Below are 115,343 nucleotides of genomic sequence, written 5' to 3' on the forward strand. Positions count from 1 at the left end.
CGATAAGCCTCCACCATCGAGAACATGAGCGGTCCAAAGCTATGATGCTCGTCCCGGTATGGCAGCATCAGCGTTACATAGGCCTTGATGGTGCCCCTCTCCTCCCCTTCGCCGGGACACAAGCATCCCGGGCAGCTGCGCTCCGTCGAGAAGTCAGGGTTGATGCTCAGCCGGTTCAAGCCTTCAATTCCGCGTTGAAAGGCGGGAGAGTACGTTTCCCGGTCAAGCAGACCCGTTCTCATGCCGATGCCAATGCCGTACAGGATCAAGCCGGTCCCCGACGTTTCCTCGTATGAATACTCGAAGGGGATTTCTTGTCTCCAGAAGCCGCGTTTCGATTGATAGGGAAGAAGCGCTTCCGACAATTGCCGGAAATATTTCTCCGCGGTCGGCCGATGCGCCGAGTTTGTCGGAAGATGCTGCACCAGCTCGGCTAGCGGCAGGTACCCCCAACCGTTTCCCCTGCTCCAATGATCCTCCGAGTATTTGCCGGGTCCCGCCCAGTTCTTGCTCTGATGCAGCAAGCCGTTGTCGGCATCCAAAAACTCCTCGTACATGAGGAAGGTTTGTTTGGCCGCTTCATCGATATATCGGGGCTCGTCGAGAGCGAGTCCGGCGAATAATAGATAAGGGGTTACCGCCATCGCGACGTCGATCCATATCATTTCCTTGTCCGGTTCATGCCGATATGACATAATTCCGTTACGGTCCCTTGGAGCCGTCATCATTTCTTCCGCGTACTGCCTGACCTGATTTTCCGCTTCCGGCATATAGCCTCTCATTAGCGCATAAGCCTTAGGAATGCCTCCAATCCGATAGCTCGGGAAGTTATACCTCGGGTGCTCGATCCGGTCGGGAAACCTGGAGAGAATGGATTTGCATTTTTCAAGTAAAACCGGATCCTGCTTTTCTTCGGCCGTAAGCAACAATGCGTAGATGGCCAATAAGCCGTAATAATGTTTCACCTCCTGAATATGCTCGTAATGCTCGAACAGCTTCTGCGATACATACAACGGATTCACGTCCTCGTTTCCCCCTTCGATCAAGAATCGGATATTTATAAATCCATTCTATGTTTCCGAGCGGGCGGATAACATGCAGGAAACAATTAATTTTTATCTCATTTGCTTGACAGCCGAAAACGAAAAGCGGGAGAAGAGGCCCCTTCAGCACCTCTTCTCCCGTGTTGATTTCAATTTCGCTGCAATTTCGGCTGCTCTACGGGCTGCTGTACAGGCTGTTCTACAGGCTGTTCTACAGGCTGCTCTACGGGCTGCTCTACAGGCTGTTCTACAGGCTGCTCTACGGGCTGTTCCACGGGCTGCTCTACAGGCTGCTCTATGGGCTGCTCTTGAAGTGGCTGCAGCTGCTTAGGTCTTGCAAACACTCTCAGTTCGGCGACGGCCGCAAAATTGACCGGTTTACTGAAACGGATATACCGGAAGGATGAAGACGACGACAAATCGATGGACCAGGTGGCCCGGTAAGGCAATATTTCTTCATTCTGGGCTCCCAGTTCCGTAAAATCGGTGAAGCTGCTTTGAGTAGATCCCTGAACCGAGAACAACTTGCGCGTTGCCGGCTGATCGGAATCCTGGCGGGTGACGACCTCTATCCGCGCAATATCGTAATAGCGGTACGATTCCCCCAAATCGACGGTCAACGATGCGGGTCCGCTTGTCACCCATAGCGTCCCTTCGCTGCCATCGACTGCCTTTTCCGCCGCGTAGGCTGCGCTATACGCCGAAGTTGCCGTCACCGGTTTCTTTCCGGCGAGGTTGACGGTCTCCGGCTTGGTCTGTCCCGCCGGAACGATAAACAGATCCAGCTTCGTCGTAAAGCTGCCGTCGGTGTGCTGGCCGGTAATCATAATCTGGGTATTGCCGCTGCTGATCACTTGAACCGTTCCCAACTGTGGATCCACTGACGCGATGGCCGGATTGAGCGAAACGTATTGCCATACGGTCGTTCCCCCGATCTCGATTCCGTCGTTGTGCATCAGAACGGGCTGGAGCTGCAGCGTCTCTCCGACATTCATGATCGGAGATCCGGTCATGTCAAGTCCGACGTAATACGGCAGCCACTCGCCCGTAAACGTGACGGATGGACCATTTCTGCTGAATCGTCCGCTCTTATCGGCCGCTTCAACCTTGGCCGTTACCGGTATATCGGCAGGCCAGCCGGTAATCGTTGCCGTATTAACGTTCCCAGCCACGACAACGGGCGGAAGTCCGTTCACATATACGGAATACGAAGCGATATTCAAGGATGAATCGAGTGGTGTCCATTCCAGGCGGACTGTACCGGGCTCAGCTTCTTGGGACGCTTGCAAGACGCTCCCTTCCGGCCAGTTCAAGGACAAATCCTCGCCTGTATTGAATTCAGCCCATATCCGCAATTCGGCTACCGCCGCAAATTCGGACGGTTTGACAAACCGAATATACTGGTAGGATTGAACTTGATCTAATGTTAACGTAAACGTAGACCGGTGAGGCAGCGATTCCGCACCTTGTCCGCCAAGTACCGTATGAGTGGCGAAATCTTTATCGTTGGATGCCTGGATTTCGAATCTTCTGCGCGTTGGCGGTTGATCGACATCCTGTCTCGTCACGAATTCGATTCGCTGAATTTTATAGAGATGATACAGATCGGAAAGATTTACGGTAAGCGATGCTGCGCCGGCTGTCGCCCATATCGTTTGATTGCTGCCGTCAAGCGCTTTTTCCGGACCGTAGCTCGAACCGGCGCTTACACCTGTGGCGGTCGACTCTTTCAGCTTTGCGATGTTGACAAATGCGGGTTTTGTCTGACCGGCGGCAAAAACGTAAAGGTTGAGCTTTGCGGTAACCGTGATTTCATTATGCACGGTTGTAATCGTAATGAACGTTTCTCCGGCCTTCACGGCCTGAATCGTTCCCGTTTCGGCATGGACCGAGGCAATGGACGGATCGGCCGATTCATACTGCCAAATTTCCGGTCCATTTGCTACCGGTACATTGTCGCGCGTTTTCAGAAAGGGGTGAAGTTCGGCGGTTTCACCGACACTGAGTATAGTCGAACCGGTAACACTCAAATCGACAAGGAACGGGTTCAGCACCCGGTTCGTGACCGGGAATTGCTCAAGCGGCGCATTCTCGTTTAACGCCGCGTCCTTGACGGCACCCTGCTGCAGTGAAAGCGTTACCGGATTCATATATTCCAGCTTCCCGTTTAGCAGCAGATTGATGATTCGGTTATTGGGTATGGCGTGGTTGAATTCAACCGATGCGATCGATGCGGCCGTTCCGCCCAATATGAACCGTTCCGGCTTCAACGAAGCGCTATTAAGCGCTTCGCTGAAAGTCAGATCAATCCTTGTGCCCGCTTCATCCGATATTGCCTGCAGCAATTCCGGGTTTACGGGATCGTGTTCTTTAACGGGGAACGCAATATCTTTGTATGCTGCGGTCAACCCCGCTTTGGCTTTGATGGCAGCGGAATCCCCGTAATTGTCCGTATACGTGTTGGCTCCATTTACGAATCCATTCACGAATAGCGGGGTAGGAACATTGACGATCACGTTTCGTTCCACCGCGTAGCCCGCAGTACCTTGATCGAGATAGATGCCGACTACAGGGAACCAGTTCTTCGTCGGATCGGTCGGCGGCGCAGCCCAAGGCGAGCGGCCAATATCATGGATGAAGTTTTCGTAAATTTTCGAATTCGGCTGATTGGACAACGTATAGATGGCGCCCCCATCCACGATCTGCTCCATGACATGATGGATTTTATTGTAGCGGATGACGTTGTCCTTAAGCGTCGTCACGAGACGCGTCCAACCCCAGCCGACGGATATCGCGCTGTAAGGGAGATCCATCAGCTCGTTATTCTCCACGATAAGCGCTTCTACATAGCCGCCGAAAATGCCGACGGCGCCGTAATAATCTTGCCCGACCTTTGTAAAAAAGTTATTGGATATGCGCGTCTGTTTGACGATGACCCTCGGATCGAGAGTCGGCATCTCCCTCAGAGCAGCCAACCGGGTTTCCGCGTTCACGCCGTTGGCGGAAATATCTTTGAATACATTGCCGATTATATCGACATTTCTTGTCGCGGAGTAGAGCTCGAGCCCGCTCCCCCCTAGATGCTGGAAGACGTTTCGTTTGAATACGATTTTTTCTGCGGCTTCCACGACAAGTGCCGACGGAATCTTGCCGTCGTCAATTCTCATAATGGGATAGAACGTCGCTTGCGTATTGAAATAACCCTGCTGCGAAGGCAAATTCCATCCGGTATGCTCGAACGACAGTCCGATAAACTGTATATTTTTTGCGGTCTGTTCAAGCGTGCCGGTTACTTTCACCAATGTTTCCAGTACAGGCGCTACTATATAGGCCCTCGTCATATCTTCGCCGTTTCGGGCTCTGTAATAGAGCGTCCCGTTCTCGCGGTCAAGATAATATTCACCGTTCATATCCAAAAATTCCATGGCATTCTCAAAATGATAGGATGCTTTGGGATCGAGCTGCGGCGCCCCCCGGTCAAATACGATATCCCTGCCGGGATTTTGAGGCCGGATGGTCGCTTCATCGCCGCTGACGTTCATGGATTCGATAAGCATATGCTGGTCGGACCAATGCGTCTGGATCACCATTTCGACTTGCTGCGGATTTTGGATATCGGTGACCTCGGGTGCATGGACAATGATATTCCGGTTAGGTTTATCCCATTTCTTCACTCTGAAAAATTCACCGCTGTTCGGCGTTCGTGCACGTACCGCTCTTTGATCGTTCACATACAGCTGACGGATGTCCATATTGCCAACTTGCGTTTTGAACATGCCGCCTCCCGCCGATTCCCAGCCCGTTATTTCCTTGCCTCCGCTGATAATCGGCCGTTCACCCGGATAAGCCTGATAGATAACCTTGTAGCCGTTCTTCCCCGAGTCCTGGTTGTTCAAGAGAAGAGGCTGATCCAAGTAGTACGTTCCGCCATGAACATACACGACGATATCCGCCGTCTGTTTGCCCGCAGCCAGCTTCACTCTTGCTTTATCCCGCGCTTTCTCCAGTGTCCGGAAAGGCGCTGCCTGGGAGCCGTCCCCCGTTTCGTCGGAGCCGTCCGGGGATACGTGAATCGCGCCAGACACGATCTTCTCGGCGCTGGATGCAGCCTGCAGGCTCGTTGGTTCATCGATTGTCTCGGGATCCACAGTGACAGCGTTTACATCGAGTTGAGCTTCGGCACGTAATATTTCCGGTGAAGTCGGTACGCCAAATAGAAAGGTCAGCCCGATCATCATCCACAACATGAATTTTTTCGCTTTTAGCTTTTCCCCACCACAGAACATTTGCAAATCACCCCTCATGATGTCGTTTTCATCGATGTGCTGCTAAGCTTAGTTCTACGATATTGGTTGTATACAAGCTTCTATATTTTATATATTCTCATAATATGGCTTTGATTGTACTGAATACGCTTACATTGGAAATTGGTAAAAAAGGGTTCCTGCGGACGATTCTCATGTTGGTGAACATTCCCTGTAGCGGCCCGGCGTGATCCCTTCGACTTTTTTAAAAATCCGTATAAAATACGTCGGCTGATACCCTACCTTCTCCGCAATCGCATTGATTTTCAGATCGGTAGTGCGCAAGAGTTCTTTCGCCTTCTCCAGCCGAATCGTTGTCAAATATTCGATGAAATTCGTTCCCGTGCATTGTTTGAACGCTTTGCTCAGATTATAGGAAGTCACGCCATACTCATCCGCGCAGGATTCCAGAGAGATCGGAGTATGATAACGCGCATGAATCGCTTCCGTCACCTTACTAACAATTTGCTCCAATAATTTTTCCCTTGTTTGGGAAAGATCCTCGACATACGGTTCAATAATCGTAATGCGCATCCACCTGAGCATCTCATCCGGGTCCTTAATCGCACTCAATTGCTCGTAGAGGTTGCTGCCACTCTGTATTGCCGGCGAGTACAAGCCCGATTTCAGCAATGCGTGCATAATACTGCCGAGCAGCTGCAGCATCCCCTGTTGAAATTGGATCTCCTTCGATTGGCCTTGTTTCAGTTCCTCGACAAAACGCTTAAGCTCCCTAACTGCCTCTTCCTTTAGGCCTATCTTCAGAGACTGAATGATCGCATTTTCAATAGTGAACGGGTAGCTCACTCGAGAGGTTTCTTGGGGAAGCAAATTATCCATATCCAGAATTTGTTCATTCTTGTCTAGATCTCTGAATTGGAGGGCAGTTCTCGCTTCTTCCAACGATTTATATATATTCTGGGCAGCGTACACAAGCTTCCCCACCCCGACTGTAATCCGCATTGTCGTATATCGGCTCAATACCTGAATCAACTCGCCGGAGAAGTGAAACAGATCACTTTTGACTTGTTCTTTCGGACGTTCTGCCGGGTAAGCAAAAAATACTGCCAGAGACAAATCATGAAAATTAATGACTTCCGCATCCTGTTTGCTGCTGTGCAGCATTTCCTGCGTGATATTGGCTGCGGCGAAGGTTGCGAGCTGTTCGTCTCCTTCATTGAAACTCCCTTTGGCGTTGGTTATACTGTCCATCCGAATCAGTATGATGGCGAAAGCTTTATCGCTCGCATTCCAGCCGTGGAACGTCATTTTCTCTCTTAGCTCTGTTTCGGAGAAAAAGTATAAATGACCTTGGATCAATTGAAGCAAGAAACCTGCCCTTAGCAATTGACGGTTTTGCTCCAGTTTTGCTTCCAACTGCTGACTTTCATCGATAAGTTTCCGCCATCTCCCTTCAATAAATTGAAATTCATCGCTTTTATCGTTTGGTGAAGGTATAACGACATTTTCTTTGAATAGGCCTACTAGATGTTTAACGGGTCTGTATATTCGTCTTGAAGCAAACCAGGAAAGGACTATGGCGGCCAACAGGCCGATGAAGCTAAAAGCAAGACCGAGTTTGGTAACGAGAATGACCGGGGATGTTAGTTTGGAGAGTGGTGTGGCGACGACATACTTCCATTCGTTTCGCGACAAAGAACCGACAGTGACGAAATAATTGATTCCTTTACGGTTATAGATAAAGTCGCCAGCCTCAAGACCATAATCGATCGCCTCGCGGCGAATCGCTTCGTCCAGCTCGTTCGTAGTCATGCTCTGGTTTCTGCCGTTTGTTACCCAGCTGCCGTTCTTCTTTACTATATATGCGATGCCTTCTCCGTCCGGATTAAGCGGATACAAGTAATCGTCGATTTTGCTTTTATCCAGATAGAGGATTATCGTGCCTAATGGTGCCCCTCCGGCTCCTTGAATTTTGTGAACAAGCGCCACGTTCACCTTGATTTTGTACTTAAGCGGACTTATTGGTCGATTCCACCACATGAGAGAGGATTTCGCGCCTAGGAGCTGCTGGAATGTTTGGGCGGTCGCCTCATCTTGGATCGTATAGATCCCTTCTTCTTCCGAAATCAATAAGCGGTCTTTCTCCAAATACAACACCGCATTGCCGATAAGCGGATTCGATTCCTTCAGTATCCGTAACGAAACGAGAAGCTCCCGGGTGGTATCGGGCTTTAAGCGTAAATCTCCTTCAAGCAATTCATGATTGAATACCGGATTGAACATCCATTGATTCCCTATCGTCTCAAGCTGGAACAACTGCTCCTCCATGCTTTGATAGATTTGTTGAAGCTGCAGCCGATGATTTCGTTTGACTTCCGCTTCAATCTGTTTGACGCCGATGAAATAATTGCTGACCGCAATGATCGCCATGGGAAGGCATGTAACCGCAAACACAATAATCAAATTTTTGTAAAAAAAACTTAGGTTTATCTTCCTCATGGCGATCAATCCATCCTCTAACCTCTACATATTAGTACCACCAGTATAGCAACAAGTCCGTTTACTTACCCATTTTTTTATTGTAAGCATCATTCAATTCTTCCAAAGATTTGTTCCAGTTCGCATCGGAGAGCAGCTCCGCAACGAAGGCATCCCACTTCTCAAGCGGTTCCGTGCCCAGCATAATTTTCACTTGCAGATCGGTCGTCTTCTTCAAGAAATCGTTTCGGTACTTGGCCCACGTATCGGAATAGAGTCCGTTCGACGGATTGGAGACGCTGACCTTCCCGATCTCGTCGATAATACCTTTGCTTCGGTTGTAATAGTCAGCCGGAACGTTCGGCGCCTTCGCATAGGCGTATTGATCGTAACGGGTGAAAATTTGACCTATTGCCGATGTGGAAACGATATCCTTCTTCGCCTGTTCCGTCTGAACGTAGAAGTCCCCGTCCTTCGTAAAATGGACGTCTTTAAAGCCATACGCTCCAAGTTCATATCCTTCGGCTGATGCGCCATAATCCAGGAACGAAAGAATCTTCTTCATCTTCTCTTCGGGAACGGTTTTCGGAATAACGAATACGCCACTATAGCCGCTTCCTTTTCCAATATACGGAGTGCCGCTCGGTCCGGTTAATGAATCTAACGGAAGCATGTCGCCGCTTGGATTCGTCGTTCTTATCCCTTCCGTCAGTACCCATGCCGCCGATACGGCTTCAAAAGCTATGCCCGCCTTGCCCGTCATGATGGCTTCTCTAGCTTGCGTATTCTTCAATGTGGCGAAATCCGCATGAATGAGCCCTTCCCTATAGGCCTTGCTCAGCCATGCCAGTGCGTCTTTGGTCGATTTATCCGTGACCATATTTATTAATTTGCCGTTCTCATCGATCTTCCAACCGTCACTGGCATTTTGGAATATGTTCACAATATGCGTGAAGCTTCCTAAATTCAAGCCGTCCGAGCCGATACTGCCGACGAGCCCCACCGTATCCTTATTGCCGTTTCCATCAGGATCGTCATTAGTAAAGGCTTTCATGACATTATATAAATCGTCCGTCGTTTTTGGAACCGGCAGTTTCAGCTTATCGAGCCAATCCTTGCGCACGGAGACCATTCCCGCGTCCAGTCCCCTGACCCGGGGTATGGCATAGATCTTCCCGTCCTGATACCGGGTATTATCCCATGCCTCCTTCGGGTAAGCACTAAGGTTCGGGTATTCTTTTATATATGATTCCAGTTCCCAAAAAGCACCTTGAGCGGCCATTGTTCTTACATTCGATGCAAAATTGTCGCTGATCAGGCTCAGGTCGGGCATATCCCCCGAAGCAAGCGTGACATTCACCTTTTCGTTATAGCTGTTAGGAGATACCCATGTGATGTTCAGCTTGGTTCCCGTCCGCTTCTCGATTTCCTTCACGATCACATTGTCCGGCCCCGGCGGTTCTGCTCCATAGAACGTAGTCATAATGCTGATGGGCGTTGGTTCCTCCTGATTGCCGTTCCCCGTATCGGGATCTTTGGTCATGTTGCCCGGCTTGTCGTTGCCCGGGTCGCCCTGCGTATTGCCAGGCGCATTGCCAGGCGCATTGCCCGTGCCGTTGCTGCACGCCCCCAGCAGGGTCGCGGCGGCAAGCGTAATGACAAACAGCACTGCAGATAGCCTTCGAATCGATAGCAAGTTCGATCTCTTCAATTTTCTTCCTCCCTGTATTTCCAGCATTATTGTATCGTCTCATTCCTTTACAGATCCTACCATGACTCCCTTGGCAAAATGTTTCTGCAGGAATGGATATACCATCATGATTGGGATGGTCGCAATGATGACAGCCGCCATTTTGATCGACTGCGGATTTACCATTTGTCCCTCTTCCAGAATATTGCCCCCGCCCGCCGAAGTATTCGAATCGATCAGCATTTGTCTCAATACCAGCTGCAGCGGCCACTTCTTGAAATCGTTGATATATAGCACTGCATTGAAAAACACGTTCCAGTATGCAACGGCAAAGAATAGACCGAACGTCGCCAAAGCCGGCAAAGACAAAGGCAGGATGATACGCCACCATACATGCATATCATTACAGCCATCAATGACAGCGGCTTCCTCTAGACTGGCGGGAATGCTGTCAAAGAAGCTTTTCATCAAAAACACGTTCCAGCCGCTGCTCAAAGCCGGGAGAATAAGCGACCATAAGGAGTTCATTAAACCCAGCTCCCGGATCAGCAAATAGTTGGGAATAATGCCGGGGTGAAACAGAATTGTAATGAGAATCAGCAGCAGAATGATCTTCCGTCCGAGTAAGCGCTTTCTAGACAGCGTATAAGCAAGGGATGAAGTGACGATAAGACCGAGCGTCGTTCCGACAATGGCCAGGAAAGCCGAAATGCCGATGGATCGGATAAATAGCGGCGTCGAGAACAAGTATTCGTAGTTATCCCATGTCAAGCCACGCGGATATAGAATGATCCCTCCCTTCAAGTACTCCCTCGGATCCGTCAACGAAATGCTGAAGACGTAATACAATGGAAACACCATAACCAGACTGAGCAGAATAAGCAGCAGCACATTTACCCGCCCGAATATTTTCTCGGGAATGGAATCTTTGATCATGATTTCTCTCCTTGTTTAGTAAAGACCGTCTTGACCGAACATTTTGGCTAATTTATTCGCACCCATTACCATAATCAAGCCCACGATCGATTTGAATAACCCGACCGAAGCGGTATAGCTGAACTCGCCGTTCAAGACCCCGTTCCGGTATACGTAAGTGTCGAATACGTCGGCTACATTCGAGACAGCGGCACTGCCCATCAGAAACACCTGTTCGAACCCGACATCCATGACATCCCCCAGCTTTAATATGAGCAGCACAAGAATGACATTCCCAATGCCGGGAAGCGTAACATGCCAGATTTGTTTCAATTTGCTGGCGCCGTCCATCTTAGCGGCTTCGTACAGGGTCGGATCGATGCCGGAAATCGCCGCCAGGAAGATAACCGTCCCCCAACCAGCATCTTTCCAAATGTTCTGCAGGGTCAGCATCGGCCAAAACAAGCTGGAGGAAGTCAGAAAAGGGATCTTCTCCATGCCGAAAAGCGACAAAATACTGTTTATCACCCCTTCTGACTGGCCCAACATAATAAAACTGATTCCGGCTATAATGACCCAGGATAGAAAATGGGGAAAATAGATCACGGTCTGAATCAGCCGTTTCAGAACGACTTGCCTGACCTCGTTCATCATAATGGAAAGAATGATCGGCGCAGGAAAGAAAAACAACAGGTTCATAAAGCTGATCGCGAGCGTGTTTCGAAGCAGGATATAAAAGTCCGAGTTGCTGAAGAACCGGGCAAAGTGTTCCAGCCCCACCCAATCGCTGTTCAGGATGCCGACGTATGGCGAATAGTTCTGAAACGCTATGACCAGCCCCCACATTGGAATATATTTAAACAGGAGAAAAAAAAACAATCCGGGCAATGCAAGCAGATATAAATAGCGGTCTCGGAATATAATCTTCATTCTTCTCCTCATGCGTGTCTGGCTCGGGTTTTCATTACCCGGATTCACGGCCGCCAGCACCTTTTTCATATTCGCTGCTCCTCCCGTTCTTTGTCGATTTGACCGTTATCGAATCTCCCTTTGAATAGGGTAAGCTCAATGTACTTGACGGCCGAGCCATAAGTCTAGACGACTTTTTTGCCGTTAAAAACCCTTGCACTCCCGCCGTTCGCATATGCCGTGACACGCATTGCGCAAAAATGTTCACTGCTCCAGTTATACTTTTCTGCGAATCGATTTCCGTGCATAAAAGTATGGTGGACAAGAAAAACTGGCTTTTCTTCCAAATTAGCTGCTTTAAGTCCGTCCGTGCTCACCAAAAAGGCAGCCTCGAAACGAAGCTGTAGGCTTCCCTATCGATCAGCGCCTCCCCTTTTCTTAATCACCTTGGCAGGAATCCCAACGGCAATGCTATAGGGCGGAATATCCTGCGTGACGACAGCCCCATTGCCGATGACCGCTCCTTTGCCAATAGTAACGCCGGCCGTAACGCTGACTCTTCCGGCAATCCACACGTCGTCCTCGATCGTGATCGGAGCGTAGTCGATCCCTTGTTCGATGATCGGCCGTGCCGCATCTTCGAACCGGTGGTTGCCGGCGATAATAATCGCATGGGATGCGATGCGGACATCATTGCCGATCGTGATTAGTCCGCTTGTATCCTGGTTCGTTCCGAATCCGACGATGTTGGAATACGCTTGTATGGAACAGCGCCTTCCGATCCTCACATTTCCTTGAAGCAGCACACCCACGGCAACCATCGAATGCTGCCCGATTTCGATCGATCCGTCCCGCGGGCAAATTTTGGCTTCCGGGCTGATCAGACACGTCGGATGAATCTTAGACCGCGGATGCCTGGTCGCGAGCCAATAGCCAAATTTGCAGCTCATCCGTCTTCCCCACGTATGGTTATCCGGCATACTGAATGCACCGTCCAAGAGGGTCCATAAGCTCATCCCAATGCTCCTTCCACGTCGATTTCGTATAGAACGGCATGCCGATCAGGGAGTGTATTGACAAGCAGCTTCTTGCCGTCACGTGAGAAAACCGGATGATGACAGATGCGGAAGGGGTTTCTGCCGCTTATTTCTTCAGCTCCGTATACGCGAGGCAGAAGAAACCGCCCGGCAATCCGGTCTGTTCGAAGATCGATAAGCAGCACCTCTCCGGGGTCCCCCCCCGTATCGGTTGCAAGCAAATGCTCATCCGTTGGCGAAATGCTCGGATGACCTCCGCTTTGATGGGCACTTATCTTCTTGTAACCGCTCCCATCAAAGCGTACTTGGGCCAGACATAAACGCGACGTATCATCCGGATCCGGACCGTAACCGATCAAATGTTCGCCGTCCGGATGCCAGGACCAATGCACGCCCGGTCGCCCATAGCTTAAATCAACGGCCAGATGAAGCTCCTTCAGCTCTTTATCGGCAGTGAAGATATAGGCTAATCGAGGTTCGCCTCTGGTCTTGTCTACGCAGTGATTGCCAAAATAGAACAGCAAGCGGCTGCCGTCCGCATTCCACCTTACGCAATAACTCATTAACGTCAAGCCTTCGTCTGCACCGAGCCTTTGTTTGACTTCCAAATCGCTTTGCAGCAGATGATCCCGCTCCGGATGACGCCGCAAAATGTCCGCGGTGCTTAAGACAAGCTCGCTGCAGCCGTCATGAAACGAATACATGAAGATCCCGTGGTTGTCTCGCTGTCGGAATTGGACCGGAGACAGCTCCGGCTGGTACTTATCATAACCGTAACCGGCCGCGTAAAGCATCCCCATCAGACCGGATAGAATAGGCTCGCCGAACGGGGGTGCCCCTTCCATATCGCCTGCCAGCGATTGCTCCTCTCCCGAATGCAAATCGCGTCTGACGATCAGCGGCTTGCGCAGAGTGCCGCCTTGGTAATAAACATATCTTGCATCGGGGCTCCAGGTCTGCCACAATCCCGTATGAAAGAAAGCAGAATGAAGCTTGGTTCGCCCAAAACGATCAAGCACTGCTCCATCCGGGGACAAAATAATAATCTCTCCAATATCTCTGTCCAAATCCCCTCCCGCGAGCAATATCCGTCCGGATCCGTCCGGTGCATAGGGACATAAGGTGTAGTAACTGTGAACACACCATCTGTCTTCCACCGGGATGGAGCGAATGGCAGGATGAATCGATGGTTCGAATGGGCTCATGACCGACGCCTCCCGTGAGTAACTTATTGTTTCATCATAATATTCCCATACACCGTAATGCCTTGCCATTCATGAAATGACCAACTTTTGCACAAAACGATTATTCAAGTCGAGCCCCGTCAACCAATTTGCATTCGGCTCCGGAAACAAAAAAAAGATGCCCTTTCCGCCGAAACGGAAAAGGCATTGAAACAAGGCATAACTACTCTTTCTTCGGTACGAACACGTTATCGATAAATTTGATTCCGTTCAAATCTATATTTCGGTTCAACTTTACACCTCCCTTGAGCAGCAATCCATCCTGGTCGATTGTATTCTCTTGGACAATATGACCTTTGCCCACCGTAATCAAAATGCCGGCAACACTGGATTGCATTTTTTTCTGATTGGTAGCCGTATTGCGATAGAGACGGATTTTTTCACTTGTCTCCTGCATATTACCTCCTCCGTCTCCTGGGCGTATCGCAATGTTGTATTGATTGTTGAAGGCAATGTTCCCTTCGATCAGACAGGAATTCGTACCATTTTTAATATCGATGCCGTAGTAAAACCCTTTTACCGTATTGTTCTTGATGACACTATCCCGCTCCTTCTCGAGCGTTATCCCTTGATGATGGGTAACGGCTGACCGATTTTCCACGATCGTGTTGTTTATCACCGTGTTGTTGCGTCCCCCGCCGTAAAGAGACAGATGACCGTCCCCCGAATTTCGGATCGTGTTGCCCTCGATGATGGAATACTTCGATATAAAGTTGATAATTCCGGATCCCCTGTTGCTCTCGGCCGTTACATTGCGAACGATAGACTTCTCCGAATGGGTTAGGTTGATCCCTTGAGACAAATTGGCTAGGTGCATGTCTTCGATTGTTACGTGCTTGCTCTCTTGCACCAGTATGCCGACCCTCGACGTTAATATTCCGTCGGTTGGCCTCACATCGCCTTTAATAGAGCCTCCCTGTAAGAGAACGTCCGATGTCCGGTAAATCCAGAACACGCCATGGTTGTTTTTCGTCTTCGTTTTGAATTCGGCGCCCTCCATGATGACGGTCATAGGCTTCGTGATCTTGAAAGCGAATTGGCTTGCGCCATAACCGGTCACCGCTTTGCTCGAAGAAGCGGCGCTTATATAATAGCTTCCTTTAGGGATGACAACCGTCCCGCCCGGCACCACTTTGTCGATCGCCCTCTGAATGGCAGCCGTATCGTCGGTGACGCCATCGCCTTTGGCCTTGCTGTCTTCCACAACATTGATCAGCTTATTGGCCTCAAAGTACTTGGACAGGACTCCCACTTGGGGCACTCCTACCATAATGCTGGCCACCGCAGCCCACGATAGAAGCATGACCCATATCTTTCTTCGCGATCCCTTCGGTATTGGACGTGATACCAACCTCATGCCCTGCTTCGTATGCATATTCGTCTCCTCCAATTTTCGGCAAAGATGAAAGAAAACTGTTTGATTGCATTTTGTATCCATGTAATAAATTTATTAAATCATCTCAATAAGTTCAAGAGCACGCTGTACTATATAAGACTAGTCATTTCGTCTAATTTATCGACGTCGTGACGAAAAAAAGGCAAAGGCATGTCTCTTTGGAAGAAACATGCCTCGGAACAAGGTTACTTCGTATTTACCAGATGGTCTGTATCATAGATGATAACCTCTGCTTCCGATCGTTCCAACGGTTACATACCGGTAAGGACTCGGATTTTCAAGTATCGTAATCGTCTTGGACGTCTCGCCCGGGTTAAAGGTCAAGATGCCTTCGGAGGCATTGGCATCGAGATCGATTCCCGGATCGGCGGTCCTATGACGGAGTATTCCGTTCCATAATCCACAGAGGCGGTTCCTGTATCGCTAGCGCGCTTTACCGTCAACGTGACGGATCACCCGCCTCGTTCACCCCGTAATAAGAGGGTCTCGAAGGTGAACCGTTCATGTTTCACCCTCTCCTTATTATGGTTTTATAGATGCGACAGCAGACTGTCAGCCTTGTACAGGTTCAAGCAGATGCGATCCGCTTTGCGGATTAACGACAGGTTGGGGTCTTTCTTTTCTTTCTTCGAGAAGCAGTTCGCTATTATTTTTCACGACCGTATTGCTTGGAATCGATTTATAGATGAGACAATTGGCTCCAATAACGACATTATCCCCTATTGTCACATTATTAAGAATGGTTACATTACTCCCCACCCAACAGTTGTTTCCGATTTTGATTGAACCGATTTTAAACCCTTGATCTTTGAATTTAACGAGCGGATCACTGAATCGATGATTGTGATCATATAACTTCACATTCTCTCCGAACATGCAGTCACTACCGATTTCGATCTTTCCTATACAAGAAAGGGAACAATTATAATTGAAGAAACAGCCGTCCCCGATGACGATTTTTCCTTCCCCCTCGAAAACAACCTTAAACCCTTTAAGAAATGAAAGGCCTTTTCCCATTGTAATCCGGTTACTGTATAGGATCTTCAACTGGACTTTTCTAACCGTGATGTAGAGCTTCTTATAGATTCTAAGAGCAAGCATTCTATTCCCAACTCCTCCTTCTCGAACTATGCGTCACCCCCGATTATACGTAAATAACTTCTTGCTCCATGTCGATTCCGAGCCGCTCCGCAACCGTATCTTTCATAAGGCTTATTATACTTTTCACATCCCGTGACGTAGCGTTGCCCAAATTTATGATCCAGTTCCCATGAACAGGGCTGATTTCAACGTTGCCGATCCGATATCCCTTTAGCCCGACTGCTTCGATGCATTTACCCGGATGCGGGCCGCTTGCAGGACTCTTGAACGTACTCCCCACGGTCTTTACGTTCATCGGGAACTTACTTTTCCTCACAGTTGCGATTTTTTTGGTGGCGAGCATCAGCTCGCTTCTGTCCTCAGCGTATTCAACATGGAATTGGGCGCTCAAGATAATGGCGTTCGTTCCCGTAAATCCGCTGGAACGGAACGATAGCCCGCATTCTTCCGCCGATTTCGTTAGGAGATTGCCTTCTTCATCCAGGTAGGTAACGGAATGCAGCACATCCGACATCTCTCGGCCGGCGCTTCCCGCATTCATGATTACGGCTCCGCCGACAGTGCCGGGGATGCTGACCATAAATTCAAACCCCTTTTTGCCCTCGCTCGCCATCTTTAAGGCGATTTTTGGCAGCGATACGCCCGCTTCCGCATAGAGGTAATTCTGCTCAAGCCGCATTTCGCCCAGACGTTTGCCGATATGAAGCACAATCCCGTCGAAACCGTCATCGTCGACGATTATGTTCGACCCGTTGCCGATTATTAATAATTTCATGCCGCGATCTCGGCTGATCCTCGTAACCGTCTGAAGATCTTCAATGCTTTGAGGAATGATGTAATATTTGCAAGCACCGCCTACGGCCATTGTTGTAATCGACTTTATAGAGAAATTCTCTTCCACTCTGCATGCCAATTGTTGAAACATACCTATCACCCGCTTATATGATTTTTTTATTATGGAAGCACCAATCGCGCCCCATCCGTCATTCTCTTCTTAAAGATCCGCTCAACCTTACACCTCTCCTTGCTTTCAGATGATGAATGAATTTTATCGGCACGAGCGCAAGCAGAGCGTATTTTGCTTTAAGCAGGCCGCTTGTCCGGCTGTTGGCGATTTTCCGCAAGGCGCCCATCTTGTCTCCCAGCAAAATGTAGGTTTGAATTTCGGATATATCTTGTGCTATTAACACCTCTCTTTGATCTGATAGATCTAGCGTTCTAATATGGCTGGATATGACCTCTCGGGTACTATAGAGCATCTTCATGCTTCGACCGCCGCTTGTATTATGTTCGCCGTAAAAACGTCTGATATAGGCAGGTGATTCGCAGTATGAGGCCTCGTAATGATCGGCTATTCGCAGCCAGTAGTCATAATCTTCCGCCAGCCTTATCTTGGTATTGAACAACCCGACGCGAGTGACGGCCTCCCTCTTGATCACGACCGTTGAAGTTCCGATAAAGTTCAAGAGAAGCAGTTCTTTCTTTATTCGACCTTTATAAAAACGTTTGATGACGGGGTATTCGTCATACTCGTTATTCTTCTGATAGACCCGGTTAATATACTGTCCGTAAACGAGACCCACTTGGCTGTTCCGTTGAAACTCGATCACCTGATGTTTAAGCTTGTCTTGGAGCCACAGGTCGTCGGAATCCAGAAAAGCGATAACATCGCCGGTTGCGCGAAGCATCCCCGTGTTTCTTGCAGCTGACGGACCGCCGTTCTGTTGTTTGATGTAGATGAGGGTGTCAAGCCGGTGCTCCGTCCGATAAGCCTCGATGACTTGTTCCGTCCGGTCCATGGAGCCGTCATCGACCACTATGACTTCATAGATCTGATAACAGGGATCGGGAGCTTGATTATAGACGCTTTGAATCGCCTCAATAACCAGGCTCTCGTTGTTATAGCTCGGTATTACGACTGAGACTTTCATGGGACACCTGCCTAACGTTTAATTTATCCGTAAAATCATCGATTTATAGTACGACGTATATGATACAATTAGTATCATATCATCTAAGATTATATGTTACATTTTGTATCTAGTCAATCCGGTCTCTATCGCGTTCGAGGTGATTCATTACTTTGACAAGTATATTTATCTGATATTTCGATTTTACAAAGATATACATCTATTGTATCTTTTATGTGTTGTTATATTATTCATAAAAGTAATGGATATTTTATGAATTGGGAGGTGAAATTGAATTGTTTATGGATTTTTTAACAAAATCTCTATAAAAGTTGGAGGATACTATCTTGAATACGAATTGTTTTAGTAATCAACGAGCGCTGTTGGACGTGAACAGCAAAATAAAAATACATACTTTTTTTACACGGGCGCTTGAGGTTGTCTGTTTTACCCTTCTCGCTTTCACCATCAGTTTCGAGGCAAGCAAGTTTCATTCTGATAACTATCCTGCCATCGCTTCTGCGAACGGCCAAGAATTATCCCCGGTTTTTTCCGTCGATGACGACACCTCGGCCATTCAAAGCATGATCGACCGAACGCCATACGGAGGCAAGCTCGTGATCCCGCCCGGCGTTTATAACCTGAATAAAAATCAGGAACTTGCCGTCAATATCGATTATGGAAGAAGTTATTCCGCCTTGAAGATCACCAAACCCATTACCATCATAATGGACGGCGTTACGTTCAAGACGAAGACGCAGAACAATCACGGCATTTTCTGGATTTATAAAGCGTCCAACGTCCATCTGAAAGGCGGGTCCTTGTTGGGCGACTCGATGCCGACGGAAGGGCTGCTATCGTCCAGGGTAGCCGTTCTCGTACAGGAGAGCACGGGCTGCACAATCGAGAATATGAAGATGAACAATTTCTCGCAAGGCATCAATCTTTTCAAAACCAAAAAATGCACCGTCAAAAAGGTCACGACCGAAAACAACAAAGGCTCAGGCATCATCAGCATCCGATCCAAATATTCAACCATCGATTCCTCCATCATCCGCAATTCCGGCGACGGCCATCTGTCCCTGTACGGTGGCGGGCGGCACAATATTGTTTCAAACAATATCGTTTCCGAAGATCGGCCGAATAAGAAATTTCAACAGGGCATCACGCTGGAGCTTGAGAGATACAGTACCGTGATCAATAATACCGTAAGCGGATTCTACTACGGCATCGATGTTAAAAACGGTTCTATGCTTTGCAATATTACGCGGAATACGGTGACGAACAATCTGTTCAATATTGCCGTCCGTGCCGGAGATACCAACAGCAAGCAGCTCCCCAGCAATAACATCATTATCTTGAACAACAACGTTCTTAACCCGCGCAAGGTGCATCCAAATGCAGGCATCTATGTTGCATCAGCCAGCGGCATAGGACATATTATACAAGGCAATCATGTCAATCAAGGCGATCTCATTTATGGCAGCCTGGTCATCGAAAAAAATTTAATCAGTAGATATGTCAGCTTCTCGGGAAATTTATATAAGTGAGGAGAATAAGAAAGAGATCGCGAGGTTTCGAACTGCACGCGATCTCTTTCTTATTGTTTACGCACGAAAAAATGCCCCTATACCAGAAGTATAGGGGCATTGTGACTTGCAGCTAGTTAAAGTATGGAATTACGAGATCGGCGGTTCATTGGTAACGTCAAGGTCGCTAGGACTAACAAAATCCACGTACTTAAAGCCTTTTCCCTCCATGGTCATGCTAACTTCGAGAGTTTCCAACGTCGGTTGTGACCAAATATTCTTCACTTGTTGTCTCATAATATCACCTCCTTTCAAGGTCATTGCGGCTTATCTCTTTGCTTCCGTCTGATAAGCCAGCAGCTGGCCGAACGTTCCTTTCGCTTCTCTCGCAAGCTGCTGATACTTCCCTTGCTGGATGACTTCGCCTTTCTCCATGACGATGACCTGATCCGCATTTCGAATAGTAGATAAACGATGCGCAATGACAATGATCGTCATACTCCCTTTCAGACGTTCCATAGCCTCCCGAATGATCGCCTCGTTCTCGTTATCCAACGCGCTCGTTGCTTCATCCAGTACAAGGATCGACGGTTTGCGAAGCATGGCCCGGGCCAGCACAAGGCGCTGCCGTTCACCTCCCGATAGTCTGACGCCGCGATCCCCGATGATCGTATCAAGACCCTGAGGAAGACTTCGGACGAACTCGCTTGATGCCGAGAACTCTAACGCAGCCCATATCTGCTCCTCGCCTGCGTTCGGTTCGACCAGCAGCAAATTCTCTCTTATGCTGGAATGAAATAGGAACGGGTCCTGCGATACGTAGCTGACCGAGCTCCGCAGAGCATGCAGGTCGCCTTCGTTCAAGGGCACGCCGTCGATGACGACCTCGCCCTTCTCGGGTTTGATCAGCCCGATTAATATATCGATGAGCGTACTCTTGCCCGCGCCCGACTTGCCGACAATAGCCGTCATCCTATTGGCCGGGATGTAAATATTAACGTTGCGCAGTGCATAAGCGGAATCATGTGGGCCATAACGGAATTGAATATTCCTGCACGCCATTCCTTCATGAATGACATATGGCTCCCGATGTCCGGCTACGTGCTCCTTGGCTGCCGAACATTCCTGCTGTAAGTCCAATAAACTTTTGAAGGCCGGAATCGTCGATGCGATCTGCTCCAGACTATTCTGAATATCGGTAAGCCTAGGCCATAGACGGGAGAAGATGACCACGATCAGCATGAGTTGTTCGGTCCGTACCTTGAATACTTCGATAGATAAATAAACAAAGAGCACGATAAGAATGACCAGAGCCGTTCGATAAATGAATTGCGTGGTCGATTGCAGTCTCGTAAGCTGAACCAGATTGTGCTCCATTCGGTAACATAGGGATCGGAACCACGACAGATGGACGTCCTCTAGCCGATTAGTCTTAATGTCCTTGATTCCGTTGAAATGCTCGGTGACCCCGGTAAAATAACTTTGCGACAACTCCGTCGTGATGTCTCCAATCGTCTTCGCATTCCGTATAAACCTGCGCGAGAAGATCAAAAGCAGAACGCCGCTAATCAGCACCAGAGCGGTAAGCTGCGACGATATCCAAAAGGCAAAAGCGATCTGGATGGCGGTAAATAGGACGGAGGTCACCAACCGCAATGCCAGATGCGTGCCTTGGCTGACCCTCGCTAACTCAGAAGTCAATATATGATTGAAATCAGACTTTCTCTTCCGAAGGAAGAAGGACCAATTGGCCTGAAGCAAAGCCTGATACGTTTCCATTCTCAAGAAGCGAATAAATCCTTGTTGAATTTTTATATTCAAAATGGCCTGGTTTCTCTGCAGCAGCGCTTGCCCGATTATCAGAACTCCGTAAATGATCAAAATGACTGCCAGATTCAATTTTCCTTGAAGTCCTTCGAACAGCCCGGAAATCATCGGAATGCTATCCACATTCATGTTGAACATTCCGATCAGACTCAACATCGGAATCAGCAAGTAGATGCTCATGCTTTCAAAGAAACTGATAATGACCATTCCGAAGAGGTTGATATACAACCATTTTCCCGCATTGTTATGGAGTCGTTTGATATAAAAGACGATATGCGCCACATAATCCTCTCCATCCCTATGATGGTGTTTGATGCCTCAATCGCCGCCAAACCCATAAGAATGGCCGCAATGGAAAGTAAAGAAGATGAAGCTGTTTCGGCAAAGGCAAGGTTTCAAGATCTCTATTATTCGGATACAGCAGACTTACGATCAGATACCACTTTTGCGGCGTTGATCGCAAAGAAAACAAATATTTTCTATAATAAATATCAAGCTCTTTCGGGACAGGGGATAGCGTAATCATATCTTTCATAAATACGATGGCCCCTTGCGCCAGCCGGTAAGGATGCAAGCCGGCAATCAACGGTTTCATTTCCGTCACGATCGGTGTGTGGAAAAACTGAGCAGCCAGTATGAGTGCCTGTCCTCCCATTTGAGAGGAATCATGTTTGTTCATAAGCTTGATGATGCTTGCCCAATTCAATGATTTCCGCGCCATGCGGTCGATATCGGCAAGCCATCTAAGACGAAACCAGGCATGTCTCGCTCCATGAGAAACAAGGAAAAAAAACAGATCTTCATTTCCAAGCGTATAGATAGGATATTTCGCCAATTTACTGACGCTTCTACGTTCCCACAGCTCATTAAAGGAAGGTTCTTTGCCCTTGTCAGGATTTAGTCTCCAATGAAGCTCGATTTGAACCCTGTTAATCGGGTGAGAGTAGGAGATATGATGGACTCTCCACTTCCAATCGCTCAGGACGCGGACTTCCTCGCTATCCGCGACAAATCCGGACTGAAGCAGCAGCTGTTCGGCCTTCTCGACATCATCATGCGAAACGAGAATGTCCAAATCTTTGCACGTACGGAGCGAAAGGTCGCCATAAAGTGTTTCCGATAATACCGGTCCTTTCAGCATGAGCGTGCGTATGCAATGCTCATCGAACAAGCTGCATATTTTTTTCATTTCAGCGGTAAGACGCAGCATTTGTAACGTGTTCCTGTTGTATTCGTGATGAAAAGCTTGCATGACTTCGGCAGGTATCCGCTCGTCATCCATCTTCTTTGCATGGAGGTAGACGGTAGGGTAGACACGATGATGTTTGGCCAATTGAACGAAATGATTCCAATCGATGGCTTCCGGCTGATTGGCGCTATGCTCCGGCATAACAGAATCGGAACAAATGCCAGCGAACGAAAGCAGAAGCAAAAACTCTTTTGATAACGGGTTCAAATCGAGCGTGTGCGTCTTATTCATTCCAAAATGCTCCTTTGACTCTCATTACTGTGCATGGACTTGCCGAAAGTAGCGACGACGGTATATTGATTCATTACATCCGCACCGGTCAAATACAATTTCCCGCTTCTTAACCAAGCATGCGCGGTCATTTTCCCCGATTCATTCTTGGATGTGCCTAGATACAACGTGCTTTCAATCTTACGCCTTTCAAGCATTTTCATCCCGGCAATAGCCATGACAAGACATTTGCTTTCCCACCAAGTATGACGGCTGACAATATGAATCGCGCGTGATATCTGGATCATCACCTCTTCGTTGCCCTTGTCGCGTTGATAAGTGGTTTCCTCCATCCGGTTGCCCAGAGAAGGCGCCACTCTGGAGAACGGCAGCGCTTTAAGTATGCGAGCCCAGCCCAAGTAGAGGAAGGCTTCCAGAATCAATCGTCGCATAATCGGACGCATGGAAAAAAACCGTTTCAATATTTTCCACAAAGTGAATACGTCCTTTCTTTTTACAGATTGACACTTGCTTCTTCCTTCACGACGATCAACTGTTCCTTTAACAGTTTGTTGAGGAAAATGATAACTTGCTCCTCGCAAACCGTTTGATTGACATCGAATTCCAAAGTAAGAACTTCAACAAGCCGCCCGACCGTTGTCGGCGTCTCGATAATATCCCAAATCCGTCCGCCGATCGCACCCAGGTTGTAATACTTACCAGTCTGGATGCTCATCATGACCTTATCTTGATCCATGTTGCTTACAAGGGTATCTTCCGTTTGGCCGATGATATGGCCAGTCGTGATTAGTTCATCTTTCATTGGTGCACTCCTCCTTATGGCTTACAAGCTGAAGTATTTGAGACGCTAAATAATGAGCGGTAAATCCGACGGTCGGCCTGCGTAGTTGGAACATATCTACATGCCGGGCGATGCTTGCCGATGTTGCGAAATGCCATTGCTCCAAATGGAGAAGCGAAATGAAATGATTGCGATAGGTATGATACAGCAGCATAGGGAAACGCTTAAGCTTCTCGACGGGCTCAATTTCCCAATGATCGTCTTCTGTTTTCACAAGCTCAAACACACCGCCAAGAGGTACAGGTTCCGTATAAAACTTAGCGACCACTGGTATGGCATACTTCTTGGAATCTCTCTCGTAAAGCGGTACATAACCGCTCGATTCCATCCCTAATTGATCGATGCTCTCTTGCCATAATTTTTGCTGCGGGTAAGCCGGCACAACGGAAGGTACTCCTTCGTCCGAAAGAGTGACGGCGATAACGTCATCACTTAGCAAAGAGTATCCTTTACTAAGAAAAGCAGCCGCAAGCGTCGATTTCCCTGCTCCTGAATCGCCTATGAACGCGTAAGCCTTGCCTTCGATTACGACAGCGCTCCCATGCAGAGGGAATGTCTTCCTCTGGAATAGCAGCACTCCCATACAGGTGCCAAGCAAATAGAGACGAATTTTTTTCTCATCCGCTCCCGCTATAGGAGAGACTATAACTTTCCGGCCATCCTGAATGCTGAATATCGCCGTGTCTGGAATGTAAAACAGCACTTGATCGTCTAGGACCGCATAGAAACTATGATAAATAGTCCGTTCTTCGTTCCACACCCTCGATAAATCTCCGATTGCCACTTCCACATCAATTTCTTCCGTTAGCTCTACGGAACGAGTCAGTTCGGGAAGCGCAATTTCACTGGTTAATCGCATACCGAAGGCTGAATAGACCGTCTTCTCGGATGTTAGGACCATGATCATCATCACCCTCATAGGTTGAATGTTGTCAATTGCTTGTAAGCGGTTAGTTTGATTGCAGGCCCTTAAACAACAGATGCATTGTATAAGGGCCGCAGATTACTTCAATACTTAGGAAGGATCATAAATATCGTGATCGGATGGGCTAATGATGTCAACTACTTTCGTGCCTTTTCCCTCCATCGTCATGCTAACCTCAAGTACCTCCAGTTCTGGCTGCTCCCATGTTCTTTTAACTCGATTTTCCATAGTATCACCTCCTTTCATACAGTCGGCTTCTAATGTCTGCTGAGAAACCTATATACGATTATGCTTCGCATAAGAAGTCTAATTTCCGGATCGAATGCTTCTTGCGGTCTGGGAGAATCCCCGACTTTCGCAAGAGCATCCCTGATAGCAGCCACATTCAAATATTCTGCTCCGAGCGAACTTCCGCAAAGCTGCAGAACCTCTTCTTTGAAAGGCTTCCATAGAGGGACCATTCGATGAACCCAGTCCGCCCCTTGAACACCGCGTATTCGTTGGTTTAAGCGAACCTTGTCCGGCAGATGATTCTTGGTCGCTCTCCTAATAAGCGCGCGATCCATACCATGTTTCACATACTGTTCGATAGGGACGGACAAACAAAATCGGACCACTCTCGGGTCACAGGTCGGATCTCTCTCCCATATCGAGTATTTCAACGATAGCTTGGTCCCTTTCGTCCCTCTCAAATTCGCGATCATCAAATTCTGAAGGTGGTTGTGCCTCGCTTCGATATAATCTCTCCTCAGAAAACCGCTTAACGCTTCATCATGCTCTTGCAATTTCTCGAATATTTTCGTTTTCCGGGCAAAGTCCGGCGAAATCATACGAGGGAGTTCGGACTCGCCTCTGACTAGCGACTGCTCGGAGGTAAAAGACATCGCTTGCTTACCAATAATACGCATTAAGTAAGATCGCCTAATACCTCTTCGTTCGCTGAACATTCGCAGTTCCCGGTAGAATTGAAGCCACTTCAAACGTTTGAGCAGCATGGCATAATATTGAATGGCTGGTCCCCATGATATCGTTTGGTTACCTCTCGCACCAGTTAACATGACGCCGACACCTTGCTGAGCAGCTGTCTCGTAAATGCCTCTGATCCAGAATGTATTCTCAAAATACTTATACGGCATTTCGAGGAGTTCTAGCCAGTCATCCACTTCCGATATCGGGCTTCTGCCCTGAAAGTCCAAATAGCTGCTCTCAATATTGCCCACATGTTGAACGGTCGCCTGGATATATTCCCTCTCGTCCGCGACTCTGCCCCGATCCGTCCAATCTTTGAAATCGGATACGGGCACATAGCTGAACGTATGTAACTTTTTTCCCTTGTCGCCAAGCGCTCCTGCGGCGAAGCTGGCTATCGTCCCTGAGTCCAGGCCTCCGCTTAATTTTGCCCCGACATTTCGGTAAGATCGGATACTCGAATGGATGGCTGTCTGGAATACATCTCGAAACGCCTCTTCATATTCGCTATCCGACTTCAAGTCAAGCTGCCCCGCGGGCACCACCCTTCCATAATGGGACAATGCAACCTTTCCATTCATGACCGTGATCGTATGAGCCGGAGGAACTTGATTGATTTCCTTATAGAGTGTCGATGAAGTATCAGTTGTTTCTACCATGACCGGAATGGACAGAAATTCAGCGAGCCACATCTGATTCAACTCTTTCTTTACTGCGGGCAGAGCAAGCAAAGGAGCAATTGTCGTGCAGAACGCGACCCGCTCGCGGTTGTAATGATAGTAAAGAGTTCGATTTCCGAACAAGTCTCTTGCGCCGAATAGAAGCCGCTTGACCTCATCCCAGATGATGAAGGTAAAATCACCGATCAAATATCTAGGAGCTTCCGTTCCCCATTTGCGGTATGCATGTAGAATAAGATCGCTGTCCGTTAATCGTTCCTCATGGATGCTCTCGATCCCAAGCATGCTGATAAGCTCATTGCGATTGTCCAGAATAGCGTCCGCTGTTATCGCGAGTTTCCTCTCGGCATCATAGTAAGGCAGTTTCTCTCGAACCGATTCCGGGGTTACCCACTGGGCATGGCATCCAAAGGAAACCGCTCCATCTTGCCATATGCGTTTATCATCCGCAGGATAATGCTGCAACGACTGCATGAGTGTATGGATCTCATCCGTGATCGCATTGTCATGGTTGAAAGAGACAATGCCTGCGATCGCGCTCATCTTTTCCTCCCGCCAGTCAGATAGGTAGAAGCCCACTCCGACAAACGATTTCCGAACGGAATCATGGCTTTAACGCGTTTGATTTTTTCCTTTGTCGCTTCCAGTTGAGACCGTAAGCGTCTTTGTTCGAGGTAGCTTTTTTCCAATCGTTTCTCTAATGAACGCAATGTAATTTGCGCTTGCAGCAACTGGGAATCAACCGCTTGGTGATCTTCAGGCAAATCCGGCTGAATCATACTTCCTCCAAAATCAATGTAATCGGATCTTAACTGATAGCGGTCGATCCATCTGCATCCGGATGCGTCCGCCAACTGCTTCGTACGCAGCGAAATGAGCTCCATATCCGGTTCCATTTCAAACTTGGCGCCGGTTAACTTTTCCGCTTCCTTCAATTGCTCGCCATAACCCAAGTCAACGAAAATCTTCGCTCCAAGAGCGCGGCAATACATTTCGATTTCTTGTTTGTCCAAGACTTCCTTCCAGCTGTCTATGGATTGCAGATGCGGCTCTTTGTGATGAACGATAAACGGGTCGCCTACACCCATACTGTAATATAAGCCCGATTTGGACGAATCTGCGAAATCTCCGTATTTCTCCAAACCTTCTTCATAAGTCAGACCCAGGAAACCACAAAGCTTTTCAAGCTCCTCCTGGGGTTTGCGAACCATTTGCTCATAATACAGCCGGTAAGCATACGTGCTTTCTCCCGAGAAATAATGGTAGTAGCGAAACAATCCAACGGTAATATCCGTCATCTTAATATTAAAATCCGGGTGCATCAGATCTTCTATTAGATTAAACCGATCTCTAACATGCTTGTTCACTTTCTTATACGATGAGATAACGGCTAACGGATTTCGTATTAGCCAAATTCTCTTCGAGTGCGGAAACAACGAGTCAATAAATTCCAGGTTATAATAATACCGGGGTGATTTATCAACCAGCATTTCCGCTCCGCTGCTTTGCATCAATCCATTGTATACTTGAAGCGAGAAGGCTTTGCTTGCTTGCTCGAACGTTTCTTTCGGGAGCATCCCGTTATAGAATTGTTTAATGATTCCATTGCCGCCGTATGGACGATGCACGGCTAATTGTAAATCATATAATCCCATCAAATACCACATCTCTTGGGTTGCGAATACTTTACTGTGGTTTTGCAGCATGACGGTTGCAAGCGAGCTTCCGCTCCGGGGAGTACAAAGTAAAAATATGAGATTATTACCGCGATTATCGATCAAGGTGATCCCCCCAAAGCTTGTTGCTACTTTACGTCTCATTATACAACATTAGATACATATTGTAACTTTTTTATGAGTAAATATCCTTTTTTTCTCAAAAAAGTAATTGAGGCGTTTTCTCTCTCACGCCTTTGTTCATATTTGGCCTGCCGACGGAGTAATAAATCAGCCCGGTATTGGCCACTTCCTCTTCCTTGTACATATTGCGGCCATCGATCAGATTCGGTGATTTCAGCCATGACTGAATGGTCGCCGGCGAGATTTTCTGGAACTCCTTCCATTCCGTCAGAACGCAGAGCGCGTCGGCGCGGAGCGCCGCTTCTTCCGCCGAATCGCAATATTCGATCCGAGGCGAATTCAGCTTCTGCATGAAATTGGACGTCGCGATCGGATCATACGCCTTTACACTTGCGCCCCGTTGCAGCAACGAAGTTATAATTTCGAATGCCGGCGCATCCCTTACGTCATCCGTCTCCGGCTTGAACGCCAAACCCCAAATAGCAATCGTCTTGCCATTTAGCGTATCCAGTATGGATTCCAGCTTGCGGATAACGTTGAATCGCTGGTCGCGGTTCACTTCGACGACGGACTTTAACAGTTTGAATTCATAATCGACGTGCCCCGCGATTTGAATCAGCGCTTCCGTATCCTTCGGAAAGCAGGACCCGCCATAGCCGATTCCAGCTTTCAGAAACGAGGAACCGATCCGATTGTCATGTCCCATGCCCACGGCCACCTGAGTGACATCGGCGCCGACCTTCTCGCAAATATTGGCGATTTCGTTAATAAACGATATTTTGGTCGCCAGAAAGGCATTGGATGCATATTTGATCATCTCCGCGCTGCGAACGTCGGTGAACAAGATGTTGTCGGTCAGCGTCTTATGCAGCTCCGCAAGCGCCTGGCGCGCATCCTCGCAGTCTGAGCCGATGACGATCCGATCGGGATTCATCGTGTCGCGCACGGCCGAGCCTTCTCTGAGGAACTCCGGGACCGATGCGACCGAAACCGGGTAGGCCGTATTACCGCGGATTAGACTGCCGATTTTTTCATTCGTGCCGACAGGAACGGTACTCTTCGTCATGATGATTTTGTGTCCGTTCATGGCAAGTGCGACTTCTTTGGCCGCTTCCATGATGTAGCTCAGGTTGGCTTCACCGCTGGGCATGGAAGGCGTTCCGACTGCCAAAATAACAATGTCGGCGTTACCTACCGCAGAAGTCAAATCAGTCGTGAAACGAAGCCGGCCCGCTTCCGCATTCTTCTTAATCAGCTCCTTAAGCTCCGGTTCATAAATCGGCACTTCCCCTTGCTGCAGCATCTCGATTTTTTGGCTCATTTTATCCACGCAGGTCACATCATTACCGATATCCGAGAAACAAACGCCGGATACAAGTCCTACATAGCCGGTACCGATTACAGCCAGTTTCATCCTTATCCCTCTCTCTCTCTTGTTCGCATCTTTCTTAATCACATCACCAATGCAGCTAAATAATCACTTATAACTTGCAGAGCATCCTGCTCTTGTTTACATTCAACGCTCACTTGAGCTTGAGCTTCATGATGCGTCCTAATGGATGTAAGAAAAGGCTCCGTAACCATAGCCCGCTTCAATTGCTCCCATTCGATAAGCCGGTAAGGATGCCGGCCCTTCAATGCTTCGACCGTATGCCGATCCTCCGCGAAGAAATTTCTGTCCAGCAGCACAAGTGGCTTATTCAGCTTTACCGCCTCGCTGACCGTTCCCCAGCCGGGTTTGGTAATGACCACGTCGGCGATAGCCACGTAATTTTGCGATTCCGTGTAATCTCCGGGTATTCGAAAGACGTTCTCACGTTCAATCGCCATATTGCTCGATACGATAAACCGACACCTGTCGTCTTCCCACATCGCAAGCTCGGATAAGTCATGTACATCGACGCTCATGCCTAAGGCAAAAAACACAATGCATTTGGAGCGGTCCGGATTGATTCGCGCCCTAAGCTTCGTAATCTCCCATTCATCCGGTACTCGGCAAAAGAACTCCGTTCGAATGGCGTCACGGCGTCCCCAGTGCGGCTCTTTCTCTGCACCCGGCAGAGCGATAAAATGATCCATTTGTGAATAGGCATCATAAAGTGGCGCAAGCCGCCCTTCTTCCAGCATCTGTTTGTAAGCTGTAAACCAAGTAAAGTTGGACAATCCAACGGATCGGATGTTTACTTGGTTTGCAGCCAACAAAGGGATTGGTGAAATGTCCGAAACGACCAGACTCGCCTTGTTCTGCAACAAAAAAGCTTTCTCCCTCTCCACTTCACCGGGAAATGATGCGATATAAGCCTCATACCTTTTGCTCATAAGATCCAAATCAAGTTCGATCGAACCTTCTTTCAACAAATAACCCAGGTCGCTCGACACTTGGTGATATTCAATTTCCGCTTCATTACAATCCTTCAAGGAGGCCCGGATAAAGGCAAGCGCGCGGGAAGAACAGACGATCAACCGAAGCCGGCAACGCGACTGCCGTATCAAGCTTCGAATAATGGCTATGCTTCGAGCCGCGTGTCCAAGCCCGTAATCCGAAATATAGTAGCAGATCGTTATCATACAGCTATGAACCTTCCTTACATTTTGATGCAGTGCTCGGCAACTTCGTCCCATGTTCGATAAAGCTCTACCACTTGGTTTGCGTCTTCCTGCATACCGCTTTGCACCACGATAATTTCGAGCTCTGTAATGGCACGGACGCCATGCAGTGTCTTCATCGGGATATGAAGCACATTACCCGCTTTCACATGCATGAAGTTTCCGTTCTGGAGAAATTCACCTTCGCCCTTGACGATCGTCCACACTTCTTCCCGTTTGGAATGAAGCTGGTAGCTCAGGTTCTTGCCAGCGTTAATGGCGATGCGCTTGGTCAATACGCAGCGTCCATCCTCATAATTCTGGTCGTCCAGGATGCGCTGCCATCCCCAATGTCTTTCCTCATACATCGGGCCTTGATCGTAGTTAATAAAATCTTTTATCCGCGGGCTGGCACTTTTGTCGGTGACGAGAATACCGTCCGGACTGACTGCAACCACGATATTCGACAAGCCGAGAATCGATACGGGGATATCAATTTCGTTGATAAGGTGGGTGTTGTGGCAATCGCTGCTGATTGTGCCCCAGCCAATCTGCTTGTTTTTCATCTCTTCCGTTAACGTATTCCAAGTGCCAAGATCCTTCCAATACCCGTCATAGGGCAAGACGACGATATCCGCCGCTTTTTCCACCACCTCATAATCGAAGCTGATCTTCGGAAGCGTATGATACTGCTTCGCCAACTCCTCGTATTGAATGGCATACCCGTTCTTCTCGAGCAGTCCGATAAGATAGCCCAGCTTGAATGCGAATACGCCGCAGTTCCACAAGGCATGCTGCTTGATCAACACTTCGGCTTGCTCTTCAGACGGTTTCTCCCGGAATCGGCTTACCGTTTGATACGCCGACACGCTCGATTCCTGTTCCTCCGGAATTATGTAGCCATATTTGGAGGATGGGTACGTCGGCCGGACGCCGATTAACGCCAGATCTGCGCCCGAAGATTGAAGTACATTCTCAAGTTGTTTGACCGATTCAAAGAAATGATTCTCCACATACGGGTCCACCGGCAAAATGGTGACCACTTCATCCAAACCCGTCCCTTTAAACGAATAGAGATACGTTGCGGCCAAAGCGATTGCAGCGAACGTATCTCTTCTTTCGGGTTCTATAATTAACGGCACATCGGAACCAATTTGATTATGCATCATTTCGATTTGCGATTTGCTCGTCGCGATAAAGCTGGAATCTCTTAAACCATTAGCTGCAATTTGACTCCAGACGCGCTGGACCATGGATACCATTTCCCGATCTTCATTTTCCAGCACCTTCAAAAATTGCTTGGACCTTGCATCGTTGGATAACGGCCACAAACGTTTGCCCGATCCACCGGATAGCAGTACGAGTTTCATCCCGCTCTCCCCTTTTCATTGGTTTACGCCGTCTGTTTCTGCTGTTCGCTTGCATATGGCGTCGTGCTCCGGCCTTTATTCAAACTTTTCGCCATTATGCGTTTCAGCAGTTTGCTGCGGTTCAAGGCAAGTAGACCGAGATGTGTACATACGTTATACAAGGTTATCTTCTGATCCATGCTCTTCCGATTAATGGACAGCGCATCTGAAATCCCCCTCCGGTAGAGCGCGGTCAATGAGAACCGCCATAAAATTCTGGCCAGCCGTCCCGTTCGATTCCAGAAGAAAGAAGCTTGCATACCATATCTATCGATCAAATCCGGCTGATTCCGCATTCTCAGCTCGATACACTGTATGCACATTTCACAGAAATAAAGCTGCATCATCGTCTTATCGATTGAGGCGCTGACACTATCCGGCAGCCTGTATCGTCTATACAGCGTCTCCGGAACGATGGCAATCTGCGAGAATAAGCTCATCCTTAACCATAGATCGTGGTCTTGCGCGAATTTGAAAAACTCACGGTACCCGCCCGCCTGCGTATAGACGCTTCTACGGAACATGACTTCTCCATGGTGTAGAAAATTGGCCTGTATCAATTGTTTCGTCACATCACCGGATGGATCTATTTCGGCTTTATCCACATAGGAATTACCGGTCATCATATTAACATTCTCCACGTAGCAGCTTACGAGGCCCACTTCCGGCCGTGACTGCAAGAGCTCCACTTGCCGCTCGATTCGGGTTTCGTACGAGAAATCCCCCGAACCATGGATCGCGATGAAATCGCCAGTTGCATACTTGACCGCTTTTATGATGGACTTGACGAACCCCATGTTGTCGTGGGTGATCACTTTCAAGCGCGAGTCATTGAAGGACATCAACTTGTCGAGCGTACCGTCAGTCGAGCCGTCGTCAATGGCGATGATTTCAATATCCGAATAGGATTGATTCAATAGACTTTGTATCGAGTCGATCACGAAATTCTCCCGATTGTAATACACCGTCACGATGGATACCATTCATCCTCACCTCAAGCTTACTGATTGGACGCCATCATTACGAATGGACGCATAATAGTGAACATACCAATCCAGAAATTTTTCCAAACCGTCTTCAATGGATGTCGAAGGCTTGAAATCGATATCCCGGATCAAATCGTCTACATCTGCGTAAGTAGCATGAACGTCACCCGGCTGCATCGGAACGTATTCCTTAATCGCCGTTTTGTTCAACTTCTTCTCGATGGTGGAGATAAAGTGGCCTAAATCCACCGGGTTGTTGTTCCCGATATTATAGATCCGATAGGGCGCGGTACTCGTGCTCGGATCCGGATTGTCGCTCTGCCATTGTGGATTCGGCTCGGCCTGCTTGCCGATCAGCTTCACGATCCCCTCAACAATATCGTCGATGTAGGTAAAATCGCGCTTCATGTTTCCATGGTTGAACACTTTAATCGGCTCGTTATTCAGTATCGCTTTCGTAAAGGAGAAGTACGCCATGTCCGGTCTGCCCCATGGCCCATAGACGGTGAAGAAGCGGAGCCCGGTAGTTGGCAGTTTATATAAATGGCTGTATGTGTGCGCCATCAACTCGTTGGCTTTCTTCGTTGCCGCGTACAAGCTGACAGGATGGTCGACATTATGCGTTACCGAGAACGGCATCAGCGTGTTTGCTCCGTAAACCGAGCTCGAAGATGCGTAAATCAAATGCTCGGCTTTATGATGCCTGCATGTTTCTAGAATGTTCATGAAGCCCGCTAAGTTGGAATCGACATACGCCCTGGGATTCGTGATGCTGTAGCGAACCCCAGCTTGCGCCGCAAGGTGTACGACGACGGAGATATCGTTTTGCTTGAAAATATCGTCCACCTGCTCATGATTTTCAAGATGGCACAAGTAGAATTTAAAGTTCCGATGCTCTTTCAACAGCTCCAGGCGCGACCGTTTCAGACCGGGATCATAATAATCGTTCATATTATCCAGCCCGATGACATCGCAACCTTCGTTCAGCAATTTATTCGCGAGATGAAATCCGATAAACCCGGCTGCTCCGGTCACCAATATTTTGGCCATGCCTCCACCCTGCTTTCTCCACTAATTATCTCTTTAAATCACTGCGCTTTATAATGAGTAAATCCTTCATTCCAACGCCTGTTCGGCGCGAATAAATGATCAAGAATAGGAAGCCGCCGATCACATAGCTAATCGAGGAAGCGATTGCCGTTCCGTTAATATTGTAGAGCGGAATAAGAACATAGTTTAACGCGACGTTCAGGAATAGCGGCAGAATATAGGCAGCCAGGGCAAACAGCGGCTTCCCTCTTCCCGCCAAGTCCGCATTCAGCACTTTAAAGAAAAACATGATGAATATGCCCGGAAGTAGGAACCGGATGACGCTGGCCGCATCGGCAAAATCTTTGCCATACAGCACGTTCACGATCATCGGTGCAAATACCCCGATAAACAGACAAACTGCAAGCGCGACCGGAAGCAGTATCCGCAGAAGTTTGGCCGCCCTGTTGATCGCCTCCTCCTCCGTCTTGCTGTTGGCGCTCTTGGCGAACAGCACCATTCCGGCTGCCGCCGGAAGCTGCCAGATCAGTTCGGCCAACACCGTCCCGACCGAAAATATGCCGATCGAGCGTACATCCGATAACTGCTCCAGCATCAGAATGTTGATCCTGTAGTTAAGCTGCAGAACGAACAGCGCCAGTGCGTAAGCGATCCCCTTCTTAAGAAACTGCCCGGGAAGACCCTTCACATAGCCTAACCGAAACGGGGCCAGCTTTCGTACCATTAAATACGATTGAACAGCAAACATCAGGGCCAGCAGAAGGTTCACGATTGACGCACCGAGCACCTCAAGCCGCAGGAGCCCGACTAGGATAACGACGCCGGCAAGATTGATCCCAATGTTCCAAAGCTCCAAATTGTTGATTTTGCCGATTTTATCTTTCCCCTGCAGAACGCCGTTCGTATATCTGGCGAACAGATTTAACGGAACGCTTAGGAGTGCGATTAGCAGCAGTGTTATATCGTACTTGCCGAAGTAGAATAAACCGTAGTAGCCGAAAATGCACAAGACGGAAATGACCGACGTAAGGGTCCAGAGCAGATACGTGGTCTTGATGATGTCGTCGATCGGATAAACTTTCTGACCCACATAGTAAGCTGTCGCCTGACGGACCCCCAAGTCGGCGATCGTAATCATCAGTGTCGGCACCATAAAAATGAGCGTCACGACGCCTCTTCCCTCCGCCCCCAGCATTCTGGCAAGCAGGATGGAGATAATGAAACCGCCAAATAGCGTGATGCCCCTCGTGATGATCGTGGCGACGATGTCTTTTGCCGTTTTGGACTGCGTCCGGCGGGCAGTAGCGATTTCAGCCAATTTTATCAACTCTTTTTTCGATAGTCTTAGCCGGTACGCCGACCGCCACCGCATTCGGAGGAACATCCTTGATAACGACGGCATTCGCTCCGATTACGGCATTTCTTCCGATCGTTATATTGCCGATAACTTTTGCGCCCGCATAAATGACCACATTGTCCTCGATGATCGGGTAAGCTCTTTCAAAGCCCGACTTCCCATGACTTCCCAGCGTAACTTGCTGATAGATCGTGACATTGTCGCCGATTAAGACATCATCACCGATGACTATCCCGGTCGGGTGAGGCATCTTGAGATTCGTGCCGATTCTCGCCCGCTCGGAAATATGGCATTGGAACACAATCTTGCTGATGTAAGAGAATACAAGTACCAGCAACTTATGGAGCTTCGATTTGTGTTGGAGATATCTGGTGTGCCGATATAAGAACAGTACTTGAAAGTTCAGGGATATGAAGAAGATCAACGTTTTTTTCTTCCAAGATTTTGAATTGGCGCAATCGATCAGGTCTTTTCTAACCTGTCTCAGCACATCCCGATACGTATGTTTATCGTCCACAAGGATTCCTCGTTCTATATTAGGAATGATGACTTTCAATGTCCGCACCCAGCTGCTGCAGCTTCTCAATGATGTTCTCGTAGCCGCGCTCAATTTGGCTTACATTGCCGACGACCGTCGTTCCTTGCGCAACCAATCCCGCTAGGACGCAAGCGGCGCCGCCTCGAAGATCCGTTGCGTTCACATCGGTGCCAAGCAGCGGTATGCCGCCTTCGACAATGGCCGTATTCCCGAACGAATAGATGTTTCCGCCGAACTTCTTCAGTTCGTCGACATATTTGAATCGTTCCGTGAATCGCAAGTCAGTTATTGTGCTTTTACCGTCTACGACAAAAGCCAGCGCTGCGAAGATCGGCTGCATGTCGGAGTTGATGCCGGGATACGGAGCCGTGAACAAATCGAACGATTTCTTCGTTTTTTTGCCCGATGCGTAAACCGCGCCTCCCCACTCGAACACTTCGACGCCGATTTCGCGCAAATGCCGGACATCTTCTTTAATGAAGTCCAGGGAAAAGTCAGGGATGCATACTTCCCCACCAGTCATCGCCGATGCGATGATGTAGGTGACGGCCTCGTCCCAGCCCGGCATAACCGAGTATCGCACGCCGCCCTTGATCTTGTTGGCGCCTTTTATGGTCACGACCCGGTTGGAGCACTCCACATTGGCCCCCATCAGGTTCATCAGCTTTGCCATCTCCATGATTTCCGGACGCGTGTTGGCGTTCAGAATCGTCGTTTCACCTTCGGCAATCGCGGCTGCGATCATAATATTTTCGGTACCCGAGGTTGTCGGCAAGTAAAATTCGATTTGGGCGCCTACGTTGCCTTTCGACGTAACGAGGATGCCTTCTTCGGTTTCTTCTACGGTCGAGCCTAATTTGCTTAAGCCCATCAGATGCAGATCATATTTGCGGTCGCCGATTTTGCATCCGCCCGGCATCGGAAGCAGCAGCTCCGACCCGAAAGCCGAGGCCAAGCCGAGCAGCAGCAGAGAGTAACGGATTTCGCTGGCAATCGGGTTAACCGCCGTGTTCGGGAAGCTCCCCCTGGCGCAGGAAACGGTATTCCCGTCCACCTGAATGTACGCGCCCGCTTCGCTTAAGATTTGAATCAATATTTTGACATCCCGCAAATTAACCGGAACATTATCGAGCACGGTCGGCTCCTCGCCCAGGCAAGCTGCCGCGATCATGGGAAGTGCGGCGTTCTTGGCACCCGATAAACGCACCGTTCCGGAGAGGGTATTCCCGCCTTTCACCACGAATGTTTTGCTTTGCGTCAATGTCGTAACCATCATATACACTCCTATCCGAATTTAAATCTATCTTTATGCTACTAGATGGACAACAACAGCTTTCTGTACTTCTCGAGCGACAATTCGCGCCGCAGATGCTCTTCCAGATAGGCACGCCCCCGAGCGCCGAATTCTGCCAGTTGATTCGGATTGAGGCTTTGCAAATAGCGAATTTGCCGGATCGCGCTCTCGTAATCCTGCGGTTCGGCCACGACCCCGCATTGGCTCTCCTGAATAAGGCGATGGGCTTCGCTTTCGCTTTCGAGTATGCCTAATACAGGCTTCCCGGCAGCCATGACGCCGTATATTTTGCTTGGCACCGAAACCCCTTTAATACCTTTCTGGTTCACGACCAGATGGACGTCGGCAGCGTTTAACGAGTACTTCAAGCTTTCTTTCGGTTGATAGGGCAGGAAATGCACCTGCGTTAATCCGTGCTGGCTCGCGTAATCCTGCATTTGCTTCTTCACGGCGCCTTCGCCGATAAAGACGAAGAGGAGATCTTTGATGTTATTGAACTCTCTGGTCATCTTGATCAAATTTTCCAGATCGTAGTAGAGTCCCAAATTTCCTGAATACATGATGATGAACTTGTCTTTCCAGCCGTTCTCTTCAATGAACGCCGCTACTTTCGGATGCTGCTTCGTAAGCGGAACGATTTCTTGTTCATTCGTCCAATTGTTGATCACGGAGTTCTCCGTAACCTTCTGGTTGTTAAACCGTTTGAACAGCGTCTGCTGCATATCCTGGCCGACGATAATGACGTGATCGGCCCATTTGCAATTGAGGGTATCCATCCATTTGGCCGCTTTGAAGACCAGTTTGTTCTTCGTAAAGCCGACCGCTTCCGCCTGCTCCGGATTAAAATCCTGGATGTTGTAAATATGCTTCGACCGTTTCAGAACTTTACCGATAGTGCCGATCAGCCCTCCTAATATCGGAGGTTGAGATATCGTGTAAATGTAGTCAACATTTTTTTGCCGAAGCACCAGCAGATTCGCATAAAAGAAGTAGGTTGCAATATACCGAAGCCTGCTCAACTTGTTTTGTTTATCCACTTCGGGAAGACGGATTCGGATAATATTGATATTTTCCAGCCGGTCATGCACGATCCGCTTCCCCTCTTCATTCTTCTCGCCCGCATAGCCGGGCTGTTGAGCAATGACGGTGATATTGAAGTCGTGCTGCAGGTGCAGGCATAATTCCGTCAACAATTGACCTGTAGAAGCGTAGTCCGGATAAAAATAATTAATAACAAAGACAATATTACGCTTCATGCCATGACCTCTTTCATCATTCACTCTTTCAGACCTCATCCATTATGACTTCCAGTCTCTTGATGTAGTCGATTTCCTTGAATTTGGCAAGCGCCGTCCTTCGGTTCTCGTTCGCGAAATCGATCAACTTCCGATTATCAGCAAGCAAATTCTTGACGACGGTCACGATTTCCTCTGGCGATCTCTGTTTGACCAAATATCCGTTATCCGAAGAGACAATGTCCGGTATTCCGGCATGATTCGTCGAAATAATGGTTAGCCCGTTACCCATCGCTTCGATGATGGATATCGGTTGTCCTTCGATTGGATAATACGTCGGTAGCGCGAACACATCACTTCGCGAAAGCAAGTCCTTCTTCGCGTCTCCCGAAACGATGCCATGATACTGGACATAGCCTTCCAGACCGTTATGCTTCACATAATTAAAAAATTCGGCCTTGTCGGTTTCGTTGAAAAATTTTCCAGCAAAATGAAATACGACTCTTTCACTCCGAAGCGCTTTGGCCGCGCGAAGCAGCTCGAAATAACCTTTACTTTTAATAAAATTACTCAAGTAGAGAATTTCCAACCGGTTTTTCCCTTCTGCAAGAAGGGAAAGTTTACGCTTGAACTCCAGTTCGCTTAGCAGCGATTCGTCTTCGATGCAATTCTCGCATATTCGAACCTTCTGGGGGATTAACACATCATCAAACAGGTCCTGCAGCCTCTTGCTCAATACGATCATGACATCGATTCGCGAAATCAGCTTTTTGTTCAGCAGACGCTGAAGGGGATTAAACCGTTTGTAGAGCTCCTTATAATAGCCGCCGTGATAATGAATGACGACCTTCTTCTTTTTCCGTAAGAGCCGCCAAAGTATAAACATGTCTCTAAGGTTGCCGAATTTCGAATGTGAAATGGTGAAGTAATACACGTCCGCATCGATTTGTTCCACCTTGCCCAGATGGCCCGCAATTTTCTTGTTGTTCGTGATGTCGACGAAGGATAAATCAAACTTCTCATTAAAATACTTGGAGTCGATGATCGTCTGCAGCGCCTTGGATAACCCGTGTATCGGCGGCGGAAATTGCCCTACTAAACAAATTCTCTTCATAAATGCCTCACCTTGGATCATGGATTACGGAATTCATAGCTGATTCAGAGCCATTCTCCCGGCTATCTTCCTGTTATACTTGTTTAACATCAGATCGAGCTGCATAAAGCCGAAGAAAATGATGACACCATATGAAGTCAGTTTAAACAACGTAATGGGGTCATACGCGAACCAACGCGGGAACGTGACGACGACCATAATGATATAGAATAAAAAATAGGGATTTTTCGTTATATAAAGCTTATTGATGATCCATGCCAGAAAAACGGCGATCAACACGACCCCGATATAGGAAAGCCATACATAAAAATAAGCACTGATCAGCCCGCCTCCTCCGGATGGCGTATAGGATTTCGAATATAAGGAGACGTTGGCTTCGCTTGCGGCAAATTTGGACGGCAGGAAGATCCGCTCGATATACCCGATGAACGAATGGAGCCGAAACGAATCGTTGAAGATATTCTCCTTAACAAGCCCTACATACACGGACGAACTGTAAAAGACGTCTCCTTGGTTGCTTTCGAGGTAGGGTGAGCCGTTCTCTCCGATTTTATAGAACGAAACCGTGCCGATTCGAACCTTCTCAAACACGCTCATTAACGAATATCCGACCAATGTCCCTATCCAGAACAACACATTGGAAATCCGTTTCTTATCAACGTACAGCACGAATAACAAGATGATCAGCTGCAGCGATTCGATCCTTCCTTCGGCTATCGTATTTTTTGCGATGTATAAAACCGAAAGAATTAGGATTATGGCATTTCTAAAACGTTGATTGCCCGAGAACACATAAGCCACAAAGGTGAAAACAAGAAAATATTCGTTGATTGCCAGCCCTTCGGTCAACTGGGGCCCTTTACCAATTGATTCGGTAAGATTATGTCCTGTCTTCCCGGCAGCCAGAATGAAGGACATAACCGCAATGCTGATCCCGTACAGCATCAGATTGTCTTTCATATTCACTTTCCCGATTAACGTTTCTTTGTTCTTGTTCACCTTGTTTCCGATGAAGAGATAGAGAACAAACAGAAACAGGACATGCAGGAAAAGTACCGATTCAAACAGTTCTTTGCGTGCATACGGCTCATAGTACGCAATATTAATACCGTATGAAAAATACGGGATCAGGTTTAACAAATACGTCAGCATAAACAAGAAGACGAGCTGAAGAATCTTGCTGTTTTTCAACTTGTGCACCAGAATAATGTTCAACAAGATGCCATAATAGAGCAGAGCATTATTCTCGTTGAAGTAGTACCAATAGCACATGACCAATGCGCCAACGAGAATCACAACGTATTTCGACAGAAAGTCTTTGCTAATCCTCGCAGACGCTACGTCCATTGTAATGATTTTCCATGTGTGACGGATTCATATTTTTGGAGGTCGGAAATGACCATCATTTTCACCAGCTCGTCGAAGCTGACATCCAGCTGCCATCCCAGATTCTCCTTCGCTTTGGTGCAATCCCCGAGCAGCAGATCCACTTCGGCCGGACGTACGAACTTCTCGTCAAGGACGACATGATTCTTCCAATTCAACCCGACGTATGAGAACGCGATTTCCACGAATTCTTCGACGGTATGCGTTTCGCCGGTCGAAATGATGTAATCGTCGGGCGCATCCTGTTGAAGCATCAGCCACATCGCTTTGATATAATCCCCCGCGAATCCCCAATCCCGCTTCGCATCCAGGTTCCCGAGCCGGAGTTCGGTATCGAGACCCAGCTTGATTCTCGCGACGGCGTCCGTTATTTTGCGGGTAACAAACTCTAGGCCCCGTCTGGGCGATTCGTGATTGAACAAAATGCCAGAGCATGCAAACATGTTAAAGCTTTCCCGATAGTTGACCGTAATCCAATGTCCGTATACTTTTGCGACGCCGTAAGGACTTCTAGGATAGAAGGGCGTCGACTCTTTCTGCGGCGTTTCGACGACTTTGCCGAACATTTCGCTGCTGGATGCCTGATAGAATCGCGCTTCCGGTTTCATGATCCGAACGGCTTCCAACATATTCGTAACCGCCAATGCCGTCATTTGCCCGGTCGCGACCGGCTGCGGCCAAGAAGCCGCGACGAAGGATTGTGCAGCCAAATTATATACTTCGTCAGGATTCGAGACGCGTACCGCTTCAATCAGCGATGCCATATCCGTGAGATCGCCCGAAATCCATTCGATCTGATCCTTGATGTGTTCGACGTTCTCGTAGTTCGGCGTACTCGTCCGCCTTCTCAGGCCGTATACTTTATAGCCCTTCTCCAGCAAAAATTCCGCCAGGTAAGAACCGTCTTGACCGGTTACACCCGTAATAAGCGCGCTTTTCATCCTTTATTCCTCCAATGACTAAGCTATGGTTTGATATTCTTTCCGGAACTCGGCATATACGGCTTTCAGCCCGTCTTCCAGCGATATTTTGGCTTGCCATCCCAACGCGTTGATTTTGGTCACGTCGACTAATTTTCTTGGCGTGCCGTCCGGAATCGATGGGTTGAATGCGATGCCGCCTTCATACCCGACGACCGATTTGATTAGTTCCGCCAATTCTTTTATTGAAATGTCATGACCTACGCCGATATTCACGATCTCGCCGTCTTCGTAATGCGCCATCAGGAACAAGCACGCATCCGCCAGATCATCGGAGTGAAGAAATTCCCGCTTCGGATTTCCCGAACCCCATACTTCAACGGTCTTAGAATTGCTTTCCTTTGCCTCGTGAAACTTTCGCAGCAAGGCAGGCAAGACATGCGACGATTTCAAATCGAAGTTGTCGTTCGGCCCATACATATTCGTAGGCATAACCGAAATGAACTTCGTCCCGTACTGACGGTTATAGGATTGACACATGTTTATGCCGGCAATTTTCGCAATGGCATACGGCTGGTTTGTCGGCTCCAATTCGCCTGTGAGCAAATACTCTTCTTTGAGCGGCTGAGGGGCGAATTTCGGATAAATACAAGTCGAACCCAGGAAAAGCAATTTGCTGACATCCGTTTGATAGGCCGCATCGATGACATTGGTTTGGATCAGTAAATTATCCCGGATAAAATCGGCCGGATAATCATTGTTTGCTGCAATCCCGCCGACTTTAGCCGCAGCCAAAAAAACATAGTCGATTCGCTCTTCTTCGAAAAAGGCGAGCACCTGCTGCCGATCTCTTAAATCGAGCTCAGAGCTTGAGTGATAAACGAGATTTTTGAAGCCCTTATTTACCAGCGCTCTCAAAATAGCCGAACCGACCAAACCTTTATGGCCTGCCACATAGATTTTGGAATTAATCTCCAATATAGACACCTCAATTTTGTTGTCCTAGAATGCGTCTTTCGAGCCGAATAAGACTTTGACCGTTTTGAATATGATCTTGAAATCATAGATTAAACTTCTTCTTTCGATATACCTCAAGTCCAGTTCAACCATATCTTTGAAACTCAACTCGTTTCGCCCGCTGACCTGCCACAGCCCGGTACAGCCTGGGGTTACTTTCAATCGGAGCTTGTCATAATTGGTGTACTCCGCCACTTCTCTGGGCAAAGGAGGTCTTGGACCGACAAGAGACATGTCGCCGCGGATGACATTCCAGAGCTGGGGCAATTCATCCAAGCTTGTCTTACGAATAAATTTACCGATCTTCGTAATGCGAGGATCTTCTTTCATCTTGAACATCGCGCCACTGACTTCGTTTTGTTCCAACAAATCGTTGAGGAGCTCTTCAGCATTGAACACCATGGACCGAAACTTATACATTTTAAACGGCTTTTCGTTCTTTCCGAGTCTTGTCTGATGGAAGAAAATCGTCCCTTTGGGATCTTCCAGTTTAATCAACAAAGCGATAACGACGAGTGCAGGAAGCAAGAATAGCAAGCCTATAAAGGCACATATAATATCGATGGCGCGCTTGGCCATCAAGTACAAACGTAAAGTTCGCCTTCTTTCTATTCCGTAAGTTGTATAACGGGGTCCGCCCTCCAAGAGAGCCTCTACTTCTTTTCTTTGGGGCGATGGAGCCATCGCAAATCACCTCATTATCGAATAATCTTGTTAGAATGTTCACGTTCAACGATTTCTTCCAAGGCCATCAGCAACGGTGCCCTCAATTCTTTATTTTTAAGCGCAAAATCCAACGTCGTCTTTATAAATCCCAATTTCTCTCCTACGTCGTAACGGGTTCCTTCAAAATCATAGGCGTACACGCCTTGGAACTCGTTTAACCGTTGAATGGCGTCGGTCAATTGAATTTCTCCGCCTGCGCCTTTCTCGTGTTTTCCCAGGAATTCAAAAATTTCCGGCGTCAAAACATAACGGCCCATAATCGCCAAATTCGATGGTGCCGTTCCCAGCTTCGGTTTTTCGACAAAGCGGTTTACTTGGCATAGATTCCCAACCGCATCGATCGGATCTACGATCCCGTAACGTTCGGTTTGTTCAAACGACACGGCTTGAACGCCGATGACGGATCGTTCCGTTCGTTCATATTGATTAATCAACTGCTTTATGCATGGCACTTCCGAGATGACGATGTCGTCACCAAGCAAGACCGCGAATGGTTCATCGCCGATGAAGTTGCGTGCGCACCATACGGCATGTCCTAATCCTTTAGCTTCTTTTTGTCTTATGTAATGAATATCGACGTTCGATGATTTTTGAACTTCTTCCAGTAATCCGTATTTCCCCTTTTCCATCAGATTTTGTTCCAATTCAAAGGCGATATCGAAATGGTCTTCAATCGCACGTTTTCCTTTACCGGTAACGATAATGATATCCTCGATCCCGGATGCGATGGCTTCCTCGACGATATACTGTATGGTTGGTTTATCAACAATTGGCAGCATTTCTTTCGGCATCGCTTTGGTAGCCGGGAGAAACCGAGTTCCTAAACCTGCAGCCGGTATAATCGCTTTGCGTACTTTTTTCATTCATCTCACCCTATCCTATTTTTTATTTATATATATATATTTGTTGAGTCTGGATGCTAAAAAATCGAGCTATCGATTTTGCAGAGTCGAAATCGATAGCTCGATTTTTTAGATAAGGGCATTCAACCCATCCTCACGTCATACCCTTGACAATAAATGTCTAAGGTCAATTAACCCACAGCATGACCGAGTGCCTACAGAGATAAAGGTGCAGTAGACATTACCTCTAAAGCTACTTACTTCCCATAAGTATAGTGAAGTTTCGCCTTAACATTTTTACGATTGATCTGGTTAAATACGACGCCGATCAAACGGGCATTAACATGCTCCAAGCTCACTTTCGCCTTTTTGACCAATTCTCGATCGACTTTGCCAGCAATAACGACCATGACGACTCCATCGCAAATCGTACTCACAACAAGACCATCAGTTGCGGCCAATACCGGAGGGGTGTCGAACAGAATGATGTCGTATTGTTCTCTCCATTCAATCAATAAATCGCGCATCATGTCCGAACCCAACATTTCCAGTGAGTCAGGTCCGCTGGTAATGAGTGATAAACGTTGCACGTTCGTTTCCTTCACAACTTCTCGCCAGTTATTCTGGCCGGCCAGAACACTCGATAATCCCACGCGATTCGCCATCGTGAAGACTTGGTGAAGAGTCGGATTTTTCGAATCCGCGTCAATCAGCAATACCTTCTTGCCTTCTTTGGCATAAGCGATGGCCAGGTTGCCGACTGTCGTCGTTCTGCCCTCGCCTCTCGTAGCCGAGGTAACCATGAGCACTTTCATTTGATGTTCGATGGATGAAAATTGAATGTTGGTTCGTAAAGTTCGATACGATTCGGAGATTGGAGAAGTGGGGTTAAATAAGGGAATCTTTTCATTGATTGATTGTCGCATAGTTTCCTTCACCTACTATCTGCTTTTTCGCATTTAACGGTTCACTGCGGTCCACTTTGCTGAACTTCGTCACGACCGCCAACATCGGAAGCCCTAGATCGTTCTCCAGCTCGGCTTCGGTTCTATAGGTATTGTCCAAATAATCCAGAAGAAATACGATTCCGAGCGCAATGATTAGGGAGACGATAAAACTGATCAACAAATTCGATACGGGATTCGTGCTTAACGGACCCACATTATCATCTACAATGGCTTCATTTAAAACCATCACGTTATCGACTTTCATGATGACCGGAACTTCTTTCTTAAAAACGCGAGAAATCGCATTAACACTTTTGGCTGCTTTCTCGTAAGAAGTATCCTTATAAAACAAGTTCATGATTTGAGAATTATTAGCCGATGTAATAGAAATTTTAGCCGCCAATTCTCTGGCCGTGACATTTAAATCAGGGTATTTCTCGACCACTTTGTTCATAATCGCTGCTGACCTGATAATTTCTTTATAGGAATTTATCATCATGATATTCGACTGTATGAGGCTCGCATTTGGCAATACTATGGCTTCCCCCGTTGCGGTTTGATTCACAACTAATTTTGCATTCGCAATGTAAGTGGGAGTCGTCATGTAATAGCTTCTGATAGCCGTAACGGCACATGCAGCTATGACGATTATTGCAACTAGCCAAAACTTTTTTTGGATGATTTTGAAGTAATGTTTTAATTCCACTTTTTGAGCCTCCATCGTTTCTTTATTAGTTCCCCTGCTGCAATACGCGGCTAAACAAAGGTCCTGAGGTTAACTCTTTCGTACCAACACCACCCAACCGGTCTAAAAATAATTTCATCAAAAGTACGCGAATCAACAGGGTATAATATATTGAGTAATATTTTGTTAAGACGTAGTGGGAGCGCGATTAAACAGATGCAATTGTGGAGAAAATATCGTGTATGATACGATATGTATCACTTGCAGTTTTTACTTTACGATACAGATCGTAACATGTCAACCCCTTTTTCATGCTTGTTACAATATTGCGACGTTTTGTTTCATTGAATGCAATTGGTTGCATTTCGTATTAATATGAGAATGGCAGTAGTTATTTAGGAGGCGTTGTATGAACATTGGTAGCCGGATTGCGAAATTGAGGGATGATCGGGGGTGGACTCAAGAACAGACAGCTGCATCTCTTGGGATCTCACGTGCTGCTTTATCACACTACGAGAAAAACCGCAGGGAACCAGATTCCGAGACATTATCCAAATTCGCCGACTTGTTTCACGTCTCTGTGGACTATTTGGTCGGACGAACAAAAGCGCCTCAAAGCATATTAGATGGACCGATACGTGAATTCGTCGACCAGTTGGAATTGTCGAACGAGGATCTGTTAAAACAATTTGATCTCACAATAGATGGACGAAAATTGACTCCCGAGGAAGCACGGCGCTTCATCGCGTTTGTACGTGCAGAACGCACCATGGAGTGATTCAATTTGTATCCGTCAGACATAAAACCATAGTCATGGCTGCCCGCCGACTATGGTTTTATTCGGGAATGTACTATTCATTGTGTAGAGGGGGTAAATCCTTAGGCCATCTTGCGCGATCAATTCCAAGCTGCTCTAGAATCGTGAGGACATCCAGCTCGACAACAGCTTGGGGAGTTTGTTCTTCTTTCAGCTGATCGTTTCTACTCATCTCTCCGACTCCTAGTCACACATACTCAATTTTATGTAATCAATTCCTCGCCATAACCTAAATTATAGCGATGTTATCACACAGAATCTGTCAGTTGGTCGGCACTATTCTTTACTATTATCATCCAATTTTGTCGAATCTGCCGCACATATGAATCGATCTCTTTTTGGATTGCTGCTGCTCCTGCCATTTATCTAAGCTTATGCCTAACTGCTCCAATAATACGGTAACTTCTATCGTTTTTTTGGATTTCGCACGCTCTGTAAGCGTTCTCTCTAATACCAGCATTCCAATGACCTCTCCAATCTCTATCTGTATTTCTTGCCACCACCTATTATAACCAAAAAAATCCAAAAATGTTGTCGAAGAGCGCGCGCATGAAGTAGCATTCTTTTTGTTTTTTTGTCGTATCATGTTTGTTTTATGGAAAAATATGTTGGAAGCACTCCCATAGTCTCATCATTAGACTGCTGCCGTATCCAGACCGGGTTAACTTCCTTCCAAACAAAATAAACCCGAGACTCATACCTGAGTCTCGGGTCTATGTCATGCTTATTCCATTAGTTTCCGCCTACGCGGGCCAATTCCTTCATGTTCGCTTCGAATGCCGCAAGAAGCGCAGCGTCACCGGTCAAGCCGGTCCGTTCTACCTTCTCGATTTGTTCCAGCATCCGCTTGTAATCCTTCGGAATGATCCGCACGAAATTCTGCAGAGAGGATTCCCAGCTCGAGAGTACGCGATCACCGATTGCGCTTCCTGTATAACGCACATGGCGCTCGATCAAGCCGCGCAGCTCATTTACGTCATTCTCCGCCTCTACGCGCTCCAGCAGCACCATCTCCAGGTTGCAGCGCTTGTAGAAGTCGCCTTGCTCGTCGAGCACGTACGCTACGCCGCCAGACATCCCAGCGGCAAAGTTACGGCCCGTTCCGCCCAGGACAACAACACTTCCGCCTGTCATGTATTCGCAGCCGTGATCGCCTACGCCTTCAACGACGACATTCGCACCGGAGTTCCGTACGGCAAAGCGTTCGCCCGCGATGCCGCGGATGTAAGCTTGCCCGTTCGTTGCGCCGTAAAGCGCCGTATTGCCAATAATGACATTCTCTTCCGCAGCGAAGGTTGCCTTCGCTGATGGAGCGACAATAATTTTGCCGCCGGACAAGCCTTTACCTACATAGTCGTTAGAATCGCCTTCCAATGAAAGGGTCATACCCTTCGGTACGAATGCACCGAAGCTTTGGCCGGCCGATCCGACGAAGTGGAAGGAAATCGTATCCTCCGGCAAGCCTTTGGCGCCGTAGCGACGGGTTACCTCGCTGCCGACTATCGTACCGACAACCCGGTTGGTGTTGCAGATCGGCAATGTTGCCCGTACTTGTTCGCCATTCTCGATTGCAGGCTTCGCCAGCTCGAGCAGATGCTGCATGTCCATGGACTCTTCAAGACCATGGTTCTGTTCTTGTACGCAATAACGTGCCGCGTCGCTAGGCAGCTCCGGTTGATGCAGCAGCGGTGTGAGATCGATCCCTTTTAACTTATAATGATCGATCAGCGATTTCGTTTGGAGACGATCTACGCGGCCGACCATATCGGTGATCTTCCTGAAGCCAAGCTCCGCCATAATTTCACGAAGCTCTTGAGCTACGAACAGCATATAGTTCACCATGTGGCTCGGATCGCCCATAAACTTCTTGCGCAGCTCCGGATTCTGGGTTGCCACGCCGACCGGACACGTATCCAGCTGGCATACGCGCATCATGATACAGCCAAGCACGACAAGCGGAGCAGTGGAGAATCCATACTCCTCAGCGCCAAGCAGCGTTGCAATGGCAAGGTCGCGTCCGTTCATGATCTTGCCGTCTGTCTCAACGACAACACGGTCACGCAGATTGTTCAGCATGAGCGTCTGATGCGTCTCGGCAAGCCCAAGCTCCCATGGCAAGCCTGCATGCCGCATCGAGGCAAGTGGCGATGCGCCTGTACCGCCGTCATATCCGCTGACGAGGATCACGTCTGCACGGCCTTTGGCTACACCTGCCGCAATGGTTCCTACCCCGACTTCGGATACGAGCTTCACATTAATGCGAGCGCGGGGATTCGCGTTCTTCAAATCGTGTATGAGCTCTGCCAAGTCTTCGATGGAATAGATGTCGTGATGCGGCGGCGGCGAGATTAGACCCACGCCTGGTGTGGAGCCGCGAACCTCGGCAACCCAAGGATAAACCTTGCGTCCAGGCAGCTGGCCGCCTTCGCCTGGCTTCGCCCCTTGTGCCATCTTAATTTGAATCTCGTCGGCGTTGACCAAGTAGTTGCTCGTAACGCCGAAGCGTCCCGATGCGACCTGCTTGATCGCGCTGCGGCGGGAATCACCGTTGGCATCCGGGGTAAACCGGGCCGGATCCTCCCCGCCTTCGCCTGTATTCGATTTGCCGCCGATGCGGTTCATCGCGATAGCAAGCGCTTCGTGAGCCTCTTTACTAATCGAGCCGTATGACATCGCACCGGTCTTGAACCGTTTGACGATCGATTCGACCGATTCGACTTCTTCAATTGGCACAGGCTGGGCATCATAGTTGAATTCCAATAGGGAACGCAGCGTCAGATGCTTCTTGTCCTCACCTTGAACAAGCGCAGAAAACTTCTTATACAGCGTGTAGTTATTCGTCCGTGAAGCCATCTGCAGCGTGTGAATCGTCTGCGGGCTGAACAGATGCTCCTCGCCGTCTTTACGCCATTGGTATTCGCCGCCGGAATCGAGCTCCTTCACTCGGCCTTCCTGCTCGGAGAATGCACGGTTGTGGTGCTTCAGCGTTTCTTCGGCAATGATATCAAGACCGATACCGCCAATCCGGGATTCCGTCCAGGTAAAGTACTCATTGATAAGATCCTTGTTCAAGCCGACCGCTTCAAAAATTTGCGCGCCGCGGTAGGACTGGATTGTCGAGATACCCATTTTGGACAAAATCTTGACTACGCCCTTCGTCGCTGCCTTGATGTAGTTCTTGATCGCCTTCTCATGCGTAATGCCCTTGAGCATTCCTTGGTGTATCATATCTTCCAGCGTCTCGAAGGCGAGGTACGGATTAACCGCACTTACCCCGTAACCGAGCAGCAGGGCATAATGATGCACTTCCCTTGGCTCGCCGGATTCCAGCAGCAGGCTGACCTTCGTGCGCGTACCCTCGCGGATAAGATGGTGATGCAGCGCGGATACGGCTAGCAGCGCAGGTATAGCAGCCGTCTGGCGGTCAATGCCGCGGTCCGACAGAATGAGAATGTTATGGCCCTTACCAATGACACGGTCAGCAGCCTCGCACATTTCTGTTAGAGCTGCCCGCAAGCCTGCTTCACCTTGATCCGCCTCGAAAACGATCGGCAGTGTGATCGATTTAAAGCCAGGACGGCGAACATGTCGCAATTTTGCAAATTCTTCATTGGAAAGTATCGGTGTCGCGAGACGAATATGGCGGCAGCTCTCCGGCTCCGGATTGAGCAGATTGCGTTCCGGTCCAATCGTTGTGCCCGTCGCAGTAATAATTTCCTCACGGATTGCATCAATCGGAGGATTCGTAACTTGGGCGAACAGCTGCTTGAAGTAGTTGTACAACCGCTGTGGACGTTCGGACAGCACGGCGAGCGGAGCGTCATAGCCCATAGACGAGATTGGCTCCATTCCGGTTCCTGCCATCGGCTCGAGTACTTTGCGCAAATCCTCGAACGTGTAGCCGAACGCCTGCTGACGCCGCTCCACGGATTCATGATCCGGTTCAGGCAGCTCACGCGCATCCGGCAGATCATCCAAGCCGACAAGATGCTCGTCGAGCCATTCACGGTAAGGATGCTCCGTTGTAATCTTCTGCTTTACCTCTTCGTCGGAGATGATGCGGCCTTCCTTCGTATCGATCAGCAGCATCCGACCAGGGCGAAGACGGTCTTTATATAGAATGTTCTCAGGATCGACAGGTACGGTGCCCGCTTCAGAGCCAAGAATGATAACATCGTCCTTGGTCACATAGTAGCGCGCCGGGCGCAGACCGTTCCGGTCAAGAATCGCGCCAATCTGCGTGCCGTCTGTAAACGCCATAGCAGCCGGACCGTCCCATGGTTCCATTAATGTACTGTGATATTCGTAGAAAGCTTTCTTGTCATCGTTCATGCTCTCATGGTTCGACCATGGCTCCGGAACCATCATCATGGCTGCGTGCGGAAGCGAACGACCGGATAGATATAGGAATTCCAGCGTGTTGTCGAACATCGCCGTATCAGAACCGTCGGGATTGATAATGGGTTTTATTTTGTCCATGTCCGCGCCGAATAATTCGCTCGCGAATAAGGTTTGGCGGGCATGCATCCAGTTCACATTGCCGCGAAGGGTATTGATTTCGCCGTTGTGAATCAGATAGCGATAGGGATGGGCACGTTCCCAGCTAGGAAATGTGTTGGTGGAGAAACGCGAATGGACCAAAGCAATTGCCGTTTCAACCGTCTCATCGTTCAATTCGACATAGAAAGAGCGTACCTGCTCCGTTGTCAGCATGCCTTTGTAGACGATCTTCTTGCTGGATAGGCTGGAGAAGTAGAAGCTGTCCCCGCCTTCGGCGCCGGAGTAACGAATCGCGTGCTCCGCCCGCTTGCGAATAACATACAGCTTGCGCTCGAACGCAAGCTCTTCCTGCTGCCCTGCCCCTTTACTTATAAATACTTGACGAACATACGGTTTCGCGGCTTTTGCCGACTTCCCCAGCTTCTCGTCATTCGTCGGAACAGTCCGAAAGCCAAGAAGCGTCTGGCCTTCCTCACGAATGATGGCCTCAAGCTCGGCCTCCTGCCTGCTGCGCACCGTCTCGTCCTGAGACATGAACAGCATGCCAACCGCATAATCGCCGTTATCCGGCAGATGGATTCCAAGACCTTTAAGCTCGCGAACAAAGAAGGTGTGCGGGATTTGCAGCATAATGCCTGCTCCGTCCCCCGTATTCGGCTCGCTGCCTTGGCCACCGCGGTGTTCCATGTTCTCCAGCACCGTTAGCGCCTGAAGAACGATCTCATGCGACTTTCTACCCTTAATATTGGCTACGAAGCCCATTCCGCAAGCATCTTTCTCAAATTGCGGATCGTACAAACCTTGTTTCTGCGGCAGTCCCACCCGATTCTCTTTCATTGCATGCAACCTTCCTATGAAAAAATTTTTGTATAGGCCTTATTCATAACGCTATCGCTTCATATTTGAAGCATAATCGCTTAGAATGTAAAGGAATGCATCCTCGACCGCTCGACCTTGATGACCATTGGGACGACTAAACAATGCTTCCATATTGCTGTATGCTGCTTTCACGGCATCGCCATCCTAGGATGGCACAGCTGATAGGACAAAATCTTTGTTCTGTTATTTTATCTCACATCACCCTGTGAGATCAATTTAATATTTTTTATGGTCATGATAAGAGATCTTTTGCAGTAACGCGTCGAATGTTGGCGAAAGCCTTCAAACCCAGTAATAAAGCCTCATCCGATACATCATAAAAGTGTGAAAAGGGAAGTGAACGTATTGTCTAGAAAGTTCAGGAAATCGCAATTGACCGCCGCTGCACTGTCTGCAGCCCTGCTTGCAGGCTCGCTGCCAGCAGCCGCTTCAGCCCAAAGCGTGAGAGCCGCTGTTCAGGAAAACATCCTCCTGGCACAGCCGCTCATTTCGCTTTTCGCTGCTGCAGCAAGCGAAAGCGTCAATCCGGCAGAAGTCTCTGCCTTATTCCGCATTGTGGCGGTTGGTGATTCCATCACGGTCGGCTACGAGCTTGGCATGAACGAGAAATCGACCGTCTACGGATACGTCGACCGGCTTTATGAGCAGGCCCTTTATCACGGGGCTGCCGAAACACAGAACTTCGGCATTCTCGGATTGAAGTCAGCCGGCTTGAATCGCTGGCTCGAAGCGACGGAGCAAGGACTGCCCATTAGCGCGGAGGAGGCCCAGGCGGGCATCACGAAGTATCCGAACGCGACGCAGACGATTGCCAAGTCAGCGGAATTGCGCAGCGCGCTCGCTCAAGCCGATCTCATCGTCATGACGATCGGAGGCAATGATTTCCTCCCGCTGTTCGATGAGATAAGAACACGCACCGTCACTCCGGAAGAGCTCGGAGGCTTGATGGATACGGTGCTGGAGAGCTATATCAGCGCCTTAGAAGGCTCGCTGCGCTCCATTGCGAAGGTTAACCCCAAAGCTCAAATCGTGCTGACCGATCAATATTTGCCGGTACCGAAGCCTTCCAAGCTGAATAAGGCGGTTACGGAGGAACAATATGCGGTGCTGCTGCATGGCGTATCCAAGCTCCATGAGCAGGTGGATGCTTTAGCCGTGAAGCTGGAAGGCGAAGGCGGCCATGTCATAATCGCGAACGTATCCGAGCCTTTCGCCGGCCACGAGCTCTCATACACTTCTATTATCCAAGGAGACAGCCATCCGAAGCAAGCGGGCTACGACGTTATTGCCGAGGCCTTCGCCAAGGGAATCTGGGGCTCGTACCGCAAACCGCTGCCGCTTCCGGCAGGCGCGCCACTGCATGTGATCGTGAACGGCAAGGAAGTAGCCGGGGGCAATAAGCCGATTGTCAAGAACGGGACTACCTTCCTTCCTATGCGAGATACCGCAAATGCGCTAGGCGCAACACTGGGCTGGGACGGGAAGACGCAGACCGCAACGATTAAAGCCGATGGTATCGAAGTAGCCTTCACAATCGGCGCCAAGACGATGAAGGTGAATGGGCAGTCCCTTGCCCTGGAAACACCCGCTTATCTGGAGAAGACCGGTAAAACCTCATCCACCTACTTGCCGCTTGCCGCGCTTACCAGAGGATTGGGTTATCAGGTTACATACCGCAAGCCTATTCAGACGGTGTTTATCAATTCCTAACGACCACCAAGTATAGATGATACACAAAGCGCCCCATTGGCCGCCTAACAGGAGATGCTTCCGTCTCCCTTGGGCGGTTCGTGGGGCGCTTCTTGATCGTCTACTTCGCGGCCAAACCGTTCTGAAGCAGTGCGGCAGCGTATTCCGCAATGGCTTCTTGGCTGAGCGCTTCATGACGCTTGCTCCAATCTACGGATAAGGCTACGTACATCTTCAGCATGACCAGAGCCGTTAAGGCCGGATCGACCGGACGCAGCTCTCCCTTGTCCACAGCCGATGCCACTTCATCGCGGATAAAACTGACGATTACCTGTTCCAAATGGTCAATACCGGCCTTCGCCATCGGCGTGCCAATATCTCGAACCTCCTGAGAGAGCTTGACAATGAGCTCATGCTTTTCACGGAATTGCAGCAGCTCCCGGAGGACTGACGTCAAATTATAAAAGAATGGCTTCTCTCGATCGATGGTTCGCAAAGCAAGAGAACGCAGCTCAGCGGTCAGACTTTCGATGATCTCATTAAAGAGCTCTTCCTTCGTGGCAAAGAACGTGTAGATGGTTCCTTTGCCAACTGCGGCGATTTTGGATACGAGCTCCATGGTCGTCGCTTTATAACCAAACATTGCGAATGACTGACCTGCAGCCTCTACGATTTGTTGTCTACGGTCGATCGGTTTTTTTGTTGCTTCCGTCATCGCCACAGCCTCCTTCTCGATCATTTCATAAAACTGCCCAATAATTGACCAAATCCTAAATTCAGTCATGTAGTCATTGGATGCATCTTATCATACAATTAACTGGATCGCAATGTGGCGGTGCCCGTTTGAAAATAAGTAAAATAAATGCGTAACAATATGCAAGCTTTGGAATCATTTATATAATGTAGATTATGATGTTTCATTATTTTAACCGGTGAATGCATCTTTTTGCTCATGATGTTCGTCTGATCATTGTACCCATGACCTGAGGGGTGCATCTCACCTCTTTATATAAATTTTAGAAAAGAAATCACGATATCTAAGGCCATGGTCTCATTTGCAATCTTGTTTTAGATGTCCTCGCATCGTAATATGGTATAAGAGACAGGCACGACTTACTATTGAAGGACTTCGATAGAAGTTTTTCTCATCTTTGAGGGAGAAGCAGGTGAGAAGATGCATAAGAAACGAGTGCTTTTGCTCTCGGAAGGATTCGGCTCCGGACATACCCAAGCTGCATATGCTCTCGCCGTCGGGCTTCGTGAGTTAGATCCGACCGTTCAGACACGTGTCATTGAGCTTGGCAAATTTCTTAATCCGGTACTCGGGCCCATGATCGTGAATGCATACCGCAAGACGGTGAGCAAACAACCGAAGCTGGTTGGCATCGTCTATCGCAGACAATATAAAAAATCACTCAACCGGCTTACACAGCTCGCGCTGCACCGGATTTTTTATACACATACGTCTCAAGTCATTTCCCAGCTTAAGCCCGATCTGATCGTCTGTACGCACCCTGTACCGAATGCAGTCGTTTCCAGGTTGAAGCGGCTTGGGCTGGATGTTCCGCTTTATACATTGATTACCGATTATGATGCCCATGGAACATGGACGAGTCCGGAGGTCACCAAATATTTGGTGTCGACGCCTCTCGTGAAGAAGAAATTGACCGATCGTGGAATACCCGATAGCCGAATCGAAGTAACAGGAATACCGGTTCACCCGAATTTCTGGCATACGCATGACAAGCCGGAGCTTCAATCGCAGTTTGATCTAAAACCGATGCCCACGGTCCTTATTATGGGCGGGGGCTGGGGAATTCTGTACAGCGATAACCTGCTGGAATATATGACGCGTTGGCGCGACAGCATTCAGCTCATCTATTGTGTAGGCAATAACGAGCGTGCCCGTGAGAAAATGCTCTCCGACCCGATCTTCCAGCATCCGAATATTCGCGTTCTTGGCTTCACCAGGGAAGTCAGCAAGCTGATGGACGTCTCGGATTTGCTCATAACCAAGCCAGGCGGGATGACATGTACCGAAGGACTCAGCAAGGGCATACCGATGCTGTTCTACGAGCCGATTCCCGGACAAGAAGAGCAGAACTGCGAATATTTTGTTCAGAATGGTTTTGGAGAAATGCTCGATTCAACCGAAACCATCGACAAGTGGTTTTCACTTATCCAGGAACCATATGCGTCTGTTCAGTTCAGGCGCAACCTCATGACGAAGCGCAATCAACAATATAACCCGACTCAATGCTCCCGTGCCGTCCTGCAGCTGCTGCAGTGACGGTTTTTTCCCCACAACCGCCGTACAGTCCTTAACTATCGTCTTATCTTACGTTCAATCACAGAGAAGGGACCTCCAGCAGCGGAAGGTCCCTTCTCTTGTGATTCTATCCATTGAACTTCTCTACAGGGCGCTTCCCCCGTACAAGAAGCGGTATTCCCAATGCTTGCCGGCAATGCTGTCCGTTCGCACTCCGCCAGATTCCTTGGAGTACGTATGTAGAATTTGTCCGTTGCCGAGGTAAATCCCGACATGCGTAATCGTGGCCTTCGACTTGTTAACGCCGGAGTACGAGGAAGCTTTCGTCCCTTTATAGGACATGAAGAACATCAAGTCGCCGCGCTTGAGCTGATGCCAGTCGGAAACTGCGTTTCCTTTATTCTTTACATAGCTGCCCTGCTGCCTAGAATCGGCAGGCAGTATGGCATTAATCGCATCGCGGAAAGCCGTTCGTACAAAATCCGAGCAGTCGAAGGTTGAATTGTTATTGCGGTTGGATCCATACTCGTATGGCGTCCCCAGATATTTCATGCCGGCTTTAATGATGGCCTCGACGGCTTGTCCGCCGTTCACAACGCCTGAATTACCGTTCGAGCCTCCGCCCGGTACCGTTTGTCCTGCATTGACCTTTATATATTTCGAACTCGTACTGACATAACCTTTGACACCCTTGGAATCCCGCACTTCATACCAATATTTGTTTGGCTGGCCGGTTACCGTTACATTCTCGCCCTTCTGTAGATAACGGATCCGTGATGCATCCGTAGCAGGTGATTGGCGGAATGACACGGAGGCTACAATGACCGCATTTCCGTTCGTGCTGCCGACTGTACCGCCGGACGCGGCACCTTCAAGCGCGATGTATTTAGCATTCGAGGAAACATAACCGATTTTCCCGCTGCGATCCTGAACCTGATACCAGTAATCATTCACTTCGTTTAAGACGGATACTTCCTCACCCTTCTTCAAATAACGCACCACGTTGGAAGATGTGGATGGACGGTCCCTGAAGCTGACGGATGATTGAACCTCCGCGGTCTGCTGGGCTGCCATTGCAGCCGGTAGAGAAATGGATGCGGCAAGGATTGTTGCCAAAGTTAGCGCTGTAATCTTCTTATTCATCTGAGTAACCTCCATAGCTGTTAGTAAGATTAGCGGTCCTGTTTCGACATGTTTGTCCTGTTATTCATTCTACGTTCGCCTTACGGGAACACATATCGTTCGCTCGTCTCATTTTCCGATGGCATATAGTTCCTCGATGATATCTGTAAGCGTTTACTTTTCCACGCAAAAAAGGCGCTCCCCAAGAAAGGCCAGCGTAATGGAACGCTTACCAGTTCTTGCATTGAGCGCCTTTTCATTCCCTCAAAACCCAGTCCCGGAAACAAGACCTTTGTACTATCCAATATATCCCGGATTATAGGACCTAGTAAATTATACCACTGGGTCTCAAACCGCATTATCGGGATGGATCATTCACTTTTTTGACAATTGCGCGATCTCCACGCTCGGTAAACTAGGCTAATTCTCCTATCTGCGGCAATGAATGATCCAGTGCGACAGGCAGCTGTCCCTTGTTCGTCACCTTTACGATAGCATCCAAACGGTTCGTTGAATCCAGTACGGACTGATACTCAGCCTTATCGATGGACGGATGGGCGACCACTTCTCCCGTATGATAATACAGATGAAGAATACCACTCTCCTCATTATAGGAGCAGAAAGCAATTTGTTTGGACTCGATCGGTACCAGCATGTGAACACCTCCACAAATTTTTTACGAGAAATAGGGTCTTTGACTAAATTGTATGTGATGGGGCTTGAATTTCTTCCCGTTATTTCAAGTAACCTGCCTCATTGCAGCTTTATCCTATACATACCCATATTTCAGCGGCTTAACGCGAAATAACCGACATCGCCCAGATGCCGGTTGTAACGAATTGCTCTAATTCACTTCCTCTGCTGATACCAGGGGTTCAACATGCACATGCACGCTCATAATGTTGTGTTTGCGTTCCATTCGTTTCTCGATCTCGTCGCTAATGCGGTGACTCTCAACGAGCGACAATTGGGGATCGACCAGAACGACAACGTCCAGTAAAACATTACTGCCGTGTACCCGCGCCTTGATATCTTTGATGGAACGCACTCCCTGTGTCCGCTCAATCGTGCCGCGCAGCGAGTTTAGTTCTTTTTCATTAAAGCCATCGGTCAACGCATACGTCGAGCTGTAAAATATCTCCCATGCCGTCTTGCAGATGATGCCCCCAACAGCAAGCGCCGCCACGGGATCCAGCCATGGCAATCCCAGCCGCGAGCCGATAATGCCTATGGCGGCACCGACGCTGACGAGCGCATCGGATAGATTATCTTTGGCAGCGGCCATGAGCGCTTGATTATTTATGCGTTTGGCCAGATTTCGGTTGTACACATAGACGCCGGTCATACATACAGCCGCTCCAAGCGCGACCCATGCAGTGAGGAGGCCAGGCGCCTCACGCTCGCTGGCGAATAACGAATTAACGGCACTTATAAGCACCTGTACACCGACAGTGGCCATAATGAAGGATGCAACGAGTGCGGCGATTGTCTCGGCGCGGAAATGGCCGTAGGGATGATCCTCATCCGGAGGCTTCTGTGAAATGCGGAGGCCGATGAGCACAGCCGCGGAAGCGATAATATCGGTGAGGTTATTATAACCGTCGGCAACAAGCGCGGCAGAAGCGAATATATAACCTGCGGCAAGCTTAATCACCGATAGAACAATATAAGCGCCGATACTAAGCCAGGCTCCCTTTTCCCCTTGCTTGATTTCCTGATACTGGTCCAAGTTCGGCACCCCCTTAACAAAATGTCATCATGTGGTAACTTTGGCTACAGGTTATCATACTTGATGGCAGCCGTGTGGGTCTAGAGAAACAGTGTTGGCGGCGGGGTCACTTTTGTGACGTGGAGCAACTTGTTTGACCCCCTCCAAAAGCTAAACCCTTGGCAGCATTTAGCATAACCGTTCGGCATGAAAATGAAACCTTCGCTCCATATAAAATAGACAGTCACTCCGGGCGCGAGAGGCGCTTGAAGCGACTGTCTATGGGGTGATAATTAATAATTAGCGTCCTTGCTCATCGTAGCCGTCCTCGTGACTGCTGGTGGACGACAGGCCGCTTCCGCAGGTCAGGCAGAATTTCGAATTCAGCTCGTTCTCCGTCAAGCAGTGGCTGCATATGACGCGAATCTCGCCGATCGTTGTCTCCGGCTTGGGTTCCTCCCCCAGCTGCGCTCCGCAATCTGGACAGAAGCGGGCATCGAGCGGTACCACTTTGCCGCAGCTGCAGCTTTTTTCGTACCGGATATTTTTAATCCGCTCCTCGAGCAGATCGATTTCTGTCTGCATCTCATCTAGCTGGCGCAAAAAGCCGGCAACTTCCTCTTCCGATTCATCGCTGCCTCCGGCTTGATGTGCACGGTATACCGAAGCGCCAATGTTATGAAACAGCTGCTCCATATCTTTTTCCTTGCCTGAAATCTGTGATTTCAGCTTCGTAATTTCGACAGTCTGCTGTGCTTTTTTGGCAGCATCCGACGCACCTTGTTTCACTTTATCAAAAAAGGACATATTACCGACTCCTCATTCCATTATTTCGTCAAGACTTCTCTTATTTTAACATGAATGACATAGTCGGTTCACGCGTCCTAAGACGGGTTTTTCATCTATCCTGTGTCCGGACTGTTTCCGTCCGCCGCCGCTGCAAAAAAAAGAAGAGAGCCCATGTGCGGCCTCTCTTCCTTCAAAGCTTCCGATATCGTTACTCAGCCGGGTACATACGCTCGCGAAGCGCTTTGATCTCCGCGCTCTCTAAGTACTCGTCGTAGGTCATGATCCGGTCAATAATACCGTTCGGTGTAATTTCCACGATACGGTTCGCGATCGTTTGGACGAACTGATGGTCATGTGTTGTGAAGATAAGCGTGCCGTCAAAATCGATAAGCCCGTTGTTAAGGGCTGTAATCGACTCCAAATCCAGATGGTTAGTTGGTTCATCCATCAGCAGCACGTTGGAACCGGAGAGCATCATCTTGGAAAGCATGCAGCGCACTTTCTCGCCTCCGGACAGAACGCTCGCCTTCTTGAGCGCTTCATCGCCGGAGAACAGCATACGCCCCAGGAAGCCGCGAATGAACGACTCGTCTTGATCCTTCGAATATTGACGAAGCCAGTCAACCAAATTCAACTCCACACCATCGAAGTACGGCGAGTTATCCTTTGGAAAATAAGCCTGCGTCGTCGTAATTCCCCACTGGTACGTACCGCTGTCCGCTTCCACTTCACCGGAGAGCACTTGGAACAACAGCGTCTTCGGCAGCGTATTCGGTCCGACCAGCGCGATTTTGTCGCCCTTGTTAACCGTCAGCGTCAAGTTATCAAGCAGGGTAGCTCCATCCAGCGATTTCGTCAGCCCTTCGACCAGCAGCAGCTGTTTGCCTGCCTCGCGTTCCGGCTTGAAATGAATGAACGGATATTTGCGATTCGACGGACGGATGTCATCGAGTGAAATTTTGTCCAAGAGCTTCTTACGGGAAGTTGCTTGCTTGGCTTTGGACTTATTCGCGCTAAAGCGTTGAATAAACGCCTGAAGCTCTTTGATCTTGTCTTCTTTCTTCTTGTTCTGGTCGCGCATCAGCGTAAGCGCCAATTGGCTCGATTCGTACCAGAAATCGTAGTTACCTACGTACATCTGGATTTTGCCAAAGTCGATATCCGCGATGTGCGTACATACCTGGTTCAGGAAGTGCCGGTCATGGGATACGACAATAACGGTACCCTCATACCCGGCGAGGAAGTTCTCCAGCCACTCAATCGACTGCATATCGAGATGGTTGGTAGGCTCATCGAGCAGTAGAATATGAGGACTGCCGAATAGCGCTTGCGCCAGAAGGACGCGTACCTTCTCATTACCCGAAAGCTCCGCCATCTTCTTATCGTGCAGCTCAGGAGGTATACCAAGGCCGTTCAACATACCAGCCGCTTCGGATTCGGCTTCCCAGCCGTTCATATCCGCGAATTCCGCCTCTAGCTCACCTGCGCGCATGCCGTCTTCGTCGGTGAATTCCGCTTTGGTATAGATCGCGTCCTTCTCCTTCATGACGTCATACAGCTTCTTGTGGCCCATGATGACGGTCTCAAGCACTTGAAAGTCATCGTACTCATAATGGTTCTGCTTCAATACTGCGAGCCGTTCGCCCGGCGTAATATGCACTTCGCCGTTCGTTTGTTCGACTTCACCGGACAAAATTTTCAGAAACGTCGACTTGCCTGCTCCGTTTGCGCCAATAAGGCCGTAGCAGTTGCCCGGCGTAAATTTAATATTCACATCTTCAAATAACGCGCGCTTCCCGTAACGAAGCGTCACGCCGCTAGTACTAATCATCGTGCGTGATCCCGTCCTTCTCAAAAAATCTTATTTTATCGCATCATTATAGCATACGTGCTATGAAATGTCTGTCTATCCATTAATCCCACTGTAATTTCACTTCATTTCCACTCCGGGAAGATTCATATATCGCATCCAGAATCCGGTTGTTCGTATAACCGGACCATGCAGTCGTAATAGGTTCCTTGCCTTCACGGATACAGCTTATAAAATGCTTACTAAGCAGCATTCGTGCATCTTCGCCTGGTAGAGGAGCTAGCGCTGATTCAATAATAATGTTATTTTCATGCGATACCATTTTTCCAGCGCTGCCGATTATGGATGCGCCGCCGTCGGTTCCCATCAAATGCAGGAACGGATCCTCCGTAATGCCGGCAGCATGCGCCGCCCAGCTCACCTCAAGCGAAAGCGTTGCCCCATTATCGAATTTAATGAGCGCGGCGGCCAGATCCTCGACATCATAGTAGCCCTCCCAGTTCGGAGTCCCCCAGTTGCCAATACCTTTTTTGTCGGGTCCAAATTCAGCATATGTCGAACCATACACGGAGATTGGGCGCGGATTGCCCATCATGTACAGCGTCAGATCCAGCATGTGGACCCCGATATCAATTAACGGGCCTCCGCCGGATTCATCCATGCGCGTAAACCAGGAGCCCCAGCCAGGAATCCCCTTCTTGCGGAGCCATCCGGCTTTCGCGTTGTAAATTCGGCCCAGTCGGCCATTGTCAATCTCCTGCTTTAAAGCTCGGGAAAGCCCTTCAAACCGCATTTGATGTGCCATCATCAACAGCTTGCCGGATTGTTCCTTCGCCTCCACAATTTCACGGGCACTAATCGAGTTGATGGACATCGGCTTCTCCAGCAGAACATGCTTGCCGCACCGCAGTGCTTCAATAGCAAGGGGAGCATGAAATTTGTTCGGTACAGCTACGACGACGGCATCAATGTTCGGATCGTGAAGAAGCGCATCCGGGCTCTCGTGAACCTTCGAAATGCTATGCTCTTCCGCACGCTGCTGCGCATGCGGGAGAAAGGCATCTGTAATGGCAACAACGTCGACATCCGTCAATTGGCGAAAGGCTCCCATGTGCGCATTGCCGATAGCGCCAGCGCCGATAATACCAAGTCTGATAGGCTGATCGTTCATAAGATACGTAAACCTCCTCTATAGTGGCAGCTTAAGCCTTCCAAGTTTTACCATGTGGTAGAACGACCATTCGTTCCTCGTCGATTCCGAGGCGAAGCCGTTCCGCTTCCAGCCGATCGAGAGCCTCGCGCGGGGTATCATCTGCGAGTCGGAACGAGCCGTAGTGCATCGGGACGAACCGCCTGGCTCCGATGTCGGTAAACGCACGCAGCGCCTCCTCCGGCGTTACATGCTGAGGGCCCATGAACCATTCGGGCTCGTACGCACCGATTGGCATCAGGGCGATATCGATATCAAACCGTTCTCCGATCGCTTTAAAGCCATCGAAATATCCGCTGTCTCCTGCAAAATAGACCGTTGGCATCGACTTAGCGCCGATTTCGTTCTGATCTCGAACACTGTTCGCTCCACTCCGCGGTAATCCATTTGAATTCTTATCTGAATCCTTATCCGACGATTGTCCATGTAGACCGTCCGGCACGCCGCACCGCTTTGCAGCGGTTTGGATGACATATCCGCCCCAATGAGAACGATTCATATCCAGCAGCGTGCGTCTCGTCCAATGCTGCGAAGGGACGAATGTGAATATGACTCCACCGATATTAGCAGACTCCCACCAGGAGAGCTCGACTACGGAAGAGAACCCTTTGCGCCTCATCTTATCAGCCAATCCGACAGGGACAATCAACGTTTTACTGCCCTTTAAAGCTTCGAGCGATCCCATATGAAGATGATCATAGTGAGAATGGGAGATGAGCACGATGTCAATCGGCGGCATATCTGCTATTGGAATCCCCGGCATCGTCAACCGTTTTTGGAAGCCCATTTGCTGCGCCCATACGGGATCGGTGACGATATTCAAACCAGAGTGCTGAATGAGAAATGTAGAGTGACCGATCCATGTAACGGAAGGCACGTTCGAATTGCTATGCAAAAAAGGGATATCCGGTGTCCCCGATGGCACACTCCAAGTGAAATCCTTGCTCTTCATCTTACTGGCCCGCTCTTGACGCCATTTCCGCATTTCCTTAAACGATTTCAGTTTGGCGGCTGGATCCAGATTCTCGTAACGTATCGTTGCCATTCTTCCTCCTTTATAAAGCTCCTACCGTCAATCGGACGGTAACGATTACACCTACCTTCTACGATACCAACCATGAACGCTCAACGCAAATGAAGCGGGCGAAATTCGCATCCGACGATCATTTTCGATAAAATGAAATAAGGTAACGGATAAGAACGCTTTTTGGGAGGGAATACACAATGCGATTAATATATATTGAACCGACACCAAGTCCGAATACGATGAAACTCAATGTTGACGAAAAGCATCCTCATGGACGTCGAGACACGTATACGACGGATGACGCGGCGTCAGCACCGGAGCCGCTTCGCGGCTTGCTCGCCATCGAAGGCGTTCGCCGCTTGTTCCGCACGGCTGATTTCATAGCACTAGACCGCAAGCCCGGCGCAGATTGGGAGCGGATTTTGGCTGAAGCGCGGACACTCCTTCAGGCAGACGAAAGTTCAGGAAGCGGTGCAGATTCCGGACAGGAAGCGGCAACCGATAGCTTCGGTGAAGCTCATGCGCTGGTTCAGATGTATCGGGATATCCCGATGCAGGTGCGGGTTCGAATGGGAGACCGCGAGGTTCGGGCTGCAATGCCCGCAGCTTATGCCGAGGCAGTCACAGCCGCTGCAGGGGCCTCGATGATTCGTGAACGTAAGCTCGAGGAACTCGGCGTACGGTACGGCGAGCCCGAAGACATCGCAGCAGAGCTTGTCAAGGAACTCGTAGCGGCTTACCCGCAGGAGCGTCTTGACGAACTCGTTGCAGCTGCAATCGCTCAAGGCGGCAGTGTCTCAGCAGAAGACGCTCCTTCATTACCTGTGCGGCCGGAGCCGCTTTCCGCTGAGCAGCTTGCGGAGCGGATGGCATCGCCGGACTGGAGCGTCCGTTACGAAGCCCTCTCGCGCACAGCTCCACAGCTAGCGATGCTGCCGCAGCTTGCACAGGCACTCTCCGACGACAATACCTCCATCCGCAGGCTGGCTGTCGTCTATTTAGGAGATCTGCGCGTACCTGAAGCACTGCCGCACTTGTTCACGGCGCTGCGCGACAATTCCGCCTCCGTTCGGCGCACCGCGGGAGACACACTTTCCGATTTAGGCGATCCCGCCGCAATCGGGCCTATGACAGAATCGCTTCGTGACCCGAATAAGCTGGTTCGTTGGCGAGCCGCACGATTCCTATACGAGATCGGTGACGAATCAGCTCTGGAATCGCTGCGCGCAGCAGCTGACGATCCAGAATTCGAGGTCCGCCTTCAAGCGCGCATGGCAATGGAGCGCATCGAGCGGGGCGAAGAAGCTGCCGGCTCGGTATGGCAGCAGATGACGGCCCGTACACGCAGCCAAGATCAAACCTAAACGCTAGGCATAATTATCAACGTCCCTCGCTCCTCTTGATTGAAGGTGCGAGGGACGTTTTATTTTTCATTTCGGACACGCTGTCATCAAGGTTATTCGAACCTTATCTCCACTATCCCCACACGTCAGTATAAGAATAATAAGGCCCCAAAGCCCCCTTTTTAATGACTTATATCTTCTTCTATTCCTTTGGTCCACTATCCCCACTACTCAGTCGGCCCCTTTTCATAACCTTCTGGAGCTGGCTGCAATGCATTAAGGCCTCATAGATGGCGCCGCCTTAGCTCTTGGCGTAGAATTACACAAATAAAGAACGAAGTGCTTGTAATGGGAACGTTTGTTTGGTATGATTTAAACAGAACAAGTGTTCCTATTTATGAATAAACTGTTTTTTATCTTATGTTTATGTCGTTTTCACGGAGGGAATTGAATGAGTGAAACCATGAGCTTTGAGGAATTCCGTCTAACTTATCATTGCGAGGAAGCTTGTCTCGAGACTTTGTGTGCAATAAAGTGGCCTGACGGCTATTGTTGCCCCCGCTGCGCGCACCAATCCGCCTACATCATCAGAACCCGAAGGCTTCCGCTCTTCGAATGCCGTGCATGCCATCATCAAGCATCTCTTATTTCGTCCACTGTTATGGAAGGCAGTAAGACCCCTTTGCATAAATGGTTTCAAGCGATTTATTTAGTTGCCAGCCCATCAATAAACATTAACGCTACGTATTTAGCCGAACTCATTCAAGTTACCTACAAAACCGCCTGGTTAATCCTTCACAAGCTTCGCAACGCCATAAGCCAAGCCGATTCGCTAGAGATTCTTAAGGGATCTGTAAGAGTCAACGCCGCTCTCTATGGAAAACCATACAATCCTTATCACCTCTCCCATCCCCAGGAGCATCCGCTTCTGAGCGGTGCTTCTATCGACGCGCAAGGTAATATTGCTTATGTTAAAATTAAACAAGTTCCTAAGTCACATATTTCACAAACTACCATTCTTCGATCTGGAATTGATGATTTTGTACAAACCAATGTGGATCCTAAGACAGAAGACGTTACCATTGTTAAGCTGCGTTACCCGAAATTTAGCTTTAAACCCCTTTATGATTTATGTAAGAATGCAAACTTGCGCATAAATGAAACCTTTCATGGAATCGGCGGCAAGCATTTACAGGCTTATTTAGATGAATATTGTTTTCTCATCAATTTTTCTAATAAGGATCGATCAACGCTGGATCAACTCATGCGTATTTGCACGATTCTGCCCCCGATCACCTACAAAAGTTTGATTCATCGCGGCTTCACAGAGCCACGCAGAACTACCACACTTTCTGCTGCGTGAACATATCCTATCAATCGGATCGTTTCAAACTTCAAGTCCGCTCAGCAAAATGAACAATGACTAACCGGTTGAAGTTTCAATCACCTAATAGCTGCATACGTACATAGCTTAATCCCTACAGCTAACGTACTCGTTTCAGCTGTTTGGTTTCCGGCTATTTGTGATACCAAAATTCAGTGGTTTCTCAGGCTTTTTGTGATACCTAAAATTCAGTAGTTCCTCAGGCATTTGATGATACCTACAATTCGGTGGTTCCTCAGGCTTTTTGTTATGGCTGCGGTCTGTTGGTTGTCAGGTTTATTTGAAATGCTTACATCCCTCATTTCGTTTTGTCATGCTTCTTGAAAGACTGACCCTTACTTTTCTATAATTTCTCATCATTTTGTCAAAAGCATCTTAGTTCACAACATGAAGCCATTCTTTTAAAACTGAGTCTTAGGGATAGTGGCCATAAGGAGTGCAATCGGATAAAGAAGCGAGATAAAGAAGTGAAAGTAATAGTAATGAATTTGAGTGAGGAGCGTTAGGAGTGCTAGGAGTGTTAGGAGTGCTAGGAGTGTTAGGAGTGCTAGGAGTTGTTCCCTGAGCTAAGGGGATAGCGGTCATAAGGAACTGGACCACCCAAGATTCATCCTTTCTGAAGTAAATTAATTCAGATTTAATAACAAGAAGACGCACACCGTAGGCATACGTCTTCTAAGGGTAATCATCTCATCGTTGTAAAACTCTCGCTCTAGGAACCTTCTCCGAACCACAGCTTTCTGAACGAATCATTGCTTTGGATAAGCTGCTGGGCTGTCCCTTCCGCTTCGACCCGCCCGTCCTTCATCACGACGATATGGTCTGCATGGGCCAATGCTGCTTTACGATGTGACACGACAAGACACGTGGCTTCGCCACGAGCAGCGAACAGCCGGTCCCATAGCTTTTGCTCCGTCTCGACATCGAGTGCACTTGATAAATCGTCGAATACATACAGCTCTGCATCGCGAACCAGCATTCTTGCTGCTGCCGTCCTCTGGGCCTGCCCCCCGGACAGCTTAACGCCGCGTGGTCCAATCATGGTGTCCAGCCCCAATTGCAAGTGCTCCACGTCGTACTCCATTACAGCTGCGTGAATCGCCCGCGGCAAATTATCATCATGCTCAGCCAGTCCAAGAAGTATGTTATTTCTCAACGTATCACTATACAATCTGGGCATCTGTGCCGTATACGCACTTCTCGGCGGGATAAAGAAAGAACCTAAGTCCTCCACCACCCGACCGTTCCAACGAACCGTCCCTTCTGCAGCCGGAAGCAATCCAAGTAATGCGCGTACGAATGTGGTCTTACCCGATCCAATCGTACCGGTAAGAACGGTAAATGATCCTCGCTCAAGCGTAAGATCAATATCTACAATACCTCTTCCCGTATCCGGATACAGATAGCTTAACCCGCTAATTTCTATACGGTTTAGTCGATCTCCCCCCGGATCCTGGCTCTTTCCTTCCGTTTTCTCACGCTTCGCATTCCGTTCTCCTTTTGAAAGATAGAGCGGGTTAAACGCCGTCAACACATTAGCGGAAGCCCCCTGCAGCAATGCAGTTAGGCGCTTGAGCGCCACGGTCATCTGTTTGAAAAAAGTCAAAAACTTGCCGAAGTTCGTAATGAACTGCGTTACGAAAGTCAGGTAGTACACGAATACCGCAAAATCGCCAACAGTGAACGTGCCCGCTCTCATCTTCTGGGCGGCCAGCAGCAGAATTAAACCTGTTCCCAGATTGACAGAATTAGAGAAAACAGAGTCCAATACTTCAGTCATTAAACGATCCTTGAGCATTGTCTTCCGGCGATCGTCACCCAGACGGCGAAAGCGCTGTGCAACCCGATGCTCCGCGCCTGCAACCTGGATCGCCTGGACGTTGCCAAACATCTCGCTGATTGCACCCGTTACTTTGGATGTCGCTTCCCGGCTCGCAGCCCGATATTTCTGCAGTCTTGTCGTAGCCAATTGCGCTGTCGTTACCACAAGAACAAGCGGAAGAAACACAAACAACGTCATCTGAGCATCGATTCGAATCAGTATAAAACAGGATACAGCTGCAAAGCAGGTCATCCCAAACGAGTCGACCGACCAGCTCACCGCTTCTTCGGACTGGTCAACATCGTCGCGGAAATGACTGATTGCCTCCCCAGGGGAGCATGGTATAGCGCGAGCACCCGGCTGCTTCAAGACATGCTCCAAAACATTGCGCCGCAGCAGCATGCCCATTCTGAACCGGAATTGAACATCGGTTATAAAGCCCACAATAATCAGCATTACGCGAGCGACAGCCGCTCCCATCAGCATTGCAATTATTCCCCACGTGCCATAAGCAGCGGCTGATTCATTCGTCAATGAGTCGAAGAACTGCTTGGTAATGAGTCCGGGTACGATCGGAGCCAAATAAATGAGTGTCCAGGCAAGCGCATTGAAGCTGTAACGGTAGGGCCGATACATGATCAGCCTCCACAGAAATGTAAATGTACTCATGCCAGCACCTCCTCAAGACCGGTTGCAAGCATCCGGCTGAACCGTGATTCCGGATTAGCCGCCAGCTCGGCACGTCGGCCTGATTCGATTACACTACCGTTCTCTAGAATAAGAATATGATCAGCCCGCTGCACGGTCGTTAGTCGATGAGCGATTATAATGCACGAACGCTTCGTCAGCAGTTTTCCGATCGCGATCTCGATCCGCTGTTCAGTAAGCGGGTCAAGCCGTGATGAAGCTTCATCCATGATGACAAGACCTGGGTTCGTTAGAAACACGCGGGCGAATGCAAGCAGCTGTGCTTCGCCTGCAGACAATCCACCGCCTCCCGACGCAAGCTTCGTATCCAACCCTTCGGGTAACGACCCATACCAATCAAGCAGCCCCAGATCCCCCAGCACATCAAGAATCTGATCATCTGTAATCGAATCGTTGTAGAAGGTCAAATTATCCCGTACCGTACCTTCCATTATTTCAATCGTCTGGGTCACTAACGCGACCCTCTTGCGGAGCGTATTTATTTTGCATTGCCGTATGTCGACGCCTCCCACCGCTACAACTCCTTCCTGCGGATCATAAAAACGCAGCAGCAGGCGGGCAAGCGTGGACTTACCACTTCCGGTTCGGCCCAATAAACCTAGCACTTCGCCCGGCTTCAGCATGACCTGCAGCTTATCAAGTGTCGGCGCGCCTGTATCCCCTTCGTAACTGAAGGTAACATCGCGGAATTCAACGCCCAGCGGACCGTCTGGGAGTGCTGTCCCCGGTCCATCCGTAACTAATGATTGGGTGGCGAACAACTCGCGAATACGCGTAATGCTCGCATCAGCTTTTTGCAGATCTTCCATCTGGGTACGGATTTTTTCGATAGGCTTAGCCAGCAGTTCCGTATAATAGAAGATTAAATAGACCGTTCCGATTGAAATCGCCTGGGTCTTCCATAGATAAGCGCTAACAGCAAAGGCCAGGGCATTGCCGATCGCAAATATGATGATGGACGTATTCCACATCATCGCAAAGCCCAGAAACGCTTTCAAGCGAATGGGCAGCATTCGGCTCAGCATCGCATAGAACCGGTTCATCACGAAGCCCTCCGCTCCGTTCGCGCGGATATCCTCCGTACCTTCAAGCTGTTCACCAATAAAGCCATAGAACTCGGCATTGACTTGCCTCCACTGCGTCCAGATCGGTACTGCGAATTTGCGGATCCACTGAATCATATAAACGGCAAAAACGACGAATAACGTCATCCCTGCACCGATTAGCCAATTTTCCCGGAAGAGCAAGACGATGATGCCTGCCATCAGCAGCATATTGCCAACGAGATGGATAATCATGCTGGAGAAGAAATTGCTAAGCGCGTTCACATCGCCATCCACCCGTTCTATAATCGCACCTGACGTCTGAGATTTATGAAACGACATGTCCAGCGACAAGCAATGCTCCGCCAAATCTCCGCGAAGCGTATTCGTCGTCTTCCAAGCAACGTTCTCGCTTATATACGTTGCAAGAACCGAGACCACCTGATGCACAATCGAGAAGCCGATAAAAATCCCCGCTGCATAGAACAGCGGTTTCAGCTCCCCTTGCGATTGAGCGGTATCAATAAAAAAACGAATAATTTGCGGATTGACCAGCTGCAGCCCGATTGAAGCAAACAGCAGCAATGCAAGCCCAATCAACGTCTTCCTTTGCGGCAGCAGATAACGGCGCAGCAAATCGTAGTACTGACCCATGGTAACTTTCTGTTTATTCTGCACGTTAATATAAGTCCTCCCGAACATGTGATCGCTCTATTCAGATTATCACAGGGACGTTGGCCTGTTAAGCCTTTTTCCAAAATAATGAAATCCCCCCGCTTCGGAGGAATGATAGGCTGGGGGTTTACCCTACCAGTCCACGGGTAAAGAATACTGTGGAATACGAAGGAGGGACTCATGATGAATGGTCTTACAGATAAGCAGGTAGAGAAATTAAAACAGAAGTTGTCTGCAGAAATAACCGCGATCGAAACCCATTTTGAAGAAGAGCAGCCCGAGGTTGATGGAGGGTCCGCAGAATCATTGCGTGCCTCGACGGGCGAGCTGTCCACATCCGACAATCACCCCGCGGATCTCGGTACGGAAACGTTCGAACGGACCAGGGATATGGCGGTTGACCGCGCATTCGAAGAACAGCTGACTAAAATGTCGGATGCTCTCGATCGGATTCAATCCGGCGATTATGGAAAATGCCTCATATGCAGTGGTGAAATCGGGCATGACCGGCTTGAAGCCATCCCTTATACCGCCTACTGTATCGATCATACACCGAGAAAGACCTCAAGTACGGGAGAAGGTCCGGATGCAGTTACAGACGCTCCGCAGATCCCATCGCCTGATACCGACTCACTTCCAGATGGCGCGTATGGGCTGGACGATGCTGACGCTTGGCGATCGGCAGAAGATCACGGAACTTCAGACACCCCCACAAGGGAGATTGATACGGGTGAGTTGGAGCAATTACCAAAAGGGTTGAAATAAAGGGAAGTGTTCCACGAAAGGAGGACGTCTGCGATGGCAAATACCATACATCCCCCTGGCAAAGATTCACGTATCGTTACTGTGCCGCCTAAGCCCTCTAGTTCCCGCGTATCACCTAACCCGGGCCAGCGTCCTACGCTAGGCAAAAGGGCTATGAATTTTGCCCAAAGCTTATACTGCCGGATTCAAGATGATGAGGTCCCCGCTATGGGCGCTCAGCTTACGTATTACTTAATTCTGGCTTTTTTCCCGTTCCTGATCTTCATCATTGCCGTTCTCAGCTTCGCCAACCTGACGGTTAGCGACGTTATCGACGGCATACAGTTCGTGCTTCCGGAGATGTCGACCAAAACCATTACCGATGCGTTCGTGGAAATTCAACAATCCCGCAGCGGCTCCCTGCTTTCCTTTGGTTTGCTCGTCACATTATGGTCTGCCTCGAATGGTGTCAGTGCGATCATTAAGGCGCTAAACAAAGCGTACGATGTTGAGGAGTCACGTCCATTCTGGAAGGTAAAAGCCATCTCGCTGCTATTTACCATTGTATTAGCGCTTGTCATCGTATTCAGCATGGTGATGCTCATCTTCGGCCGCGTCATTGGAGATATGCTATACCGCTGGACACAACTACCGGGCAATATCGACGTCATCTGGAGCATTGCGCAGTTTGCACTGCCCATTCTGATTATGGCTACGGTCTTCGCTTCGCTCTACATGTTCGTACCAAATCTGCGCCTAACCTTCCGAGAAGTTATACCCGGCGCGCTGTTCGCGACAATCGGGTGGATCGTCACCTCGCTGCTGTTTTCGTTCTATGTAAATAATTTCGGCAGCTATAGCAAGACCTATGGGAGTATCGGCGGGATCATCGTCCTGCTGACTTGGCTATATCTCTCCAGCATCATTATTGTGTTCGGCGGCGAAATCAACGCTGTGCTCCACTTCGATAAGAACGGCAAACGAAAGGAAAACTGCAAGCAATTCTCCCTCTCCCTGCCTTTCTTCAAAAAAGATAAGAAAGCGTAGAGCTCGCCACAAGCAGCTTGCACTTATGCTATTCATCACACATACGCATGAGAACGACAAAGAACGGCACCCGCGGGTGCCGTTCCTTATGGTTACTCGATCAGAATTATTTACCCAGCAATATCTTCGCATACGGCGAATCGATCGGCAGCATAATTACCGGCTCGTTCTTCATCGTGGTGACATAGCTCTCCAACGTACGATAGAGGCTGTAGAATTGCGGGTTTTTGCCATAGGCATCATTATAAATCTTAGCCGCTTCTCCCTCGCCTTGAGCCACGATTTTCTTCGCATCCGCTTCTGCTTGGGCAATCAACTCGACGGCCGCGCGGTCGGCTTTGGATGTAATTTTCCGGGATTCCTCATCGCCCTCAGAGAGATAACGGGCTGCGATGGATTGACGGTCCGATATCATACGGTTATATACGCTCTGCTTGTTGCCTTCTGGCAGGTCAGTCCGCTTGATCCGCACATCGATGATCTTAATGCCGTAATTATCGCGTTCCAGCGCGGAAGCAATGTCTTTCGTAATTTCATCATTGATGTTACCACGTTCGGTATTCTCGCTAATAATGTTGTCATAGTTAATCTCAGACAGCTTGCGGCGCACCGTGTTGTACACCGCTTCATCAATCCGCTGCACACCGGAGCTAACGGTCTGCACGGACTTCAAGAACCGCTCCACATCCGTAATCCGCCATACCGTATAGTTATCGACGATAATCGGCTTCTTGTCCTTGGTCAGAATGGATGTTGGTTTACTGTCATAGGACATTTGGTACTTCGGAAGTGTTGTGAGGGTTTCAATAAACGGGATTTTAAAGCTAATGCCCGGCTCTTCAATGACCCGAACAGCCTCACCGAATTTAAGCACGACCTTGTATTCGCCTTCCTTGACAACGAAGGCGGAGCCAAACACGATAATCACTGCGACGATTATGATGGCAATAGATCCGTATGTCCACTTCTTCATTTTGCAGTCCCTCCTTGCGCGCCTTGTCCGCCGGCATTCGGCTGTGCCGTCGCTGACGAACCACTTCCGCCGCGCAGAAGCTCGTTAATCGGCAAATACTTGACGGTATCTCCAGATGAATCCGAAATAAAGATACGCGCGTTCGGCAATATTTTCTCCATCGTCTCCAAGATCAAGCGGCTTTCGGTAACCGCTGGACTGGCGACATATTGTGCATAGATCGCATTAAATTTGGCCACGTCACCTTGAGCGTTCAATATCCGGGATTTCTTCTGCGCCTCTGCATTCTCAATTAATGCCTGCGCTTCGCCTCTTGCTTTCGGGATCCGGTCATTCTCGTATTTGGCTGCATTGTTAATCTTCGTGTTCTTCTCCTCGCGGGCGTTGGTGACCTCGCGGAAGGCTTCCTCGACCTGGCCGCTAGGCGGTTCGATGTCTTGGAACTTAATATCAATGATATGAATACCCGTCTCATATTTCTGATGAAGCTCCAACAGCTTCTCGTAGACCTTGGTTTGGATTTCGGTCTTCCCGTCCGTAATGGCATAATCCAGCTTGGAAGCTCCAATTACGGAGCGTATCGCCGAGCTTGCCGAGTTACGCAAAAACTGTTCGGCATTATCGATGTTGTACAAGTAATTGCGAATATCGCTTATTTTCCACTGTACGACAGCGTCAGCAGACACGATATTCTCATCCCCGGTAATCATCATCGCTTCTTCATCGACCGGTGTAATCGTATTGCCTTCCTGCCGGTAGCCGATATAAATCCGCTGAGTCAAATTGGCAGGCACCTTAATAATTTGTTGAATTGGATACGGCCATTTGAATCCAAGGCCGGCCTCGCTCTCCCCTGTGTATTTCCCGAAAGTAAGAATGGCAGCCTTCTCCTGCTCTTGGACGGTATAGAACATCGTACTGCCCCATCCCAGTAAAGCCGCGATCAGCACCCCGATTACAATTTTCTTGATCAGCCCTGGCGGCATCTGGTTCGGAGGCCCCTGCTCCGGCTTCGGTACACCATGCAACATAGCTTATCCCCTCTCAAAAACGTGCGTATGGGAGTAATTACGAGAAAAGGCCTCGTTCGTTTCATTTTTTAACCATATTTTCCTTGTGAACCCGCTTTTTCATGCTTGTGAACCCTCCTTATAACCGCTCGGAAACGACCTTCGCTTGGCTGAAGAGCAGCAGATAATCACGCCCGCCCGCCTTGGAATCGGTGCCGGACATGTTAAATCCGCCGAATGGATGAACGCCGACGAGCGCTCCCGTGCATTTGCGGTTGAAATATAAATTCCCCACATGGAACCGTTCGCGCGCAAGCTCCAGATGCATGCGGTTGCGGGAAAAGACCGCACCTGTCAGGCCATACTCCGTATTGTTCGCATACTCGATCGCTTCCTCGAACGAGCGTGCTTTCAGGAACGCGACAACCGGGCCGAATATTTCCTCCTGGGCGACCCTTGCCGTCGGTGTTACATCAGCAATAACCGTCGGTTCGATAAAATACCCCCTTGGATCGCCCTTCTCCCCGCCAGTCACAAGACGGCCTTCGCTGCGTCCGATCTCGATATAGGACAATATTTTAGCAAAAGCCTTATCGTCAATGACAGGCCCCATATAGGTAGACGCCTCAACCGGCTGTCCCAGAGTCAATTGACTCGCTCGTGCCGCCACTTTCTCCAGTACGACATCGTATACTTCTTCAAGCACGATCGCTCGGGAGCATGCCGAACACTTCTGACCGGAGAAGCCAAAAGCCGAGAGCGTAATCGCTTCGGCAGCTTGGTCGAGATCGCAGTCGCTGTCGACGACGATCGTATCTTTCCCCCCCATTTCGGCAATGACACGCTTGATCCATCGTTGGCCTGCGTTCGCCTTTGCCGCCCGTTCATTAATGCGGAGCCCCACTTCACGGGAACCGGTAAAGCTGATGAATCGGGTTAGCGGGTGGTCCACTAAATAATCACCCACCTCGCCTCCCGGACCCGGCAAATAATTGACAACCCCTGCTGGGAGGCCCGCTTCTGTGAGCAGCTCCATAAACTTTGACGCAATAACCGGTGCAGCGCTTGCCGGCTTCAGTACGACGGTATTCCCGCACACAATCGCGGAGGTCGTCATACCCGCAAGAATAGCCAGCGGAAAGTTCCAAGGCGGAATGACCACCCCAACGCCAAGGGGAATATAGACAAGCTCGTTGTCTTCTCCCGTGATACGTACCAGCGGCTGGCGCTCAGCAAGCCTTTCCGCTTCGCGTCCATAATATTCCATGAAGTCGATCGCTTCTGCCGTATCAACATCGGCTTCCACCCAGCTTTTGCCCGCTTCGACAACCATCCATGCGGAAAATTCATGCTTCCGCCGACGCAGGATGGCCGCTGCTTTATAGAGATAGCGCGCTCTAGCCGCAGGGGTAACCTGCTTCCACGTTTCGAAGGCGCCGGCTGCTGCCAGAATCGCTTGCTCCGCGAGCTCCTGATCCGCCTGCTCCACGACACCTACGATCTGCTCTGTATCGGCAGGATTGACCGAATTCGACTTGTGCCCGGTTGTCACCTTCCTGCCCCCAATAATCGGCCCATACTCCCGGCCTAACTCCGCCTGCACTCCCGACAACGCGGCTAAGAACGCTTGCTTATGGCTCACTACGGAAAAATCGGTAAACGGTTCGTTCCGGAACGCTTCCATCATGCGTGCTGGCCCTCCTTCAGTCCACAAATAATCGTTCTACAACAATTTAAGCAGCTGAAGGGTCAAACATGACCATATTCCAAAAACGCGCCTTAATTTCCATTCCCGCTTACCGCAATCGTTCATCTTTCGTAAACCATAAGCGATAGCTGATCGCGCCAAGAAGAATAGCTGTCATTGTCGCCGCGGAGGAGAGGACGAACATAATCAGTATTTGATAGCGTACCGCTTCGATCGGATCCGCTCCCGCTACAATCATACCCGTCATCATACCGGGAAGTTGAACGAGACCGGTCGTCTTCATCCCGTCGAAGGTTGGAATCATGCTTGCGCGCACCGCTCGCTTGATCGCGCCTTGGATCGCTTGCTTCAGTGTAGCCCCGAGCGACAGGAGCGTTTCGATCTCTCCCCGGGAAGCCTCCATCTCCCGGTTCATCTGATTCAAGAAGAGCCCCGCTACGATCATCGAGCTTCCAATCGTAATACCGCTGACCGGAATGATGAACTGAGGTGTCGGTTCAATAATACGAAGACCAAGGAGCAGCCCCATGGTGATTGCTTCTGTACAAAACAACGTGATAGCAATCCGGAGTCGGATACCCGGGATTTGTGCAGAGCGTTGTCCGGCATTCCACGAGGCAATGATGATCATGGCAGCAATAATAAGGATGATGAATAAGGGATGCTCCGTGTTAAATATAAAATGCAAAATATACCCAATAAACAACAGCTGGAGCGCCGACCTGATCGTCCCGACCGCAATTTCCTTCTCCAGGCCAAGCTTCCGCCGGATGGATAGAAACATCGTCACCGCGACAAAGACAAGCGTACACAATAAAGCAAGATTAGACATTAGACGCTCTCCTCTTCATTGCGTGACTGCTTGATGTAGCTGCGTGCCTGATCCGTAGCCGGTCTGTCGAAAAAAACAGCGGTATCGCAATGTTCAAGCAGCTTACCTTCTGCCATAAACCAGACCGTATCGCTGACTTGCCTTGCTTGCTCCAGATCATGCGTCACCCAGACCAGCGCCTTTTCTCTTCCTGCTTCGCCCATTCGGTTAACCAGCGTTCCACGAGACGCTTACTGCCTGGGTCGAGCGAGGCCGTAACCTCGTCGAGCAGCAGGATATCGGGACTGAGCAGCATGGCCCGCACGAGGGCCGCCCGCTGCTTCTCCCCTCCGGATAAATCGGCAGCCGGCTTCCGCCAATCCACCTCACCGAGCCCAACTGCTCCCATGCAGCGTCTGGCCAACGCTTCATCGAAGGTCAACCCATGCAGCTCGCTTGCGGTCCGTAAATTCTGCTCCACCGTTCCTGGGAGCATAACGGCTTGCTGCGCCACATAACAAACCTTCCTCCGCCACTCTCTTGGTTTCCATGCCGCGCTCGGTTTCGAATGCAGTGCGATGTCTCCCCCATCCCATCGCTCCAAACGGGCCAATATACGGAGCAGGGTGCTCTTCCCCTGCCCGGATACGCCGAGCAGCGCTACCTGCTGCCCCGCTGCGACCTGAGCCGTTACCTGCTCGAATAATATCTTGGATGTATCGTCCTGCCGATGCTTCGTTACCTGCTCCATATGTAGTAATACAGTCAATACAAATCCTCCCGGACGCTCATGTCTTGTCATCACTTAACTGTAACCATTATAACGGATTCTTCTCTTCCACGCCCCCCTGCCGGGAGCTGCCACCTGACCTGCATCTGCATCTATATCTACATCTGCAATCTCTACTTTCATACATGTGCAGTCTCAACTACAGCCCCTGGATTGCGTCGCTTGATTGGTTACGAGAACTAAGAAAGGCGGCCGCACTCCGGTGAATTACCGGAATGCAGCCGCCGCAGAATGCGCAGTATTGTCAACGCCGCTGGTTCAACCGCCGGATACAGCCTGCAGAACAAGCAGCCGATCCCCCGTCTGAAGCGGAATCTGGCGATTGTCCAGCCATTCGATGTTCTCATCGTTGTAATATAGGAGCACATGCTGGCGAATCTGGCCTTCTTCATTGTACACATGGTGACGGAGCAGGGGATATTCGGCAAACAATCCTTGAATAGCCTCCTCCAGCGTGTCCGCTTCCAATGAAAACCCGCTCTTCCCGCCTGTACAATCAGCCAAAAGAAACGGCACGACAATATCAATCCTCATGTCCGTCGTCCACGATCCATGTCTTGACGGACAAAATCCGGGAAAGCTGACCGGGCAGCCGCATCCAATTCACGCCCCGGTCAAGTGAGCAATACACCTCTCCCGAGGTCGTGCCGAAATAGAGTCCATAAGGGTCCAGTTGGTCAACTTCCATCGCATCTCTCAATACGCTGACATGCCGCTGCTCCTCGGGCACAACGTCTCCAACGGGCTGCCAGGAAGGCTCGTCGCGATTCCGGCGATAGACGAGCATCTTGCCGTCCTTCATCGTACGCTGCTCCGAGCTCTCCAGCGGAATCAGGAACAGATCGCCCGTCGGCGAGACACAGATCGGGAATCCAAAGGGACTGTCCCCTTCGCGCATCGTTAACCCTTCCTCGATTGGATACCACGAGCTGCCCGCATCCTCGGATTTGAATACACCGCAATGCTCCTGCATGTACAGCGTATTCGGATTGGATGGGTCGCACGCCATCTTATGAATGCAGTAGCCCACCTCTTGAAAAGGCTGGCCCGTAGGTACGCGCGCCAATCCTTGATTGCATGTCTCCCACGTTTCACCACCATCCTCGGATCGAAACACGCCAACGGCCGACATCGCTGTCCACAGCCTTCTCGGGTTGTGCGGGTCCACCAATATCGTGTGCAAGCACATTCCCCCTGCTCCCGGGTACCATCCCGGTCTGGACGGGTGCTTGGTCAGACCGTCAAGCTCCCGCCATGTTTGTCCGCTATCCCGACTGACGAACAGTCCCGCCTCCTCGACACCTGCATACAGCGTGTCCGGCTCCGATGGGGCCCCCGGAGCAATCTGCCAGATCCGGCTTAGCGAAAATCCGCTCTCTTGCGAATACTTCGGTCCTTCCACAATTTGGGTCCACGTTTCTCCCATGTCGTCGCTGACGCGAATGGTCGCCCCATATGCCGCATGAGATGTACCGGCATAGATGCGCTGCCTTCCATTACGGCTGTCACCAAACACGCTGTAAGCCTCCCAGCCATTCAAATAAGGGCCCTCAAGCTTCCACTGCCGCCTGTCCTTGTCGGACGAATAGATAAATACGCCTTTATTCGTTCCAACCAACAATTTGACCAGTTTTCCCAAAGAAATGCCTCCTCTACTGGAATGAGTGCTTTCTCAACAGCTTGCCGTTACAGCCGCTCCGCTTCGCTCTTCACTGTCCGTCAGACTGTCATGCGAATGTATATTCGCTTTTTTGTTGGAAATTCCTTCTATTTGCTCTAATGAAATTAAATTTCTCCATAAAAAGAGGAGTGTCCACGACAAAAACGCATCGTAGACACCCCTTACCCTTCCTTACATGTGCAGCTTTCACTTTTTCTTAACAGATGCAAGTCTTCTTATCTCGCACCCTGCTTGCCGACAGCTTCCACCTATGAATGTATTTGTTCCAGCCGCAAGCAGCAATCATCTCTTCAGGCGCCCACCGGATCACCTGCTTGTTTGGTTTTACAACATTGTAGCATACAAGGTCCGGTTCATACCCTTAAGCTGTCATAGGGAATTATTCATTGCCCTTCAGCCATTGATTAACCTTGTCGCCATGATCATTAACCCATTTGCTGGCGGCATCCTCAGGGGATGCTCCGTCTTGGATCTCAACCATGACGGCAGCCATATCCTCTGGCGTCCACTCGAATTGATCCAAGAAGAGATGCGCCGACGGCTGATCATCCTTCAGACCTTTGCGAGCAATTGTATGAATCTGCTCCGCGCCTCCGTAAGTGCCCTTCGGATCGTCCAAATATTTCAGGTCCATCTTGGCGAACATCCAATGCGGCGTCCAGCCGGTAATCACGATCGGACGCTTCTCGTCATAAGCCTTCTGCAGCTCCTGCGCCATCGCCGCGGAAGAGCTCTCTACAAGCGTATATGAATCCAAACCGTAATCCGACATCGCCTTCTCAGTCGCCATCATAATGCCCGCACCGGGTTCGATGCCGATAATCTGATTGTTAAGCGATTTGGCCATCTCATCCTTCTTCAAATCATCGATCGTTGCAATGTCCATATACGCGGGAACGGCAAGTCCGGTCTTGGTGCCATCCAGGTTCGGCCCCAAATCTTCGACATCTGCTTTATATTTCTCTACATATGAGGCATGCGTGCTCGGCAGCCAGGCAGCTACCATGGCATCCGCACTGCCATCGGCAATGCCTGCCCACATCGGACCTGCATCAACCTGCAGCAGCTCTACTTTATAGTCCAGCTTCTTCTCCAGCACTTCTTTCACGACATAGGTGCTGGCAATTTCCGAATCCCAGGCGACGTATGCCAGCTTAATCTTCTTAGAGGACGATGACGATCCATTCGAACAACCTGCGAGAACAGCAACGACAAGTACAGCACTAATCAATAGACTCCATTTCTTCAATACAATAACACTCCTTATGGTTTGTGATTATTTCTTTTTAAATACGTTCTGCGTTAAGCGATCCAGCAAAATGGCCATAATGACGATCGCAATACCAGCCTCGAAGCCGATACCGGTTTTTGCCTGCGTTACGGCCCGATATACGTAAGCCCCGACCCCCTGTGCACCGATCATGGACGAAATAACGACCATCGACAGCGAGAGCATAATCGTCTGGTTGATACCCGCCATAATAGACGGCATCGCGATCGGGAGCTGAAGCTTAAACAGCTTCTGGCCCGGTGTGGAACCGAACGCATCAGCCGCTTCCACAAGCTCTTCCGGCACTTGGCGAATGCCAAGATTCGTCAGGCGAATCGTCGGCGGTATGGCGAAAATAATCGAGGCGATGACGCCCGGCACAACCCCTAACGAGAAGAAGGAAACCGCTGGGAGCAGATAAACGAAAGCCGGCATCGTCTGCATGAAATCCAATATCGGCGTTACCGTATTGCGCACGGCATTATTTCGCGCACATGCGATCCCGATCGGCACGCCAATAACAATCGATAATATGGAGGCAGTCAGCACCAGGGCTAACGACTGCATGGACTGTGACCAGAATCCTAAGTTGTCGATCAATAACAGCCCTATGAAGGCGAACAAAGCGATTTTCCAGCGTCCAATCCAGTAAGCGAGTGCGGTGATCAGAACAATCAGCAATAGAGTGGGAACCGCGGTCAATACAAATTCCAGCGATCCTACCATTGCTCCAATAATGGCCTTGATCGTGTCAAACAACGGCCTGAGGTTGCCTGTCAACCAATCCTCCAGTGATTCAATCCATTCGCCCAGCGGCAGCTTCGGCAGACTCATACGACCTCACCTGCTTCCGGTATGGCATTCCCCGCGAGAGCGGATAGAACGGCTCCCTTAATGACGATGCCCTTCAAGATGCCCTGCTCGTCAACGACGGACACCGGCAATTTCGTTGTGCTCATCATGTCGAACAGCTCATTGAGCAGCGTGCCCGGGAGAATCGTCGGAACGTCAACCTGCATGACCGCTTCCAGCGGCTTCAGCTCCTTGATCGCCTGAGCTGCATCCTCGGCTGTGACGACGCCGAGCAGCTTCATCCCTTTATCCATCACATACAAGCTGGATACGCCGCTGTCCCGCATAAGCTGCAGGGCAACACGCGGTCCGCGCTCCAGCGTAATGGTCTCGGGCTTGCGCATCACATGAGCGGCAGTCAGCACCTTCGATAAATCAACATCTTCCACAAAACGCTCTACATATTTGTTGGCAGGTTGAATGAGGATTTCTTCGGGGGTACCGATCTGGACGATCGCGCCGTCCTTCATAAGTGCGATCCGGTCGCCGATTCGCAGCGCCTCATCCAAATCATGCGTGATGAACACAATCGTTTTCTTCATCTTGGCCTGCAGCTGAAGCAGCTCATGCTGCATATCTTTGCGGATTAGCGGATCCAATGCGCTGAAGGCTTCATCCATGAGCAAAATATCAGGGTCGTTCGCCAGCACACGGGCAAGACCCACACGCTGCTGCATCCCCCCGCTCAGTTGGTCCGGCCGGCTGCTTTCCCATCCGTTCAAGCCGACCAGCTTGAGCGCATTCATCGCAAGCTCGGTCCTCGTTTTCTTATCAACGCCTTGTATTTCAAGACCATATTCCGCATTCTGCAATACGGTACGGTGCGGGAATAAACCGAATTTTTGAAAGACCATACCGATATTTTTCCGGCGGAATTGGCGCAGCTGCTCCGGGTTCATGCGCAGCACGTCCATCCCGTTGAAGAGCACCGCTCCTGCGGTCGGTTCGATCAGACGGTTCAACAGCCGCACCAGCGTTGACTTCCCGCTTCCAGAAAGACCCATAATAACGAAAATTTCACCTTGTTCGATTGTGAAATTCGTCTGATTCACGCCGACAGTGAGCTTATGCTCCTTCAATATTTTCTCTTTGGACCAGCCTTGATTCAGCAGGGACAGCGCCCGTTTGGGATCAGGGCCGAACACTTTGGTCAACTGTTTGACCTCCAATATTGACATACGGACCTCCTCTAAATATGATTTTTCACTAGGTTCTTGCTCGGTCTAACCAGCTTAACGTTCCTTGCTCATAGGGGTCAAAGACTATAATCTGTTTATTTTGTACGTACAGTTTAAACTTTACGTACTATATGTACTGAATACTCTGTATTCCATACACTTCCTTACATATTGCGTTCTTTACTTCCCGGATCAGATATGCTTACAATACAGAATAGAGGTTTGCAGCTGACGAACCCCATTCCTCGGGAGGGAACTTCATGAACGATCTATCAGACATATCGGCCGAGCACGCCATTAAAATTCAAAAAAACCGTGAACGCGTAATCGACACCATCGGCAAAAACATGGATTTATACGGCATTACGTTGTCAATCGGGCACTTATACGGTCATATGTATTTCAATAACGGGCCTGTCACCTTGGACGAGCTGAGCGAGTCTATGGGAATGAGCAAGACGTCGATGAGCACGGGAGTCAGAACCTTGATGGATTTGAAGATGATCGAGAAGGTATGGGGCAAAGGGTCACGGAAGGACCTTTACGAAGCTGTTCCGGATTGGCACCAGAATTTCACCGACTACTTCTCTCTCAAGTGGCGTAAAGCCGTGGAGAGCAACATGACCGCCCTCTCAAGGTCGCTCAATGAAATTCGGGATCTGCAAGCAAGTGTAGAAGGAAACGGGAAACTCCGCAGTATTCTCGAATCGGACGAGTCCAAGATTACACAAGCCATCGAGTATTACAAGTGGCTTCTGAAGCTGATCGAATCGCTGGAAACAGGTAAAATATTCGAATTTATCCCTAAACAATAACGAGCCGTGCACGGTATACAAAAAAGACACAGATCCGATGATGGATCCGTGTCTTTTTTGTGCTTCTCGCCTTATATTCGTTCCACCTGTACCCGTCCGGAGAAGAAGACGGCGCCTCCGCCCATGTCTGCAATACGGTCCGGGGTAAGGGCGTTGACCGTGCGCTTGCCTCCGGCCGCGTCCGCCCATAAGCCTTGACTGACGACGACGCCCGGCAGGACGTCCTCTCCGACGGCAGCGGTAAGCTCGCATTCGCCCCGCAGGTTCGAGATTCGCACCATATCCCCGCTGGCAATTCCGCGCTCAGCTGCATCCGCTGCATTCATATGCAGCCGCGGCATTTTCTCCAGCCGAATATGCTTCTCGTTCAGAGCGAATGTGGAATTCAGGAAGTTATGGTTCGGTGCGGGAATGAATAAGAAAGGCAGATCCCCGTCCTCTACCAATGGTGTATACGTAGGCAGCGGCGGGTGCCCTCTGCGCTTCATTGTTGCGGAATAGAGCTCGATCTTCCCGCTCGGGGTTCTTAACCTGCCGGGAAAGAGTGGCTTCGTTCTCCCCTTCGCATACTGCTTCTCCGCCAGTAATTCATAGGTGATGCCCTCTAAGCTTGGGTTCGCGGGGTAATCGAGCGCCTGCCGAATCAGATCCTCATCCGTATCCTTGAGCGGCTGATCCTCAAAGCCCATCGCATCCGCCAATAAGCGAAAGACCTCCGTATTGGACCGGCTTTCTTCATAAGGCTCCACAACCGGCTGCTGAATTTGAATGTAATGATGCCAGTACGAATGGTACAAATCCGTATTTTCAAAAGAAGAAGTAGCCGGCAGCACAATATCCGCATACTTGGCCGTCTCGGTCAGGAACAGGTCATGGACGACTGTAAACAGATCCTCCCGTTCCAACCCCTGCCTCACCTTATTCGCATGCGGCGCAACGATGGCCGGATTCGAATTGTACACATAGAGCGAACGGATCGGAGGCTCCGTATCTAATAGCGTCTGGCCCAGCAGGTTCATATTGAACCTGCGCGTCTTCGTCTTAAGCAGGTCCGGCCGCTGCAGAGCAGCAGAATTATGGCTGAGGTAGGCACCGTTCCCTTTGATCGCTCCTCCGCCCCGCCGCAGCCACTGGCCCGTCAAAGCAGGCAGACAGCTGATCGTCCGCACGTTCATTCCGCCGTTGTCATGATGCTGCAGGCCGTTGCCGATGCGGATGAAGGAAGGAGACGTCTGTCCATATAACCGTGCCAGACGGTATAAGTCTTCCTGGGAGACGCCCGTAATCGCTGATACAACGGCCGGGTCATACTGGCGGACATGCTCACGCAGCTCCTCATGGCCAACCGTATATTCACGAAGGAACTCCTCGTCCACCATCTCCTCCGCAAACAAAATATGCATCATACCAAGAGCGAGCGCCGAATCGGTGCCCGGTTTGATCGGGATAAACCAGTCCGCCCAGCGGCCGGTCTGATTCTTATGCACATCGATCACGACAATCTGCGCGCCATTCTTCCGCGCTTTCTCCGCAAGTGTAACCTGGTGCATGTTCGTGCTGACCGCATTAATGCCCCACATGATGATGAACTTCGCATGTACGGTATCCTCCGGATCGGTCCCGAAGCTGCCGCCCATGGTATAGCCGTAGCCTTCCGATCCGGCCGCTTCGCATATCGTATATTGCAATCGGCTTGCACCAAGCCGGTTGAAGAAACGGCGGTCCATCCCTTCCGTGCCGATGCGGCCCATATTTCCGTAGAAGCTGTAGGGAAGAATAGCCTCAGCGGCTTCCGCAGCGATCAACGCTTTCCAATTCGACGTAATCGTCCCCACCGCTTCTTCCCATGAAATTCGTTCGAAGCGCCCTTCGCCTTTCCTGCCGATCCGCCTCAGCGGATAGCGCAGCCGCTTCGAATCATAGATCCGCTCCGTCATATTCCGGACCTTATTGCATATGGCGCCCTCTGTGACAGGGTGGCTCGGATCCCCCTCGATCTTCGTGATTCTCCCCGCTTCCTTATGAATCAGAAGACCGCACTGATCTGGGCAATCCAGGGAACAGACCGACGGAAATACGCCGTTTGGCTGATTAACATAGGATGTCATTCCGGGACTCCCCCTCATCAATCTTCTTCCTTATCATTACTTCCATACAACCTTCTCCCCATAATCTTTGCCCCAGCTGTACATCATCTGCAGAATCGGCATTAAGCTCTCCCCATACGGCGTCAGCGAATATTCGACGCGCGGCGGTACCTCCGCATACACTTTGCGGTCGACCAATTGATCGTCTTCCAGTTCGCGAAGCTGATTGGTCAGCATTTTTTGAGTGATGGACGGGATTCTCTTCTTCAGCTCGCTGAACCGCTTAGTCCCCTCAAGACCCAGATGCCACAGAATGATCAGCTTCCATTTGCCGCCGATAACTGCAAGTGTCAATTCCTTCTCGCAATTGATTTCCTTTAAATTTATCCGTTCTTTCAACACGTTTGCCATTGTCGATCACTCCCTTGAATTTGCATTCGCCAGCGTACATGACGAACCATCTCTTCCAGCCCCTGCAGACTCTTCTGCCCGAACATCAGCCGAGATGCCACGCCAGGCCCAATAGTATCTTCACGGTAACTACACCACTTTGAAGTGCGTACTTCCAATATCGAAACTTCAGTCTTAGAATAAATCTTGTTCCACTTAAACACAACACAAAACTTAAGCCCCTGCATTCGGGATGCGAAGTAAGTTTTGTTTCGAAGCTTATCCTGGGTGCATGACTACACAAAACTTAGGCCTATGCTTCCGAAGTAAGTTTTGTTTCGAAGCTGATCCTGGGTGCATGACTACACAAAACTAGGCCTATGCTTCCGAAGTAAGTTTTGTTTCGAAGCTTATTCTGGGTGCATGACTACACAAAACTAGGCCTATGCTTCCGAAGTAAGTTTTGTTTCGAAGCTTATTCTGGGTGCATGACTACACAAAACTAGGCCTATGCTTCCGAAGTAAGTTTTGTTTCGAAGCTTATTCTGGGTGCATGACTACACAAAACTAGGCCTATGCTTCCGAAGTAAGTTTTGTTTCGAAGCTTATCCTGGATGCATGAACACACAAAACTTTAGGAGTGATTATTATGAAACTTCAACTCGCGCTTGATCTTGTAACAATTCCAGAAGGCATCGAATTGGTGAAGGAAGTCGAAGCTTATATCGATATCGTGGAGATCGGAACCCCGGTCGTCATTAATGAAGGGCTTCGAGCTGTTAAAGAAATGAAAGAAGCTTTCCCGAATCTGAACGTGTTAGCAGACCTGAAAATTATGGATGCGGGCGGTTATGAGGTCATGAAAGCTTCAGAAGCCGGCGCTGATATTATTACCGTTCTAGGCGTTGCTGATGATTCTACCATTCGCGGGGCCGTCGAGGAAGCCAAGAAACATGGCAATAAAATCATGGTCGATATGATCAATGTCAAAGATATCGAAACACGGGCGAAAGAAATCGATGCTCTCGGCGTAGACTATATTTGCGTACACTCGGGGTACGATCATCAGGCGGAAGGGAAAAACTCCTTCGAGGAGCTGTCGGCGATCAAGCGCGTCGTTAAACAAGCGAAAACCGCTATTGCAGGCGGCATCAAATTAGATACCCTGCCTGAAGTAATCAAAGCCAGTCCGGACCTTGTCATTGTAGGCGGGGGCATTACCGGCGTGCAAGATAGGAAATCTACCGCTTCCACCATGCAGCAGCTGGTCAAGCAAGGCCGCTAGTTATGTCAATGACACCGTATACGGATGGCATCCTTGATGAAATAAACCGCACGGTGAAATCGGTCTCCGAAGCTGAAGTGGAGCTGTTCATTCATCGCTTACTGGCAGCCAGATCCATTTTCGTTGCGGGCGCGGGCCGATCTGGCCTGATGATGCGGGCCTTTGCCATGCGGTTGATGCATATGGGGTTGAACGCTTATGTTGTCGGTGAAGCCGTAACCCCCGGCATTAAGGAAGGCGATCTGCTCATTATCGGCTCTGGCTCGGGCGAAACGAAAAGCTTGGTCGGCATGGCTGAAAAAGCAAAGCAGCTTGGTGCGGGCGTGGCCATCATCACCGTCAAGCCGGAATCGACAATCGGCCTATTAGCGGAAACGATTATTCACATTCCCGCCTCCCCGAAGGAGACGGCGGATCGCAGTGGAGCATCCACCGTCCAACCCATGGGTTCATTGTTCGAGCAAAGTATTCTGCTGCTGTGCGATGCTGTCGTGCTGCGAGCGATGGAGATACAGGGCATCGACGCGGCCTCCATGTTCGGCAGGCATGCGAATTTAGAATAACGAAAGAACCATCAGGAGCAGTTCTCCTGATGGTTCTTCTTCATTCCCCAAACTGAATATGTTCAAATGGATCTTCCACTGCATAGTGCAAAGATGCCATCGATCTTTCTATGCCTGGGTATCAGCATGGTTAGGAAGTCATATCCGGGCTGGCAGACGGCAGCGTCGCTCCACTGTCGGCCCGGCCTCGTAAGCAGCATTGTTATGATAACCATGCTTTGCTGATTACATGCGATTAGGGTTTATTTCATGCTAACCTAAGACTTCACGGCACCGGAAACCATGCCTTCAATGTAGTATTTCATTCCGAACAAAATAACGATGATCGTTGGGATACTGCCGATGGCATAACCCGCCGTGGACAACCCAAGATCGGAGCTTCCAGCCCGGTTAAGACTAACCGCTGCCATCGTAAACGTCTGATTCTCTTGCTTCAGAACGATGAATGGCCATAAGTAATCACTATACACGGACAGGAACGTAACAATTCCAACTGTAATGAGGATCGGGATACATAGCGGCATCGCGATACGCAGATAGAGATACCATTCACTTGCGCCATCCATGCGCGCAGCTTCGAATAATTCCTCCGGAAGAGATTCAAAGAATGTCCGGGTCAGCATAATGCCCAGCAGCTGCGTGCCGGCGATATAAGGCAAGATCAAACCCCAGAAGCTGTTGGTCATGTTCAAATTCGAAATCGTGGCGTACAAAGGAACAATCGTCAGCAGCGAAGGAATCATCATCACGCCAATAAGCAGCAAGAACAGAAGTCCCTTAAGCGGAAATTGATGACGCGCAAACACATAGCCAGACAACGAGCCGATGAAGACCGCACCGATTACGGTAACAACGCAGACGAAGAGGGAATTGCCGATGCTGTCTTTCACGACCTTCCACGCTTCCGTGTAATTAGCCCATTTCGGCGTGTCCGGCAGCGACCAGAAATCGATCAGAATATCGAGATTATCACGCAACGAGAAGACAAGCAGCATGAGGACAGGAATAAGTGTCAGGACCAAAAGAAGCACTAAAACCGTGCCTCCGATCCATTTAGGCATACGAGCGGACATGGGTTCGCCTCCTTGTCAATGGTCCGTCTTAAGTACTTTAAGGTTAAAAATGGTGAGCGCAAGAATAACAAGGAATAACGCTACGCCGATAGCGGAGCCATAACCATATTCCGAGCTGCCGAATGCGGCTTTGTACATGAGAATAGCCGGATTAATGGTTGCGGTGCCGGGACCGCCGTCCGTCATGACCAGGATTTTGACAAAGTCCTGCAGACTTCCGATAATCGTCAGAATCGTAACCAGCTTGAACTGCGGGATCAGGAGCGGAAGGTGAATTCTTGTTAATACCTGCCAGCCATTGGCCCCGTCGATCTTGGCCGCTTCAATCTGATCCTGGCTAAGATTGCCGATGGATGCGTAGAAGATCAGGAAGTTGAGTCCGGAGATGAACGGAAATCCAAGGGCAATAAGCGCCCATAATGCCGTATTCTCGTCACCGAGCCACGGTCTCGTCCAGCTGTCCAGACCAAACGATAGAAGGACTTGGTTGATCAAACCGTTGGTCGGATCGTACATATTCTGCCAGAGCAGAATAGTAACGATGCCCGGGAAGAGCATTGGCAGAATGAAGCCGGTCCGGAAGATGTACTTCAGACGGCTTCCACCGATCAAATAGATGAGCTCAGCTGCGGCAAGCGGGAAAATAATCGATTTAACGACATCCGTTACCGTATAGATGAGCTGGTTCAGCATCCCTTTACGAAAGATGGCATCACTGAACATGTTGCGGTAATTATCGAAGCCAATCCATTCCGACGTGACCAGATTCCATTTGGTAAAGGAATGGAAGAAGGCCAGGATCATCGGGTAATACAGGAAGGCGAACACGAAAGCAAACGATGGAATGAGAAATAAATAAGAGGTGCCGTATTTTTTCCAACGTGCGGTATTCATGACGTTTTGACACTCCTTTCATCACGGGCGGGCCGTTCGGATGAAAAGACGGAAGGGGATGGTTGGAACCATCCCGCCTCCGCCGTTCACGGCAACGCCTTTATTACGGATTCGTTTTGACATCGAGATCAAATTTACTTGCCTCGATAAATTTCTTATTCGCCTTTTTAGCGAACTCCGCTTTCTGCTTCAGGAACTCTGCCAAATCAATTTTGTCCATGTAGTACTGCAATTGGAGCGCCTTGGCTTCCGTCAAGAGCGTCTGGTCATTGTTCGTGTTGCCGCCGCTTAACGTTCCGAGGGATCCGTTCATGTTACCCGAAACTTTAAAGCCTTCGAGATAAGCATTAATTTCATCCGATAGCGTAACGCCCTTCACGAGGCTAGGCCCTTGAACGAACTGGCCTGCCGCAAGCGTCGTTTCGTATACCTTCTGTGCAACCTCAGGCGAGAACAGGTATTGCAGGAAATCTTCCGTGCGCTTCTGCTGCTCGGCATCCTTCTTGTTTACAATGGAGAGCTGGTGGCCTGGAACCAGAATGCCGCGCGGCTCGTCTGGGAAATTCGGATCTTTCTCTTTGTAAGTAGGGAATTTAAACGTGCCCCACTCGAAGCCTTTATCTCCCAGCTTCTGTTGATCTTGAACCAGCTGTCCAACCTGCCAGCTGCCATTCCAGTAGACGGCAGCCTTGCCGCTGATGAACAGTTTATACAAATCGGCGTCCGAGGTTGTCGCGTAACCCGGTTGATAGAACTTGGAAAGCTCCTTCAGCGTTGTCCAGTACTTCTGCTCGGCAGCGCCTTGATTGTCGTAACGGCCTTCTTGGGCCAGAATCTGTACGCGTTCTTCGTCGATGATTCCGCCAACGTCGAACATCGGATTGCCTGGCTCATACTTAATCTTGCTGTTTACCGCTTCAACATCAGGCGTATTACGGGCATCTCCCGGCTGAACCAGAATTTCAGGAATCAAGCTTCTAGCCGTCCAGTCCATGAATGCGCTGCGCATCCAGCCTTCATAGTCGGCTGCAATGTTGAATGGCATTGCAAGCGGGATGTAGTTCTTTTCTTTGATTTTTTGCAGGGCTGCAAACAAGTCTTCCCAAGTCGTCGGCGCTTCCGTAATGCCAACTTCTTCGAATATTTTTTTGTTGTAGTAGAAGCCGGTACCTACAAGGTCGAAAGGAAGCATGAAGATCTTGCCGGATGCCGTCATCATGTTTGGATGATACTTCTCGTCGACGCCATCATAGATGGATACGTCGTTGTTATAAGGGTTCGGCTTCTTGGCGAACTCGTCAAGCGGGAGCAGCCAGCCTTTGTTCAGGTTGTTGTCCGGCGAGTCGCCTGTCAGGTTGGCGTGCACGATATCCGGAGCATCCTTGCCGCCTGCTGCCATCTTCGCTTGGAATGAAGTGATAAACGCGCTGTTGTCAGTCGCAATATCGATCGTGACCTTCGTTTCCGGATGCAGCTTCGTGTACTCTTCAGCTGCTTGCTTCAGGCCGTCCGTGTAATAGTTGGTGATCGTGGCAAATACGACGGTCCGGGTTTCTTTACTGGCTTCGTCACCCTCTGTACCAGCGTTCGTGCCGGCGTTTGTACCTGTATTGGAATTGCCGTTGCCGCCCGAGTTGGATGAGCAAGCAGCCAATACCGTCATGACAAGCACGAGTGCCGTTATGAGACTAATGATTTTTTTCATGGTAAATGTATCCCCCTGTCTAAGTAGTCTTTCGTGTCAATTCGGATATTTTATAAAATCGTTTTATAAAATGATGTCTACTCCCCCTTTCACCTCCACTAATCCTCCAGGATCACCGATTTACTGATAATATAAGGCATTCTTATTCCATCAGTGGCATTGAAAGCACTTACATTCATCAGTTTTTATCATCATAACATTTTGATGCTTTTGTACACAACATTAAAATAAATCCAACTTTTATCTTAGTAGAATGTGCTTATTTACTGGGTTTTCCACGATTTTACTATAAAAATAATGACAAAAAACGTTTTTATAAATGTAATTGACGACATTTCCTGCCTTGTGTTAGGTTACTAGTATACAGTTTGCTAATTTCATATGAAAGAGGGGTCCGGATGATTAAGAAGAAGAAACGCGCTGTAACGATCAAGGACATTGCCCGGGAAGCAGGCGTTTCGATTTCTACCGTTTCCTTCGCCTTCAACGGGACCGCGCCCGTAGCACAGGAAACGAAGGATCGAATCTTCGAGGTGATCAACCGGTTAAATTACCGGCCAAACTCCGCGGCTCGTGGACTTGTCACCCGAAAAACCAACAATATCTGTCTGTTCACGCCTCATCCCACCTCCGATTTCTTCTCGTTCTCGGGCAATGGCGTATTCTCGGATCTGATGCAAGGGATTGGGGAAGTGCTGGATCAGAAGGACTATAACCTGCTAATCTCCTGGGATACCGTCGGCCATAAGGCAAAGACGCCCAAGCTCATCCGTTTGATTCGGGAACAAGCGATGGACGGTGTTCTGATTTGCTTGCCCAGCCAGGATTCCTCCATCATTAACGAGCTCAACGAGCATAACTTTCCGCTCGTTATTATCGGGGGAGCGGACAAGAACACTGCGGTCAATACCGTTGACGTCGACAACCATGAGATCTCTTACCGGGTCACACGTCACCTGCTGGAGCTCGGACATAAGCGTATCGCTTTTATCAGCCCTGGACAGCTGGAGTTTCTCGTATGCGAGGATCGTCTGGAGGGGTATAAAGAAGCCATGTCCGACGCCGGTCTTAAGCTGCGCGATGACTACATCTACATCGGCGATGAAACCGAAAGCAGCGGGTACCGTGCTGTGGAAACGTTCTTATCCTTGAAGGAACCGCCAACCGCCATCGTTGCCGGACGTGATATCCAGGCCGTCGGCGTTCTGGAATATACGAAGGAGCACAATATAGCCGTTCCCGAGACGCTTGCGCTTGTCAGCTTTGAGAACTCCCAACACGCCGAGAAGCATGGCATAACCTCCATCACGACCAATCTCTATGAGATCGGCAAGGAAGGTGCGAAGCTGCTGATCAAATTGTTGAATCGCAAGAAGGAACGGGCTGCGCAGAACATGGTCATCCCATCAGGGCTTGTCGTGCGAACCAGCAGCAAACCTTCGGTATCCGAACCTCCTGCCCCGTCCGATTCTACGGAAGAAGAAGTCACCCGCGTCAGGACTCGAGGTCGAAAAACGTAAAGCAAGCGGTAAGCATAGATCCTTTATTTCCCGTATACCACCAATCCCTATCTTAGAAACATCAACCGCCTTCCATTTCAAAACGTAAGCGCATACATGAGGCCGGAAAAGCGTACTCGTACTATTTCCGTCGAGGCCGTCGTATCGGATGCGATTCAGCTCGCAATAATACCCGAGCTGTCTTTCATCCTTGAGGAGATGTCCTCCTGCTTAAGCAGATAAGAAGAGATCCTGCGGTTGCCGCAGGATCTCCTTGTTTCTAATTACGATCACCCGTTGGTCAAGCTGTGAATTTCAGGTCTTTCAGCGCCCGCAGCAGGATAACCGCCGCTTGAGCGCGCGTTGCCTGATCCGAAGACGCGAAGTCTCCTTTGCCGTTCCCTTGCATGATCCCCTTGCCGGCAAGCAGCGCAGCCGACGCCGACGCCCATTTCGGAATGGCTGTGCGGTCCGCGAACTTGCTCAGTGCATCGGTTCCGCTTCCTCCCATGCCCGCTTCAGGCTCGACGGCCTGTATGGAGCGGGCGATCATGACGGCCATCTCCGCCCTTGTAATGGCAGCGTCCGGCGCGAATTTCCCTGCTTCCTTGCCTGTTACGAGCCCGAATTTGACAGCCGCTCCAATCGATTCAGCATACCAAGCATTCTGCTGGACATCCACGAATGCCGCCGCATCGCCTTGCGCCGGATTCAAGCCGAGACCGCGAACGAGCAGCGCTGTAAATTCGGCTCTTGTAATCACCTGGTCTGGCGCGAAATTATTCGCGGATACACCTTTTACAATCAGCTTGGAAGCCATCTTCTCCGTATCGTTCTTCGCCCAATGGCCTTTCAGATCGGCGAACTCCTTGCTGTATTTCATTACGGCATAGATGCTGTTGCCCGGCCGTTTCATCTCGATCGCCGGCTTTCCGTTTACGGTCTTGCCAACACCTGGAACGAACATGAACTCGCCTGCAGCCGGATCGTACATAACTGCTGCAGCCGTCGTTATGTCCGCGGTAGATGGCAGGTAGATGACGCGAGCCACGTACGCAGCACCGAAATCATTCACCGCTTTCTCTTGATGGTCTGCAACAATCGCAACCTTGAATTCGATCGCCGTGCTGTCTACAAGGCTCGCTCCCATCGATTGCGCCTTCGCACGCAGTGTTTGCTGCAGCGAGTCATCGACTGGCGCGATCGATACCTGAACGCTGACACCGCTCAGGGAGGCTTCACCGCTGGCTGCCTGCGTCAGATGAAGCACGTGCAGCGGGAGGCTGTAGCTCGCCGCAGCGGTCTCGATCACGATCGTCATCCCTTTGCCGCTGGCCGAAGCCAATACACCCGCTGGCAGCGACACGACGGTCGGCCCGCTGAGCGTCTGAGCTTGGATGACAATTTGCTTCTGCCCGCCGGAGGCCGCGGTCTCCAGAGCGGCTTGCAGAGACTCCGCTTTAACCATCACATTATGGACGATTTGTCCGGATTCGCTCGTCTCCGTTACGACCTGCAGCGCGTCATCGCCCAGCTCGATCTTGCCTGCCCCCGGGGCGGGAGTTGGCTCCGGCTCCGGTTTCGGCTCCGGCTTCGGCGTCGGTACTGGTGTCGGCACCCATCCGCCGCCACCGCTTCCGCTTCCGCTGCCATTACCACTGGATTTCGCCCTTTCTATAATACGACCCTCGACCGCAGGAGCGATGGTATCTCCTAACGAGTTGACATGCGCGATAAAGATTTCATAATCCGGGTATCCGAGGTCCTCGTGATACGCTCCATCCGCAATTGCCTTCGCGAAAGATGCATAGCCGTCTCCACCATTCGCGACGAAGCTGTTGGTCGCCAGACGATAAGTGGCCGACAGATCAAGCGATGCGTAACCTGAATCCTTCTTTATTTCCACGTCGTAGACTTTGCTGCCGGCAGGCTGGCTCGGATCCCACTTGAAGCGCAAGCCCGCGACCTGCGGGAATTTGCCCGGTAGATCCGTCAGCTTGGCCCCGCTAATGCCGTTCTCCAAACCGTCCTTCAGCGCTTGCCCGGTTACGTCCAGCACGTACAAGGTGTTGCCGAAAGGCATGACCGTGCGCAGCTCGCCCATCGTAATGTCGCCTTGATCGATGGAAGCCCGGATGCCGCCGCCGTTCATGATGGCCACATCGGCATTCTTCCTCTCCTTCGCCCATGCAAGCATGCCGTCGGCGATGAAATTGCCCAAGTTCGTTTCCTTCGAGCGGACGTCGCTGCGTTCGCCGTTCAAGATCACGTCCGACTTGCCGACAACCTGCTTCTTCAGTTCCTCCAGCTCGGCGTTATACGGAGCCAGCTTGCTCTTGGCTGCCTCATCCTCCGGCACATTGGCATCGACTGAAAGGAGACGGCCTGTCAGTTGGTTCTCTCCCGTCTGAACAACGCCCTGTTCATCGAACGTCAAATCTACGCGGCCGAGGAACCTGCCCCACTCGTTCGCCTGGACGATAATGGTCGGCACGCCTTCGTTCATCACCGTTTCCGGTGCGTCCAGCTTCGTGTGGGTATGGCCGCCGACGATCAAGTCGATGTCCTTCACCGCCTGCGCGAGTTCTTTGTCCCGGCCGTAGCCAAGATGGGACAGCGCGATGACGATATCGACGCCTTCCGACTTGATCGCTTCCACCGTGCTCGCAGCCGCTTCGGCGGCTTCGGCAAAGATGATATCTTGGCCCGGGCTAGACGTTTCCTTCGTATCCTCGGTCGTCAAACCGAACACGCCGACCTTATGACCGTTCACGTCAAGCACAATATACGGGTATACGCCCGCGTTCGCAATCGTCTTATGAGCGTTGGCATCGAACGCTGCCGGTGCTTTGACCAGCGGACCTAGATGGCTGTCCCGGCTGAAATCAATGTTAGCGCTGACTAGCGGGAACCTGGCTTGGCTTACGAATTCCGCCAGCGGGCCCGTGCCCTGGTCGAATTCATGATTGCCGAACGTCATGGCATCATAGCCCATGTCGTTCATGAATTCCAGGTCTGCCAGTCCCATCCACTTCGTAAAATACAGATCGCCGGAAAACACGTCGCCCGCATCAAGCAGCAAGCTATCGCCGGTTTCATTCCGGACTTGCTTGACGAGCGTCGTCCGTCTGGCCACATCCGCCAAATGAGCATGCGTGTCGTTCGTGTGCATAACGGTCAGCTTCCATGGACCATCTACCGTTACGACCGCTTCCGCCACCCCGTAACCATCGGTGCTAAGAGCAGTTATCGTCGCCGTTCCCTTGGACACCGGCGTCACATTCCCATCTTGATCTACAGTCGCTGCTGCCGTATTGGAAGAGGACCATTCCACGGTCGGCGCTCCGTCGCCCGCCAGCTCAACGACGGCATGCAATTTCACTGCCTCATCTCCCGAGCGTAGGGAAATCGACTTCTTGTCCAGCGTGACCTTCGTCACGTTCAACTGCAGAACGGCTATCGTTCCGCCGACTTCATTCGCCACCAGCAACAGCGGCAGCCCCGTCGGACTGTCCGTTGCGGGAATGAATTCGAGCCCTTCCGGTCCGGTATCCGTATTCAGGCCTTTCGTGAAATCACGGGTATTCGTGTAATTGACGAACTCCGGTGCGGCCGGGTCTGTAACGTCGTAAGTCATGATGCCGCCGATGCGTTCAAGCCCCGTAAAGACTAACGTTCTGCTGCCGACCGCACCGACCGCGACATATTCCGGTTCCGGTCCTTTCTTGGTGCTGCGGCTGTCCAATGTCGCATTGCTGTTGCTCGCGTTAAAATAGTCCGGCAGGCGCTCTCCGGTAATGCGCTCAAAATCGCTTCCGCTGTCATATACGTGCTCCATCGTGTCGGCATTCCAGATGGAGAAGGAACGGCCGCCGTACAAATAAACGCCGTCATTCCCCATGTCGCTCGCGGCTTCCACGCCATCGTACATATTGTTCCCGCTTAGGAACGCGGCCGCCGGTGAGACGGGATCCAAGCTATCCTTCAGCTTTTTGATCGTCGTCGCATTCTTCCTGCCCGGCCAATCGGTCGCATCCCCTTCGTTGGCGGTGAACAAGTACTGGGTTCCGTTCAAGCTGTAAGACGCGATTCCATCGGGCATATACATGCCGAAGAACGGAACATTTTCCAGCTTAACGGCGTTGTCTTTCACTACATCCAGTGCGTTGTTCGGATCTTTCAAGTCTTTATAGCCCAGTCCCTTGACCGCGATCACCTTCTTCGCGGCAATATCCACGGTCGCGATGGCGTTATTCTCCTGAAGCGCGACATAAGCCTTCGTCTCATCTTCGGAGAGCGTAATATATTCCGGCTCCAAATCCGACAGCGCGTCCGCCTTCGGGCCGCTGCCGCCGATCAATCCCGTAAGCGGATCGGCTGCACCGCGAATATGAACGCCGTCGTCGATCACATCCGGATTATCGAATTCGACATGTACCGCCTCATCCGTCGTCGTATCGACGATCGTCACAGTGCCTTTCGGATCGACCGTGCCCGAGCGGAATTCGCCTTCGTCCGCCGACATGACGTGCTTGCCGTTCGAAGTGAATTTGACCATATCCGGCTGAACGCCGGCTTCATACGTTTTTAGCAGGTTCCCGTCGTAATCGAGCAGCAGAATGCGGCCCGCTTTGGTCGGATCGGCCTGCTGCACGGCAATCGCGACCCGCTTGGTTGCCGTGTTCACATCCACGCTCGTCAAATCGCCGAACATGAAGCCATCCGTTTCGGAAAGTTCCTTAACCGGAACCGACTTCACCTTCGTGAGCGTCTGGCTCGCGGTTAAGGCCACGATATCCAGGCTCGGCGGGTTGGCAGAGCCGTTCACCACATACATGTTTCCGTTATCCTTGTTGTACTTCACAATCTCCGCAACGCCGCCATCCTCGTTCGAAGATCCGACTGCATATTCGCTGATTTTCTCGACTGATAGCTTGTCGGCAGCCACGGGAGGCTTCGCCTGCCGAACGTTCAGCGTCAAATCTCGGTCGATCGCAGCGGCAGGTATCGCGCTGTCGGTTACGACGATCTTCACTGCAGGCGTCCCTTCCGTACCCGGCTCTGGCGTTCCCGCTATCGTGCCGCTGGATGGATCGATCGCCAAGCCCGAAGGAAGGCCTGCAGCCGAATACGTATAGGGTGGCTTACCGCCAAGCACAGCGATCGCCGCGCTATAAGCCGTTCCGACGCAAGCTTTCGGCAGGGCGTCCGTCACGATGCCAAGAGGCAGGGGCGTCAAGCCCCATGCGCCGTCGGCACTGCTGCGCGGGCCTTTGGCGCTGAGCGTCGCCGCATCCGCAGCGCTATAATCAAGCTGCTCGAAATCGGACCTGTTGTGATCCGCATCGGTCAAGGCTGCGCGGCGCAGCGCATTTTTCTTAGAGTTTCCTTCATTCTTGCCTGTCCGATATTCCGTCTCGTAACCGTCGATCAGGTTGCCGTTATCGTTGCCAGCCGTCCCGAGCATGTCCACATAACCCGCAGGCTTCGGCTCGGTAGCGAACGGATTCGCTTCCGCGAGCAGCGTCTGGTTGCTGACCAGCGCGACCTTCAAGCCTTTATTGTTGATGTAGCGGTCGAAAGAAAGATCTCCTTTTGCCGAAATATCAATCTTCGGTGAAGACGCTCCGGTTGCTTTCCCAATAATTAAATAGGAGGAATGCTTCTTGATCGTACCGGTCAGGTCGAGTTTCTCCCAAGGGCCTGTTACACCGCCATTATTCGTCAGTCCGGTATCGGTATACTGCAAGGACCAGCCGGTCAGCGACACATCGCTATCCGTCGGATTATACAGCTCGATGAAGCCGTTTGAGATATACGTATCAGGCGCGCTGTCCAGACCGCCTCCATAGACCTGGTTGATAAATACATGCGGTACGGTAACGTCGTAGCTGCCGTCTACCTGGTAAGGCGTTCCCGCGATCGGCGAATTGCCCGGCGTATCGGCCGCCAGAGCCGTCCCGCCGGCGACAATCGTTCCAGTCAGCATTTCCGCCGCGAGAAGCAGCGCCAGCAATCTCTTCCCTCTCCACTTCCGTTTCAAACCGCAACCACTCCCTGTTTTATGTGATTACGGCCATTGTAAAGATTAAATGTTTTCGGAAGCGCCCTATTGTTTGGAGGTTTTGTAAATAGCTTTCTCGGAGAGAGAACGAGCCACCTATAGCCCGATCAGGCTAACGAAAGTGGCCAAGCAAGCGGCTCGGAGAAGAGTCCGCACGCAGCATGATCAATGCACAGCAAAGACCGGCACGGGAATGGAACCCTGCCGGTCTTGCGGTTTCTGATGATCGCCCGTTATATTCAAGCACGGACAATAGGGAACTTGCTGGCTTCCGCCCGGGCATTCGCGGCCAGCGGATCGCGGATCAAGCCTGGTATTAAAGAGGCGTCATTCTTACTCGTTCCACATGCCCCAGCAGCGTCCTGGACGGTCGATGGCAAACGTCTGCACGCCGCCCCTGTCGGCGACGGTTACGTAGCATTGTTTGCCATCGGGACCGCCGAAGCAGAGATTCGTGCAATCGGTGCCCTCCAGCCTGATCTCCTGCAGCAGCTCTCCCTGCGGGGAAAGCTTCGCTACGACGCCCTTCCCATGGCGTGTAACATATAAGTTACCATCCATATCACAACGCATGCCGTCGAGCGAATAATCGTCAAAGGCGATGAGCAGCCGCTTGTTCGAAATCTCCTTATTCTCGCTTAAATCATAGACCCAGATGCGTCGCTGCGCCGACTCGTTGACGTATAAGACATCCTCCTGCGGCCCAATCTCCACGCCGTTCGTCGTTCCCATATCCTGTTCCATCAGCGTAACCTCTCCAGATGGATCGATACGCCACAGATTGCCTGTACCATTGCCCCAGTTGGGATCGCTTGCAAATATCGTCCCGTCACCGTGGATGCAGATATCGTTGGGCTGATTCATCCGCGGCTCATGGGCGAACACGGATACCGCTTTCGACTCCATATGGACGCGAAGGATATTGTGTCCCGTGTAATCGGCGATAAACATATCGCCTTCCCGGTTGAAGCGAATGCCGTTGCCGATACTTCCTTCAGGCAGCTCCAGCCACAGCTCCCCGCTCCCATCCGGCGTAATCTTGCCAATCGTGCCTTGCTTCGCATAATTAACCGCGTATAAATTGCCGTCCCGATCGCAAGCCGGCCCTTCGATGCCGCTGGTGAATACGTGCTCCTCGGTAAGCTTGCTGCTGACTAAGGTCATGCGTATCTCTCCTTCCTGGATTCGAATCAAGCCTTCGCCCTAGCGGACGAAACGTAACGTTCCGAAACGCGATGGAATATGATAGTTGACTGCACCGGTCGGCGACCAGGCTTGGTATTCCCGCTTGCCGTCCCGCTTCTCGTCAATCCGGTAGAAATTGACGCGCCAAGCCGTGCCGTTCTCAGGTTTAATCCGAAAATGGGAGAGCGGCAGCTTCATAAGGAATATCCAGGAAGTGCCAACCATGCGAACCTCGGTCTCGAGCCCATCCGCATCCCAGTCGGTATCGACGGTAATTGATTCGCCATGGTTATCAATCATCGCATCGAAGATGACGTTGCGGGGACTGAATTCAAACTCCATGTAGCGGGTCCCGTTACCCGCTTCATCGATGAACAGCTCAACGACATCCTCATCGTAGAGAGGATCGTCCCGTTTCGTAAAGTTTGCAACCATGTAGTCGTCCTCGCAGTCGAATCGGACGTATAGATACTCGTCGTCCCAGCAAGCTCTGAATCCGGTTGCATCCTGCACGGGCCCTCCGTCAACGACGTTGACAAGCGAAGTCTCCTCTATCGTGTCCCACACCGTGTCATCGTACTTCACATACCTGCAAGCCAATTGATAATTTTGTTCCGCCATTCCTTCAACAGCCCCATTCTGCGTCATTATGGTCGTTTCTATGCTTGTCTATGTGCTTGATGTAGTTCTATTATCCTCGAAAAAGGCAGCGGCGTCGATTACATGCGGCAAATTATTTTCTAAGCTGAAAATAGTTTGCCGCATCGTCCAAACAAAAACGGCTGCACTCCGATAATCGGATGCAGCCGCGGCATGATTCACTTTCACTTCTATAATGGTCCTACTTGCTATTAAAAAATTGAACGGCCTTCTCGATGTAAGACTCTTCTTCTTTCGGAACGTCGTCGATGTAGTAAATAGCCGAAACCGGACACATCGTTTCACACGCACCGCACGAAATGCAAACGTCTGGATCGATATAATACTGATCCGGACCTTCGGCAATACAGTCAACCGGACAAGCTTCTACACAGTCGGCCGCCTTCTCATCCACGCAAGCAGAAGTAATAATATAGCTCATTTGATATACCACCTTTTCTTAGTCTTTGTTTCATCAGATTGAACATCAGCCGATGAATCATATTGTTCTCAATTGGGCTGCTGCAGAAGCTGCCTTGCTGCGGCAATTACCTCAACTGATGCCAATCATCTTCAATTAAAGCTCCATACCGTTGACGCAGCAATTCCGATGTCATGATCGCAATAGCTGTTGCAAGCCTGTCAGCTTCCCGGCCCGAAGCTACCCGGACATTCTCCAAAGTCCGGTAAGGACCTTCAAAATGGATCAGCAGGTCGTTCGAGAAGGAAATGACGGAACGGTATCGGAAGTCTCGATAGCCCGAGTAATGGCTGCTTTTGAGCTCAGCTGTTCGCTTATCGATCTCCTCAATGGTTTCTTGACGCTTGATTCCGGTAATGACGGGTACGTACGAACGAACCGCGGTTTGGATCAAGTCGCTATTCCGTTCACCTGAATCCATTATAACAGAAAGAATGGGAATAATGATGTCCCCTAATTTCCATAATGAACCGTCCCCAGTCTCCCAGATGACAAAATACGGACAAGCCTTGCGCGCAAAGTAGACGATCGCGATCGCTGCTGTTATTTCTTCCTCCGTCAGACTGCCTAAACCTAGCTCGGCAATCGTGCCTGCCATAGATCGAACCTGCTGCTCGACTTCTTCTGCGACATCCGCAGGCATTTCATTCCCATTGTAGGTGATCGAGGAGAGTGAGCTTCCCGGGGCACAGGAATATACCCCTATACCATACTGACTATGCTGTAGAATCGTGCGTAATACCGTACTTACTGCTGCCACTCCTTCGGAGCCTGACACCTGAATGACCTTCAAGCGGCGGTTTGGCAAGTTCAGCATTTCCATAAGCTTCTCCATCTTGGTGTCTGATACCGTTGTAGAATGAGCTGCCAAACATAACACCTCCACCCAAGGGCAATTATCCCTGCCTGTTATATGTTCAAAAATAAGGCGTGTATTTCACGGTAACCGGTCCGGCTGATCGGATTCGAGTTTGACAAGCTAAGCGATAGCCTTCTTCAAGCTCTTCAGGCTCCAGCCGGTTCAATTCCGCTTCATTCGATTCCGATAAGTATTCACTTCCATCCACGACAAGACAACGGCAGCGCGCGCATGTACCCCGTTTGCAATTTGAGTTCCAATCCACCTCATGCTTCTGCGCCAGCTCCAGAATCGTCATCCCCTCAGGCGCTTCCACCTGCCGGCGAATGCTGCGGCCAATCAACACCACATCAGCCTTTGGAATGCGCGCCTCATGGGGGTCTGTCTCGGCTGAGACGGGACGATCATCGGATTCGACGGATGATCCGGTCTTATTGGGAATCAGCTTGCGCAAGAACGAGAATTTCATGAGGCAGACCCGCTTTCTGTACCACTTACGTGTGTTATTATTCGAAGAACGCCTTGATTTCCTCTTCAATAGCTTCTTTCACTTTGCCGAGGCATTGCTCTTCTGATTTATCGTATACTTTCTTTTGGTTAACCATTGCGTACGGCCTTGCCCGGCACAGATTGCACATGGACAAGCAGTCCGTACGTTGAATGGCAACCTCCGGATATTCGTCCTCAAGATCCTCCAGCGTGTGCTTGGCCATGGCGTTGCGCACACATACTTCAACGACAACCAGCCCTAATCCCATCCTAAATTATCCCTCCGTATTAATGAAGAAATAGGCGGTATGGGATAATCGTTCCAGCACGCTTTCGCGAAGCGACGCATCCGGAACTCTTTCTTCCAAGGCTCGCCTCATGCACGACAGCCACGCATCTGCCCGCCCCTTGGTAATTTCGAAAGGCAAGTGACGCGCTCTCATCCTCGGATGACCGTGCACGCTTGTATACAGAGGCGGCCCTCCAAAAAATTGCGTTAGAAACTGCCCCTGCTTCTCCATCACCGGCGTAATATCCTCTGGAAACAGTGGTGCAAGCAGCGGATCGGCCACTACGTTTTGATAAAAAAGAGTCACGATCTTATTGATTTCGGGCGTCCCGCCCAGCTGTTCGTATAACGTCATTCCAGTTCGCCCTCCAATCATGAAAATCCCTTAGAATTGCTGCGGTTAACTGCCGTTTCAGTACAATAATTATCTTGAATAAGCCATGTTATGTCAATCCTCAAACCTTGACCTAACAAGGCTTGAGGATGGCTGATTTCGCCGCCGGATTGTGTACGCGCATTTGGTTGAGCCATGTGATAAACATTCGGGCCGCGTGATATCCGCGCCTAACAAGGCTCCGAATAATTTCAGCTCGCACTGGCAGACATGCTTATATTGAACAGCTATTCGAGAAATCGGACAATTATGCTCGGTAAACAGAAATTCATCCTCGCGTATCTTCTGCCAATCCACCATATATCCATTATCGTTCTGGATCTGGGCAAGTGTTGCAATCTTACCCTCTAAGTCTTTGCCTTCCATCGATCCCGCGTATTTATTGTATAGGGTTTCCGCCCGGCGCTCGAACAGACGATCAACCATCCCAGGCTCCGTTTCTTGTACAAGCTCATCCAGCAGGTCAAGGGCAACCGCGTGATATTGATTGGGAAACAGGCTATCCGCATGTGCGGTCAAACGATACATCGCCGTTGGACGGCCCATGGGCTGCCTTACCGTTCTCGACTCCACGAACCCATCGCGTTCCAGTACGTCAATATGGCGGCGGACAGCCATGCAGGTAATGTTCAGTCGATCGGTCAGCTCCTTGGCGCTGAGCTCGTCGTTCGTCTTGAATAGATGCAGGATCATCTCTCGTGTCGATAAATCGTCTTTTGGTTTCACTTTTGTTCACCACCTGATCTTTGACCTGCAGAGCCACTCCTAGTTAATAAACATAATACTATACTATATCGATTATTGTACCTTTCTTTAAACAGTGATGCAACTTACGCAGGGCTGCAATTGGTTAGGTTTTTTATGGTTTTATATTGACTAACTATTAAGAGAGAACTACACTAAATTTGTATCATGGGATAAGCTATAACAAACCATCATAAAGGAAGGGATTCTATATGCCATTTGTAATCGTTGAGCCGTGTATCGACGAGAAAGCAGCCGATTGCGTCGATGTATGTCCAGTGGACTGCATTGCCGAAGGTCCGGATCAATACTTTATTGATGTCGACACCTGCATCGATTGCGGCGCATGTGAAGCTGCCTGTCCCGTTGAAGCCGTTAAATGGGATTCCGAATTGACAGAAGCGGAACAAATATTTGTAGAAAAAGCAGCTCAGTTCTATAGCACCCGCTAATAAAAAGCCATCCCTGCCTCTCGTGCCGGGATGGTTTTTTGGTAGTTTCCAATATATGTTACAATGGGTGAAAACTAGAGTCGAGGTGTCGCGTTGCACAGTGAACAGTTGAAGAGCATCCGTATTGAACCGTTCGTAGAGGCTTACGTTCCTCAGATGCATCAGCTGCAGCAAATATGGGCGTTTGAGAATATCACCTATGGCGTAGTGACAGACGATATAGCGGATCTAACCGCCGCTATAACCCCCTATTGTTATATCGCACTGAACGGGGATACCGTGATCGGTTACCTAACAGCTTCCGTAGTTGAAGCGAATGAAATGAATATTTTCCCAAGGGGCGGCAGCTTTATTCGGGTTGATGACGTGTATATCCTGCGCGAGTTCCGCTCACTCGGGATTGGCCGGCAATTGTTAGCTAGGTGTGAGCAGCAAGCCGTTCAGGATGGCATGAATCACTTTATGGTATCCTCCGCCACCAAGGATGCCGAAACCGTCCGCAAATTTTACATGAATAATGGTTACCATATATGGACCACGCATTTCTTCAAACGCATCGGGTCCGTTAACATCGAATATCCCGTCGGTGAATTGGACAACATTCGTTATGTAGCCGTATATACCAAACACAACGGGCAGTGGGTTCTCTGTTTCCACAAGAAGCGTCAAACCTGGGAATGTCCCGGCGGACATGTGGAAATGGGTGAAGATGCGCTCACGGCCGCCAAACGCGAATTAAGGGAAGAAACCGGCGCATCCCTATATACGCTCACCCCGCTCTGGGACTATTCACATTACGGTGAAACGCATAGCAACAACGGAAGAGTCTTTTTTGCCGATGTGGAGGCATTCGGGGATTTGCCTTCTCACGAAATGGATCGGATCGGCTTCTTCGATGACCTTCCGGGCAATGTAACCTACGACCGATCGGCCATGCTCAATAATCTGGCCCGCGTAGAGAAGTACATGCAGGCTCATGGGAACCTCAGCAGACCTCTTCAGGGATAGGTTGTTCCTAATTACTGGGAAATCTAACGCGGATAATTAACCTATATGACAATAGCTCCATTAATCACCTCGGGAATGGGGCGGTTAATGGAGCTATTGGCTGGTAACATTATGATTTTAATTGCCTTTGCATCCATACCAGCTCATGGGCCAGGTGATCGATGCGGCTTAAAGCGTCCAAATCTGTAATTTCTCTGTTTTCATTAAAATGATTGTCGTGCAGGTACACATAGCTTGGCGTAACAAATGCCCGGAAGAAGCCTGCGATCGGCTTCAATTGATTCTCGATGACGAGATAATGCTGGTACGTGCCGCCCGTGGCGAGAAACCCGATGACCTTGCCGCGGAAGGCGGACGGAGGAACGAGGTCGAACAGGTTCTTAAGCGCCCCCGTAAGCGATGCCTGATAGATCGGCGTGGATATCAAATAAAAGTCCGCCGACATCACCTGATCGATGACCGTCTTCGTATCGCCGGTATACGTCAGAGGATTCCGTCCGTCGCAGAATTGAACGTTATAATCCTTCAGATCGAGCAGTTCCGTTGTCACGTCATCATAGCTATTTTGAACGGTTGCAAGTACTTTTTCGGTTCCGATTCGGGTCTTCGAACCGGTAATTGTTCCCGAAATACCGAGTAGCTTCATCCACGAGCCCACCTTAAATATATATAGTATACTTGAATGTATGTTAATTATGATGACTGCGCTCCCTGTTGTCAATCAGCCGCAGCCGCATGCCCTTCATTATATAAAAAAAATTGACTTTGTCGACTGAATTCAATAAAATTATAAAGTTAAAGAAAGCTTTACAAAGCAAAAAATGAACAGGGTGAATAAAATGACGAACTCAGAATCAAAATATGCGGTACTTTTATTCTATAAATTTGTAAACATTCCCGATGCTCCTGAATTTGCACAAGAGCATTTAAACTATTGCAAAGAGCTTGGCATTAAAGGCCGGATCCTGATTGCCGACGAGGGCATTAACGGGACGCTGTCCGGAACAATCGAACAAACCGAACAGTATATGGCGGATATGCGCCAGAATCCGCTGTTTGCCGATATGGTATACAAGATCGATGAAGAAGAGGGACATACTTTCAAGAAGATGTTCGTGCGGTATAGAAAGGAACTTGTCACGTTCCGCTTAGACGATATGGAGCTTGATCCCAACGTCATCGGCGGTAAACGGCTGGATCCCGTTCAATTCCACGAGTATCTTCAGCGGGACGATGTTATCGTGCTGGATGGCCGGAATGGGTACGAATACGACCTTGGCCATTTCCGCAACGCGATTCGCCCTGACATTGAGGCGTTCCGTGAATTCCCGGAATGGATTCGGGAGAATATGAGCGAACATAAGGACAAACCCGTTCTAACCTATTGTACGGGCGGGATCCGCTGTGAGAAGCTGACCGGCTTCTTGATCAAGGAAGGCTTCAAGGACGTGTACCAGCTGGACGGCGGCATCGTTACCTACGGTAAGGATGAAGAAGTCAAAGGAAGACTGTTCGACGGTCAATGCTACGTCTTCGATGAGCGCATATCGGTACCGATTAACCGGACGGATGAAGATATTACGGTTGGACGCTGCATTCATTGCGACAGCCCTTCGAACCGTTTCATCAACTGCGCGAACGATATATGCCACCGGCAGCATATCTGCTGCGAAGAATGCGATGAGATTCATAACAGCCACTGCTCCGATGAATGCGTTCAGGTTACGAATGCCCTCCTCGCTCAGAAGCAGGAGAATGACAAAGCAATGAAGAACGCTGCCATCTAGACCCGCGCAGCTCATCACATAGAGAAGGACCGCATGGATGACGTATTCGTCCATTGCGGTCCTTCTTCTATGGGTAACAACCCGCGACCGGTCATTCCACTGTCAGCCGCTCTTACACACGATGAATTTTGTGAGCGGGCGGTTGATTGCGGGATGCCTCCCACAAGCTTCTCCATGTCTCATGATCCGTTAGAATGTTCTCCGGTGCCGCCTTGCTTCTGACGGCAAAGGATGGCTGGAATGAGCGCCCTGAATTGGCTCCACTCTTATGATAGCGAAGGTCGATCGACCACCGGACCCGATCCGAGCGGTTCGTAATTCCGCGGTGCGGCGTGTATTTATTCATGATTACGACACCGCCTTTGCGGCATTCTGCGCAAACAGGCTCAACGTGAGGCAGCTGTTCCGGGACGATCGTCGTCCCTCCCTCCGCTTGATGCTTCATATAGCCGCGCTTGAATACCTCCGGCATGACCTCCATGCAGCCTGTCTCCGCCGTAGCGTCGATGAGCGGCAGCCAGAAGGTAATGATTTCGGATGCTTCCGAGTCCTCGGAGGTAACCGCACAATCCTGATGCCAGGGCACGTTCTCATAATAGCTCGTTTCCGAGCGGCCAGCCGCCGGGTTCACAGGCAGCTTCGCGCGCACATGCTGAATGGGATTACAGCTGAGCTCGCTTCCCAGCAAGCACTCGACCAGATCGAGGAGGCTGTCGTTCTTAAGGAAATCGAACATCGCTTCCCCCAGATATTCGTTGATATCCAGCCCTCTGCCTATCTCGGCACATTGTGCATGAAGCAGGGCATATCGTTTGTCGAACGGTTCTGCTTCATACAGATTCGCAATCTTCCCTTCTGCATGGAGCTGCTGCGCCTTCTTGTCGATCTCGGCCTTGATCTCATCGATAACGGGCTGCAGAATCTCGTCGCTCAGCACATCCTCAACGATTAAATAGCCTTCAGTCTGATATTGAATCACTTGTTCAATCGTCAGCCTCATGGTTGCGATCCTCCCTGTGGGATAAGATTGTTCACTCCTCTATCATAGCAAGCGGCAATCACAGCCAGAAGGTAGAAAACAACGATGAATGCGGACTATATTATCCTGTATTCCGTAGGCGCGCGGCCATGATGCCTGCGGAATACACGGGCAAAGTAAGAAGCATCCTCATACCCCAGCATGTCGGAGATCGTAAAGATAGGCAGGTCGGTATAGTGCAGCAGCTTCTCGGCTTCCGTCATGCGCAGCCACTGGAGATAAGCCATCGGCGCCTTGCCGGTATGCTCTTTAAAGACGCGGCATAGGTAATTAGGTGACCAGTGAACCAGATGCGACAGATGCTCCAGCTTCAGCGCATCGCCCATATGAGTCCTCATATACTGCTTGAGCAGGGCGACCTCCTTGGCCCCCTTGAGTAGATCCGCAGCCTCATCGGTTCTGCCGATCTGCCAGATCGTTTCTTCGGTCCGCATCAGTAAATCCGCCACCATGAGCGATAGATGCTCCGCGGTTATATAGCGGTTACCCGGATCAAGAAGCCTTTGGAAGCCTTCAAGCAGGAACGGCCTTAGATGGGCAGGTATGAATATCGGCCCGGTACGGTACGAGTCCGGCAGCGGTTGTCCCCGCTTCTCTTCCACCCAATCGAAGAAATTAGCCGCTACCGGAACATCGAGTTCGTTCCGGACAAGAAAGGTGCATTCCAGATTGTTCAGCGGGACGCGTTCGTTCCCATGAAATTGATGCCATTCATTCGGATTGATGATATATAGTAGTCCGGCTGATGCTTCGCTAAGCCGATCGTTGATCAGAAAGCTTCCTAAGCCCTCCGTTATGTACATCAAATGAAATACCGGATGCTGATGCCGCGGCGTTAGCGTGCCCTTGCGATTCGTCTGAAAGTCGGTCGTAATATGGTCGATCTTCAGGTTCTGTTCATGCATGACGATACGAATGCTCATAATCTCAGTCCCGATCTCAAGCATGTCCTGTGCCGGACATGAAGCGAACGGACTACCCGTTCACCACCTTCCTTGCGGTTCGTCTGCTCCACAGCCTGTGATGAATGATATCAGATCCTGACCACACTCTCAAGAACCGTTAGCGTGGCGTTGTCTGCATTCATATTCACTACCGCCCCGATAGGAATGGCTGCTTTGTAGCGTCCATGTCCGGATGCCAAATTCGTGAGCAGCGGTTTGCCCAGCGGCACCATGAACGTTTGTATGAAGCTCTCATAGGTCACGCCATACGATTCCGGGCAATTCGTGCATTCTCCCATCACGATGCCGAGGCAGTCGCTTAATTTTCCTGCCAGCGCCAGCTGGTTAACCATTCGATATACCTGATTGATTGGCTCATGCGTTTCTTCGATCAGCAATATTTTGCCGAGTGTATCAATCTCATAGGGGGTGCCCAGCGTATCGACGAAGGACGTGAGGTTGCCGCCAACTATCGGACCCGTAACGCTTCCGCTTACTCTGCCCACAAGTGGATGGCCTTCCGGGTTCAATATCGCTCTTGTTCGGACAGGTGTGGATGTCGCAGCAAAAAATTGGTCGTAATTATACGCAGGCTCGGATGAAGTGAAATTGAGGAGGAGCAAGCTGTGGAAGGTAATCAGATCGGCAAATTGATACAGGGCATTCTGCAGAACGGAAATATCGCTGTAACCGGATAAAATTTTTGGATTGCGGTTTATCGCATTATAGTCGAGATAAGGCAGGATGCCTGCTACTCCAACCCCGCCGCGCGTAGGAAGTATGAGGTCGACATCCGGATTTTCAATCATCATCATGAAATCGGAAGCCCGCTCCCGATCCGTACCCGCAAGAAAGCCGTTATCCGCATAGACGTATCGGCCGAGAACAACTTGAAACCCCATCGATTGCAGCGTTCCGATTCTGGCATTGATCGTATCTGCACGTAAAGGACTTCCTAATGTTACAACGCCTATCGTGGCTCCCGGACGCAATATGGGCGGTTTTACGGTCATTGTTCTCCCCCTCCGACAAGTCTTTTATACGACTATATGTGAGGAAGCTGCAAATCGTGCCTAACATAAAAACAGGTGACATGCGCCGCGGCCCTTGCAAGCGGCGGTCATGTCACCCGATATAAAGTCATGGTCATTATTCTCTTGTGCCGGATAAGCCCAATCGATTCGTATAAGCCGTATATATAGGCGATGAGTCCTTCGCTTTACTTGCGCGCGGTTGAATGCCTCTCCGTTTCTCGGTCAACTCCATGAACCAAGCTTCATCCTTCGTTGATAAGGCAAGGTCAATTAAATTTTCAATCGAAGGGGCATCCTCCATCGCAAGCTCCGGCAGCTTCTTGAGCCGTTCTTCCCGTACAGCAATAAGGGTCCCAATAGCGTCTTCATAATCGGATTGAACGACATGGACCTTCACGATTCTCTGCAGCGATTCGATTGACTCGATAAAACCGTGGATGAGCTGTCCATCGCTCGTTTTCCCTTGTACCCATTCACTGATTTCAAATTTCATTGTCAACACCACCTATCTGAAAGTGTAAAGAGTAACTGTAACTAGTTTAGTTACTGTAATAATAATAGATACAGTTAAGTGTGTCAAGTTTAATCCGACATTCATTGCCCCATTTGCTCTTCATAAGATTATAAACAGAATTATCCATTCCGATGCCCTAAACGAGCGGTCCCAATCATAAAATAAATATCAGAATCACGATTTTTCCGTACCGGAGCTTGCCCCAGGTATGCCACCTCGTTACAAGAAAGGAGCAAAACACGATGAAGGTAGGCGTAATTATGAAGCAAACATTCGATACCGAAGAGAAAATCATCATCCATAACGGTATCATAAGTGAAGAAGGTGTTAAATTTGTCATCAATCCCTATGATGAATATGCCGTGGAGGAAGCCATCCGTCTGAAGGAGAATGCGGGCGGGCAAGTCGTTGCGATATCCGTCGGACCTCCGCGATGCGCCGAGGCGCTTCGAACTGCGCTCGCCATGGGCGCCGACGAAGCCATTCTTATTACGGATGACCGGATTCCACACGACGAGTACGCTGTTTCTGTCGTTCTTGCCGCATACTTCGCAGATAATCCCTTCGATCTCATTCTCGGTGGTAATTTTGCCATCGATACCGGAGCGGGTCAGGTTGCCGTCCGGCTGGCAGAGCTGCTTCAGCTGCCGCATGTCTCCTCGATTACGAAGCTTACGTTCATCTCCGTCGAGCGTGTGCAGGTGGAGCGGGATGCCGAAGGCGATCTGGAGCTGCTGGAGCTTGATCTCCCCGCACTGTTCACTGCCCAGCAAGGCTTGAATGAGCCGCGCTATCCGTCGCTCCCCGGGATTTTGAAAGCCAAGAAAAAACCATTCCAGCAGCTGTCTCTCGACGATGTGGGTATTGATCCTAACGACGTACAGGCCAAGACGAATCGGGCGGAGCTCTTTCTTCCTCCCGTCCGGGCAGCCGGTCAAATTCTGCAAGGCGATCTGCCGGAACAGGCGGCGAAGCTTGTCGGACTGCTTCATATAACCCCACGCCCGGGAGGAACCTCGTTATGAGCAGAACGTTTCTAATTATAGCGGAACACCGGGACGGCAAGCTTCGCCAAGTGACGATGGAAGCGCTCCAAGCTGCCATAGAGGCCTCTGAACATGATGACCGCATCTCGGCCGTTCTAATAGGAAGCGGAGTGGAGCCGCTCGCCGATGAGCTGTCGGCCTATCCCTTGTCTGAAATCCACCTGCTGGATGAGGATCAATTCCTGACTTACAATCCGGAGACCTACACGGCTGCACTAGGGGGTATAATTGAAACGGTCCGTCCCGATGGTCTGTTTATTGGACATACTGCGATGGGTCGCGACATCGCCCCGGCGCTTGCCGCGAAGCTGCAAGCCGGTCAGCTGTCGGATGTGATCGCGATTGAGAAGATCGATGATTCCGTTCTATTCACGAGACCAGTATATGCAGGTAAAGCGCTGGAGAAGAAGACATTCGCCCAATATCCTTGGGTCGTAACGGTGCGGCCTAACAATTTCATTGCCGCCTCTCGATCTGACCATCCCCCGGCATCGATCACGAGGGTCGTTAGCACTTCCGCCACCCCGCTCCGGACGATCGTCAAAGACGTCGTTCGAAAAACATCCGGAAAAGTAGACTTGACGGAGGCGAAGGTAATCGTGTCAGGCGGACGGGGCGTTAAGAGTGCAGATGGGTTCAAGCCGCTTGAGGAGCTGGCGGAGCTGCTTGGCGGTGCGGTCGGCGCATCGCGCGGCGCCTGCGACGCTGGCTATTGCGATTATGCGCTTCAGATCGGCCAGACCGGCAAGGTGGTCACGCCGGAAATTTATATTGCCTGCGGAATAAGCGGCGCTATTCAGCATCTTGCCGGCATGAGCGGCTCTCGCGTTATCATAGCCATCAATAAGGATCCCGAGGCTCCGATATTTAAAGTGGCGGATTACGGCATCGTCGGCGATTTATTCGAGGTGGTTCCCCTTCTTACCCAAGAATTTCGCAAGGTTCTCAATTAATAGCAAAGACAGCCCGCATGCCTTCACGGCCTGCGGGCTGTCTTGCTGCTGCTTCGTTACGGTTGATCGAACACGCGAGCGGTTATCATAGCTTGCGCCACCCGTTTATCCCCGACCGAGACTTCAACTTCTACCTTGCAGAATCTTCGGCTGGATTCGATGACGGTTGGGAACAAGTCCACCGTATCCTCGATTTCGACTGGCGCGAGGTAGTACACGGAGGTGCTGTCAATATGCAGATCCCCCCGCCGGTGCTCCTTCATCGTGCGCGTCACGACCTGATTGATGAGACTGGCTAATATGCCTTCGGAGAGATTGCCGACCTGGTTGCTCATATGGGCGTCAATGACGCCGCGGTAGTATAACCGCCCATGATCGTCGCGGTTTCCTTGAAAAGCCGACCATATCTGGTTTTCCAGCGTTTCTCCACTCTGCGGCTGCATCTGAATATTTTGCATCGCTTTGAGCACATCTTTCCGGCTGATGACGCCCGAGAGCTTGCCTTCCCCGTCAATAACAGGCAGCAGCTCAATGGCCTCCCATACCATCATATGCCCCGCGGTCGCAACCGAAGTCTGCATGGTAACGGTGAGCGGATTGCGCGTCATAATCTTATCGATCGATTGAATCCCTGGCGCTCCAATCAGATCCTTAGTCGTAATCATCCCGATGGGTTTATCGTTATCGTCTACGACGGGGAACCGGTTATGGTTCGTCTCCTCGATGCGCTTCAGCACATCTTCTACCGTATCGGACTTTCGCATATAAGCAAGCGGGAGATCTAAGCGGACAATATCCCCGACCAGTACGATCTGTTTCTTGATCAGCCTGTCATAGATGGCACGGTTGATTAAGGCTGCTACCGTAAACGTGTCATACCCGCTGCTGATGATCGGAAGCTCCAGCTCATCTGCGAGGGCTTTCACATCCTCGGTCGTGTTGAACCCGCCCGTAATCAATACGCCTGCGCCCAAGGTTAATGCGCTGTAATGGGCTTTATTCCGGTTCCCTACGATGAGCAGGTTACCCGGTTCTATGTATCGCATCATCGCCTCCACCTGCATGGCGCCGATGACGAATTTACTCAAAGTTTTCTGCAGACCGGCTGCACCGCCCAGCACTTCGCCATCTACCATCTTGACGATCTCCGCGAACGTCAAACGGTTGATATGCTGCCGCTGCTCCTTCTCAACCCTGACCGTTCCTGTTCGTTCTTTCGTGCTGACAATTCCCCGGGTCTCCGCATCCTTAATGGCCCGGTAAGCCGTTCCTTCACTTACCTCCAAAGTTTGTGCGATCTTACGAACCGAAATCTTCGTCCCCACAAGAAGTTCTTCAATATATTGAATGATCTGCTCATGTTTCGTCGTAAATTCAGGAGGGCCCATCGTATCAAACTCCTCAGCGATAACTGTTGTATTCTGCGCCACCTATTATATAACAGTTGATCCGAAATGAAAATGAGAGGAGCGGCATCGAACAGCCTGCTTTCTACTCTAGAGATCTTCCATATAATTCTTCATATGGGCAGCTGCTTCTGCCAAGACATCTCTTTGCCGCTTTAAGTGACTGATGTCCTTACGTGCGGTTAAGAGGAATTCATGGTGATCGGTCAGAACCGGCGGGCAGAAGCTCAGTCCCTTCAATAGGGATTCCAGTTTCTTGTCTCCGTAGAAATACCTTTCGTTCAGTGCGAACAACACCTGGGTCATGTTCTGAATGTTTGGTTAACAATGCCGGACGTATAGACAATATCCATTCGTTCGATAGCGCTCCGATAGTGAAAATTAGAGATCCAAAGATTGCTTTTCCACCGGAATTCCTGAATAATCGCTTGTCTCATCGCAGGCGGATAGGTCTTAATGGTTTCCTTCAAACGGCTAATCAGACCGTAGGGGTCTTCAAGCGGTTAACAAATGGGAGCACATCCTCCGCATATATAAATATCCAAATCCGAATGTATATCCGATCTGTCTTTGGTGTGAGCACCCGCCAGCGCAATCGCATATTGTCCGCGAATGGTTTGCTTGTAAATGGGTAAGAGTTCATGAATGACGGATAAAATCTCCACAACGGCACCACCTATAGGTATGATTATTCTTTAGTTCGTGATGGGTACGAT

101 protein-coding genes (1 of these 101 only partly in view) are annotated in these 115,343 nt (G+C 50.0%); 19 read left to right on the forward strand and 82 right to left on the reverse strand.

The window, feature by feature from the left end:
- From NNL21_RS09105 to NNL21_RS09150, 9 genes are all read right to left on the reverse strand, one after another.
- Positions 1 to 1,022: the 5' portion of a glycoside hydrolase family 88 protein gene (locus NNL21_RS09105; protein ID WP_204817454.1), read on the reverse strand. The gene continues 34 nt to the left of window position 1, outside the view; only the first 1,022 of its 1,056 coding nucleotides appear in the window; it begins with the start codon at positions 1,020 to 1,022; the stop codon falls past the left edge of the window.
- 170 nt (positions 1,023 to 1,192) lie between these two features.
- Complete coding sequence (locus NNL21_RS09110) at positions 1,193 to 5,290, reverse strand: discoidin domain-containing protein (protein ID WP_204817453.1); 4,098 nt, start codon at positions 5,288 to 5,290, stop codon at positions 1,193 to 1,195.
- Positions 5,291 to 5,500: 210 nt separating this feature from the next.
- Positions 5,501 to 7,807 (reverse strand): helix-turn-helix domain-containing protein, encoded by a 2,307-nt coding sequence (locus tag NNL21_RS09115; protein ID WP_204817452.1) that lies wholly within the window; start codon positions 7,805 to 7,807, stop codon positions 5,501 to 5,503.
- 61 nt (positions 7,808 to 7,868) lie between these two features.
- The gene (locus NNL21_RS09120; protein WP_204817450.1) at positions 7,869 to 9,497 is read right to left on the reverse strand and encodes an extracellular solute-binding protein; all 1,629 of its coding nucleotides are present in this window, start codon (positions 9,495 to 9,497) and stop codon (positions 7,869 to 7,871) included.
- Between the two features lie 39 nt (positions 9,498 to 9,536).
- A complete protein-coding gene (locus tag NNL21_RS09125) occupies positions 9,537 to 10,412 on the reverse strand; it encodes a carbohydrate ABC transporter permease (protein WP_204817449.1) in 876 nt (291 codons plus the stop codon).
- A gap of 15 nt (positions 10,413 to 10,427) precedes the next feature.
- On the reverse strand, positions 10,428 to 11,390 hold the full coding sequence (locus NNL21_RS09130; RefSeq protein ID WP_204817448.1) for an ABC transporter permease: 963 nt from the start codon (positions 11,388 to 11,390) through the stop codon (positions 10,428 to 10,430).
- A gap of 323 nt (positions 11,391 to 11,713) precedes the next feature.
- The gene (locus tag NNL21_RS36205; RefSeq protein WP_305880715.1) at positions 11,714 to 12,316 is read right to left on the reverse strand and encodes an acyltransferase; all 603 of its coding nucleotides are present in this window, start codon (positions 12,314 to 12,316) and stop codon (positions 11,714 to 11,716) included.
- Positions 12,313 to 13,542 carry a YncE family protein gene (locus tag NNL21_RS09145; RefSeq protein WP_204817447.1) on the reverse strand — a complete coding sequence of 410 codons (1,230 nt, stop codon included), beginning with the start codon at positions 13,540 to 13,542 and terminating at the stop codon, positions 12,313 to 12,315. Before NNL21_RS09145 ends, NNL21_RS36205 begins: the two co-directional genes overlap by 4 nt.
- Before the next feature lie 202 nt (positions 13,543 to 13,744).
- Positions 13,745 to 14,956 (reverse strand): right-handed parallel beta-helix repeat-containing protein, encoded by a 1,212-nt coding sequence (locus NNL21_RS09150; RefSeq protein WP_204817446.1) that lies wholly within the window; start codon positions 14,954 to 14,956, stop codon positions 13,745 to 13,747.
- Positions 14,957 to 15,196: 240 nt separating this feature from the next.
- Between NNL21_RS09150 and NNL21_RS09155 the strand changes: the two genes are divergently transcribed.
- The gene (locus NNL21_RS09155; protein WP_204817445.1) at positions 15,197 to 15,376 is read left to right on the forward strand and encodes a hypothetical protein; all 180 of its coding nucleotides are present in this window, start codon (positions 15,197 to 15,199) and stop codon (positions 15,374 to 15,376) included.
- Between the two features lie 153 nt (positions 15,377 to 15,529).
- Here the strand turns inward: NNL21_RS09155 and NNL21_RS09160 are convergent, their stop codons facing one another.
- The 3 genes from NNL21_RS09160 to NNL21_RS09170 are packed head-to-tail and all read right to left on the reverse strand — an operon-like array spanning position 15,530 to position 18,009.
- Positions 15,530 to 16,078, reverse strand: a complete 549-nt coding sequence (locus tag NNL21_RS09160; protein ID WP_204817444.1) for an acyltransferase — start codon at positions 16,076 to 16,078, stop codon at positions 15,530 to 15,532.
- Positions 16,079 to 16,121: 43 nt separating this feature from the next.
- The gene (gene murB / locus NNL21_RS09165; protein WP_204817443.1) at positions 16,122 to 17,003 is read right to left on the reverse strand and encodes a UDP-N-acetylmuramate dehydrogenase; all 882 of its coding nucleotides are present in this window, start codon (positions 17,001 to 17,003) and stop codon (positions 16,122 to 16,124) included.
- 58 nt (positions 17,004 to 17,061) lie between these two features.
- A complete protein-coding gene (locus NNL21_RS09170) occupies positions 17,062 to 18,009 on the reverse strand; it encodes a glycosyltransferase family 2 protein (protein ID WP_204817441.1) in 948 nt (315 codons plus the stop codon).
- Between the two features lie 326 nt (positions 18,010 to 18,335).
- Between NNL21_RS09170 and NNL21_RS09175 the strand changes: the two genes are divergently transcribed.
- Complete coding sequence (locus NNL21_RS09175) at positions 18,336 to 19,538, forward strand: right-handed parallel beta-helix repeat-containing protein (RefSeq protein ID WP_204817440.1); 1,203 nt, start codon at positions 18,336 to 18,338, stop codon at positions 19,536 to 19,538.
- A 129-nt stretch (positions 19,539 to 19,667) separates the two neighbouring features.
- On the opposite strand, the gene NNL21_RS09180 is transcribed toward NNL21_RS09175, so the two are convergent.
- The 26 genes from NNL21_RS09180 to NNL21_RS09305 form a co-directional block, all read right to left on the reverse strand.
- Positions 19,668 to 19,814, reverse strand: coding sequence for a paeninodin family lasso peptide (locus NNL21_RS09180; RefSeq protein WP_204817439.1), 147 nt, complete (start codon positions 19,812 to 19,814; stop codon positions 19,668 to 19,670).
- A gap of 30 nt (positions 19,815 to 19,844) precedes the next feature.
- Complete coding sequence (locus tag NNL21_RS09185; RefSeq protein ID WP_204817438.1) at positions 19,845 to 21,626, reverse strand: ABC transporter ATP-binding protein; 1,782 nt, start codon at positions 21,624 to 21,626, stop codon at positions 19,845 to 19,847.
- 16 nt (positions 21,627 to 21,642) lie between these two features.
- Positions 21,643 to 22,824 (reverse strand): nucleotidyltransferase domain-containing protein, encoded by a 1,182-nt coding sequence (locus tag NNL21_RS09190; protein WP_204817437.1) that lies wholly within the window; start codon positions 22,822 to 22,824, stop codon positions 21,643 to 21,645.
- Complete coding sequence (locus tag NNL21_RS09195) at positions 22,821 to 23,267, reverse strand: lasso peptide biosynthesis B2 protein (RefSeq protein WP_204817936.1); 447 nt, start codon at positions 23,265 to 23,267, stop codon at positions 22,821 to 22,823. Before NNL21_RS09195 ends, NNL21_RS09190 begins: the two co-directional genes overlap by 4 nt.
- Before the next feature lie 50 nt (positions 23,268 to 23,317).
- A complete protein-coding gene (locus tag NNL21_RS09200) occupies positions 23,318 to 23,626 on the reverse strand; it encodes a lasso peptide biosynthesis PqqD family chaperone (protein WP_204817436.1) in 309 nt (102 codons plus the stop codon).
- On the reverse strand, positions 23,616 to 24,566 hold the full coding sequence (locus tag NNL21_RS09205) for a phosphoenolpyruvate carboxykinase (ATP) (protein WP_204817435.1): 951 nt from the start codon (positions 24,564 to 24,566) through the stop codon (positions 23,616 to 23,618). Before NNL21_RS09205 ends, NNL21_RS09200 begins: the two co-directional genes overlap by 11 nt.
- Before the next feature lie 114 nt (positions 24,567 to 24,680).
- Positions 24,681 to 24,818: a paeninodin family lasso peptide gene (locus NNL21_RS09210; protein ID WP_204817434.1), complete on the reverse strand. Its 138-nt coding sequence runs from the start codon at positions 24,816 to 24,818 to the stop codon at positions 24,681 to 24,683.
- Between the two features lie 29 nt (positions 24,819 to 24,847).
- Positions 24,848 to 26,782, reverse strand: a complete 1,935-nt coding sequence (locus NNL21_RS09215; RefSeq protein ID WP_204817433.1) for an asparagine synthase-related protein — start codon at positions 26,780 to 26,782, stop codon at positions 24,848 to 24,850.
- Complete coding sequence (locus tag NNL21_RS09220; RefSeq protein ID WP_204817431.1) at positions 26,779 to 28,020, reverse strand: sulfotransferase; 1,242 nt, start codon at positions 28,018 to 28,020, stop codon at positions 26,779 to 26,781. The genes NNL21_RS09215 and NNL21_RS09220 overlap by 4 nt, the downstream gene beginning before the upstream one ends.
- A gap of 94 nt (positions 28,021 to 28,114) precedes the next feature.
- Positions 28,115 to 29,452 (reverse strand): UDP-glucose dehydrogenase family protein, encoded by a 1,338-nt coding sequence (locus NNL21_RS09225; protein ID WP_204817429.1) that lies wholly within the window; start codon positions 29,450 to 29,452, stop codon positions 28,115 to 28,117.
- Positions 29,453 to 29,490: 38 nt separating this feature from the next.
- Entirely contained in the window at positions 29,491 to 30,606 is a 1,116-nt protein-coding gene (locus tag NNL21_RS09230; protein ID WP_204817427.1) for a hypothetical protein, read from the reverse strand.
- A 17-nt stretch (positions 30,607 to 30,623) separates the two neighbouring features.
- Entirely contained in the window at positions 30,624 to 31,994 is a 1,371-nt protein-coding gene (locus NNL21_RS09235) for a sugar phosphate nucleotidyltransferase (protein WP_204817425.1), read from the reverse strand.
- A 23-nt stretch (positions 31,995 to 32,017) separates the two neighbouring features.
- Entirely contained in the window at positions 32,018 to 33,016 is a 999-nt protein-coding gene (locus NNL21_RS09240) for a glycosyltransferase (protein ID WP_204817423.1), read from the reverse strand.
- A gap of 6 nt (positions 33,017 to 33,022) precedes the next feature.
- Positions 33,023 to 34,069, reverse strand: coding sequence for an NAD-dependent epimerase (locus NNL21_RS09245; protein ID WP_204817421.1), 1,047 nt, complete (start codon positions 34,067 to 34,069; stop codon positions 33,023 to 33,025).
- 25 nt (positions 34,070 to 34,094) lie between these two features.
- Positions 34,095 to 35,387, reverse strand: coding sequence for a flippase (locus NNL21_RS09250; RefSeq protein WP_204817419.1), 1,293 nt, complete (start codon positions 35,385 to 35,387; stop codon positions 34,095 to 34,097).
- Positions 35,380 to 35,943, reverse strand: coding sequence for a serine O-acetyltransferase EpsC (epsC, locus tag NNL21_RS09255; RefSeq protein ID WP_204817416.1), 564 nt, complete (start codon positions 35,941 to 35,943; stop codon positions 35,380 to 35,382). The genes NNL21_RS09250 and epsC overlap by 8 nt, the downstream gene beginning before the upstream one ends.
- A gap of 19 nt (positions 35,944 to 35,962) precedes the next feature.
- Positions 35,963 to 37,240 (reverse strand): UDP-N-acetylglucosamine 1-carboxyvinyltransferase, encoded by a 1,278-nt coding sequence (locus NNL21_RS09260; RefSeq protein WP_204817414.1) that lies wholly within the window; start codon positions 37,238 to 37,240, stop codon positions 35,963 to 35,965.
- 38 nt (positions 37,241 to 37,278) lie between these two features.
- Complete coding sequence (locus NNL21_RS09265; protein ID WP_204817412.1) at positions 37,279 to 38,514, reverse strand: glycosyltransferase family 4 protein; 1,236 nt, start codon at positions 38,512 to 38,514, stop codon at positions 37,279 to 37,281.
- A gap of 28 nt (positions 38,515 to 38,542) precedes the next feature.
- Positions 38,543 to 39,607 (reverse strand): glycosyltransferase family 4 protein, encoded by a 1,065-nt coding sequence (locus NNL21_RS09270; RefSeq protein WP_204817410.1) that lies wholly within the window; start codon positions 39,605 to 39,607, stop codon positions 38,543 to 38,545.
- A 33-nt stretch (positions 39,608 to 39,640) separates the two neighbouring features.
- Complete coding sequence (locus NNL21_RS09275) at positions 39,641 to 40,954, reverse strand: hypothetical protein (RefSeq protein WP_204817409.1); 1,314 nt, start codon at positions 40,952 to 40,954, stop codon at positions 39,641 to 39,643.
- Positions 40,945 to 41,934, reverse strand: coding sequence for a GDP-mannose 4,6-dehydratase (gene gmd / locus NNL21_RS09280; RefSeq protein ID WP_204817407.1), 990 nt, complete (start codon positions 41,932 to 41,934; stop codon positions 40,945 to 40,947). The genes NNL21_RS09275 and gmd overlap by 10 nt, the downstream gene beginning before the upstream one ends.
- Positions 41,935 to 41,952: 18 nt before the next feature.
- Entirely contained in the window at positions 41,953 to 42,891 is a 939-nt protein-coding gene (locus NNL21_RS09285; protein ID WP_204817405.1) for a GDP-L-fucose synthase family protein, read from the reverse strand.
- A gap of 24 nt (positions 42,892 to 42,915) precedes the next feature.
- Entirely contained in the window at positions 42,916 to 43,614 is a 699-nt protein-coding gene (locus NNL21_RS09290; RefSeq protein WP_204817403.1) for a sugar transferase, read from the reverse strand.
- A 14-nt stretch (positions 43,615 to 43,628) separates the two neighbouring features.
- Positions 43,629 to 44,519 carry a UTP--glucose-1-phosphate uridylyltransferase GalU gene (gene galU, locus NNL21_RS09295; RefSeq protein ID WP_204817401.1) on the reverse strand — a complete coding sequence of 297 codons (891 nt, stop codon included), beginning with the start codon at positions 44,517 to 44,519 and terminating at the stop codon, positions 43,629 to 43,631.
- Between the two features lie 236 nt (positions 44,520 to 44,755).
- Positions 44,756 to 45,424 (reverse strand): CpsD/CapB family tyrosine-protein kinase, encoded by a 669-nt coding sequence (locus tag NNL21_RS09300; RefSeq protein ID WP_204817399.1) that lies wholly within the window; start codon positions 45,422 to 45,424, stop codon positions 44,756 to 44,758.
- Positions 45,405 to 46,151, reverse strand: coding sequence for a YveK family protein (locus tag NNL21_RS09305; RefSeq protein ID WP_204817397.1), 747 nt, complete (start codon positions 46,149 to 46,151; stop codon positions 45,405 to 45,407). Before NNL21_RS09305 ends, NNL21_RS09300 begins: the two co-directional genes overlap by 20 nt.
- Positions 46,152 to 46,539: 388 nt before the next feature.
- Between NNL21_RS09305 and NNL21_RS09310 the strand changes: the two genes are divergently transcribed.
- On the forward strand, positions 46,540 to 46,908 hold the full coding sequence (locus tag NNL21_RS09310; RefSeq protein WP_204817395.1) for a helix-turn-helix domain-containing protein: 369 nt from the start codon (positions 46,540 to 46,542) through the stop codon (positions 46,906 to 46,908).
- Positions 46,909 to 46,981: 73 nt separating this feature from the next.
- Here the strand turns inward: NNL21_RS09310 and NNL21_RS09315 are convergent, their stop codons facing one another.
- The 3 genes from NNL21_RS09315 to gltB all read right to left on the reverse strand — a co-directional run bounded on the left by NNL21_RS09315 (position 46,982) and on the right by gltB (position 52,284).
- Complete coding sequence (locus NNL21_RS09315; RefSeq protein ID WP_204817393.1) at positions 46,982 to 47,119, reverse strand: hypothetical protein; 138 nt, start codon at positions 47,117 to 47,119, stop codon at positions 46,982 to 46,984.
- A 120-nt stretch (positions 47,120 to 47,239) separates the two neighbouring features.
- Positions 47,240 to 47,407 carry a hypothetical protein gene (locus NNL21_RS09320; protein ID WP_204817391.1) on the reverse strand — a complete coding sequence of 56 codons (168 nt, stop codon included), beginning with the start codon at positions 47,405 to 47,407 and terminating at the stop codon, positions 47,240 to 47,242.
- A 272-nt stretch (positions 47,408 to 47,679) separates the two neighbouring features.
- Positions 47,680 to 52,284: a glutamate synthase large subunit gene (gene gltB / locus NNL21_RS09325; protein ID WP_204817389.1), complete on the reverse strand. Its 4,605-nt coding sequence runs from the start codon at positions 52,282 to 52,284 to the stop codon at positions 47,680 to 47,682.
- A gap of 387 nt (positions 52,285 to 52,671) precedes the next feature.
- Here gltB and NNL21_RS09330 point away from each other — a divergent pair, with 387 nt between their 5' ends.
- Positions 52,672 to 54,036: a stalk domain-containing protein gene (locus NNL21_RS09330; RefSeq protein WP_204817387.1), complete on the forward strand. Its 1,365-nt coding sequence runs from the start codon at positions 52,672 to 52,674 to the stop codon at positions 54,034 to 54,036.
- 100 nt (positions 54,037 to 54,136) lie between these two features.
- Here the strand turns inward: NNL21_RS09330 and NNL21_RS09335 are convergent, their stop codons facing one another.
- Positions 54,137 to 54,730 carry a TetR/AcrR family transcriptional regulator gene (locus NNL21_RS09335; protein WP_204817385.1) on the reverse strand — a complete coding sequence of 198 codons (594 nt, stop codon included), beginning with the start codon at positions 54,728 to 54,730 and terminating at the stop codon, positions 54,137 to 54,139.
- A gap of 459 nt (positions 54,731 to 55,189) precedes the next feature.
- Here NNL21_RS09335 and NNL21_RS09340 point away from each other — a divergent pair, with 459 nt between their 5' ends.
- Positions 55,190 to 56,305, forward strand: coding sequence for an MGDG synthase family glycosyltransferase (locus NNL21_RS09340; protein WP_204817383.1), 1,116 nt, complete (start codon positions 55,190 to 55,192; stop codon positions 56,303 to 56,305).
- Positions 56,306 to 56,428: 123 nt separating this feature from the next.
- On the opposite strand, the gene NNL21_RS09345 is transcribed toward NNL21_RS09340, so the two are convergent.
- The 7 genes from NNL21_RS09345 to NNL21_RS09375 all read right to left on the reverse strand — a co-directional run bounded on the left by NNL21_RS09345 (position 56,429) and on the right by NNL21_RS09375 (position 63,968).
- Positions 56,429 to 57,427, reverse strand: a complete 999-nt coding sequence (locus NNL21_RS09345) for a C40 family peptidase (protein WP_204817382.1) — start codon at positions 57,425 to 57,427, stop codon at positions 56,429 to 56,431.
- 394 nt (positions 57,428 to 57,821) lie between these two features.
- The gene (locus NNL21_RS09350) at positions 57,822 to 58,061 is read right to left on the reverse strand and encodes a hypothetical protein (RefSeq protein WP_204817380.1); all 240 of its coding nucleotides are present in this window, start codon (positions 58,059 to 58,061) and stop codon (positions 57,822 to 57,824) included.
- A gap of 189 nt (positions 58,062 to 58,250) precedes the next feature.
- Entirely contained in the window at positions 58,251 to 59,135 is an 885-nt protein-coding gene (locus tag NNL21_RS09355; RefSeq protein WP_204817378.1) for a cation diffusion facilitator family transporter, read from the reverse strand.
- A gap of 279 nt (positions 59,136 to 59,414) precedes the next feature.
- Complete coding sequence (locus NNL21_RS09360) at positions 59,415 to 59,921, reverse strand: zinc ribbon domain-containing protein (RefSeq protein WP_204817377.1); 507 nt, start codon at positions 59,919 to 59,921, stop codon at positions 59,415 to 59,417.
- Positions 59,922 to 60,111: 190 nt separating this feature from the next.
- Positions 60,112 to 61,734 (reverse strand): ABC-F family ATP-binding cassette domain-containing protein, encoded by a 1,623-nt coding sequence (locus NNL21_RS09365; protein ID WP_204817376.1) that lies wholly within the window; start codon positions 61,732 to 61,734, stop codon positions 60,112 to 60,114.
- 82 nt (positions 61,735 to 61,816) lie between these two features.
- Positions 61,817 to 62,884: a Gfo/Idh/MocA family protein gene (locus tag NNL21_RS09370; RefSeq protein ID WP_204817375.1), complete on the reverse strand. Its 1,068-nt coding sequence runs from the start codon at positions 62,882 to 62,884 to the stop codon at positions 61,817 to 61,819.
- 31 nt (positions 62,885 to 62,915) lie between these two features.
- Positions 62,916 to 63,968 carry an MBL fold metallo-hydrolase gene (locus NNL21_RS09375; RefSeq protein ID WP_204817374.1) on the reverse strand — a complete coding sequence of 351 codons (1,053 nt, stop codon included), beginning with the start codon at positions 63,966 to 63,968 and terminating at the stop codon, positions 62,916 to 62,918.
- Between the two features lie 179 nt (positions 63,969 to 64,147).
- On the opposite strand from NNL21_RS09375, the gene NNL21_RS09380 reads away from it, so the two are divergent.
- Together NNL21_RS09380 and NNL21_RS09385 are read left to right on the forward strand one after the other, a co-directional pair.
- Positions 64,148 to 65,314: a virulence factor gene (locus NNL21_RS09380; RefSeq protein WP_204817373.1), complete on the forward strand. Its 1,167-nt coding sequence runs from the start codon at positions 64,148 to 64,150 to the stop codon at positions 65,312 to 65,314.
- Between the two features lie 430 nt (positions 65,315 to 65,744).
- Positions 65,745 to 66,656: a transposase gene (locus NNL21_RS09385; protein ID WP_204817372.1), complete on the forward strand. Its 912-nt coding sequence runs from the start codon at positions 65,745 to 65,747 to the stop codon at positions 66,654 to 66,656.
- 733 nt (positions 66,657 to 67,389) lie between these two features.
- Here NNL21_RS09385 and NNL21_RS09390 read toward each other — a convergent pair.
- Together NNL21_RS09390 and NNL21_RS09395 are read right to left on the reverse strand one after the other, a co-directional pair.
- A complete protein-coding gene (locus tag NNL21_RS09390; protein ID WP_204817371.1) occupies positions 67,390 to 69,168 on the reverse strand; it encodes an ABC transporter ATP-binding protein in 1,779 nt (592 codons plus the stop codon).
- Entirely contained in the window at positions 69,165 to 70,904 is a 1,740-nt protein-coding gene (locus NNL21_RS09395; RefSeq protein ID WP_256555166.1) for an ABC transporter ATP-binding protein, read from the reverse strand. Before NNL21_RS09395 ends, NNL21_RS09390 begins: the two co-directional genes overlap by 4 nt.
- Positions 70,905 to 71,105: 201 nt before the next feature.
- Here NNL21_RS09395 and NNL21_RS09400 point away from each other — a divergent pair, with 201 nt between their 5' ends.
- Both NNL21_RS09400 and NNL21_RS09405 read left to right on the forward strand, forming a co-directional pair.
- Positions 71,106 to 71,690 (forward strand): TraR/DksA C4-type zinc finger protein, encoded by a 585-nt coding sequence (locus NNL21_RS09400; RefSeq protein WP_204817367.1) that lies wholly within the window; start codon positions 71,106 to 71,108, stop codon positions 71,688 to 71,690.
- A 33-nt stretch (positions 71,691 to 71,723) separates the two neighbouring features.
- Positions 71,724 to 72,716 (forward strand): YihY/virulence factor BrkB family protein, encoded by a 993-nt coding sequence (locus tag NNL21_RS09405; protein ID WP_204817365.1) that lies wholly within the window; start codon positions 71,724 to 71,726, stop codon positions 72,714 to 72,716.
- A gap of 106 nt (positions 72,717 to 72,822) precedes the next feature.
- Here NNL21_RS09405 and hflC read toward each other — a convergent pair whose 3' ends face one another.
- The 11 genes from hflC to NNL21_RS09460 form a co-directional block, all read right to left on the reverse strand.
- Positions 72,823 to 73,689, reverse strand: coding sequence for a protease modulator HflC (gene hflC, locus NNL21_RS09410; protein WP_204817363.1), 867 nt, complete (start codon positions 73,687 to 73,689; stop codon positions 72,823 to 72,825).
- Positions 73,686 to 74,720 (reverse strand): FtsH protease activity modulator HflK, encoded by a 1,035-nt coding sequence (gene hflK / locus NNL21_RS09415; protein WP_204817361.1) that lies wholly within the window; start codon positions 74,718 to 74,720, stop codon positions 73,686 to 73,688. Before hflK ends, hflC begins: the two co-directional genes overlap by 4 nt.
- Positions 74,721 to 74,838: 118 nt before the next feature.
- A complete protein-coding gene (gene pruA, locus NNL21_RS09420) occupies positions 74,839 to 76,386 on the reverse strand; it encodes an L-glutamate gamma-semialdehyde dehydrogenase (RefSeq protein ID WP_204817359.1) in 1,548 nt (515 codons plus the stop codon).
- A gap of 109 nt (positions 76,387 to 76,495) precedes the next feature.
- Positions 76,496 to 77,239 carry an ABC transporter permease gene (locus tag NNL21_RS09425; protein WP_204817357.1) on the reverse strand — a complete coding sequence of 248 codons (744 nt, stop codon included), beginning with the start codon at positions 77,237 to 77,239 and terminating at the stop codon, positions 76,496 to 76,498.
- Positions 77,239 to 77,406 carry a hypothetical protein gene (locus NNL21_RS09430; RefSeq protein WP_256555133.1) on the reverse strand — a complete coding sequence of 56 codons (168 nt, stop codon included), beginning with the start codon at positions 77,404 to 77,406 and terminating at the stop codon, positions 77,239 to 77,241. Before NNL21_RS09430 ends, NNL21_RS09425 begins: the two co-directional genes overlap by 1 nt.
- Positions 77,403 to 77,987: an ABC transporter ATP-binding protein gene (locus tag NNL21_RS09435; protein WP_256555134.1), complete on the reverse strand. Its 585-nt coding sequence runs from the start codon at positions 77,985 to 77,987 to the stop codon at positions 77,403 to 77,405. Before NNL21_RS09435 ends, NNL21_RS09430 begins: the two co-directional genes overlap by 4 nt.
- Before the next feature lie 279 nt (positions 77,988 to 78,266).
- A complete protein-coding gene (locus NNL21_RS09440; RefSeq protein WP_204817355.1) occupies positions 78,267 to 78,542 on the reverse strand; it encodes a MoaD/ThiS family protein in 276 nt (91 codons plus the stop codon).
- Complete coding sequence (locus NNL21_RS09445; RefSeq protein WP_204817353.1) at positions 78,532 to 79,647, reverse strand: WD40/YVTN/BNR-like repeat-containing protein; 1,116 nt, start codon at positions 79,645 to 79,647, stop codon at positions 78,532 to 78,534. The genes NNL21_RS09440 and NNL21_RS09445 overlap by 11 nt, the downstream gene beginning before the upstream one ends.
- A gap of 421 nt (positions 79,648 to 80,068) precedes the next feature.
- Positions 80,069 to 80,944 (reverse strand): glycine betaine ABC transporter substrate-binding protein, encoded by an 876-nt coding sequence (locus NNL21_RS09450; protein ID WP_373567547.1) that lies wholly within the window; start codon positions 80,942 to 80,944, stop codon positions 80,069 to 80,071.
- Between the two features lie 21 nt (positions 80,945 to 80,965).
- Positions 80,966 to 81,793, reverse strand: coding sequence for an ABC transporter permease (locus tag NNL21_RS09455; RefSeq protein WP_204817348.1), 828 nt, complete (start codon positions 81,791 to 81,793; stop codon positions 80,966 to 80,968).
- A complete protein-coding gene (locus NNL21_RS09460) occupies positions 81,790 to 82,989 on the reverse strand; it encodes a quaternary amine ABC transporter ATP-binding protein (protein WP_204817345.1) in 1,200 nt (399 codons plus the stop codon). Before NNL21_RS09460 ends, NNL21_RS09455 begins: the two co-directional genes overlap by 4 nt.
- Positions 82,990 to 83,249: 260 nt before the next feature.
- Here NNL21_RS09460 and NNL21_RS09465 point away from each other — a divergent pair, with 260 nt between their 5' ends.
- Positions 83,250 to 83,804 carry a GbsR/MarR family transcriptional regulator gene (locus NNL21_RS09465; protein ID WP_204817343.1) on the forward strand — a complete coding sequence of 185 codons (555 nt, stop codon included), beginning with the start codon at positions 83,250 to 83,252 and terminating at the stop codon, positions 83,802 to 83,804.
- Positions 83,805 to 83,875: 71 nt separating this feature from the next.
- On the opposite strand, the gene NNL21_RS09470 is transcribed toward NNL21_RS09465, so the two are convergent.
- Positions 83,876 to 85,912 (reverse strand): molybdopterin oxidoreductase family protein, encoded by a 2,037-nt coding sequence (locus tag NNL21_RS09470; protein WP_204817341.1) that lies wholly within the window; start codon positions 85,910 to 85,912, stop codon positions 83,876 to 83,878.
- A 36-nt stretch (positions 85,913 to 85,948) separates the two neighbouring features.
- Positions 85,949 to 86,302 carry a winged helix-turn-helix transcriptional regulator gene (locus tag NNL21_RS09475; RefSeq protein ID WP_204817339.1) on the reverse strand — a complete coding sequence of 118 codons (354 nt, stop codon included), beginning with the start codon at positions 86,300 to 86,302 and terminating at the stop codon, positions 85,949 to 85,951.
- Between the two features lie 628 nt (positions 86,303 to 86,930).
- On the opposite strand from NNL21_RS09475, the gene hxlA reads away from it, so the two are divergent.
- The gene (gene hxlA, locus NNL21_RS09480) at positions 86,931 to 87,566 is read left to right on the forward strand and encodes a 3-hexulose-6-phosphate synthase (RefSeq protein ID WP_204817337.1); all 636 of its coding nucleotides are present in this window, start codon (positions 86,931 to 86,933) and stop codon (positions 87,564 to 87,566) included.
- A gap of 2 nt (positions 87,567 to 87,568) precedes the next feature.
- Positions 87,569 to 88,129, forward strand: coding sequence for a 6-phospho-3-hexuloisomerase (gene hxlB / locus NNL21_RS09485; RefSeq protein WP_204817335.1), 561 nt, complete (start codon positions 87,569 to 87,571; stop codon positions 88,127 to 88,129).
- A gap of 257 nt (positions 88,130 to 88,386) precedes the next feature.
- On the opposite strand, the gene NNL21_RS09490 is transcribed toward hxlB, so the two are convergent.
- The 3 genes from NNL21_RS09490 to NNL21_RS09500 all read right to left on the reverse strand — a co-directional run bounded on the left by NNL21_RS09490 (position 88,387) and on the right by NNL21_RS09500 (position 91,801).
- Positions 88,387 to 89,202, reverse strand: a complete 816-nt coding sequence (locus NNL21_RS09490; protein ID WP_204817334.1) for a carbohydrate ABC transporter permease — start codon at positions 89,200 to 89,202, stop codon at positions 88,387 to 88,389.
- Between the two features lie 15 nt (positions 89,203 to 89,217).
- A complete protein-coding gene (locus NNL21_RS09495) occupies positions 89,218 to 90,096 on the reverse strand; it encodes a carbohydrate ABC transporter permease (protein ID WP_204817332.1) in 879 nt (292 codons plus the stop codon).
- Positions 90,097 to 90,199: 103 nt separating this feature from the next.
- On the reverse strand, positions 90,200 to 91,801 hold the full coding sequence (locus NNL21_RS09500; RefSeq protein WP_204817330.1) for an ABC transporter substrate-binding protein: 1,602 nt from the start codon (positions 91,799 to 91,801) through the stop codon (positions 90,200 to 90,202).
- 398 nt (positions 91,802 to 92,199) lie between these two features.
- Here NNL21_RS09500 and NNL21_RS09505 point away from each other — a divergent pair, with 398 nt between their 5' ends.
- Positions 92,200 to 93,321: a LacI family DNA-binding transcriptional regulator gene (locus NNL21_RS09505; RefSeq protein ID WP_204817328.1), complete on the forward strand. Its 1,122-nt coding sequence runs from the start codon at positions 92,200 to 92,202 to the stop codon at positions 93,319 to 93,321.
- Positions 93,322 to 93,601: 280 nt separating this feature from the next.
- Here NNL21_RS09505 and NNL21_RS09510 read toward each other — a convergent pair whose 3' ends face one another.
- Positions 93,602 to 99,343, reverse strand: coding sequence for a choice-of-anchor I family protein (locus NNL21_RS09510; protein WP_204817326.1), 5,742 nt, complete (start codon positions 99,341 to 99,343; stop codon positions 93,602 to 93,604).
- 182 nt (positions 99,344 to 99,525) lie between these two features.
- Between NNL21_RS09510 and NNL21_RS09515 the strand changes: the two genes are divergently transcribed.
- Positions 99,526 to 99,684: a hypothetical protein gene (locus tag NNL21_RS09515; protein WP_204817324.1), complete on the forward strand. Its 159-nt coding sequence runs from the start codon at positions 99,526 to 99,528 to the stop codon at positions 99,682 to 99,684.
- A gap of 13 nt (positions 99,685 to 99,697) precedes the next feature.
- Here NNL21_RS09515 and NNL21_RS09520 read toward each other — a convergent pair whose 3' ends face one another.
- The 8 genes from NNL21_RS09520 to NNL21_RS09555 all read right to left on the reverse strand — a co-directional run bounded on the left by NNL21_RS09520 (position 99,698) and on the right by NNL21_RS09555 (position 104,426).
- Complete coding sequence (locus NNL21_RS09520; protein ID WP_204817322.1) at positions 99,698 to 100,528, reverse strand: SMP-30/gluconolactonase/LRE family protein; 831 nt, start codon at positions 100,526 to 100,528, stop codon at positions 99,698 to 99,700.
- A 39-nt stretch (positions 100,529 to 100,567) separates the two neighbouring features.
- The gene (locus NNL21_RS09525; protein WP_204817320.1) at positions 100,568 to 101,170 is read right to left on the reverse strand and encodes a carbohydrate-binding family 9-like protein; all 603 of its coding nucleotides are present in this window, start codon (positions 101,168 to 101,170) and stop codon (positions 100,568 to 100,570) included.
- 220 nt (positions 101,171 to 101,390) lie between these two features.
- Positions 101,391 to 101,630, reverse strand: a complete 240-nt coding sequence (locus NNL21_RS09530; RefSeq protein ID WP_204817318.1) for a ferredoxin family protein — start codon at positions 101,628 to 101,630, stop codon at positions 101,391 to 101,393.
- A gap of 106 nt (positions 101,631 to 101,736) precedes the next feature.
- A complete protein-coding gene (locus NNL21_RS09535) occupies positions 101,737 to 102,540 on the reverse strand; it encodes a folylpolyglutamate synthase/dihydrofolate synthase family protein (protein ID WP_204817316.1) in 804 nt (267 codons plus the stop codon).
- Positions 102,541 to 102,586: 46 nt separating this feature from the next.
- Positions 102,587 to 102,997, reverse strand: a complete 411-nt coding sequence (locus NNL21_RS09540) for a 2Fe-2S iron-sulfur cluster-binding protein (protein ID WP_204817314.1) — start codon at positions 102,995 to 102,997, stop codon at positions 102,587 to 102,589.
- Positions 102,998 to 103,034: 37 nt separating this feature from the next.
- On the reverse strand, positions 103,035 to 103,286 hold the full coding sequence (locus NNL21_RS09545; protein ID WP_204817312.1) for a YuzB family protein: 252 nt from the start codon (positions 103,284 to 103,286) through the stop codon (positions 103,035 to 103,037).
- Between the two features lie 6 nt (positions 103,287 to 103,292).
- A complete protein-coding gene (locus NNL21_RS09550) occupies positions 103,293 to 103,661 on the reverse strand; it encodes a globin domain-containing protein (RefSeq protein ID WP_256555137.1) in 369 nt (122 codons plus the stop codon).
- A 93-nt stretch (positions 103,662 to 103,754) separates the two neighbouring features.
- Positions 103,755 to 104,426 (reverse strand): helix-turn-helix transcriptional regulator, encoded by a 672-nt coding sequence (locus NNL21_RS09555; protein ID WP_256555138.1) that lies wholly within the window; start codon positions 104,424 to 104,426, stop codon positions 103,755 to 103,757.
- Between the two features lie 230 nt (positions 104,427 to 104,656).
- On the opposite strand from NNL21_RS09555, the gene NNL21_RS09560 reads away from it, so the two are divergent.
- Positions 104,657 to 104,896, forward strand: a complete 240-nt coding sequence (locus NNL21_RS09560; protein WP_204817308.1) for a ferredoxin family protein — start codon at positions 104,657 to 104,659, stop codon at positions 104,894 to 104,896.
- A gap of 93 nt (positions 104,897 to 104,989) precedes the next feature.
- Positions 104,990 to 105,904 carry a GNAT family N-acetyltransferase gene (locus NNL21_RS09565; protein WP_204817306.1) on the forward strand — a complete coding sequence of 305 codons (915 nt, stop codon included), beginning with the start codon at positions 104,990 to 104,992 and terminating at the stop codon, positions 105,902 to 105,904.
- Positions 105,905 to 106,013: 109 nt separating this feature from the next.
- On the opposite strand, the gene NNL21_RS09570 is transcribed toward NNL21_RS09565, so the two are convergent.
- Complete coding sequence (locus tag NNL21_RS09570) at positions 106,014 to 106,550, reverse strand: NADPH-dependent FMN reductase (RefSeq protein ID WP_204817304.1); 537 nt, start codon at positions 106,548 to 106,550, stop codon at positions 106,014 to 106,016.
- Positions 106,551 to 106,743: 193 nt separating this feature from the next.
- Between NNL21_RS09570 and trhO the strand changes: the two genes are divergently transcribed.
- On the forward strand, positions 106,744 to 107,691 hold the full coding sequence (trhO, locus tag NNL21_RS09575) for an oxygen-dependent tRNA uridine(34) hydroxylase TrhO (protein WP_204817302.1): 948 nt from the start codon (positions 106,744 to 106,746) through the stop codon (positions 107,689 to 107,691).
- Between the two features lie 112 nt (positions 107,692 to 107,803).
- Here trhO and NNL21_RS09580 read toward each other — a convergent pair whose 3' ends face one another.
- The 4 genes from NNL21_RS09580 to NNL21_RS09595 form a co-directional block, all read right to left on the reverse strand.
- Entirely contained in the window at positions 107,804 to 108,691 is an 888-nt protein-coding gene (locus tag NNL21_RS09580; protein ID WP_204817301.1) for a phytanoyl-CoA dioxygenase family protein, read from the reverse strand.
- Positions 108,692 to 108,786: 95 nt separating this feature from the next.
- On the reverse strand, positions 108,787 to 109,653 hold the full coding sequence (locus NNL21_RS09585) for a helix-turn-helix transcriptional regulator (protein WP_204817300.1): 867 nt from the start codon (positions 109,651 to 109,653) through the stop codon (positions 108,787 to 108,789).
- A 110-nt stretch (positions 109,654 to 109,763) separates the two neighbouring features.
- On the reverse strand, positions 109,764 to 110,687 hold the full coding sequence (locus NNL21_RS09590) for a S66 peptidase family protein (protein WP_204817299.1): 924 nt from the start codon (positions 110,685 to 110,687) through the stop codon (positions 109,764 to 109,766).
- A gap of 136 nt (positions 110,688 to 110,823) precedes the next feature.
- Positions 110,824 to 111,201, reverse strand: coding sequence for an IDEAL domain-containing protein (locus NNL21_RS09595; RefSeq protein ID WP_204817298.1), 378 nt, complete (start codon positions 111,199 to 111,201; stop codon positions 110,824 to 110,826).
- A 263-nt stretch (positions 111,202 to 111,464) separates the two neighbouring features.
- Here NNL21_RS09595 and NNL21_RS09600 point away from each other — a divergent pair, with 263 nt between their 5' ends.
- Positions 111,465 to 112,247 (forward strand): electron transfer flavoprotein subunit beta/FixA family protein, encoded by a 783-nt coding sequence (locus NNL21_RS09600; RefSeq protein WP_204817297.1) that lies wholly within the window; start codon positions 111,465 to 111,467, stop codon positions 112,245 to 112,247.
- Positions 112,244 to 113,221 (forward strand): electron transfer flavoprotein subunit alpha/FixB family protein, encoded by a 978-nt coding sequence (locus NNL21_RS09605; RefSeq protein ID WP_204817296.1) that lies wholly within the window; start codon positions 112,244 to 112,246, stop codon positions 113,219 to 113,221. The genes NNL21_RS09600 and NNL21_RS09605 overlap by 4 nt, the downstream gene beginning before the upstream one ends.
- A 56-nt stretch (positions 113,222 to 113,277) precedes the next feature.
- Here NNL21_RS09605 and NNL21_RS09610 read toward each other — a convergent pair whose 3' ends face one another.
- The gene (locus NNL21_RS09610) at positions 113,278 to 114,609 is read right to left on the reverse strand and encodes a DRTGG domain-containing protein (protein WP_204817295.1); all 1,332 of its coding nucleotides are present in this window, start codon (positions 114,607 to 114,609) and stop codon (positions 113,278 to 113,280) included.
- Positions 114,610 to 115,343 lie beyond the last annotated feature (734 nt).

The organism is Paenibacillus mendelii, from assembly GCF_024498075.1.
In the GTDB taxonomy this organism is placed as follows: Bacteria; Bacillota; Bacilli; order Paenibacillales; family Paenibacillaceae; genus Paenibacillus_Z; species Paenibacillus_Z mendelii.

Excerpts from the sequence above, each read along its gene's own strand:
- NNL21_RS09470 (WP_204817341.1), bottom strand. The coding sequence starts at position 85,912 with ATGACATCCTATGTTAATCAGCCAAACGGCGTATTTCCGTCGGTCTGT.
- NNL21_RS09395 (WP_256555166.1), bottom strand. The coding sequence starts at position 70,904 with ATGGGTCAGTACTACGATTTGCTGCGCCGTTATCTGCTGCCGCAAAGG.
- pruA (WP_204817359.1), bottom strand. The coding sequence starts at position 76,386 with ATGATGGAAGCGTTCCGGAACGAACCGTTTACCGATTTTTCCGTAGTG.
- NNL21_RS09320 (WP_204817391.1), bottom strand. The coding sequence starts at position 47,407 with ATGCTGGTATTAGAGAGAACGCTTACAGAGCGTGCGAAATCCAAAAAA.
- NNL21_RS09375 (WP_204817374.1), bottom strand. The coding sequence starts at position 63,968 with ATGGCAACGATACGTTACGAGAATCTGGATCCAGCCGCCAAACTGAAA.
- NNL21_RS09590 (WP_204817299.1), bottom strand. The coding sequence starts at position 110,687 with ATGACCGTAAAACCGCCCATATTGCGTCCGGGAGCCACGATAGGCGTT.
- NNL21_RS09215 (WP_204817433.1), bottom strand. The coding sequence starts at position 26,782 with ATGAGCGCGATCGCAGGCATTGTCTCTTTCAACCATGACAATGCGATC.
- NNL21_RS09400 (WP_204817367.1), top strand. The coding sequence starts at position 71,106 with ATGATGAATGGTCTTACAGATAAGCAGGTAGAGAAATTAAAACAGAAG.
- NNL21_RS09545 (WP_204817312.1), bottom strand. The coding sequence starts at position 103,286 with ATGGGATTAGGGCTGGTTGTCGTTGAAGTATGTGTGCGCAACGCCATG.
- hflK (WP_204817361.1), bottom strand. The coding sequence starts at position 74,720 with ATGTTGCATGGTGTACCGAAGCCGGAGCAGGGGCCTCCGAACCAGATG.
- NNL21_RS09155 (WP_204817445.1), top strand. The coding sequence starts at position 15,197 with ATGATAACCTCTGCTTCCGATCGTTCCAACGGTTACATACCGGTAAGG.
- trhO (WP_204817302.1), top strand. The coding sequence starts at position 106,744 with ATGACGAACTCAGAATCAAAATATGCGGTACTTTTATTCTATAAATTT.
- NNL21_RS09520 (WP_204817322.1), bottom strand. The coding sequence starts at position 100,528 with ATGACCTTAGTCAGCAGCAAGCTTACCGAGGAGCACGTATTCACCAGC.
- NNL21_RS09145 (WP_204817447.1), bottom strand. The coding sequence starts at position 13,542 with ATGAGCCCATTCGAACCATCGATTCATCCTGCCATTCGCTCCATCCCG.
- NNL21_RS09525 (WP_204817320.1), bottom strand. The coding sequence starts at position 101,170 with ATGGCGGAACAAAATTATCAATTGGCTTGCAGGTATGTGAAGTACGAT.
- NNL21_RS09605 (WP_204817296.1), top strand. The coding sequence starts at position 112,244 with ATGAGCAGAACGTTTCTAATTATAGCGGAACACCGGGACGGCAAGCTT.
- NNL21_RS36205 (WP_305880715.1), bottom strand. The coding sequence starts at position 12,316 with ATGAGCTTATGGACCCTCTTGGACGGTGCATTCAGTATGCCGGATAAC.
- gltB (WP_204817389.1), bottom strand. The coding sequence starts at position 52,284 with ATGAAAGAGAATCGGGTGGGACTGCCGCAGAAACAAGGTTTGTACGAT.
- NNL21_RS09205 (WP_204817435.1), bottom strand. The coding sequence starts at position 24,566 with ATGGTCCTAACATCCGAGAAGACGGTCTATTCAGCCTTCGGTATGCGA.
- NNL21_RS09270 (WP_204817410.1), bottom strand. The coding sequence starts at position 39,607 with ATGAAGAGAATTTGTTTAGTAGGGCAATTTCCGCCGCCGATACACGGG.
- NNL21_RS09260 (WP_204817414.1), bottom strand. The coding sequence starts at position 37,240 with ATGATGGTTACGACATTGACGCAAAGCAAAACATTCGTGGTGAAAGGC.
- NNL21_RS09235 (WP_204817425.1), bottom strand. The coding sequence starts at position 31,994 with ATGAAACTCGTACTGCTATCCGGTGGATCGGGCAAACGTTTGTGGCCG.
- NNL21_RS09390 (WP_204817371.1), bottom strand. The coding sequence starts at position 69,168 with ATGAGTACATTTACATTTCTGTGGAGGCTGATCATGTATCGGCCCTAC.
- NNL21_RS09460 (WP_204817345.1), bottom strand. The coding sequence starts at position 82,989 with ATGTCAATATTGGAGGTCAAACAGTTGACCAAAGTGTTCGGCCCTGAT.
- NNL21_RS09610 (WP_204817295.1), bottom strand. The coding sequence starts at position 114,609 with ATGGGCCCTCCTGAATTTACGACGAAACATGAGCAGATCATTCAATAT.
- NNL21_RS09490 (WP_204817334.1), bottom strand. The coding sequence starts at position 89,202 with ATGTCCGCTCGTATGCCTAAATGGATCGGAGGCACGGTTTTAGTGCTT.
- NNL21_RS09495 (WP_204817332.1), bottom strand. The coding sequence starts at position 90,096 with ATGAATACCGCACGTTGGAAAAAATACGGCACCTCTTATTTATTTCTC.
- NNL21_RS09425 (WP_204817357.1), bottom strand. The coding sequence starts at position 77,239 with ATGTCTAATCTTGCTTTATTGTGTACGCTTGTCTTTGTCGCGGTGACG.
- NNL21_RS09195 (WP_204817936.1), bottom strand. The coding sequence starts at position 23,267 with ATGCGTCCGATTATGCGACGATTGATTCTGGAAGCCTTCCTCTACTTG.
- NNL21_RS09550 (WP_256555137.1), bottom strand. The coding sequence starts at position 103,661 with ATGACGTTATACGAACAGCTGGGCGGGACGCCCGAAATCAATAAGATC.
- gmd (WP_204817407.1), bottom strand. The coding sequence starts at position 41,934 with ATGAAAAGCGCGCTTATTACGGGTGTAACCGGTCAAGACGGTTCTTAC.
- NNL21_RS09275 (WP_204817409.1), bottom strand. The coding sequence starts at position 40,954 with ATGGACGTAGCGTCTGCGAGGATTAGCAAAGACTTTCTGTCGAAATAC.
- NNL21_RS09310 (WP_204817395.1), top strand. The coding sequence starts at position 46,540 with ATGAACATTGGTAGCCGGATTGCGAAATTGAGGGATGATCGGGGGTGG.
- NNL21_RS09210 (WP_204817434.1), bottom strand. The coding sequence starts at position 24,818 with ATGGAAAATCGAGTTAAAAGAACATGGGAGCAGCCAGAACTGGAGGTA.
- NNL21_RS09115 (WP_204817452.1), bottom strand. The coding sequence starts at position 7,807 with ATGAGGAAGATAAACCTAAGTTTTTTTTACAAAAATTTGATTATTGTG.
- hxlA (WP_204817337.1), top strand. The coding sequence starts at position 86,931 with ATGAAACTTCAACTCGCGCTTGATCTTGTAACAATTCCAGAAGGCATC.
- NNL21_RS09225 (WP_204817429.1), bottom strand. The coding sequence starts at position 29,452 with ATGAAACTGGCTGTAATCGGTACCGGCTATGTAGGACTTGTATCCGGC.
- NNL21_RS09570 (WP_204817304.1), bottom strand. The coding sequence starts at position 106,550 with ATGAAGCTACTCGGTATTTCGGGAACAATTACCGGTTCGAAGACCCGA.
- NNL21_RS09290 (WP_204817403.1), bottom strand. The coding sequence starts at position 43,614 with ATGGCTCCATCGCCCCAAAGAAAAGAAGTAGAGGCTCTCTTGGAGGGC.
- NNL21_RS09455 (WP_204817348.1), bottom strand. The coding sequence starts at position 81,793 with ATGAGTCTGCCGAAGCTGCCGCTGGGCGAATGGATTGAATCACTGGAG.
- NNL21_RS09380 (WP_204817373.1), top strand. The coding sequence starts at position 64,148 with ATGCGATTAATATATATTGAACCGACACCAAGTCCGAATACGATGAAA.
- NNL21_RS09350 (WP_204817380.1), bottom strand. The coding sequence starts at position 58,061 with ATGCTGGTACCGATCGAGTCCAAACAAATTGCTTTCTGCTCCTATAAT.
- NNL21_RS09505 (WP_204817328.1), top strand. The coding sequence starts at position 92,200 with ATGATTAAGAAGAAGAAACGCGCTGTAACGATCAAGGACATTGCCCGG.
- murB (WP_204817443.1), bottom strand. The coding sequence starts at position 17,003 with ATGTTTCAACAATTGGCATGCAGAGTGGAAGAGAATTTCTCTATAAAG.
- NNL21_RS09500 (WP_204817330.1), bottom strand. The coding sequence starts at position 91,801 with ATGAAAAAAATCATTAGTCTCATAACGGCACTCGTGCTTGTCATGACG.
- NNL21_RS09580 (WP_204817301.1), bottom strand. The coding sequence starts at position 108,691 with ATGAGGCTGACGATTGAACAAGTGATTCAATATCAGACTGAAGGCTAT.
- NNL21_RS09300 (WP_204817399.1), bottom strand. The coding sequence starts at position 45,424 with ATGCGACAATCAATCAATGAAAAGATTCCCTTATTTAACCCCACTTCT.
- NNL21_RS09240 (WP_204817423.1), bottom strand. The coding sequence starts at position 33,016 with ATGGTATCCATCGTGACGGTGTATTACAATCGGGAGAATTTCGTGATC.
- NNL21_RS09265 (WP_204817412.1), bottom strand. The coding sequence starts at position 38,514 with ATGAAGCGTAATATTGTCTTTGTTATTAATTATTTTTATCCGGACTAC.
- galU (WP_204817401.1), bottom strand. The coding sequence starts at position 44,519 with ATGAAAAAAGTACGCAAAGCGATTATACCGGCTGCAGGTTTAGGAACT.
- NNL21_RS09405 (WP_204817365.1), top strand. The coding sequence starts at position 71,724 with ATGGCAAATACCATACATCCCCCTGGCAAAGATTCACGTATCGTTACT.
- NNL21_RS09365 (WP_204817376.1), bottom strand. The coding sequence starts at position 61,734 with ATGATTAGTACTAGCGGCGTGACGCTTCGTTACGGGAAGCGCGCGTTA.
- hxlB (WP_204817335.1), top strand. The coding sequence starts at position 87,569 with ATGTCAATGACACCGTATACGGATGGCATCCTTGATGAAATAAACCGC.
- NNL21_RS09200 (WP_204817436.1), bottom strand. The coding sequence starts at position 23,626 with ATGAAAGATGAACTAATCACGACTGGCCATATCATCGGCCAAACGGAA.
- NNL21_RS09110 (WP_204817453.1), bottom strand. The coding sequence starts at position 5,290 with ATGTTGTGGATGATGATCGGGCTGACCTTTCTATTTGGCGTACCGACT.
- NNL21_RS09170 (WP_204817441.1), bottom strand. The coding sequence starts at position 18,009 with ATGAAAGTCTCAGTCGTAATACCGAGCTATAACAACGAGAGCCTGGTT.
- NNL21_RS09595 (WP_204817298.1), bottom strand. The coding sequence starts at position 111,201 with ATGAAATTTGAAATCAGTGAATGGGTACAAGGGAAAACGAGCGATGGA.
- NNL21_RS09600 (WP_204817297.1), top strand. The coding sequence starts at position 111,465 with ATGAAGGTAGGCGTAATTATGAAGCAAACATTCGATACCGAAGAGAAA.
- NNL21_RS09130 (WP_204817448.1), bottom strand. The coding sequence starts at position 11,390 with ATGAAAAAGGTGCTGGCGGCCGTGAATCCGGGTAATGAAAACCCGAGC.
- NNL21_RS09530 (WP_204817318.1), bottom strand. The coding sequence starts at position 101,630 with ATGAGCTATATTATTACTTCTGCTTGCGTGGATGAGAAGGCGGCCGAC.
- NNL21_RS09475 (WP_204817339.1), bottom strand. The coding sequence starts at position 86,302 with ATGGCAAACGTGTTGAAAGAACGGATAAATTTAAAGGAAATCAATTGC.
- NNL21_RS09560 (WP_204817308.1), top strand. The coding sequence starts at position 104,657 with ATGCCATTTGTAATCGTTGAGCCGTGTATCGACGAGAAAGCAGCCGAT.
- NNL21_RS09315 (WP_204817393.1), bottom strand. The coding sequence starts at position 47,119 with ATGAGTAGAAACGATCAGCTGAAAGAAGAACAAACTCCCCAAGCTGTT.
- hflC (WP_204817363.1), bottom strand. The coding sequence starts at position 73,689 with ATGAAGAAGTGGACATACGGATCTATTGCCATCATAATCGTCGCAGTG.
- NNL21_RS09180 (WP_204817439.1), bottom strand. The coding sequence starts at position 19,814 with ATGAGACAACAAGTGAAGAATATTTGGTCACAACCGACGTTGGAAACT.
- NNL21_RS09585 (WP_204817300.1), bottom strand. The coding sequence starts at position 109,653 with ATGAGCATTCGTATCGTCATGCATGAACAGAACCTGAAGATCGACCAT.
- NNL21_RS09440 (WP_204817355.1), bottom strand. The coding sequence starts at position 78,542 with ATGAGGATTGATATTGTCGTGCCGTTTCTTTTGGCTGATTGTACAGGC.
- NNL21_RS09370 (WP_204817375.1), bottom strand. The coding sequence starts at position 62,884 with ATGAACGATCAGCCTATCAGACTTGGTATTATCGGCGCTGGCGCTATC.
- NNL21_RS09385 (WP_204817372.1), top strand. The coding sequence starts at position 65,745 with ATGAGTGAAACCATGAGCTTTGAGGAATTCCGTCTAACTTATCATTGC.
- NNL21_RS09230 (WP_204817427.1), bottom strand. The coding sequence starts at position 30,606 with ATGATAACGATCTGCTACTATATTTCGGATTACGGGCTTGGACACGCG.
- NNL21_RS09245 (WP_204817421.1), bottom strand. The coding sequence starts at position 34,069 with ATGGCCAAAATATTGGTGACCGGAGCAGCCGGGTTTATCGGATTTCAT.
- NNL21_RS09540 (WP_204817314.1), bottom strand. The coding sequence starts at position 102,997 with ATGAAATTCTCGTTCTTGCGCAAGCTGATTCCCAATAAGACCGGATCA.
- NNL21_RS09150 (WP_204817446.1), bottom strand. The coding sequence starts at position 14,956 with ATGCATACGAAGCAGGGCATGAGGTTGGTATCACGTCCAATACCGAAG.
- NNL21_RS09340 (WP_204817383.1), top strand. The coding sequence starts at position 55,190 with ATGCATAAGAAACGAGTGCTTTTGCTCTCGGAAGGATTCGGCTCCGGA.
- NNL21_RS09160 (WP_204817444.1), bottom strand. The coding sequence starts at position 16,078 with ATGCTTGCTCTTAGAATCTATAAGAAGCTCTACATCACGGTTAGAAAA.
- NNL21_RS09190 (WP_204817437.1), bottom strand. The coding sequence starts at position 22,824 with ATGAATAAGACGCACACGCTCGATTTGAACCCGTTATCAAAAGAGTTT.
- NNL21_RS09465 (WP_204817343.1), top strand. The coding sequence starts at position 83,250 with ATGAACGATCTATCAGACATATCGGCCGAGCACGCCATTAAAATTCAA.
- NNL21_RS09335 (WP_204817385.1), bottom strand. The coding sequence starts at position 54,730 with ATGACGGAAGCAACAAAAAAACCGATCGACCGTAGACAACAAATCGTA.
- NNL21_RS09360 (WP_204817377.1), bottom strand. The coding sequence starts at position 59,921 with ATGTCCTTTTTTGATAAAGTGAAACAAGGTGCGTCGGATGCTGCCAAA.
- NNL21_RS09125 (WP_204817449.1), bottom strand. The coding sequence starts at position 10,412 with ATGATCAAAGATTCCATTCCCGAGAAAATATTCGGGCGGGTAAATGTG.
- NNL21_RS09515 (WP_204817324.1), top strand. The coding sequence starts at position 99,526 with ATGATCAATGCACAGCAAAGACCGGCACGGGAATGGAACCCTGCCGGT.
- NNL21_RS09345 (WP_204817382.1), bottom strand. The coding sequence starts at position 57,427 with ATGAATAAGAAGATTACAGCGCTAACTTTGGCAACAATCCTTGCCGCA.